The sequence below is a fragment of the Agromyces molybdatiresistens genome, assembly GCF_052748445.2.
In genome coordinates this window covers 905,423-1,020,034 of record NZ_CM188258.1, presented here as the reverse complement: position 1 = coordinate 1,020,034, position 114,612 = coordinate 905,423, and the positions used below count along the sequence as shown (strand labels likewise).

The window sequence follows — 114,612 nt, the reverse complement described above, 5'->3', positions numbered from 1 at the left end:
GCCGATCTCTCGCGCACGGCGCGCGGTGAAGCAGGCGTACGAGTAGCGGATCTCGATCTCGAGGGAGCTGCCGGCCTCCTGAAGCCACCGGCTCGCAGCGGCGGCGACCTGCTGCGACGACCCCGGGCCGCCGGCGCCGCCGGAATCGGCGCGCGACGCGCGCGACGGGGCGCTGGACACCGGATCCTCCTCGCCCCACGCCCCCGGAGCGCCCGGGTTGAAGATCATGTAGCAGAGCGCGGCGCGTGAGCGCATGCGCGAGAGCACCCGGTTCGGGTCGCGGCGCGGCGCGGCGCTCTCGCGTTCGAGCAGCGTGATGAACCGGTCGACCGCCATGCGGATGCGATCGCGGCGCGACTCGATCGCTGTGGCGTCGGCGCCGGTGCCGTCGAGGTCGACGTACGCAGCCCAGTTCCGGGCGGCGGTCATGTAGAGCATGAGCGTGCGAAGCAGCATCGCCCGCGGCTCGGGCGCGGGCGGCTTCACCCGACGTCGCTCCTCGAGGCGCGTCTGGATGGGTCGCAGCACCGGGCGCATGTCGGCGGGGTCGAGCCGCTTCGGGCCGAGGTCGGCGGCGACGCGCACGACGTCGTGCCAGACCATCTGCTCGACGTCGGGGAAGACCTGCCGCTCGCCGCTCAGCCACGCCGCCTGGTTGACGACCGGCTCGAGCCGGTCGAGGAACGACTCGAGCTCGACCCGATCGGCGATGCGCTGGTACCGGTCGAACACGCGGTCGTACTCGGCGAGGATGCTCGTCGGGTCCTCGTCGAGCGCACGGCTCAGGTAGTGCCTCCGCTCCTCGCCCCGCGTCATCCGGGCGAGCCCGAGGAAGCCGACGGACTTCCAGCTCGTCGCGCGGTAGAACCCGCGCACGTCGGGGTAGCGGTCGGCCATCGTCATCGCGGTGAACCCTGCGGCGAGCGCGAGGAGCTTGCGGTGCTGGTCGAGTTCGATCGAGTCCCACTCGAGCGTCAGCTCGACCTCGTCGAGCGGGTGCCCGTTGCGCCGCAGCGTCGCGATCGCGGAGCGGGAGTCGAGCACGGTGACCTGCAGCAGCCACGGCGCCGAGTTGAAGAGCACCTGGAACAGCCACGCGAGCGCGGATGCCACGCCGCTGCCGCTGCGGTCGGCGATCGCGATGAACTCGCCGAGGTCGGGCGAGCTCGGGCGCTCAACGCGTTCGCTGGGGTCGTCGAGGTTCGCGTTGCGGACCTGCATGAGCGCGTCGATCGACCACGCGGTGTTCGTCGAGCCGTCTGGCCCGATCACCTTGGCGTCGAGGCGCGACCTCGTCGCGAGCCCGGGGCCGAGGATGCCGACCGTGACGAGCGCGAGCGGCAACGCGACGTAGAGCCATGCGGCGAAGCCGTCGTCGGCGTACGCGGTCGCGATGACGATCGCGACCGGAACGATCACGACGAGGGTCCACCCGATGATGCGGAGCACCGAGCCGGTGCGGCGGGTGGCCTTGAGGTTGCGGATGCCGGGCAGGAGCGCGACGAGCCGCGCTCCCACGGCGAGCACGAGCCAGGCGATGAGCATCGCGAGCAGGGCGTCGCCGAGCGGCACGAGGACGCCGTCGACGAACGCGTCCCACCGCGTGCTGACGGCGGTCGTCCAGGCGCTGAGCGAGGTGGTCTCGCCGAGGTCGGCGGTGCATCCCGCCAGCGGCACGGCAGCGACGATCGCGAGCGCCGCCCCCGGTGCTCGGATCCGCCGTGCTGGAGTGGTCGTCTCACGCATGATCCGCGCCTGCCTGGCGCGAGTCTACTGATGCGGCGGAGTGCGGCGACAGTGCCACCCCTGAACGGCGCCGGCGCCGGTCGTCGGCGGGAACGGCGGTCGCGCGGCCTCGCCGACCCGCAGACCCTGACGACGACCCCGGCTCGCAGCGGCCTCGTCAGCCGAGCGCCGCGATGACCTCGTCGACGAGCCGCACCTCGGAGGGCGTGTGGTCGGCCTCCGGGGTGAATCCCATGCGCACGACGACGAGTCCCTCCGACGGCACGACGATGACCTTCTGCCCGTCGTGGCCGCTGGCGTAGAACGTGTCCTCGGGCAGCTCGGGCCAGCGGAGCGACCCGTCCGGCAGCGGGTTGGTGCGCCAGCTCATGGCGTTGCCGGGGTCGTCGGTCTCCTCGGCCCCGGTCGGGGTGAGGCTCTGCGCCATCCAGCCCTCTGGCAGCAGTCGCTCGCCGCCCCAGACGCCGTCCTGCAGCGCGAACCACCCGATCGCGGCCCAGTCGCGGGGCGTCGCCCACATGTACGACGAGCAGACGGGAGTGCCGGAGGCATCCGGTTCGATCACCGCCGACGAGAGGCCGAGCGGGGCGAGCAGCGCCTGGCGCGGCAGGTCGGCGCCGAGGCCGGTGCGCTCGGCGAGGATGTCGCAGAGCAGCGTCGTGTTGCCGCTCGAGTACTCCTGCACGGTGCCCGGGTCGTGCTCGAGCGGGAGGCTCGCGACGTAGTCGCCCATGTCCTCCTCGAGGTAGAGCATGCGCGTGATGGGCGTGCCGAGGTCGTAGGTCTCGTCCCACTCGAGGCCGCTGGTCTGTCGCAGCAGGTCCTCGACGGTGATGTCGGCGCGTCCGTCGGTCCACTCCGGGCGGAGCCGGTCGTCGTCCAGCGCGACGACGCCCTGCTCGACGAGCACGCCGGTGAGCAGGCTCGTGACGGACTTCGTCATCGACCAGCCGAGCTGCGGGGTCTCGGCGTCGAAGCCGTCGGCGTAGCGCTCGCCGACGAGCTCGCCGTCCTTGACCACGACGACCCCGCGCGTGCCGAGGGCCGCGCGGTCGGCCTCGGCGAGGTCGTCGCCGAACGCGGCGGCGATCGCCGCGTCGATCTCGGGGTCGGCGTCGGGCGCGGGCGCGTCGGTGAACGGGTTGGCGCCCGCCTCGATCGGCGTCGCCTCACCGAGCTCGGGGCGGTGGTCGGCGAGCGTGCAGCCGAAGCCCTCGGTGAACCACGCCCGCTGGTGCGCGAGCTGGCCGAGGAGCGTCGCCGTGGTCGGGCCGCCCGCGCCCCGGACGTCGAGGTACGGCACGAGCGGGTTCTCCGGCAGGTCGGTGGCGGGGTCGTCGCGGCCGGCGACCTCGGTGACGGCGCACGCGTTGTGCGCGGCGTACCCGGTGCCGGTCAGCAGGATGGGCTGCTGCCAGAGGTACACGCCCGTGAAGGCGGCGATGAGCACGACGGCGAGGAGGGCGACGACACTGACGGCCCGGCGGAGGAGACGCACGAGCAAGGATCGTAACAGGGCGGACAGGCATGTCCGGACGGTCGGGGCGCACGCGCGCCGCGCTCAGCGTCCGAGCAGGTCGTTCAGCCAGCCGGGACCGGCCACGCGAACGCCCGGGGCGAGCCGGGCGCGCAGGCCCCGGTCGGCCGTGACGACCAGCACCGGCTCCCCCGAGCCCGTCAGCCGTGCGGCCGCCTCGACGACGGCGCCGTCGCCGTCGGCGGGCGCGCGCACCACCTCGATCGCGTCCGGACCGGATGCCGCCTTCGCGGCCCCCTCGATCACGGCCACCACCCGCGCGATCGCGACCTCCGCATCGTCGGGCGGCGGCAGCACCACCACGGTGCCGGGCGCGAGCCGCGCCATCCGCTCGAGCAGGCTCGTCGCCGCACCGGCCCGGTCGCGCCACCACCCGTCGGGCCGCGATCCCATCACGTTCGCGACGTCGACGACGACCACGACGGGCGTCGCGGGTGACTGCGGCGCGTGCTCCCCGCCCACGCGAACCCTAGCCCGCCTTCAGCGGCAGGATCTCGCCGCCGGTCTGGCATTCGGGGCAGTACTGCGCGGTCGTGCTGGCGAACGTGAAGTCGCGGATCTCTCCCCCGCACCCGCCGGGGCAGGGCTCGCCGGTGCGCCCGTGCACCTGCATCGCCGCGACCTTCGCCGCCTTCAGCCGGTCGATCGGGATGCCGCTGCGCGCCTCGATCGCGGACCGGATCGTGCCGATGGTCGCCTCGTGCAACCGCTCCAGCTCGTCGTCGGCGAGCGTGGCCGCGTGCGCGACCGGGGAGAGGCGCGCAGCGAAGAGGATCTCGTCGGAGTACGCATTGCCGATGCCCGCGAGCGACTCCTGCTCCTGCAGGATCGCCTTGATCTGCTTGCGCCGCCCGGCGACGGCGCGGTCGAAGTGCGCTCGCGTGAACGCCGGGTCGGCCGGGTCGGCCCCGTGCTTGGCGATCGCCGCGACCTCGGTCGGCTCGTCGACCACGAAGCAGCCGAGCGAGACCCAGCCGCCGGCATCGGTCAGCTCGAGCACCGGGCCGCCGTCGAACTCGAACGAGACGAGCGTCGGCGGGGGCGGTTCGGCGGCGGCCTCGTCGGTCGTGCCGGCGGACGACGCCGCGCCCGCGGCGTCCGTCGCCTCGGCGCCGGCGGCCTCGGCACCCGCCGCCTCCGAGCCCCAGCGCGCCCAGCCGTGCCGGCCGAGCGAGACCACCAGGAACTCGGAGCCGTCGAGCTCGATCGCGAACAGCTTGCCGTGCCGCGTGACGCCGACCACGCGCTCGCCGACGAGGGTCGTCAGCGGGCGGCCTCGCGTCTTCGTGACGCGGAACTCGACCACGTCGACGCCACCGACCGTGCGCCCGCGCAGGGTCGAATCGAGTTCGTCGGCGAGGGCCTGGACCTCCGGCGATTCCGGCATACCGTCAGCCTCGCACGGTCCGCCGACGCTGCCAACGGCTGTGGGTCAACGCCGGCTCGTCCTCGGCGGGCTGCAGCCGGACACCACGCGACTAGTGGCTCGCCGCCCAGTTCTTCAAGGTGGTGAGGCTGATCCCCGAGCGCGATTCCTGCTTGCTGAGGCGCAGCGCCTTGGCGATCTGGTTGGCCGAGCAGCCGCCGGCATCGACGACGGTGATGCCCGCGGCCGCGCCGGTGCCGTCGACGAACCTCCCGGACGAGTTCGCGAAGTACCTGCCCGCGACCGGGCGCGAGATGCTGTCGGGGAGCGTCGTCGAGGCGCACGCGTCGGCACTGTCGGCGACGCCGTCGCGGTCGGAGTCGGACGTGGCGGTGCCGCCCGAGCCGCCGGAGCCGGTGCAGGTGAAGGTCCACGTCAGGTCGCCGGGCACGGTGCCCGAGGTCTCCAGCGACCAGCCGAGACCGTAGGTCGTGCTGTACGGCGCGGTGTACTTCAGGCCCGTGGTCGCGGGCGCCTCCTCGAAGAAGATGGAGGTGCCCGCCGACCCGGCGAGGATGATCAGGTCGCCGGAGCGGGCCGGGGACACCGTGACGCCGACGACGTCGCCGGCGGCGAGGGCGACCGTCCTGCTCACGGTCTTGGCCGTGACCTTCAGCCCGTTGAGGCTCGAGCAGCCGGTGGAGGCGCTGACGGCGGTCGTTCCGCTCTTCACGGGCTTCGCGGCGGATGCCGGCGCAGTCGCCACCGTGGTGGCGAGCAGCAGTCCGACAGCGGCGCCGATCGCGGCCAGGGTCCTCGGGCGGGCACGTGCGGGCATGGGGGTCTCCTCGCCTTCCGGTCGCGGTGTCGTCGTCGACACCGTGCCCGGCGAGCGGGCTCGACGCCCTTCATGCATACCAGAGGTTTGCTCGTTTGTGCCAGCCTTCGTCTCAGATGGCCGCGCGCTTCCGAAACGCTGTACAGCGTGCCAGAATGCTGTACATGCGTACAGCCTCGATCTCCGACGGCGACCTCACCGCTCGCGCGCGCATCATCGCCGCAGCGCTCGACCGCTTCGCCGAGCGCGGCTACGACGCGGCGTCCCTGCGCGACATCGCCGCGCACGCGGGCGTCAGCACGGCGCTCGTCACGCATCACTTCGGCACCAAGCAGGCCCTCCGCGAGGAGTGCGACGCACGGGTCGCGCGCTTCATCGCCGAGAAGCAGGACGCCGCCGCGGCATCCGACGTGCTCGGCGAGGTGCTCGGCACGTTCGGCCCGTACCTCGCCCGCATGCTGGCGGACGGCGGCGCGGCGTCCGACGCCCTCTTCACCCGGCTGCGCCAGGTCGCGCGCGCGTCGATCGACGACGGGTCGGCGAGCGGATGGCTCCGTTCCTCCCGCGACCCGGACGCGCAGGCCGTCGTCCTGGTCCTCCTCGGCGTCGCGCCGCTCCTGCTGCTCGACCGGCTGGCCGCGTGGGCGGGCGACGCGCGGGCCGCGCTCGCGCGGCTGGCGGTACCGCTCGCCGAGCTGTACACCGACGGGCTCATGACCGACGGCCGGCTGCTCGCCGCGACCGGGCTCATCCCGGTCGATCCCATCACCCAGGAGTCACGATGAAGCTGCTGCTCGTCACCGCCGGATCGCGCGGAGACGTCGAACCGTTCGCCGCACTCGCACGCCGCGCCGCGCCGTCCGGTCACGAGGTCCGCCTCGCGGTCCCCGACGACTCGGGCGTCGACCTGGCCGGGCTCGACGTGCGGAGCCTCGAGGCCGACTTCTCGGCGATGATCGAGTCGCAGGGCGTCTCGCCGCTGGCGGCGATGCGCAACCTCCGCGAGGTCGTGCGACCCGTCATGCGCGGCGTCATCGTGAACGCCGCGCACGCGGCACTCGAGTTCCGGCCGGATGTCATCGCCTGGCACCCGAAGGTGCTCTCGGCGCCGCTCGTCGCCGACGCACTCGGCATCCCGCACGTGCTCGTCGAGCTGGTGCCGGCGATGACGCCGACGCGCGAGTTCCCCGCGGCGGGCACCGTCACGCGCGACCTCGGAGCGTTGAACCGGCTGACCTATCGCGCAGGGGCGGCCGCGGCCGGCATGTTCCGGCGCGAGGTCGACGAGGCAGCCGATGTGATGGGCGTGGGGCGCCCGCATCACGCTTCCGCGCCCGCGGCGACGCTCCTGCCGATCAGCCCCGCCCTCCTCTCCCGCCCGGCCGACTGGCCGGACTCGGTCTCGCTCACGGGTCCGTGGCGAGCACCCACGCAGTCGGCGGGTGGGACGGATGGCGCCGGCCGGGCCCCGGCGCCGCCCGCCTCGACGACGGATGCCGCGGCGCCCGCCTCGGACGTTCGGACCCTCGACCCGGCCCTCGCGGACTTCCTCGACGGCGGACCCTTCGCCTACGCCGGCTTCGGCTCGATGGCGGCGGGGGACCCGGTCGCGCGCGGGCGCGCACTCGTCGCCGCGGCGAGGGCGCGCGGCCTCCGGCTGCTCGTCGCGACGGGCCTCGGCGGCATCGCCGTGCCCGACGACCTGCGCGGCGACGACGTGTTCGTCAGGCGTTCGGTCGACCACTCGGTGGTCCTCCCCCGCGCGACCGCGGCCGTGCACCACGGGGGCATCGGGACGGTCCAGGCGGCGACCGCGTCCGGCACGGTCTCGATCGTCGTGCCGTTCATCGCCGACCAGCCGTTCTGGGGGGCGATGCTGCAGCGGCACGGGCTGGCCCCGGCGCCGATCCCGCGGAAGCGACTGACGGCCGACCGGCTCGCCGATGCACTGGCGGCGGCCCCGAGGTTCCAGTCGGCGGTCGTTGCCGCGGCGGCACGGATGGCCGGCGAGGACGGTGCGGGCGAGGCCCTCGGCGTGCTCGAGCGACTCGCCGCGCGGCCGAGGAAGGCGGCGCTGCGGCATCCGTGACCGCTCGAGCCCCGCTGCTCGGCGGTGCCGATTGTGCCCGGCGCTGGACCGGAGGATGCTGAACCCATGAACGACCGCGAGGAATTCCTGATCTGGGTCAACAACTCGCTCGTGCGGGCCGAGCGGGCCCTGTTCAACGGCGACGCCGGTCCGCGACGGTCGACGTGGTCCGCCACCGACGAGGTGAGCGTCCTCGGCGCCTGGCGCAACGCGGTCGGCAGGTCCGAGCTGCTCGACGCCTTCGACGGCGTCGCCGCGAGCTTCGCCGCGTGCACCGACTACGCCTTCGAGCTGATCTCGTTCGACGTCTCGGGCGACATGGCGTACACGGTCGGGTACGAGCGGATCTCCGCCATGAAGGACGGCACGCCGAGCACCTTCACCGTGCGCGCCACCCAGGTCTACCGCCGCGAGGACGGCGAGTGGAAGGTCGTGCACCGGCACGCCGACACGATGGCGTGACGCCGGTGAGTGACCCGGAGACACCCTGCGGGTCCCAATACCACAGCGATCCTCGATCTGCACTGCGACACGCCGTGCGCTCTTGACAGCACCGGTCGTGCGCGGAAGGCTCGGGGCGAGCGCCAACGGCGCCAGTTCTCCGACCTGGACGGGGAGGGGGTCCGGCCGCTGCACGAGCGACCGCGACGTCCGTCCGATCGGAGGTCCGGGGTCCGACCCCGGACGGAGTGCGTGCAGGGGGGAGACACGACGATGCCCGTGCAAGTGAGCTATCCCGGCGTCTACATCGAGGAGGTCCCGAGCGGCGTCCGCACGATCGTCGGGGTGTCCACCTCGACGACCGCGTTCGTCGGTCGAGCGCCTCGAGGGCCGGTGGACCGGCCCGTCACGGTGACGAGCTACGGGGCCTACGAACGCGTGTTCGGCGGCCTCTGGAAGGAGAGCCGGCTCGGGTTCGCCGTGCGCGACTTCTTCCTCAACGGTGGGGGCACCGCCGTCGTGGTGCGCCTGTTCCACGCCGAGCAGACCGAGGACGACCCGCCCGAGGACGTCCCCGCGCGATCGACGGCGACGCTCGGGACCGCCGATGCGCTCGTGCTCGAGGCCGCCGACGAGGGCGTCTGGGGAGACCGGCTGCGGGTCAGGGTGGACCACGACACGCGGGACCCCGACGACGCGCTCGGCGAGGAGACCGACAGCCTCTTCAACCTGACCGTACGAGACGCCGCCACGGGGGCCGTCGAGGAGCACCGCAACGTCGTCGTCGCACCCGAGGACCACCCGCGGCGGCTCGACCTCGTCCTGGCCAACGACTCGTCGCTCGTGCGCGTCGTCACGCTGAGCGACGACCGGCCGGAGGAGCACGCCGAGCCCGCGGTGGGGCAGACGGTGTGGGACGACATCGAGCCGTCCACCGATCCGCAGTCGAGCACGTCGTTCGCGGACGGCTCGGACGGACTCGCGCTCGACGACGACGACTTCATCGGCACGGGGCTCTCCGATGCCAAGGAGGGCCTGTTCGCGTTGGAGCGCACCGACATCGTGAACCTCATCGTCATCCCCCCGTACGACGGCGAGGACGTCGGCACCGATGTGATCACGGCCGCCGCCGTGTACGCCGAGCAGCGCAGGGCCGTCCTCCTCGTCGACTCGCCGGCCGACTGGGACTCCGTGGCCGACGTCCAGGGCGGGCTCGCCGGGCTCGGGACCTCGAGCCGCAACGCGGCCCTGTACTTCCCGCGCCTGCGGCAGTCGAATCCCCTCAGGGATCGACAGGTCGAGACGTTCGCGGCGACCGGCGCGGTCGCCGGCGTGCTCGCGCGCACCGACGCGCAGCGGGGGGTCTGGAAGGCACCGGCCGGACTGGAAGCCGTGCTCAACGGCGTTCCCGAGCTGTCGGTCGGGCTCACCGACGCGGAGATCGGGCTGCTGAACCCGCTCGGCGTCAACTGCCTGCGGGCGATGCCCGGGGCCGGGCGCGTCGTGTGGGGTGCGCGGACGATGCAGGGAGCAGACCGGCTCGCGAGCGAGTGGAAGTACCTCCCGGTCCGACGCACCGCGCTGTTCATCGAGGAGAGCCTCTTCCGCGGCACCCAGTGGGTCGTGTTCGAGCCGAACGACGAGCCCCTCTGGGCGCAGATCCGGCTGAGCGTCGGCACCTTCATGGACAACCTGTTCCGGCAGGGCGCGTTCCAGGGCACGACGCCGCGCGAGGCGTACTTCGTCAAGTGCGACCGCGAGACGACGACCCAGGCCGACATCGACCTCGGCATCGTCAACATCCACGTGGGATTCGCGCCGCTCAAGCCGGCCGAGTTCGTCGTGATCCGACTCCAGCAGCTCGCCGGCGCGAGCGCGGCCTGACGAGGGGGTGAGCGGGATGGCGCAGTTCAGCGTCAACGCGCAGCGATTCGACCCGTACAAGAACTTCAAGTTCCGGGTGAAATGGGACGGGCGGTACGTCGCGGGCGTGAGCAAGGTGAGCGGGCTGAAGCGCACGACGGAGGTCGTCGAGCACCGGGAGGGCGGTGACCCCTCGACCTCGCGCAAGTCCCCCGGCCGGGTGAAGTTCGAGGCGATCACGCTCGAACGGGGCGTCACGCACGACGTCGAGTTCGAGCAGTGGGCGAACCGGGTCTGGAACTTCGGATCCGGGCTCGGCAGCGAGGTGTCGCTGAAGAACTTCCGCAAGGACTTCATCGTCGAGCTCTACAACGAGGCGGGCCAGCTCGTCATCGCGTACAAGGTGTTCCGGGCCTGGGTGTCCGAGTACCAGGCCATGCCCGACCTCGACGCCAACGCGAACGCGGTCGCCATCCAGACCCTGAAGCTCGAGAACGAGGGCTGGGAACGCGACTACGACGTGACCGAGCCCACCGAACCGTCGTTCACCGAGCCGTAAGGGGCGACGGTGGTCGAGGCGGTCGCACCCGTGCGAGCCGGCATGCTCCTCGACCTCGCGGACCGAGCGTCCCGCGAGTCGCCGATCGAACGCGCGCTCTCGGTCGCCGGCGCGACCGGCGCGGACGTGCGAACGCTCCGCGACGCGCCGCTCGGACGACTGAACGCCGCGATGATCGCCTTCCACACGGCCCTGACCGGTCGACGCCTGGAATCCGTCGTCGCCTGCCCCTCGTGTTCCGCGGTCGTCGAGTTCGAGCTCGACGCAGACGAGCTGCGAGCGCTCGACCCGGGCAGCGACGGGCCGGACGGCGTCTTCGACGACGACGGCTACCGCGTGCGCTGGCGCGCGCCCACCGCCGCGGACCTGGCGGCCGTGGCCGACGAGCGCGATGCGGCGTCCGCGCTGCTCGACCGCTGCGCGGAGGCGACGATCGACGAGCATCCGGTCGACATCGCAGAGGTGCCCGGGGCGATCGTCGACCGGATCGAGTCGGAGCTGGCCGCGGCCGACCCGCTCGCCGAGGTGTCCGTCGGCCTGGCGTGTCCCGAGTGCGGCACGGCGTTCGACGCCGACCTCGACCCGGTGGGGTTCGTGTGGACCGAGGTCGAGACCGAGGCGCGGCGCGTGCTCGTCGAGGTCGACGTGCTCGCGCGGGCGTACGGCTGGACCGAGCCGGAGGTGCTCGCCCTGCCCGAGGCCCGCCGGCGCGCCTACCTCGACATCATCCGGGAGACGGGATGAGCGGATACCTCGCACGCCTCGCCGCCCGTGCCGGGGGCCTGCCCGCTGCCGTCGCACCCCGGTCGCCCGCGCGGTTCGAGCCGGTGGACGACCCCGGCCCCACGGCGCAGTCGCACGCGCAGGGGGTCGCCCCGGTGCCACCGGCCGGCGCCGACCACGACGGGCTCGGCTCGCGCCGACATCCCCGGCACCCCCGCGGCGCCGAGCGAACCGGGCGGGCCGAGCCATCCGTCGCCTTCGAGCCATCCGTCGCCTCCGAGCCGTCCGGCGCCCTCGGGACATCCGACCCCCGCGAGCCCGCAGCGCACGCGGCCGCCGCACGCGCGGGACGGAGCGTCGCCGACGAACGGTCGCCCCTCGCGCCGCATCCGGCGCCCCGCGCCCGCCGCGCAGCGGCCGACCCGTCGATGGACGCGACGGCCTCGTCGGCGCTCGCGGCGTCGTCCCCCGCGCACGTCGGTTCCCCGACCGCGCACCGGACCACGACGTCGCCCGCCCCGGCGCCACCGCCTTCGAGCCGCGACCCGCACGCCGATCGTGCGCCCGCTCCGCCCCGTCGCGCCGCCGCCTCGCCGAGACCGCGACCGGTGCCGGCCACGGAGGGGCCGAGCGCCGCCGAGGTGACGGCTCGCGACCGGGCCGAGCGCGTTGCCCGACCCGACGTCGTGCACGTCACGATCGATCGGGTCGAGATCCGCGCGACCCTCGCCCCGCCGGCGCCGGCCGCACCGGACGCGGCGGCGGTGCGTGAGCCGCCGGTCCCGCTGCACGACTACCTGGCGGGGCGATCGCGGTGAGCAGCGCACTCGCGATCGGGGCGGTGAGCGCGGTGCTGCGGAACCTGCTCGACAACGGCATGGTCGACGTCGGCCCCGCGGTCGGGACGGTGAAGGTCACCGCCGTCGCCCCCGACACGATCAAGCTCGACGACCCCGACTTCGGACCGAGCCTGAACCTGTTCCTGCACCGGGTGACCCCGAACCCGGGCCTGCGCAACGCCGCGCTGCCCGAGTTCGATCCCGGCGGCGCACGCAGGTCGAACCCGCCGCTCGCGCTCGACCTGCACTACCTGCTCACCGCGTACGGCTCCGCGGACTTCCAGGCCGAGATCCTGCTCGGCTACGCGATGAGCCTCCTGCACGGACGACCGGTCCTCGACCGCGCTGCCATCCGGACCGCGCTCGAACCCAGTCCGCTCGGGGCCGGCATCCTCCCGCCCGCGTACCAGGCGCTCGCGGCATCCGATCTCGCCGACCAGGTGGAAGCCGTCACGGTCACGCTCGAACCCATCGACAGCGAGGAGATGTCTCGGCTGTGGTCGGCGATCCAGGCCCACTACCGGCCGTCCGTCGGCTACGTGATCACGGTCGTGCTCATCGAGGCCGCCAAGCCCGTGCGCAGCGCCCTGCCGGTGCTCAGCCGCGGCGCGCCCGACGAGGACACCGGCGACGAGCCGGGCGTGTTCGTGCATCCCGACCTGCTGCCGCCCGTGCCGACGGCCTTCCGTGTCGCGCCCCCGGAGCACCAGCCGGCCGTCCGCCTCGGCGAGACCGTGCGCATCGAGGGGGCGCACCTCGACGGCAGCGCCGTCGCGGTGCGATTCGCCCACCCGCTGCTCGAGGATCCGATCGTCGTCGACGTGGGCGTGAACGAGGAGCCCTCGGTCGTCGAGGTCGACCTGCCGTCGGATGCCGCGGCGCAGGCGGCCTGGCCGGCCGGCGTCTGGACGGCGCGCGTGACGCTCGCCCCGCCCGGCGACCCGGTGGTCCGCGAGACGAACCCGGCGGCCTTCGTGCTCGCGCCGGAACCCGTGCTCGCGCCCGCGCCGGTGATCGTGCGCGACGCCGGAACCGGCGCCGTGACCGTCACCCTCCAGTCGCGGCCGCAGGTGCGTCCGACGCAACGCGCCGTCCTCGCGCTGGACGGCGACGCCGCCATCGCCGAACCGCGGACTGCGGCGACCGACCCGCTCGTGTTCGCCTTCGGACCGGTGCCCGACGGCGAGCGCCGGGTGCGCCTGACCGTGGACGGCGCCGAGAGCCTGCTCGTCGACCGGTCCACCTCGCCGCCCGGCTTCGATCCGACCCAGGTCGTGGAGGTGCCGGCGTGACCGCAGCCGAATCCCGCGCCCGCGCGGCGACGACCCCGGCCGAGGCCGCTCGCCCCGCGCTCGTCGCCGAGCTCGCGCGCATCGCGCTGCTCGTCGCCGAAGGCCCGACCGTCGACGTCCCGCGGCCTGGCGGGACCGCCGCTCCCCTCGCCGACCTCGTGCACCGCCTCGGCCTGTCGCCCTTCGAGCGCGACGTGCTCATGCTCGCGGCGTCCGTCGAGCTCGATTCCGGCATCGCGGCCGCGGTCGCCGCGGAGCAGGGGGGCTCGCCGGTGCCGACGTTCGGGCTCGCGCTCTCGAGGCTGCCCGACCCGCACTGGGACGCCCTCTCGCCCGATCGTCCGCTCCGCCGTCGCCGACTCGTTCGGCTCGGGCACGGCGACCTCGTCGCGTCGCGACCCCTGCACGTCGACGAGCCGGTGCTGCACCGGCTGACCGGCCTCGGCGGCGGACGACTCGACGGACTCGTCGACGACCCCGTCGCCGGCGAGCTCACCGCATCGCAGGCCGCCATCGCCGCCGAACTCGTCACCGCGGTCCGCGCGATCGAGGGCCGGGTGCTCGTGCAGCTCTCCGGGGCCGATGCCGAGACCCGCGCCGGCGTCACCGCGCGACTCGCGGCCGGCCTCGGGGGCGGGGTCCTCGCGGTCCGGGACGGCGCGATCGGAGGCCGCGACCTCGCGGACGCCGCAGCGGTGCTCGACCGGGAGGCGATCCTCGACGGCAGGCTCGTCGCGACCTCCCACGAGGGTCTGCTCGACCTGCTCGACGTCGAGGTGGCCGTGACGTCGGCCGGGTCGGAGTCCGCCGGCCGGACGACGGTCGACCGCGTGATCTCGCTGCCGACCCGCGCCGAGGAGGCCGAACTCTGGCGCGCGGCGCTCGACGGCGCACCCGAGACCGTGGTCGCCGAACGCGAGCTCGCGCAGCACTTCCGGCTTCCGGCGCGTGCCGTGGCCGCGGTCGCGGCCGAATGGCGGGCGCTGCCCGCACCCGACGCCGACGCGCTCGGCCGCCTGGTGCGCGAGCGTGCCCGGGTCGGATTCGGCGCGCTCGCGCACCGGATCGAGCCGAAGGCGACCTGGCACGACCTCGTGCTCCCGCCGGGCCAGCTCGACCTGCTGCACGACATCGAGCGGCACGTGCGCCACCGCGCCGTCGTGCTCGACGACTGGGGCTTCGCCTCGACCTCGGACCGCGGGCTCGGCGTCACCGCACTCTTCGCGGGTGAGAGCGGAACCGGCAAGACCATGGCGGCGGAGGTGCTGGCCGGCTCGCTCGGCCTCGACCTGTACCGGGTCGACCTGTCGGCGCTCGTGAGCAAGTACATCGGCGAGACCGAGAAGCACCTCGGCGCCGTGTTCGACGGGGCCGAGGCATCCGGCGCGGTCCTGCTCTTCGACGAGGCCGACGCGCTCTTCGGGAAGCGGAGCGACGTCAAGGACAGCCACGACCGGTACGCGAACCTCGAGGTCGCGTACCTGCTCCAGCGCATGGAGTCGTACCGGGGCCTGGCGATCCTCACCACGAACCTCCGCGCGCACGTCGATCGCGCGTTCCTTCGCCGCATCCGCTTCGTCGTGCAGTTCCCGTTCCCCGATGAGGCGGCGCGCGCCGACATCTGGCGCCGGGTGTTCCCCGGAGCCGCGCCGCTCGACGGGGTCGATCCCGCGATGCTCGCGCGGATGCAGCTGAGCGGCGGCTCGATCCGCCAGGTCGCGATCGCCGCGGCGTTCGCTGCCGCCGACGACGGCGCCGGGATCGGCCCGGCCCACCTCCTGCGGGCCGCACGACACGAGGCGGCGAAGTCGGAACGTTCGCTCACCGACGCGGAGGTCTCCGGGCTCAGAAGGGACGCCGACGCATGACCCGTCTCGAGATCCACGTCGAGCGCCTCGTGCTGCGGGGCGTGCCGGAGGAGTACGCGATCGGACTGGGCGCGCGGATCGAGCGACGCCTGACCGAGCTCATCGAGGCCGGGCCCGGTGGCGAGCCGAGGCCGGACCGGCCCGGTCGTGCCCCCGCGGCCGGGGATCCCGACGCCCTCGCCGACCTGGTCGCAGAACGCATCCGGGCCGCGAGCCGGGAAGGGGGGATGCCGTGGTGACGCGCACGAGCATCCCGCGCCGGCCCGTGGCGCGGACCGTGTCGACCCGGCACGATCCGGCCGAGCGGGAGGCCGACCGCGCCGCCGACGTCGTCGCTCGCGGCGGCAGCGTGACCGGATGGACGTTCGCGCCCGTCGCGCCCGAGGCATCCGTGCACCGTGAGGAGAAGGCCGGCGCCCCGAAGTCCGACGAGGAGAAGGCCGGGGAGGCGGTCGGGAAGACCGTCGAGGCGCTGCTCGAGACGAAGCCGGGCAAGGCGGTGCAGGAGAAGATCAAGAGCACGCCCGGGCTGCGCGAACCCGCGGCGGCGGGCCTGCTGCTCGCCGGCAAGGACGTGCCGCTGCCGATCCCGGGCCTGCCCGACGGGCTCGGCGTGTCGGTGCGCGCCGAGGGCCTCACCGAGGGCGCCCCGTCGTACGTCGGCGCGTCGCTCACCTTCACCGAGCCCACCCGGAAGAAGACGGGCCCGAGCGACCGGGAGAAGTACGCGGCCGAGACCGCGAAGCTCCGTGCGCGGTTGCGGCTCGGCCTGCCGAAGACCAAGGACGACGCCGACAGTGAGGCGGCGATCGCGTACGTCGTCGCGCAGCAGTCGGCCCGGTTCGGCAGGACCACGCTCGTCCCGCTGCTTCCGGGAGCCGAGCCGAAGACCGTCGACGCGCCGAAGCGGGAGGCTCCGATCAAGCCCTCCGACGAGGAGCGGAAGAAGCCGGAGGACGCCCCGGTGCAGCGGGAGCCCGCGAGCACCGCGGAGGCCGCCTCGACGCCGTCCGTGACGGCGGAGGCGCGCACGGCGAAGGCGGATGGCACCGGGGCCGACCGCATCGGGGCCGACCGCACCGGCACCGACCGTGTCGACGCGGCCGTGCGCGGCGGTGGCCGGCCGCTCGACCCAGCGCTCCGCCACTCGATGGAGGCCCGGTTCGGTCACGACTTCTCGGCGGTGCGCCTGCACGACGACGCGGGCGCGGCGAGCGCCGCAGGCAGCGTCGCCGCCTCGGCGTTCACGGTCGGCGAGCACGTCGTGTTCGGCACCGGGGGCTACGCCCCGAACACGCCGGCCGGCCGCAGGCTGCTCGCCCACGAGCTCGCGCACGTCGTGCAGCAGCGCGGCGGCGCCTCGCCGCGCACGACCGGGGCGCCGGCGCGGATGCAGCGTCGGGGGTTCGGCGAGTGGCTCGGCATCTTCTTCGGCACCTCCGAGGGGAACTGGACCGATCGGGAGCTCCGGTCCTACCTCGATCAGCTCACGCGCACGAAGCGGATCGACGGCGGCTTCGACGCCGACAACAAGGCCCGGGCGATCGTGCGGAAGTGGACGGCCGGGGCGCCCGGTTGGCAGCTCAGCGGCGCGCAGAAGTCGCTGCTCGTCTCGGAGATGCTCGACGGACCGACGCTCGACGCCGACGAGCGGGCCATCCTCGACGTGCTCGAACGATCGGATGCCGGCGACCTGCGCACCATCTTCCGGAAGCCCGCCGAGCGCTACGCCGAGATCGAGTCGAACCTGCACGGCGACGAGGACGCACGGTGGGACGCCTTCGTCGCCGCTCGGTTCTTCGGCGGCGCGGCGGCGTTGAAGCGCGGCGTGCTCTCGGTGAAGGGCCCGCCGGTCCCCGCGGGGGCGCCCGCCTTCGCGTTCGACGAGCGCTCCCTCGACGCGCGCGTGCGCGACCGGCGGACGACCTCCACCGACGTCGTCGCGATCGTCGAACGCCTCGCTCCGTCGGACCGCAGTCGGGCGGTGGACGCCCTGACCGAACGGATCTGGCCCGCCGTGACCGAGGAGCACGGCCAGGTCGAGCGGTCCGTGGCCGAGGCGACCGGGACGCGCAAGGAGGAGCTGGAGCGCCGGCAGCGCCGGCTCGCCGCCGTCATCCGGAAGCTCAACGTGGTCATGGGGCACTTCCTCGCCGAGGAGCTGCCGATGACCGAGGCGGACCTGCGCCACACGAAGGCCCTCACCGCGGAGCGGGGTGCGGCCGCGGAGGCGGCGCTGGCACCGCAACACCGCGAGCCGCTCGCCGAGGACCGGAAGCCGACGCCGAAGAAGAGGAAGGTCGAGAAGACGCCCGGTACGACGGACCCGAGTCCTGCGGCGGCGAAGCCCGGGACGAAACCCGCCACGACGGTCGACCCGTTCGCCGAGGAGGAGACCGGGCCCGAGCGGACCGAGGCCGACGTGAAGGCCGAGGAGCTCCGGAAGTTCGGGCCGGCGAGCCGTTACCGGAAGGACGTCGAGTCGACGTTGCTCACGGTCATCGACGAGCGGTACCGGAGCGCGGCGAGCCAGGGCGGCCGGGTGGAGAGCTCGAAGCTCGAGCCGCTCGCGGAGGTCGCCAAGCGCGAGGTCGACGACGTGTTCGGGGCGTACTACCACGCGGGCGACCACGACCTCACGTTCGGGACCGAGGACGAACCGGGGAACATCCACTCCTGGTACGAGACCCACGATCGCGAACTCCGCGCCATGAAGAAACCGGAGCAGCTCCGCCGTGCTGCGATCGCCCGCATCATGTACTACTTCCAGAGCGATCGCCGGCTCAGGGGCCGGAACGCCAAGCACGGGGCGTCCCCCGAGTTCGACAAGGCCGACGCCCCGAAGAACGAGGCCGCCCGCACACTGGTGCTCGTCGCGGAGGCGGTCACGAAGCCCGGGCCGACGGCGAAGGGCCTCGACCGCCCGACGTCGGTGGTCGACAAGCTGAACGCGACCTACCGCGCGTGGGGCGGCGTTCGGCGCGGCGACGAGGTGTTCGTCGACCTCTACCTGACCGGCGACGCCGACGAGGATCGTCTCGAACTCTGGGACACGCTGCGCACCTTCGTGCACGAGTACCTCCACACGCTCCGCGACGACGACTACACCGACTACGCGAGGACCTTCGGGCGCAAGTCCCCGCAGTACAACACGCTGATCGAGGGGGTCGACGACGTGTTCACGGGCATGGTGTGGTCCCGTATCGCGGCGAAGGCGACCGATCCCGGGCTGCGAGCGAAGGTCGAGGGGACGGCGTACGCGGGGCTGCCGCCGATCGACCTCCCGGATGCGCCCCACTACGCCTCGATCGAGGAGGCCCACCGCCTCATCGGCGTGGCGGGGCTGCCGAACGTCCTCGCCGCCTACTTCCTCGGGTTGGTCGACCGGATCCGCGGCCCCGAGGAGAAGCCGGTCGGCACGAAGGGAGCGAAATGAGCGACGTCGGACTCCGCGCCTTCCTCACCGACGCCGACGTGTCGGGGTGGACGGGCCTGCCCGGGCTCTCCGCAGCCGCGGCGACCGGCGTGTTCGGCGTCGACCCGACGGGCGCCCGTCTCCGCCGCGGCGAACTCGGCGACCCGCCGCGGCATTCGCGCTGGATCGCCGCGCCCACCCGGCGGTTCGCGGGCGGGGTGCGTCTCTGGCTCGACCCCGACGACATGGATGCTCGGCGCATCGTGCTCGTGCAGGCACTCGCCCCGCAAGGCGACGACGGATGGCTCGCCGCGCCCGACCTCGGCGAACCCGGACTGCTCCTGCCCGCGGTGCTGGGACCGCTCGTGCTCGACGACGGCGAGCGCGTCTACGCCGACCGCGGCCTCGCCGTGCGGGTGAACCCCGAGAACGGACTGCTGCTCGAGCTGATCGGCTTCGCACCGACGACCGCGGAGGACTATCGCAGCCGGCTGCGTCCGGCACTGCCGCAGGAGACGCCGCTGCCCGCACCGCAGGGAGGCATCGCATGATCTCGCCACGACTCGTCAAGGGCGGCATCGTCACCGTCGATCCGCAGAGCGGACGGACGCTGCGCACGATCGCGCTGCAGTACAACCCCGACTCGGTCAAGCGCGAGGTGCAGGTGCGGGCGGCGAGCGAGCCCGGCGGCGACCGGAGCCAGGCGCTCCGCATCACGGGCGCCGCCGCCGAGACGATCACCGTGGAAGCCGAGATCGACGCGACGGACCGGCTCGAGTTCCCGGCCGAGCACCGCACGGTCGTCGAGCACGGCATCCACCCGGATCTCGCGGCCCTCGAGACGCTCGTGCAGCCGACCAGCGAGGCCCTGCAGGCCAACGACGCGCTCGCCAGGTCGGGCGTCCTCGAGGTCCTGCCCATCGAGGCGCCGCTGACGGTCTTCGTCTGGGGCCCGGACCGCGTGGTGCCGGTCCGGATCACGACGCTCTCCATCACCGAGGACGCGTTCGACGCCAACCTGAACCCGATCAGGGCGACCGTGTCGCTCGGCATGCGGGTGCTCACCGTCGACGACCTCGGATTCGACCATCGCGGCGGCAGCCTGTTCATGGCGCACCTGCGCTCGCGCGAGGCCCTCGCCGCCACCTCGGGATCGGTGCCGCTGTCCATGCTCGGGATCCGGGAGGTGTGAGGTGGCCGGCGATCCGCTCCAGGCCCTGCTCTCGGCCGGCGCCGTGCCCTCGGTGTCGTTCCCTCCGACGAGCCGGTACGCCGACGTCGGCGTCGCCCACCACGTGCCGTCCGGTGCGCCGGGCGAGCCGGCCGTCCCGATCGCGTTCCTGCGGCGACGGCTCGTGCCGCGGCCGGAGCGGTTCAGCACCCTCTACGAGGTCCGCTGCGTGGAGGGCGACCGGCGCGACCTGCTCGCGGCGCGCCACCTCGGCGACGTCGACCTCTGGTGGCGGCTCGCCGACGCGAACGGGGTCGTCGACCCGGTCGGCATGACCGAACCGCCCGGCCGCGCCATCCGCGTGACCCTGCCCGTCGACGTCCGGGGCGGCGATGCCTGACCTGCCACCGCAGCCCGTGCGGCTGCAGCTCTACGCGGGACCGGCGATCGCGGTCCCCGCGCCGAGGGTCGTCGTCGAGGCCCTGCGGGAGGTGACCGTCGAGAGCGGATCCGGCGACACGCAGAGCGGGTTCGAGCTCGTGTTCGACGTGCCGAAGAAGTCGCCGCTGACCACCCTCTTCCTGCTGACCGGGGGCGCATCCGTGCCGCTGCTGCGCATCGTGATCGCGGTGACGGTCGGCGGGACGACCGAGGTGCTCGCCGACGGCGTGATGACCCATCACGAGATCCAGGTCGACGGCGCGACGGCGACGCTCCGCGTCAAGGGCAAGGACCTCACCGCCGTCATGGACGTCTTCCAGCTCGACGGCATCCCGTACCCCGCCATGCCGTCGTCCATCCGGGTCCTCGCGATCATCGCCAAGTACGCCGCGCTGGGCGTGATCCCCGTCGTCATCCCGGCCATCGTCGAGGACCTTCCGGTGCCCGTCGAGCGCATCCCCCGCCAGCAGGGCACCGACTACGCGTACGTGAAGTCGCTCGCGGAGCAGGCCGGGTACGTGTTCCACCTCGACCCCGGCCCGGTGCCGGGCACGAGCCGCGCCTACTGGGGGCCGGAGATCCGGGTGGGCGCCCCGCAGCCGGCGCTGAACGCCGGCCTCGACGGCCCGCACGACAATGCGATCTCCATGAGCTTCCGCTTCGACAAGGAGCGGAAGGAGGTGCCGGTCGTCGTGATCCAGGAGCCGTACAGCAAGGCGCCGATCCCCATCCCCATCCCCGACGTCACGCCCCTGAATCCCCCGCTCGGCCTCGTCCCGCCGCTTCCGCCGAAGGTGACGATCCTCTCCGACACCACCCGGCTGGGCGTGCCCGCCGCCCTCATGCGCGGCATCGCGTACGCCGCCGCGCACTCGGACTCGGTCTTCGCCGACGGCCAGCTCGATGTCGCCCGGTACGGGCGGGTGCTGCGCTCGCGTGCGCTCGTCGGCGTGCGTGGTGCGGGCGACCCGTTCAACGGCCTCTACTACGTCACCACCGTGACGCACCGCATCCGACGCGGTTCGTACACGCAGTCCTTCGGGCTGGCCCGCAACGCCCTCCTCTCGACCGTCCCGGTGGTACCGACATGAGCGATCTCGACACCCGCAACGCCGTCCAGCGCTACTACGGCAAGTACCGCGGCACCTGCGTGAACAACGTCGACCCGATGCAGATGGGCCGCATCCAGGCGGTCGTGCCGTCGATCGGCCTGCCTCCGTCGTCGTGGGCGATGCCGTGCCTGCCGGTGACCGGAACGCAGAACGGCGTCTTCACGGTGCCGCCGGTCGGGGCCGGCGTGTGGATCGAGTTCGAGGAGGGCGATCCCGACTCGCCGATCTGGGTCGGCGGGTTCTACTCGGCGGCGGATGTCCCGGCGATGGCCCGCACCGTGCCGCCGGGGCTGTCCGGCTTCACGTTCCAGACCACCGGGCTGAACAGCATCACGATCTCGGATGCGCCGGGTCCGGCCGGCGGCATCCTGATGAAGACCACGACGGGCGCGATGATCTCGGTGAGCTCGACGGGGATCCTCATCAGCAACGGACAGGGGGCCGTGATCAACCTGATCGGCCCGAGCGTCGACATCAACGCCGGCGCGCTGACGGTGATCTAGGGAGGCGCGGATGCCCGGACCGATCGTGAACGCCGCCGCGGTGGTGATGTGCAGCCACGCCGGCATCGCCACGCCCCTCGCCCCGTTCCCGCGCGTGCTCGTGTCGGGCTCGGCGGTCGTCACGCTGGCGACGCCGTACGCCGTCGCGGGATGTGCGCTCACCGGCACCGGATCGCCGCCGTGCGCGACCGGCCAGTGGGTGGTCGGAGCGACCCGGGTCCTCGCGGGCGGCACTCCCGTGGCGCTGCAGACGGGGACGTCGATCGCGATGCCGACGGGATCCCCGATGACCGCGGTCGCGGTCCAGCCGAGGGCGAGCGCGACATGACCGGCACCGTGGACTTCCCGTGGTCGCTCGACGGCAGCGGCCGCACGCGGGCGACCGACCACGACGAGCATGTGCGGGACCTCATCGAGCAGGTCCTCCTCACCTCGCCCGGCGAACGCGTGATGCGCCCTGAGTTCGGCGCCGGACTGCTCGCGATGGTGTTCGAGCCGGGTGGCCCCGAGGCAGCGGCAGCCTCGCAATTCCTCGTCAGGGCGGCGCTCGAGCGGGAGCTGTCGGAGGCGATCGCCGTCGAGTCGGTGGTCGTCGAGGCCCGCGATGCCGCGCTCGTCGCGACGATCGCGTACGCGGTCCGGCGGACCGGCGCGCACCAGGTCGCATCGTTCCGGACCCCGGCGGGGGTGTCGCCATGACCTGCTACGCATGCCCCGACCGGCATCGGCTGCTCACCGTGCAGCTCGCCGGGGCGGCCAACGGCATCGAGTACCTCGAGGTGCGCGACCACGACGAGGTCGTCGAGTCGCTCCGCCAGCGCACGCTGTACGTCCGGCTCCTGCTGCCGGTCCCGGCCGCCGTGTCCGCGTCCTGGGTCGTGATCGACGGCGGCGAACGCATCCGCACGGTCGGCGTCGAATGGGCGCGCCCGGCGACCGACCTCTCCGCCGCCGAGGCGGCCGACCTGCTCGGCGGGTTCGACGACCCGGCGACACTCCTGGTCGTGCGCACCGCCGCCCGCGGGGACTTCTCGCGCTACCGCTTCGCTCTGGTCGCTCCGGGCACCGACCAGCCGCCGGCCGGGTTCGATCCGCTGCTCGCCGAGGTCTCGTTCTCGTTCAAGGTCGAGTGTCCGAGCGACTTCGACTGCCTCCAGCCGTGCACGTGCCCGCCGGGCGTCCACCACCCGCCGCCGATCGACTACCTGGCGAAGGACTACCCCGGGTTCCGGCGTGTGATGCTCGAGCGGATGTCGCTGCTCGCGCCCGGCTGGACCGAGCGCAGTTCCGCCGATGCCGGCGTCGCGCTCGTCGAGCTGCTCGCCTACGCGGCCGACGAGCTGTCGTACCGACAGGACGCGGTCGCCACCGAGGCGTACCTCGGCACGGCCCGCAGTCGGGTCTCGCTGCGACGGCACGCGCGCCTCGTCGACTACCGCATGCACGACGGCGCGAACGCGCGCGTCTGGGCGCGCCTGCACGTCGCGGAGAACGCCACCGCCGTCGAGCTGCCGGCGGGCACCGGACTCCTGACCGCCGTGCCGGGCGTGCCCTCGCGTGTCGAGCCGGGTTCGCGCGAGCACGAGGCCGCACTCGCAGGCGGCGCCGTCGTGTTCGCGACCGTCGAGGCGGCGCGGCTGGATCACCGGCTCGACGAGCTCCGGTTCTGGACGTGGGGTCGCACGGACGCCGCCCTCCCGGCGGGAGCGACGAGCGCGACGTTGCGCGGCCACCACGAGGCGCTTCGCGCGGGCGAGGTGCTCGTGCTCGGTGAGACGATCTCGCCGGTGACCTCGGAGCCGGAGGACGCCGACCCGTCCCGCCGCTTCGCGGTCCGGTTGGTCGAGGTGCGCCGATCCACCGACCCTGCCGGCCACCTCTTCCCACCGGACGGCGTCGACGAGGTCACCGAGATCCGCTGGCACCCGGAGGACGCGCTGCCCCGCTCGCTGTGCCTCGCCGACGCCGGGCTCGAGACCGCTCGGGCGTGGGGGAACATCGTGCTCGCCGACCACGGAGGCGTCGTGACCGACGAGCCGCTCGGCACGGTCCCCGACTCGAGGCTCGCGCGGGCGGCAGCCGGCTGCGACGACGACCCCGTGCCGATCCCCGCGCGGTTCCGCCCCGCCCTCGCGAGCGCCCCGCTCACCATGGCGGTCGCCCGCCCGCGCGACGTGCTCGTCACGGCCGCGCTCACCGCCGCACTCGACGCGGAGCTGCAGGCCGGCGCGGCAGGCGATGCGCTGCAGGGCCTCTTCGCCGCGGCCGACGTGGCGAGCATCCCGGACGGCGCGCCCGTGACCGGCGAGGGCCGGCTGCACGCCGTGAGCTCGGGCGGGCGCGCGTGGCTCCTGCGGGAGGACCCGCCGGGCACGCTCGAGGTGCTGGAGGAGGCCGGCTCCGCGACCTCCGCCGTCGCCGCGGACCCGCGTCAGGCGTCGCCCGCGCTCATGCTCTCGGGAGCCGAACCCGGCGGGGCGCACGAGTGGACGGCTCGCGGCGACCTGCTCTCGAGCGACGGCGCGGACCGCGCGGTCGTCGTCGAGGCGGAGCACGACGGCACGGCGTACCTGCGGTTCGGGGACGACGAGCACGGGATGCGCCCGGCGCCGGGCACGTCGTTCACCGCGACGTACCGGGTGGGCAACGGCGTCGCCGGCAACATCGGGCGCGATGGGCTCGGGCACGTCGTGACGGCGGTCGAGGAGATCGCCGGCGTCTCGAATCCGCTTCCGGCGCGAGGCGGCGTGGAACCGGAGTCGGGCGAGCAGGTCCGGCGCGACGCGCCCGCGACGCTCGCCCGGCAGGAGCGCGCGGTCACCGAGGCCGACTACGCGGAGAAGTCGGGCGAGGCGCCCGGGGTGTCCAGGGCCGCCGCGACGTTCCGCTGGACCGGGTCGTGGCACACCGTGTTCGTCACCGCCGACCGGGTCGGCGGCGGCGCGGTCGACGACGAGTTCGAGGCCGCACTGCGCGGCAGGCTCGAGCGGTACCGGATGGCGGGCTACGACCTCGAGGTCGACGGACCGCGCTTCGTTCCGCTCGAGGTCGCCCTGCACGTCTGCGTCGAGCGGGAGCACCACCGGTCGGCGGTCGCGCGGGACCTCCGGTCGGCACTTTCGGACGAGGTGCTGCCCGACGGGCGGACCGGGCTCTTCCACCCGGACCGGTTCACGTTCGGCCAGCCCGTGTACCTCTCGTCGGTGCTCGCGGCCGCGCACGCCGTCGCGGGCGTCGAGTCGGTCGAGGTGCTGGCGTTCCAGCGCCAGCGCCGGCCCGAGACGAGCGCGATCGGCACGGGGGTGCTCACGATGGGCCGACTCGAGATCGCGCGACTCGACGACGATCCGAACTTCCCCGAGCGCGGCGTGCTCGAGCTGAGCTTCGGAGGCGGCTCGTGACCTCGTCGGCCTGCACCTGCGCCGCCTGCCGAGCTGCGGCGGGAACGCCGCGACCGGTCGCCAACCGGCCCGGACTGCCGTCGATCGCGTACCGGTCCGGCACGCACGGCGACGTCCTCGACGCGATGGTCGCGAGCCTCTCCTCGTCGGAGCGCCACGCGCTGCAGCGCCTGCGCACGCGCGACGCCGACGATCCGTCGATCGCGCTGCTCGACGCGTTCGCCGTCGCGTGCGACATCCTGACCTTCTACACCGAGCGCCTCGCCAACGAGGCCTACCTCGGCACGGCGGTCGAGCGCGCGTCGCTGCAGGAGCTCGGCGCGCTCGTGGCGTATCGGCTCGGCCGCGGCGCCGCCGCGGAGACGTGGCTCGCCTTCTCCCTCGAGCGGCCCCCCGCCCCGCCGCCCGCCGGGATGGACGACCCCGGCGTGGTCCCGCCGGCCGTGCCGCAGCGGCTCGAGCTGCCCGTCGGCCTCCGGGTGAAGAGCGTGCCCGGGCCGGGCGAGGCACCCCAGACCTTCGAGACCGTGGAGGCGATCGATGCGCGGCCGGAGTGGAACGCGCTGCCGGTCGTGCGCACCGCGCCCTGGCCCGTGGACCCGACCCCGACCGACGCCTGGATCGAGGGCACGGGGCACGCGATCGCGCGCGGCGACGTCATCCTCATCACCGGCGGCGAGCTCGGCAGCGAGTGGGACATCCGGACCCTCGTCGAGGTCACGACGGACGACGCGGCAGGGCGCACCCGCCTCGCCTGGGCCGAACCCGTCGGCGCGGCGGTGCCGCCGTTCCTGCCCATCGACGACCTCGAGCTGCACGTGTTCCGGAAGCGGCTCGCCGTGTTCGGGCACAACGCGCCGATGTGGCGGACCATGAGCGACGAGTTCCAGAACGCCTACGAGGCGGATTCGGCCGACGATCCGGAGTGGCCCGACTTCGACGCGGTCGCGGTCTCGGGATCGACGACGACCGTCGACGTCGACGGCGCGCACCCCGACGTCGTCACGGACCGCTGGCTGGTGCTCGACAGCGCGGCGACGAACGGACGTTTCCGGGTCACCGGCCGGCGCGAGGAGTCGCACGCGGAGTTCGGGATCTCGGGGACCGTCACGCGCCTGACGCTCGCGGGACCGGACTCGGGCGGGTTCGGCACGCCGCGCCAGGTGAAGGTGCTCGCGGTGCCGGAACGCCTCGACCTCGCCGAGGTGCCCGACGACTCGCTCCTGGCCGGCACGACGCTCGTCGTCGACGGCGACGCATCGGGCATGGTCGCCGGGCGCACCGTCGTGCTCGCGGGCACCGATTCCGACGGCGAGCCCGTCGCCGAGGCCCTCGAGGTCGACTCGGCCGCCCCCCTCGCCGACGGGCGCACGACCATCGCGTTCACGACCGCGCCGCAGCATCCGCCGACGCGCGCGACCGCGGTCGTCTTCGGGAACGTCGCCCGTGCGACCCACGGCGAGACCGTCGCCCAGCTCCTCGGGTCCGGCGACGCGCGGGTGCCCTTCGCCGCGTTCCCGCTGTCGCAGGGCCCCCTCACGTTCGTGCCGGCCGACGACCCGCGAGGCGTCGCCTCGACGCTCGAGGTCCGGGTCGACGACGTGCGCTGGCGCGAGGTGCCGACGACCGCGATCTCCGGCCCCGACGAGCGCGTGTACTCGACGAGGGACGATCCGGGCGGCGGCCTGAGCGTGGTGTTCGGCGACGGCGCGCACGGCGCGCGCCCGCCGAGCGGCTCCAACAACCTCCGGGCGCGCTACCGCGTCGGCGCGGGCGCGGCCGGGAACCTCGACCGCGACACCCTGAGCCAGGCGATCGACCGGCCGCTCGGCCTGAAGGGCGTCACGAACCCGTCGCCGGCGACCGGCGGCGTCGACCCCGAGGACGGCACGCACGCGCGCCGGTCGATCCCGATCCCGGTGCGGACCCTCGGCCGCGCCGTCTCGCTCCGCGACTACGCCGACTTCGCGCTCGCGTACACGGGCATCGGCCGGGCCGAGGCGACGGTGCTCTCGGTGCGCGACGCGCCGATGATCGTCGTGACGGTCGCGGACGAGCACGGCGAGGCGCCGCCGGAATCGACCGTCGAACGCCTCGTCGACGAACTCCGCCGCCAGGGCGATCCGCGCGTGCGCGTCGCGGTCGTCCCGTGCCGGCCAGCGCCCTTCCGGCTCGCGCTGAAGGTCGCGACCGATCCGGACCGGGAGGCGGAGCGCGTCCTCGCCGACGTCGAGACGGCGCTCCGCGCGGCCTACGCTGCTCCCGCCGGCGACCTCGGCGGCGCCGTGCACGCCTCCGAGGTGGTCGCGACCGCGGCCTCCGTGGTCGGCGTCGTCGGCATCGACCTCGACCGCCTGTACCGGGGCTTCCCGTTCCCGCCGCGACGCGAGCGACTCGTGGCCGCGCCCGCGACGATGGCCGGTTCGGTGCCGCTCGGCGCCGAGCTGCTCGCGCTCTCGACCGATCCCCTCGACTGGCTGCTGGAGCTGTCATGACCGAACCCGAGCCCGGCACGACCGCCGCACGCCTGTGGGGCCTGCTCCCTGCGGTGTACCGGCTGCGCGATGCGGAGACCGGCGGCGTGCTCGCCGAACTCCTCGACGTGTTCGGCGACCAGCTCGACGTCCTCGCCGAGGAGCTCGCCCAGCTCTACGACGACCAGTTCGTCGAGACGGCCGCACCGTGGGCCGCGCCGTACCTCGGCGAGCTCGTGGGGTACCGGGTCATCCACGGCGTCGCGCCCGAGGTGGCGTCGCCGCGCGCCGAGGTCGCGAACACGGTCGCCTACCGCCGGCGCAAGGGCACGGCCGCGGTCGTCGAGCAGTTGGCTCGGGATGTCACGGGCTGGCCGGCTCGCGTCGTGGAGTCGTTCGAACGGCTCGCGACCACGCAGTACGCCGGCCACGTCCGGCCGCACGCGCTCGCGACTCCCGACCTGCGGGACCACGAGGCGGTCAGGTGGGTGGCCACCATGGGCGGCGGGTTCGACGACCTCGCGCACACGGGTGACGTGCTGCCGATCGCCGCGGACGGTCGCCGACGGCGCGGACGCCACGGCATCCGGAAGGTTCCCGTCTTCCTCTGGCGCACCGAGGCCGTACCCGTCGACCGCTCGCCGCTGGTCCCCCACTCCGCAGACGGCCGGCGATTCCGGTTCGACCCCCTCGGCACCGACATGCAGCTGTTCGCGCTGCCCCGCATCGAGTCCGAGCTCGAGCACCTCGCCGAACCGCCCGACGTGCCGCGACCGCTCGGCCGGCGCTGGGCGGCGGAGCACGTTGCCGCCGTGTACGGCGCCTCGACGGCGCGGGCGCGCCGGTCCGTCCGGATCGACCGGCTGTCGCCGGGCGGCGAACCCGAGCCGGTTCCGGTCGCCGAGGTGCGGATCGCCGACCTCGCCGACCTCCCGGGCGGGGGCGGCGCGTGGGCCCACGAACCCGATCCGGGCACCGTCGCGATCGACCCGGTGCTCGGGCGCGTGTTCCTCGGCGACGCCGTCGCCGCCGGCGATCGGCTGCTCGGCTCGTTCGCGCTCGGCATGGCGGTTCCGGTCGGCGCCGGCAACACCCGGCCCGGAGGCGATCCGGCGCCGCAGCCCGCGACGGACGCCTCGGGCGGCGAGACCCTCCAGCCGCTGCTCGACGCCGCATCGACGGGCGGCACCGTGCGCATCGTCGACTCCGACCGGTACGCGGGCGCGCTCACCCTGACGACCGTCGCCGGTCCCGCCGAGGACCCGGAGGTCGAGGTCCGCCTCGCGGCGGGCGAGCACGAGCGGCCGACGCTCGTCGTCGACGAGGTCCGCCTCGAGATGGAACCGGCCACGCGCGTCGTCCTCGACGGCCTGCTCGTCGCCGGCGGTGCCGTCGTGCTCGACGAGGCGGTCGACGCGCCCGGCCGGCGCGAGATCGTCATCCGGGATTCGACCCTCGTGCCCGGGCACACGCGCACGACCGACGGGCGACCGGCCGAGCCGACCCGGGCGAGCCTCGTCGTGCTCGATCCGCGCGCGGTGGTCCGCATCGAGCGGAGCGTCGTCGGCCCCGTCGTCGCGGTCGAGGGCTCGATCGTCGAGGTCGTCGACTCGATCGTCGATGCGTCGACGCGCACCGCCGTCGCGATCGCGGGGCGCGGCGGCCCCTCGCCGCGAACCGTGACCGGACCCTCCGACCTCGAGGTCGGCGACGGCACGGTGGCCGCGGGCGACCTCGACCTCCGCGAGTCGACCGTCGTCGGCGGCATCCGCTGCCTGCGCCTGGACGCCTCGAACTGCCTGCTCGTCGCTGCGCTCGCCCCGGGCGATCCACGGCCGAACGCGATCCACGCCGAGCGGCGGCAGGCCGGTTGCGTGCGCTACTCGTACCTGCCCGAGGCCTCCCGCACGGGCCGCCGGTTCCACTGCGCCCCGGACCCGGACGACCCTGCCGGCGTGCGCCTCGCCACCCGTCCGCGCTTCACCTCGATGCGGTACGGCGACCCCGCCTACCTCCGCCTGCACGAGGGCACGCCCGACCGGATCCGGCTCGGCGCCGACGACGAGAGCGAGATGGGCGCGACGCACCGGCTGTACTCGCCGCAACGCGAGTCGAACCTGCGGATCCGGCTCGACGAGTACCTCCGGTTCGGCCTCGCCGCCGACCGGTTCTTCGCGACATGAACGACAGCACCTCCATCCGGAAGGGGACGGACTGATGGGAGCGGATCTCAGCCGCGTGCGATTCGACGCCCGCCGCGACCACGCCGGCGTGGTCATGCAGCAGGGACGGCTGCTGCTGGACGCCGACTGGAACGAACTGGTCGCCATCCTCGAACGACGCCTGAGGGCGAACGTCGCCGACCTCGCCGGCCCGGGCCCGCAGCCCGGCATCGCGGGCGTGGCGGCGGTCTCCCGGCTCACGCCCGACGCGTTCCGGATCGTCTCGACCGGCGACACGCTGACGATCGGCCGGGGCCGCATGTACGTCGACGGGCTGCTCGCCGAGAACCACGGCGCGGGCCCCGACGAGTTCGACGCCGTCCTCGCGGAACCGCGGGGCTCCGTCGCCGACCTCCCCTACGACGCGCAGCCGTACCTGCCCGAGCCGCCCGACCTGCCGGCCGACGGCACCCACCTCGTCTACCTCGACGTGTGGCAGCGCGAGGTGACCCACCTCGAGGCGCCCGACCTCGTCGAGCCGGCGGTGGGCGTGGACACGACGGCGCGCACGCAGACCGTGTGGCAGGTGAAGCTGCACCCCGTCGACGGCGGGGGAATCACGTGCGGCACGCCCGACGAGGACGTGCCCGGCTGGAGTGCGGTCACCGCGCCGTCGGGCGCGCGGCTCACGGTCGAGCCGATCGAGGTCGACGACGAGGACGACGCGTGCGCGCTCCCGCCCGAGGGCGGCTACCGCGGACCGGAGCACCAGTCGTACCGGATCGAGGTGCACGACGGCGGGCAGCCGGGCACGGCGACCTTCACCTGGTCGCGCGACAACGGCTCGGTGGCGAGCCCCGTGATCGAGGTCGTCTCGGCCGGGACCGTCATCCGCCCCGCGTCGCTCGGCAGGGACGACGTGCTCGGCTTCCACGACGGCGACTGGGTCGAGGTCCTCGACGACCACCGCGAGTTCTCGGGCACGCCCGGGGAGCTGCGCCGCATCGAGGTGCACGACGAGGACGGCACCGTCACCGTCGACCCCGCGCTTCCCGCCGACCTCAGGCTCGACGCGACGACCGCGGCGGAACGGCACCTGCGGATCCGGCGATGGGACCAGCGCGGACCGATCGTGACGTCGACCGGGTCGCTCGTCGTCGACCTCGACCTGCCGACCGCGACGGGAGCGATCCCGGTGCCCGCGTCGACGACCGACCGGATCGTCCTCGAGCGCGGCCTCGCCGTCGGCTTCTCGACCACGGGCGCCGACTTCCGGCCGGGCGACCACTGGATCGTGCCCGCCCGCGCCGCGGACGCCGCCGCGGGCCCGCCGCAGGAGGGCCCGCTCCTCGTGGACGCGCCCCCGCTCGGCATCCACCACCACTACGCGCGGCTCGCCGTGCTGGATCTGCCCGGTGACCCGGGCGACTGCCGTCCCGACTGGCCCGAGTGCGACTGCGAGGGCGGCGGGTGCGACTGCACGGTGTGCGTGAGCCGGGAGTCGCACGAGTCGGGCGCCCTCACGATCCAGATGGCGATCGACGAGGTGCGCGAGGCCGGCGGCGGCACGGTGTGCCTCGGCATCGGCATGTACCGCCTCGACGAGGGCGGGGTGGTGGTCGACGGGACCTCCTCGATCCGGATCCGCGGCCAGGGCCTGCGCACCGTCCTCGTCTCGCCGGCACGCGGCATCCGCATCGAGCGGAGCGCGTTCGTGACCGTGGAGCGGCTCACGGTCTTCGCCTCGGGCGTCGAACCGGCGATCGAGGTGCGCTCCACGGCGGCCGTCACGGTCGAGGATGCGACCGTGCTCGTCCTCGGCGGGCGGGACGGTGCGCGGCCCGGCATCGCGCTCTCCGGCGTCGCGCTTCGGACGACCCTCGTCGGCAACGTGGTCGTCGGGCCGATCGGCATCGGGGATTCCGGCGACGACGAGCGCGTCGCGCTGCTCACGGCCGAGCTGGACGCACGGGACAACCTCCTCGTCTGCCGCGACGTCGGCATCGGGCTCGACCGGCGGGTCGCTCACCTCGCCGGCAACCGCATCGAGTCCAACACGGTGCTCCGCGCCGACACGGCGGGCATCCGCATGCTCGGCGCGGTCGCACCGGCCGCCGGCGTCGTCGTCGCCGACAACACGGTGATCGTCGCCGGCGCGGGCGTGGAGGTCGCCGCCGGCGGCTTCACGGTCGACGGCAACGAGGTCGCCGGAACGGCTGCGAGCCTCGAACGGCGCGGCGACGGCATCGCCGTGCTCCCGTCGACGTTCGCGAAGCTCGGCGGCGCCGTCCGGATCGCGGCGAACCGGGTCCGCGACGTCGGCGGCCGGGGCATCGCCGTGCTCGGCCCGGTCGCTTCGCTCGACGTCGCGTCGAACGTCGTGGAGCGCGCGCTGCACGGCATCGTGATGGAGGAGCGCGGACGCGCCGGCTCGGTCTCGGTGTCGCACAACACGGTGACGGATGTCGGCTCCCGCCCGTCGGACGCGGCGGACGGCACCGTCGGCATCCGGGTCGTCGGCGCGGAACGCGCCGGCATCGAGTCGAACATCGTGCACGGGGTCGCGACCGCCCGAGAGGCGGCCGGCGCCTCGGTCGGCATCGACGTGCTCGCCTGCCTGGAGTCCCGGGTCGCGGGCAACTCGGTCGACCGGGTGGGCTTCGTCGAGGTCGGCGGACGCGACATCGGCATCGCGGTGCGCGGCCGCATCCGTCGCTGCCAGGTCGACGGCAACGCGACGCGTCGCCAGCCCGTCGACCCCGAGGCGGACGGCCAGTCGGGGTTCCAGGGACTCGTCGTCGGAGCAGATGCGCACCCGGACGAGCCGTCCGCCGACTCGGTGCGGGACTTCGTGTTCGGCACCGGCGCGTTCACCTTCGCCGTCAGCCCGTTCCTGGCGCTGGCGGCGCCCGCGGGCGACGCGTCCGTGACGGTCGACGCGAACATCGTCGCGGGCAGCGGCGAACTGCCCGCCGCCCTCGTCGGCGTCGGCGGCGACGTCGTCGTCACCTCGAACCACGTGCACGCGCACGTCGAGCGCGAGGCGCCCGCGCTGCGCGTCGTGGCGCGTTCGGCCACGGTCGGCCAGAACCGGCTGCGCGGCGGCCGCCCGTCCGGCCAGGTCGACGTCGATCCGAAGCGCATCGCGGTGCTCGGCAACCTCAGCAGCACGCCGATCACGAACTTCGGGGGCAGTCTCGAAGCGAGATGGGCCACATTCAACCAGACCGGGTTCTGACCCGACGCTCGTCAGATCAGGGAGGATCAGCACCATGCCCAAGCTGTTCATCGTCGGCGACCAGGCCGACGCGCGCGAGATCTCGGTCGCGCTCATCGGCGCACGCTTCGGCGATGCCAAGCGCGACGCCGTCATCGACGCGCTCCGCCGCGCCAACCCGGGCATCGACCTCGACCGGCCGCGGCCGGGCATGGTCCTCGTCGTCCCGAAGCTGCCCGACGACGTGGCCGATCGCTCGGTCGACCCGGTGGACGCCTCGCTCGACGAACTGCTCGAGCGTTCGCGCGAGGACGTGACGCAGCTGCCGGCCGGCGCCGACGCGGCCGAGGAGCGACGGCGCGTCGCCGGGAAGGAGTCGCGCGCGGTGCTCGCCTCCCCCGAGGTGCGCAAGCTCGCGGGCCGGGTGCCGCAGCTGAAGCAGAACGCCGCCACGGTCGCGAAGCAGCTCGACGTCGAGGACGAAGAGGCGGAGCAGGAGGTCGCGAACGTCCGTGAGGCGGTCGAACGCTGGCTCGCGGAGCTGGAGGAGCTGCGCGCGCTGCGGCGCGGTCGCGGGTGACGCGCCCGGTGAGGCGTCACGGACCTACGGCGTGGTCGCGGTGACCCCCGTGGCGGCCGACAGGTCGCGGACGAACGCCGTCGAGCCGTGGCTGGAGAGTCGTCGACGGAACCAGAGGATGAACTTCCGCTTGTCGCTGTTCCGCTCACCGGGCGCCGCAGTGTCAGAGAGACCCCGGTAGAAGGCGCGGATGGCCCGGATGGTGGACTCCCGCTGGGGGAAGGCGCCCCGCGCGTCGGCCGTCTCCGCCTCGTAGAACTGGATGAGCGGCGACCACTGGTTCCCGAAGGCCGGGAGGAAGTGCCGGACGAACGTGTCGGTCCAGGTCTCGAGCTCGCCCGCCGCGGGGTGGCTCGCGTGGTAGAGCTCGTGGTCGGCGTAGAGCCGGACGTCCGCACGGCTGCCCGGTCGCACCGCGAGCGGGCCGAGGATCGAGTACTGCGTTCCGCCGCTCGGGCCGAACGTGTGGCCCGCGACCCGGCCGACCGGCCTGCCGTTGCGCTTGTCCTTGCTGTTCAGCCGGACGTCGACGTTGACGGTCGGCGCGCCCCGGTAGTCCGCGGGAGCCAATCGCCCCGGCGAGGACGTGCCGGCCTCGTGGACGGTGTAGCCCGATCCGAGCGCCTCGGTCACGAGCGCGGTGAGCGCGGCGCTCTTCCTGGCCAGGTCGGTCTCGGCCTGCGCGTCACGCGCACGGTCGTCCCAGCTCCGCGCCGGAGCGTTCGCCGGCGTCCCGGTGGGCGCCGCCGTCGGCCCGGTGGTGGGCTGCTGCTGCCGGGGAGCCGCCTCGTCGTCGGTCTCCGTCGGCCGCGTCGTCGGCGGTTGCAGCGACGGCAGCCCGAACGCGACGGCGGGCTGGCCGACGGGCGCGCGGACTCCGGCGGCGACGGCGACGCCGGCGGCATCCGCCGCGGCCTGCGGGTCGGCGAGCGCGCTCCGAGCCGCCTGCCCGCCGGACTGCTGCACGACGTGCCCCAGTTCGTGCCCGATCAGCCGCTGCCCGTCGGCGCTCGCGGGCCGGTACTCGCCCGGGGCGAAGTAGAGGTCGCGGCCGATGGTCGCGGCCCGCGCCCCGAGGGCGTCGGTCATGCGCGCGCCCTCCGACCCGGCGTGCACGCGGACGTCGGCGAAGCTGTGGTGCAGCGCCTGCGAGGCGCGGGCCTGCGTCGACGGCGGGAGCGGCGCGCCTCGCTCGGATCGCGCTCCGGGCGCACGCGTGACCGCCCGCGTCGCGTGCGGCGCGGCGATGCGCTCGCGTCCGGATCCCATGACGCCTCCCCCCGGAACCGTCCGCCTCCATGGTCGCCCCCGAGTCCGGCTGCGTCAATGCCGCGATCGGCCGATCGGCCGAGGCGACTCCGGCCGACCGGCCGATGTGCGCCGCCATCCGCATTCGCGAGCATCGAGGCATGACCGAGATCACCGCCACCCGACGCCCGACCCGGCCTCGGCCCCGAAGTCGGCGCCGCTCCCGCCCCGAGTGGCTCGCGCCCGCCGGGCTCATCGCGCTCAGCCTCGTGCCGGTGGCCGCCGGCGCCTTCCGGCTCACCGAGCTCGCGAGCAGCGCCGCGGTGACGCCCGCGAACGCGCGCTTCTTCGACTCGCCCGTGCCCGTGGTCGTGCACATCGTGAGCTCGGTCGCGTTCCTGGTGCTCGGCGCGCTGCAGTTCGCACCGTCGCTGCGTCGTCGCGCCTGGCATCGGCGCGCGGGTCGGGTGCTGGCGCCGGCCGGCGTGCTGTCGGCGCTCTCGGGCATGTGGATGGCGGTCGCCTACGACCTGCCCGCACCGAGCGGCACGGCGCTGATGGTGATGCGCCTCGGCTTCGGCGCGGCGATGGTCGCCGGCATCGTCATCGCGGTCGTGGCGATCCGCCGCGGCGACGTGCGAACGCACAGCGCCTGGATGACGCGGGCGTACGCGATCGGCCTCGGCGCGGGCACGCAGGTGTTCACGTTCCTGCCGTGGACCCTCGTGCTCGGTGCACCCGACGAGACGGTGCACGCGGTGCTCATGGGCGCGGGCTGGGTCGTCAACCTCGCGGTGGCCGAGGTCGTCATCCGGCGCCGGGCACGCCGCGGCATCCGCCGCACCCCCGGCCCGCAGGGGCCCGCAGTCCGGCCGGCCGCCGCACGTGCGCCCCTATCATGAGGCCATGACGAGCCGGATCCGCGCGCTCTGGGACGCGCCGGCCGCGCAGCCCCCTCCCCCTCGCCGAGTGCGGCGCGACTGGGTGCTCGTCGCCGCGCTGCCGCCGGTGATCGTGATCGAGGCCGCCGCCCGCCCGGAGGTCCCGTGGCGCTGGGTCTGGGCGGTCGTGCTCGTCGCCCTCGTGCCGACGCTGCTGTGGCGACGCACGCGCCCGTTCACGATGCTCGCGATCGCGTTCGGGGCCGGCACGACGGTCGGCCTCGTCCTCGGCGGAGACCCGCAGCTCGTCGCGACGGCGTACCTGCTGCTGCTCGTGTACGCGACGATGCGCTGGGGATCGGGCCGCGCGATCCTCGGCGGCGCCGCGATCGTGCTGGCCGGGGCGATCGTGCCGGCGCTCGTCGAACCACCGCGACTCGGCGACGCGATCGGCGGCGTGGCCGTCATCGCGACGACGTTCACGCTCGGGCTCGCGTTCCGGTGGCGGGCCGGCGCGCGCGAGCGCGAGCTCGAGGGCGCCCGGCTGCTCGAGCGCGAGCAGCTCGCGCGCGACCTGCACGACACGGTCGCGCACCACGTCTCGGCGATCGCGATCCAGGCGCAGGCGGGCACGGCGGTCGCGGCGACCGACCCGGGTGCGGCCGCCCGCGCGCTCGCGGTGATCGAGGGCGAGGCCTCCCGCACCCTCGACGAGATGCGGTCGATCGTCCGCGTGCTGCGCCGAGCGGATGCCGCGGAGCTGGCCCCCGCACCCGGCGTCGCCGACGTGCGGCGGCTCGCCGAGCCGTCCCGAGCGGACGGTGCCCGGCCCGTCGTCGAGGTGCACGTCGAGGGCGACGACAGGTCCGAGGCGCTGCCGCCGGCGGTGGGCGCCGCGGTGTTCCGCATCGCGCAGGAGGCGGTGACCAACGCACGTCGCCACGCGCGGGGTGCGACGCGCATCGACGTGCGGCTGCGACTGGACGCCGAGGGGGTTCGGCTCGACGTGCGCGACGACGGCGAGGCCGCGGCATCCGCTGCACCGGGGTTCGGCGTGACCGGCATGGTCGAGCGCGCGGCGCTGCTCGGCGGCACCTGCACCGCCGGCCCGGCCCCGGGCGGCGGCTGGCTCGTCGCCGCGGTGCTGCCGCGAGCGGGGTGGTCGTCGTGAGCGTGCGGGTGCTGATCGCCGACGACCAGGAGCTGGTGCGGTCGGGGCTGCGGATGATCCTCGACGCCCAGCCCGGCATCGAGGTGATCGGCGAGGCACCGGATGGCGCGGCCGCCGTCGCGCTCGCCCGCGAACTGCGGCCCGACGTGTGCCTCCTCGACATCCGGATGCCCGTGATGGACGGGCTCGAGGCGACGCGCGAGCTCGCAGGGCCGGATGTCGCGGAGCCGATCCCCGTCGTCGTCGTCACGACGTTCGACCTCGACGAGTACGTCTACACCGCACTGCGGTCGGGTGCGCGCGGGTTCCTGCTGAAGAACGCGGGGCCGACCCTGCTGCGCGAGGCGGTGCACGCCGCGGCGCGCGGCGACGCGCTCATCGACCCGAACGTGACGGTGCGGCTGATCGAGGCGTTCGCGGGTGCGGGGCCGGCGTCGGCGCGATCCGCCGCGGCCCGCTCGTCGGTGCCCGAGCCGACCTCGCCGCTCACCGACCGCGAGGAGGACGTGCTCGCCGGCGTCGCCCGCGGCCTCGGCAATGCCGAGATCGGCCGCGAACTGCACATCTCGCTCGGCACCGTGAAGACGCACCTCGGGAGCCTCATGGCCAAGCTCGGCGTCCGCAACCGTGTCGAGCTCGCGATCTGGGCCCACGAGCGAGGCCGGGCGGTACGCTGACCGCCGCCGGGCGGACCCGCGGGCGGACTCGACGGGCGGACCCGCGGGCCCTTGGACCTGTGCGACGGTGCGCCGACCGCTAGCCTCGCGCCATGACAGCTTCCACTGCCCCGCAGACCGATCGATGGAACGTCTGGGCGATCGTCGCGATCGTCACCGTCTGGTTCACGGTCATCCTCGGCCTGATCTTCGGCCACATCGCGCTGTCGCAGATCAAGAACACCGGTGAGCGCGGTCGCGGCCTCGCCCTCACCGCCGTGATCGTCGGGTGGATCGCCGTCGCGGCGGGCGGGCTGTTCGCGATGTTCCTGCTGATCTTCGGCGGGCTCGCGATCTCCAGCCAGAGCTGAGCCGACGCGCGCCGCGCCGTCGACGTCGTGCGATCCGAGGGACTCGACTCCCGGCGGATCGCGTCGCCCGGGGCTCGTTCGCGCGCATGCCGCTCACCGCGTGAGCGTCACCTTGCTGAGGCCCGCGGGCCGGTCGGGGTCGGTGCCACGCCGCGCCGAGAGCTCGGCGGCGAGCACCTGGAGGGGCAGCACCTCGAGCACGGGCACGAGCTCGTCCGGCACGCCGGTCGAGGCGTCGAGGGACGTCGCACCCTCGACGACCGACGGCCCGATCTCGAGGACCCGAGCGCCCCTCTCCCGCGCGGCGGCGGCGAAGTCGACCACCGAGGCACGACCGGCGTGGCTGCCGGTCAGGGCGATCACGAGGGTCTCGTCGTCGACCTGCCCGAGCGGGCCGTGCGTCGCATCCGCCGCGCTCCATCCGGACGCGGCGATCCCTGCGGTCTCCATGAGCTTCAGCGCACCCTCCTTGGCCGTGGCCATCGAGGTGCCGCGTCCGACGACGAGCACGCGGTCCGTCTGCGCCGACGCGTCGGCGATCGGGGGCACGTCGAGCGCCACCCGCTCGAGGAGGGCCTCGGCCCGGGTCGCGAGGCCGTCGATCTCGTCCGCGAGGGCCGCGAGGTCCTCACCCGCCACGGCACGCACGAGCGTGTGCACCGCGAGCAGCTCCGCGGTGTAGCTCTTCGTCGCGGCCACCGATCGCTCGGGCCCGGCGGCGAGGTCGAGGTGCACGTCGGCGAGCGTCGCCAGCCCGCTCGAGCCGTCGTTCGTGATCGAGACGAGCGGCAGTCCCGCGTTGCGGAGCGCCACCGCCGTCGCGACGAGATCGGGCGACCGGCCCGACTGCGAGATCGCGACCTGCACCGCGGCGGGGAACCTGGGCGTCACGCCGAGCACGCTGTGCATGCTCGGCGTGGTGAGGAGCGCGGGAAGCCCCAGCACGCGCTGGACCAGGTACTGGCCGTAGATCGCGGCGTGGTCGCTGGATCCGCGAGCGACGAACGCGACGAGCTCGGGCGCGGCGGCCCGGAAGGCCGAGACCGCCGCCGGCCACGCGTCCGGCTGCGACGGGATCAGCTCGCGCCAGCGGGCCGGCTGCTCCGCGATCTCGGCCCGCATGAGCGCGCCCGGCACGGTCGGTCCGCCGGCCGCTGCGCCGTCCGGCGCGCCGGACGCCGTCACGGCGCGTCTCACGAGCTCAGCCCGGTGATCATCGACACGAGCTCGTTGTGGCTGGTGTCCGCGACGCGCTTCGTGCCCACCTGCCGGCCGCGGCGCAGCACGGTCACGCGGTCGGCGATGCGGAACACCTGCTCCATGTTGTGGCTCACGACGAGCACCGCGGCGCCGCGCGCCTTGAGCTTCAGGATGAGCTCCTCGACCTTGGCGGTCTCGGCCACGCCGAGCGCCGCGGTGGGCTCGTCCATGAGCACGAGGCGGCTCGCCCAGTGCGTCGCGCGCGCGATCGCGATCGCCTGCCGCTGGCCGCCCGAGAGGTCGCTCAGCGTCGCCTTCGCGGTCGGGATCCGCACGTCGAGGTCGTCGACGAGCTGCTGCGTCCGGCGGGCCATCTCGGTGCGGTCGAGCAGGCCGAACGGCTTCCGGCGCAGCTCCCGGCCGAGGAACAGGTTCATGTAGACCGGCTGCAGGTCGACGAGCGCGAGGTCCTGGTAGACGACCTCGACGCCGTTGGCCCGCGCATCCGAGGCATCCCGGAACGCCACCTTCTCGCCGCCGAGCCGGATCTCGCCCTCGGTGGGCTGGTGCACGCCCGAGATGATCTTCACGAGCGTGGATTTCCCGGCGCCGTTGTCGCCGACGAGCGCGACCACCTCGCCCGCCTCGACCTCGAGGTCGAAGCGCTCGATGGCGACGATGCCGCCGAAGTGCTTGCTGATGCCGGAGAGGCTGAGCGGGTTCATCGTGCGGTCTCCATTCCCTCGATCGCGTCGGCGACGCGGAGCGGCCGCGACCCGTCGGCCGACCAGACGCCCTCGAGCCGCGGCTCGCCCGAATCGAGCCCGCGGATGCCGGCCGTGAGCGCCCGGGTCACGAACACCTGCGGGCGGAAGCCGAACACCACGGTGTCGCCGGCGCGCGCCGCGCCGTCCGCCACGGGGATCGTCGCGTAGTAGTCGATCGCCTCGGGCGCGGGCATCTCGACGGGCAGTGCGGTGACGGATGCCGCGTCCTCGTCGCCGCCGACGACGAGCGCGCCGGTCGCCGCCCTCCCCAGCACGGGGTCGACGTAGAGGCCGCCGCCGAAGACGTAGGCGCGGTCGTTCCAGAGGTGCGACACCTCGGAGACGTACGCGATCGCCGGCTCCTCGACCAGGTCGCGCACGGCGTGCAGCGGCGTCGTGCCGGTGAGCCCGTGCCCGGGTTCGACCTGGGTCGCGCCGGCCTCCGCGAGTCGCTCCAGCGCGGCGGCCGAGGTGGTGCCGGGGGCGTTGAGCTGGACGCCGCGGAAGCCCGCCGCCTCGAGCTCCGCCTTCGCGCGGGTGAGGGTCGCGAGGTTCGGGGTCGAGACCACGTCGCCCACGCTGGAGTCGAACAGCGTCGCGGGGAAGCTGGTGACGCCCGCGACCTGCACGCCCGGGATCGCGTCGACGCGCCGCGCCGCCTCGACGACGTCGGCCGCGTCGAACCCGCCCTCGTGGCCGGGGTAGAACCGGTCGCCCTCGGCGACGATGCGCAGCAGCACGTCCTGCACGTACCCGGCAGCGGATGCCGCGGCGCCCGCCTCGCGCGCCTTCTCCTCGGAGAACACCGTCCAGTAGCGCGGCCGCAGGGCGGCGGCCTCGTGCGCCCGGTGACGCGGGATCTGGACGAGGTGCCCGACGTGGCCTGCGGCGAGGCCGCCGCTGGCCGCCGCGACCGCGCACTCGAGGTCGACCCCCACCGAGTGGGTGATGCCGCCGGCGCGGATGGCGCGCGAGGCGTCGGGGTTGCGGCCGATCTGCTTGGTCATCGCGAACGCGGTGAGCCCGAGCCGGCCGGCCTCCGCCGCGAACGCGGCGGTGTTGCGCTCGACGGCGTCGAGGTCGATCACGTAGGTGTTCGGCGGCAGCGCGCCGCTGCGGTGGAGGGCGACGGCGGCGTCGATGAGCCGCGGGTTGCGGCGTCGCAGGAGGGACAGGAACACGGGTCAGCTCCCCTTCTTGCCGCGGAGCGACAACGAGACGGCGATGAGGATGATGATGCCGCGCACGATCTCCTGCTGCGCGACGGTGAGCCCGGCCAGGAGCAGGCCGTAGTTGATCATGCTCATGAACAGGCTGCCGACGACGGCGCCGATCATCGACGCCCGGCCGCCGGTGAGGGCGGTGCCGCCGACGATGACCGCGGCGAGCACGCTCATGAGGTCGGTGGTGCCGAGCGTGTACGTCGCCCCGGCGAGCCGTCCGGCGTAGAGCAGCCCGGCGAGCGCGGCGGTCGCGCCGCTCAGCATGAACACGGCGATCCGGACTCGGGTGACCCTGATGCCGCTGACGCGAGCGGCCGAGGCGTTGTTGCCGACGGCGAGCACGTGCGCGCCGAACCGCCGCTGGCGGAGGACGTGCCATCCGATCGCGGCCGCGACGGCCGACCACCAGATGAGGATGGGGATGCCGAGGATGGCGCCGCCGCCGAAGATCCAGCCGAACGTCGGGTCGGTGACGGGCACCGACTGCAGGTTGGTGATCTGCTGCGCGAGCCCGGCGACGAGCCCCATGGTCGCGAGCGTCACGAGGAACGACGGGAGGCGGACGACCGTGACGAAGATGCCGTTGACGAGGCCGACCGCGGCGCCGACCGCGAGCCCGGCGAGCGCCGCGACCCACCATGCGCCCGTGGCCTGCAGCGTCACGGCGGCCGTCAGTGCGGCGAGTGCGACGGTCGAGCCGATCGAGAGGTCGATCTCGCCGAGGCTCAGCACGAGCACCGTGCCGACGGCCATGATCGTGATCGGCGTCGCCTGGGTGACGATGTTGACGAGCGTCGTGCCGTTCAGGAAGTTGCCGCCCTGGGTGGCCGCGAAGTACGCGAAGACGACGACGAAACCGACGTAGACGACGTACTGCCGCCAGGATCGGGCGACGAACTGCACCCCCTTCTCGGCGGGCGCCTCAGTCGGGGCGATGGTCATGCTGCGACTCCTTCGTGCGTGCGGCGGACGGCGTTCTCGGCGAGGCGCAGTGCGCCGAGCACGGGCGCCGCGCTGCCGAGTCCGCTGATGGTGACGGGGAGCTCGGGCCGGCCGAGCCGGGCGAGCCAGCTCCGGACGGGCGCGAGCAGTTCCGGGCGGGAGCCGATGCCGCCGCCGAGGACGAACCGGCCGGGGTCGACGATCGCGTCGACCGCGGCGATGGCGTGGGCGATCCACTTCGCCTCCTCGTCGATCGCGGCGATGGCGTCGGCGTCGCCGCGCTCGGCGCGAGCGAACACGTCGCGCGCCGAGGCGCCCGTGCCGAGGCGTGCGCCGAAGGCGTCGCCGGCGACGACCTCCTCGAGCGGTCCGCGGCGATGCGTTGCGGGGTCGAGCGGGTCGGCGCCGATGGGCAGGTAGCCGATCTCGCCGGCCGCGTTGGCCGCGCCGTGCACGAGCGCGCGGTCGAGCACGAGGCCCATGCCGATGCCGGTGCCGACCGAGATGAACGCGAAGTCGTCGTGCAGGGCGCCGACGCCCGCGGCGAGTTCGCCGAGCGCCGCGACGTTGGCGTCGTTCTCGAGTGCGACGGCGCAGCCGAGGGCGGCGCGAAGGTCGCCGGCGAGGCTGAACGACGCGAGGTCGCCGAGGTTCGGGGCGAGGTCGAACCGGCCCGCGCCGGCGACGGGCACGCCGGCGCCGCCGACGCCGACCGCGCGAACCGCGCCGACCGGTGCGGCGACCGCCGTGCAGAGCTCGTGCACGAGCCCGGCGAGCTGGGCGACGAGCGCCCGGCCCCCGCCGGCCGCGGTGGGCTGCTCGACCTCCGCCAGCGGCGCTCCGACGGCCCCGCGGCCCGTCCCTGCGGCCTCGTCGGCCCCGAGCCGCGCGATCCCCGCGCGCACCTTCGTGCCGCCGAGGTCGATGCCGACGACGTACTCGGCCGCCGCGCTCATGCGCCCACCCCGAGCAGGCGCGCAGGCGTTCGGGCCGTCATCTGCTCGATCGCATCGTCGCCCACCCCGAGCTCGGCGAGAGCCGGCAGGAAGCGGTCGGCGAGGTACGCGTAGCCGAGCTGCCCGTGCGTGCCCGGGTTCATCCACACCTCGGCGCCCGTGAGGTCCTGCGCGAGCACGATCCGCTCGGCGTACCCGTCGGCGACGAGTCCGGCCACGAACTCGGCGCGCCCGCGATCCGACCGGGCGAACGACCGCTTGGGGAACTCGCCGTCGGGCCGGCCGGGGGCGGGCTCGAGGAAGAAGTCCCAGGTCTGCTTGCCGATGGTGTCGACGGCGATGAGCGCGCCGCGGTCGAGCACGCTCCGTGCGACGTCGACGCTGAGCTGCGTGTCGAGGTGGCCGATCACGACGCGGTCGAGGTCGGCGCCCTCCGACACGAGCAGGTCGACCTGCTCGTGGGCCATGGTGCCGTGCGTGGTGTGCGTCATGATCGCGAGGCCCGTCTCGCGGTGGGCGCGCGCGACGGCGCGCAGCACGCGCTCCTCGAACGGCGTGATCTCGTCGAGGCTCGTCGCCTGCTCGCCGAAGACGCCGGCGCGGATGCCGCTGCCGCCGATGCCGTCGGTCGCGTCGGCGATGAACCGGCTCGCGATTTCTTCGAGGGTCGCGCTCCGCGCCCAGGCCGGAGCGTACGCCTCGAGGTAGAGCGCGGTGCCGCTGACGATGTGGAGGCCCGTGCGCTCCGAGACCTCGACGAGCAGCGCGACATCCGCCCCCTCGTCGTCGCGGCCGACCACGCCGTACGGCGAGAGGTCGACGACGGTGCCGATGCCCCGCTCGGCGAGGCCGGCGAGCGCGCCGACCGCGAGTTCCACGCGGTCGTCGCGCGCCCCGGCCGTGAGCCACGGTCCTGGCGTCAGCGAGAGCAGGTGCTCGTGCGGCATCACGCGTCCGAGCTCCGAGGACGGCACCGGACCGCGCACGGTCATGACGTCAGCCATCCGACTTCCTTTCGTTCGTTCCGGCCGGTCGCCGGTGCGGGAGGGGCGCGGACGGGCCGCGGCCCCTCCCCCGATGATCAACCGCCGGTGACGCTCGCGGGCGGGTCGACGCCGTAGTCGGCCTGCCAGCCCTCGACGAGGTTGTCGGCCGTGACCTTGGTGGGGTCGGATGCCACGAGCTCGGGCGCCTCCTTGCCGAGCACGCCGTACGCTCCCGCGCGGGCCAGCCCGGCGCCGATGTCGAGCGAGCCGTTGCCGACCATGCCGGCGACGTTGGTGCCGGTCATCATCGCGGCGGCGACGGTCGTGTCGAGGTCGTTCGTGACGACCTGGATGTCGGTGCGCCCGGCGGCGCGGATGGCGGCGAGCACGCCCTGCGCGGCCGTGGCCCACGAGACGTAGATGCCCGTCAGGTTCGGGTTCTTCGCGATCATCGCCGCCGCGGCGGCCTGGGTGGCGGTCTCGTCGGCGAAGCCCTGCTCCTCGACGATCGTGATGTCGGGGTACTCGTAGGCGAGCCAGTCCGTGAACGACTGGTCGCGCTGGTTGGTGAACCAGAAGTTCGCGTTGAAGGTGAGGACGCCGACCTCGCCCTCGCCGCCGAGGGCGTCGCCGAGGATCTCGGCGTTCGCACGGCCGGCCTTCGCGAGGTCTTCCGTGACGATCGAGACGAACTCGTCGCCGGCGGCGTAGCCCTCGGGCGGGGTGGTCATGATGACGAGCTTCGCGCCCGCGTCGAGGATCGGCTGGAACGACTTCGCGGCCGAGGTGGGGTCGACGGCGATCGCGACGACGATGTCGGGATCGAGCGCCATGACGGTCTGGACGTTGTTCGCCTGCGTGCCGGCGTCGAAGTTCGCCTGCGTGCTCGCGACGACCTCGATCCCGAGCTCCTCGAACTCGGCGCGGGCGCCCTCCTCGACGGCGGCGACGAAGTCGCCCGAGGTGTGCCAGACGAACGCCGCGGTGTAGTCGCCGGCCTCGACCTCGGCGAGCTCGTCGTCGGTGAGCTCGAGCTCGGCGAGCGCGCCGGGCTGCTCGCCGTTGGGCCCCTGGAACTCGAGGCTCGGCTCGGCCGCGGCCTCCTTCGGCTCGGCGGGAGCGGCCGCCGTGCCCTGGGCGACGCAGCCGCTGAGCAGCAGGGCGGATGCGACGGCGCCGACGAACGAGACCCGGAGGGCTCGTGTCGGGGTGAACGGTGATCGTGCCATGGTGTGTGCCTTCCTCTGCGGATGTGACCCTGGTGCGACGATCGGCGGAACGCTCATGCAGGTCGTCGGTGATCGTGCGTTGTCATTTTGGTTTCACTCAGCAATCAAAGTCAAGGAAAATCTTCCACCGGCACCGGTTCCGGCGGTTCGCTCTGGCTTCCAGGCGCTGAACTGGCATGCTTTATGCTCAGGCTGACGCGAAATGGTCGCGGGCGATACGAGGGGGACGGATGGTGCAGGCCACGCGCGAGCTGAACCGGATGGCGGTGCTCACCGAGCTGCTGCGGATCCGGCCCGCGAGCCGCAAGCAGCTCGCCGAGGCATCCGGCATCTCCCCCGCGACGGTGACGCGCGCGGTGGAGCAGCTCATCGCCCAGGGCGTCGTGGCCGAGGGGTCCGAGCTGGTGTCGGAGCAGCGGGGCCGCCGGGCCGTGCTGCTCGACGTCGTCGCCGACCGCGCGTTCGTGGTCGGCGTCGATCTCGGCGCGTCGAACACCCGCGTCCTGCTCGCCGACCTCGTCGGCACGCCGCTCGCGCAGCGCGAGCTGGCGACGCCCGCCGAGGCGGATGCCGCGGCCCTCGCCGACTGGCTGGCGACGACGGCCGCGGAACTCGCGGGCGATCGCTGGGACCGCGTCGAGGGCATCTGCATCGGCATCCCTGGGGCCGTGGGCCGCGACGGCTCGACGGTCTCGAACGCGCCGAACCTGCCGCAGGTCGAGGCGGCGGGATTCCTCGACCTCGTCCGCGATCGCGCCGGCCGCGCGGTCCGCGCCGACAACGACGCGAACCTGGCGCTCCTCGGCGAGCAGCACTTCGGCGCCGCGCGCAACGCGCCCACCGCGGTCATGGTGACGATCGGCGCCGGCCTCGGTGCCGGCATCGCCATCGACGGCCGGATCCTCCGCGGCGCCCACGGCGTGATCGGCGAGTTCGGGCAGCTTCCCGCCGGCCCGCTCGGCACGCGGCTCGAGCTCATGGTCACGGGCCCCGGCATCATGCGCCTCGCGGCCGAAGCGGGCGTACGGCTCGACTCGCCCGCCGACCTGTTCGCCCCGGACGCCTCGGAGCCCGTGCGGGCGCTCCGCGCCCACTTCGACCAGGCGATGCTGATCGTGCTGACCGCGGCGACGGTCTCGTGCGAGCCCGAGGTGATCGTGCTCGGCGGCGGCATCGCGAAGTCGCTCGCGCGCGACCTCGGCCGCTACGAGACGGTGCTCGAGCACCACCTCGGCGCGGCGCCGCGCCTCACCGCGTCGGAGCTCGGCGACTTCGCCGGCGCGACGGGCGGCGTCGTCGCCGCACTGCACGAGGTGTACCGCGGGATGGGCATCGACGAGCGCGCCTTCGGCGACCTGCCGGTCGCGGCGGGCAGGACCCCTCCGCCGGCCTAGCCGCTGAGGAGTCTCGCGCCCCGCTACGGCGCCGCCGAAACCCCCCGGTCGCTCCCGACGGGCGCGATGCCCTCGAGGAGCGCATCGACGAACCGCGAGGCCGTCGCGCGCTCGGATGCGTCGGGCACCCAGAAGACGGCCTCGGCGATCCGGTCGACGAGCGCCTCCCGTTCGTGCTCGCCCGCGATCCGGAGCGAGATGAGCTCGAAGCCGGCATCGTCCAGGAGGAACCGCACGGCCCGGAGCACCGCGGTCTCATCGAAGCCGCTGTCGGCGCGACGGGCGGCGCGCAGGATCGCCGCCCCGTCGGCGATCCAGCGCAGCATGGGCGCCCCGATCTCGCCGGTCTCGCGCAGCTCCGCGATCACGTCGGCGTCGATCCATCCGGGGTCGCCGAGGGCCTGCGCGGCGTGCGTCGTCGCCACCTCGGCGAACCGCTTCATCTCCCACGCCGTGGTCAGGCCGGACAGCGCGAGGTTCCGGAGTCCGGGGTCGGCGCCGAGGAGTCGCAGCTCGGGGTCGTGGAACGTCCACTCGCGGTAGTAGGCGCTGAATCGCGCGAACTCCACGGAGTTCCTGACGCCCTCGACGATCTCGGCCCGCTCGTCGTCGTCGACGCGGAGCGCTTCGTGCGCGAGCGCGCACGCGAGCAGGAAGCGCAGCGCCGGATCGGCCGTGTCGACCGCTTCGTCGAACCAGCGCAGGAGCGCCGACTCGACGCCCGGACGGTGCTGCGGCTGCGCCCACGGTGCGATCGAGAGTTCGGCGAGCGCGGTGCGCATCTGCATCCGTTCGACCTCGGGGCGCGCGGCCTCCCCGCCGAGTCGATTCCGGAACTCGGGGCGCGTGAGCAGGTCGGCGAGCGCCGAGATGACGGATGCCACGTTGCGGCGGCGACGGTCCAGCTCGTCCTCCGCGACATCCGAGGAGATCTCCCCGTCGGCGCCCGTCTTCAGGGCGACCCAGTTGCCCGCCGCTCCCAGGTACCATTCGATCGCCCTGACCATCATCTGCGGCGGTTCCCGTGTCATCCGCGGGTCGTCGCGCCGGCGGTCGACGAATCGCCGCAGCATCTTCTCGTGCCACTGGTCCGGCGTCGCGTCGAGACCGACCGGCGTCCCGCACAGCGTCGAGGCGACGACGATCATCGACTCGAGGCGCGACATCAGCACCCACAGCTTCTCGGCGTCGGTCGGCTCGTCGAGCGCGTCCAGCAGCTCCTCGAACTCGGCGACCAGGTTCGCCGGGTCCTCGGCGAGGGCCAGTTCGATGTACTCGGTGCGCTCCTCGTCGGTCGTCTGGATGGCGAGGCTCGCGTACGCCGCCGACTTCCAGCTCTCGACGCCGTAGAAGCCCGTGATGTCGAGGTACTTCGCTGCGATCCGCATCGCGGCGAAGCTCGAGGCCATGATGAGCAGCTTCCGGTGCTGGTCCTGCTCGGCCGTGCCGACGGCGAGCCGGAGCGGGACCTCCTCGATCATGTGCCCGTTGCGTCGCAGCGTCGCGGTCGCACTGATCCCGTCGAGGATGGTGACCTGCACGAGCCAGGGCGCGACGTTGAAGAAGAGCTGCAGCAGCCACGCGACGAGGGCCGCGACGCCGTTCCCGCTGCGGTCCGCGACCTGGATGGCGTCGCCGAGATCGGCGCGGTTCCCCCGGGCGCGCACCCGGGACTGCGGCGATCCCTCGCGGTGCGCGCTGCTGATCTGGTCGAGCACGTCGATCGCCCACGCGTCGTTCGACGCGCCGTCCGAGGTGAGGACCTTGGCGTCGACGACCGGTGAGCTCGCGAAGCCGATCGAGAGCACGAGCGCGCCGAGGACGCCGACGACGACCGCGAAGACCGCGATCCCGATCGGGTCGTCCGCCGGGTCGGGGACCCCGGGTCCCCCGCGCGCGCCGAACGCCCAGGTCGCGACGATCGACGAGCCGATGACGATGACGACGCCGATGACTCGCGCGCGGCCGGGAGCCGCCGTCGTGGTCGTGTACCCCCGGTACCCGATGACGTACACCAGGAGTCGCGCCAGCAGTGCGAGCACCACGACCATCCCGAACGCCTGTCCGGCCCACTCGCCGAACGCGACCAGGGCCGTGCCCGCCGTGTCGACGGACTCGCCAGTGCTGGGAACCGAGGATGCGTCCATGGTCGCTCCTGGACTCAGGATGCCACGCGGCGACGCATGCCGGGTCCGGGCGCCCACTGAGATCTCGGGCATCGGCGCTTCCCGCACCGGCGCGGCGTGGCACCCGGGTCGCGCACGTCATGAGCCCGACGCCCTCGCCGGCGTCGGGCTCACGCGACGGGCTCTACGGCCGGCCCGGGCCGGCCCACTCGAACCCGTCCGGGTCGGTGAACGCCCCGCCGTCGCCGCCGATGCGGAGGCGATGCGACCCCGAACCCTCGGGCGGGACCCCGGCCGACTTGGCGAGCGCGCGCCGCTTGTAGAGGCCAAGGCCGATCGGGCTCCCCGGGATCCGGAAGTCGACGTAGCTGCCGAAGCTCTTGCCGACCGCGAGGCCGCGCCCGGTGTAGAAGCGCTTGCTCGCCCCGACGTCGTCGGCGCCGAGGAGGAGCACGACGTGGTCGAAGGCGCGGCTCGCGGGCGCCGTGTTCTTCTTGGTCGACGTGGCGAGGTTCCAGATCGCGCCATCCGGCGCCTGGACGACGCCGCCGAAGCCCCACAGCGACTTCTCGAGCGGCTTCAGGATGACGGCGCCGGCGGCGACCGCGGCGTCGAAGAGCGCGGTGACGTTCGCCGGCTGCGGCGCGACGAGCGACATCGTGAATCCGCGGAACCCGTCGGTCGCGGCATCCGTCTGGGCGGTGCGCACCCGGTCGTCGAGGTCGAACGCGTCCCGGTAGAAGCGGGCGGATGCCTCGGGGTCGCTCGCGCCGAGCGTGATCGCGTCGATGGTGGTGATGGTCGTGGTGTCGGTCTCGATGTCCATGAGGCCGACGCTACGCTCGGCGCGCGCGGCGGGCTTCTCGATTCCTGACCGATCGCAGCGAGCGCGACGGGTGACGGGACGCGCCCGCCGGGGTCGTCGTCAGGATCGGCGGGTGCGGGCGGCCGGACACCCGCCGATCCTGACGACGACCGCCCGACGGCAGTCACGCCGCGGAGGCGCCCCGCCGCGGACCGGAGAGCTCGTCGAGCCACCCGAGCACCGACGTCTCGAGGCGTGCGGCGAGGGCGGCGTCGTGGTCGGCGCTCGTCGGATCGGCGAAGAGGTGCGCCGCACCGGGATAGCGCACGAGGCTGCCGTTCGCCTCCGCGACGAGCCCCTCGGCGACCGCGAGGTCGACCCACGGGTCGCGCTCGGTCGTGTGGACGGTCAGTGGGACCTCCGCCGGCCACGGCGTCTCGAAGACCGCAGCGGGAAGGCAGCCCGACATGAGCAGCGCGCCGCGCGCGCCCGGCCTGGTCTGCGCGAGCAGCTGCGCGGGCCCGGTGCCGAGTGAGAAGCCCGCGTACACGAGGTCGGTCGGGAGCGACTGCGCCGCGGCGACCGCGCGATTCGCGAGTTCGGGGATGCCGATCTCGTCGCGGTACGCCACGCCCTCGTCGAGCGTTGCGAAGACGTTGCCGTCGTAGAAGTCGGGCGTGTGGACGACATGGCCCGCCGTGCGCAGCGTCTCGGCGAATGCGAGGACGCCGTCGGTGAGGCCCTGACCGTGATGGAAGAGGAGGATCTCGTTCATATTGGACAGTGTACAACTCAATTGATCACCGTACAATAGCTGCATGGGACGAACCGCCGGACAACGCGCAGGCCTCACCCGTGAACACGTCACGGATGCCGCCATGGCGCTGCTGCGCGAGGACGGGCTCGAGGCCGTGTCGATGCGACGCGTCGCCGACCGGCTCGGCGTCGCGCCGAACAGCCTGTACGCGCACGTGGCCGACAAGGCCGCCCTCGTCGACGAACTCATCGACGCGATGCTCGGCCGCGTGGCGACGCCGACCGACGACGGATGGCGCGCACGCATCGAGCGCGTCATGCGCGACAGTCGCCGCGAACTGCTCGCGCATCCCGACCTCGTGCCGTTCGCGCTGGTGCGTCAGTCGGTCGGGCCCAACGCGCTGCGGCTCGGCGAGGTGACGCTCGGCGCGCTCCGCGAGGCGGGCCTCGACGGGCCGGCGGCGGTCACGGGCCTGCAGGTGCTCCTCGTGCACACGATCGGGTCGGCGGCGTTCGAGACCGGTCGCGCTCAGGACCCCGCACCCGCGGCACGGCGGGAGCGCGGGCGCGAGCGCGCGGCGGGATTCGGGGGCCTGACCGAGGAGCTCAGCGATCCCATCTCGCGCTGGAGCGGCGACGAGATCTTCGAGCGCGGGCTCGCGTGGCTGCTCGACGGCCTCGTCAGGGATGCCGCGCCCCGGACCTGAGGAGGGGCGGCGACCTGAGGAGACGGCGTGCAGGGACGCGCACCGTCCCGCCTCCAGCATTCGCACCCGTTCTGGGTACACGCCGACGCTCGACGCGGTTTCGCATCAGGAGCATGATGACCCTCGAGACGACCGCGTCATCGGGGGGAGGCGATGGTCATGTCGAGCGACGACGCGTCCGCGGCCGGATCGGCCGGCACCGCGGCATCCGGTGGGCTCTTCATCTTCGTGCCGGGCCTGCCGGTGCGCCGGCGCGGCCGACCCGGATGGGTGCCGCTCATCGAGCGGTTGCGCGACGACCTCCCGGCCGGATGGCGCGTCGAGGTGTTCGAGCACGACGTGCACGCGACCTCCCGCAGGAACCCCGACGAGGTCGTACGGCACCTCGCGGCGCAGATCCGCGACTGGACCGGGGAGCTCTCGACCGGCGTCGAGGCACCGGCCGAGATCATCCTCGTCGGGCACAGCTTCGGCGGCGTGCTCGCTCGCGCGGCGTTCCTGCACGACGCCGGCACGGTGGACGACCCCCGACACCCCTGGACGCGGCTGGTGCGACGCCTCGTGCTGCTCGGCAGCCCGAACGCCGGTTTCCGCCTCGACGCGCCGGGCACGCCGGCGGCGTGGCGCCTGGCCTATGCGCTCGCGACGCCGTTCTTCGACTTCACCATCGAGCGGGTGCAGTCCGGCGGATACTGGATCACCGACCTCCGGCTCCGCTGGCTCGACGCCTTCCGGCGGCTCGACCCGAAGCCGAAGGTCATCCAGGTGCTCGGCACGTCGGACTGGCTCGTGACGCAGGAGGACATCCTCGACCACCGGTTCATGCCGAACACGACGGTCTACGAGATCCCGGGCGCCGACCATCCGGGCCTGATCGCCATCGACGACGCTCCGTCGCCGGCGCGACGGTACGAGCAGCTGAAGACCGCGATCCTCGGGCGGCCCGACGAACAAGCCGCGCCCGGGACGACGCCCGTGCACGCGCCGACCGCGTTCATCCTGCACGGCATCCGCGCCTCGGCGCTGGGGACATGGGTCTCGGACCTCGCCACGGCGTACCGCGACGCCGCGGGGTCGGATCAGGTGGAGGTGGTGAGCCCCGACACCGGGTACTTCACCGCGATGGAGTTCGCACTGCCGGGCACGCGCCGCCGCAAGGTGCACGAGTTCCTCAAGCTCTACGGCGACGCGTACGCCGGTCGCGACCCCGACCTGTTCGTGTTCGCCGGACACTCCAACGGCACCTACATGATGGCCCGGGCGCTCGATCAGGTGCCGTCGATGCGATTCCGGCGCATCTTCCTCGCCGGCACGGTGCTGCCGCGCCGGTTCGACTGGCAGCGGCGACTCGACGAGCGACAGGTCGGGTCGTGGAACCCGGATCGCACGTGGACCCCCGGCGTCGTCCGCAGCGACCGCGCGACGCGCGACGTGCCGGTCGGCATCCTGTGCTCGTGGCTGCGGGGGCTCGGCAGCGCGGATGTCGGCACCGCCGGCGTCAGCGGATTCGAGAACGTCTCGAGCGTGAGCATCGACCAGTCGCGGCTGTTCACGGGCGGGCATGGTGCCGCGCTGGAGAACGCCGATCAGCTGGCGGACATCGCGGCCTACCTCGCCGCGCAGCCCACGCGCGCGGTCGAGGAACGCACGGTCTCGACCTTCTTCGAGCGAACCAGCCGCGCGGTCGGCCAAGGGGTCCTCGCGTGGGGCGTGATCGCCGGCGTGGGCGTGCTCGCGGGCCGCGGCCTGATCGCGATCGGCCGAGCTCGCGGCACGGGCGCCGCGATCGGCACGGGCGTGGCCGGCGCCGCCGGCGTGTGGACGCTGCTGCGCTCCATCTGAGCGCCGGGCCCCGATGCGTCCGAGGCGCGTGGTGGTCGGCCTACGCTGGCGGAGGAGCGAGAGGAGGCGCCGATGTCCGGTCACCGGCACGACGAGCATGAGACGGATGCCGTGGCGGACGCGACCGCCGTCGACACCTTCGAACCGTCGGCCTGGGAGGATCGCTACTCGGGAGACGAGTCGGTCTGGAGCGGCAGGCCCAATGCGCAGCTCGTGGCCGAGGCATCCGCCCTCACCCCAGGCACCGCGCTCGACGTCGGCTGCGGCGAGGGCGGCGACGTGATCTGGCTGGCACAGCACGGATGGCGCGTGACCGGCGCCGACTTCTCGGCCAACGGCCTCGCCCGCGCGGCCCGGCACGCCGAGGCGGCGGGCGTCGCCGATCGCACCGACTGGTGGCAGGTGGACGCCCGCAGCTTCGACGCCGGCGGCCGCACGTTCGACCTCGTGACCACGCACTTCCTGCATCCGCCCGACCACGGCATGGTCGACGTCGTCCGTCGGCTCGTCGGCGCGGTCGCGCCCGGCGGGCACCTGCTCGTCGTCGGCCACGCGCCGTCCGAGGCCTTCACGCACCTCTCGGCGAGCCACCGCGACGCGATGTTCCTCGCCGAGGACCTGCTGCCCGCCCTGCCCGACGACGTCGAGGCGCTCGTCGTCGAGCAGCGCCCGCGCACGATGACGCGCGACGGCGAGACCATGGAGGTGCACGACTCGACGCTGCTCGCGCGCCGGGCGCGCTGAGCGCGCTGGGCGCGACTGGGCGCGACTGGGCGCGACTGGGCGCGACTGGGCGACGGTACGACGGTGCGCTGCGCACCGGCTGCTCCGGCGCTACGGCATCTCCCAGCCCGGCGGCGGCGTGGTTCCTCCGGTGCCGTAGGGGTCGCAGTCGGGCTGGCAGGCGCGAATCATCTCCTCGCTGAGTCCGAGTTCGATCGGGGGAACCGTGCGCCAGTCCGGCGGGAAGATGTCCGGGGATTCGGGCTCAGCAGCAGCAGCAGCGCGGGCCGCGGCCTCGATCGCAGCGGCGTTCGCGGTCGCGTGCGACGATTCGACCTCGGATGCCGCGGCGAGCCACGTCGGCAGTGCCGCAAGTCCGCCCGACCCTTCCTCCCCCGCCAGCACCTCGTCGCGCGCAGTGCGCAGCGTCGCGAGGACGTCGGCCGGCGCCATCCCGGACGCCGCGATCACCTTCTCGGTGCGGGGACCGACCTCGGCGAGGAACGCGGCGACGGCGCGGCGCGCGGCCTCGCACGCCGCGTGCCGTTCGACCGCAGCGGCGCGCGCGTTCTCCGCCGCATCGCCGACGGAGGCCCGCAGTTCCGTCAGGTCGCCGACCTGGGCGATGAGCGCATCGCGCCCGGCTGCGTCCGCCGCGCGGACGAGGACGACGCTCTCCGTCACCGCGGCCCGATCACCGTCGGACGCGGGAACTGCGCGGGTGACGGCGGCGGTACCCATCGCGACGGCCGTCGCGGAGAAGCGAGCGGATGCCTCGACGGCCGGCTGCAGCATGCCCGTCTCCGCACGGACGCACTCGTCGGAGGCGGCCGCCGCGGCGCGATCCGCCTCGGTGCGCTCGGTCACGACGTCGATCTCGCCGGTGATCCGGTCGGACTCCGCGGTGAGTTCCTCGCGCGCCTCGGCGTCGAGCACGGCGGCGCGGCTGGTGACCGCGGCGGCGGCGAACGCCATCGAGACGACGAGCAGCACGGCGATGCCGATGGGTCGTCGACGGATGCCGGTCAGGACGGCACCGAGGGCGTGCATGCATCGTCTCCTTCTGCGCCCGCATCCACGCAGCGCGGACTCACGCTATCGGACGAACGATCGCCGGCGGATGACGAAACGGACACGAATCGCCCGCACACCTCGAGCGCGCCGACTGGGCGGGAGGATCGGAATCAGGCGTGCTCGTCGGGCTCCGTGGTCTGCGGCTGGACGCTCCACGACGGCGGCTCGTCGGCGCCCGACTCCTCGTCGCGCTCCGCGTCGGCGCGTCGCTGCTGGACGATGCCGGACGCGTGATGCACCGGCGCGTAGATCGTGTAGAGCCGCAGCGGCTCGTCGCCGGTGTTCTCGACGTCGTGCCAGGTGCCCGCCGGCACCTGGATGCTCCAGCCGTCCGCGACGTCCTGCTCGAAGGTGAGCTCGTCCTGCGACGGTCCCATGCGCACCCGGCCCCGCCCGGCATCCAGCCGCAGGAACTGGTCGGTCTCCGGGTGCGCCTCGAGACCGATCGACTCGCCCACGGGGATCGCCATCAGCGTGACCTGCAGGTACGTGCCGGTCCACGCGACGACGCGATACGCGGTGTTCTCGGTCGTGGCCCGCTCGATGTCGAACGCGTTCGGTCGTGGCCCGTTGTCGGTGACGTCCATGGCACTCCCCAATGCTCGAAACGGAACGTCCGGTCAGCGTAGCGAGCGAGCGGGTGCGCGCTCGGGACGATCGTCACGCGCCCTGCAGGTGCTGGGCCGTTCGGACGAGTGGACGGAATCGGCGGCCCGGGCGGCTCCTCAGTGTCGCGCCCGGCCGCCGTCTGGCATGCACGCGAGCACGGACCGTCACACGAGGATCGGTGCCGACGCTCCCCCGCTCGCCTCGGCGGCGTGCGCGGCCCGCCAGCGCACCGCGATGAGGGTGCGGCTGTCGCACTCGAGCGCGGCGAACAGGTCGCCGACGTGCTTGCGCACCGTGCGCTCGGTGAGTCCGAGCCGAGCGCCGATCTGGGCGTTCGTCAGGCCGAGCTCGACGAGTGCCGCGACCTGACGCTGACGTGGCGTGAGCCGCGCGGGCGCGGCATCCGTCACCGTCGCGCTGGCCTGCAGCGACTCGATCGCGGCGCGGAACATGACCGCGGCGGCGAGCGCGGCGCGGAACTGCTCGAGGGCGACGAGCTCGTCATCGGTGAAGTCGGTGCGGTCGCGCCAGAGCGAGAGCAGCACCATCCGCTCCGTGGTCAGCTCGAGGGGCAGCCCGACCTGGAAGCGCGAGCCGCGCGGATGCAGCAACCGCTCGTAGACCTCGCTGTGCTGGAACCGGTCGAGGTCGACGACGTCGGTGAGCCTCGATGCTCGGGGCGGGCCGCCGACGAGGTGCGCGAAGTACGGGTGCGTGCCGATGAGCCGTCGCCACTCGGCGTCCTCCTCCGCGGTGATCGGACTGGCACCGCGCAGGGCGACCTCGGCGGCGACATCGTTCCCGAGCGACATCATCGACACGCTCAGCACGGTCGCACCGATGTGGCGGTCGAGGAGGGCGAGCGCCTCCGGGAGGACCTCGGCACCCTCCGCGGCGGCGCGGGCGAGACTGATGACGTCGGCTTGGAATCGAACCCCCACCATGCGCCAAGTATGCGCGCCGGCGTCCACGATCCCCATCAGGGAATGCACCGAGATCGCCCGTGTCGTGCGCCGGTGGCGGAAGCGCCACTGTAGGCCGCCCACCGGCATGGGTACCGTTCGGCCATGTCCCGCATCGAGATCCGGACGGCACTGCTCGCCGCGGCCGGCTGCCTGCTGCTCGCGACCACCGCGTGCGCGCCCTCCGGCACGGCCGACGCCGAGCCCACGGTCGAGACGCCGCAATCGGCCTCGCCCTCCCCCGACGCCACGAAAGGCGCCGATGCCGCCGCACCGGCGACGATCGACGGTGGCTTCGAGTTCGCCGACGGCACCACGATCGGCATGCTGGCCGCGCCATGGACCACCACCGACTTGGTGGACGGTGCGCTGTTCCATCAACTCCCGGACACGCCGGGCGTGCAGGTCGACGACGCCGTGTGGGCCGACGTGATCGTCTACGTGCCCGATGCGGCATACGGTGCCGACTCGACCGAGCCGGAGGCGGTGCCCGCCGATCCGGTGGCCTGGACGCTCTCGCATCCCGACCTCGAGATCCTGGACCAGCGGGAGATCACCGTCGATGGCGTGACGGCGACGCAGATCGACGCACAAGCGATCAACGAGACGAACTGGCTCGCCGTCGAGGGCACGCCGTTCGGCTGGGGTGGCGCCGAACGCGTCGTGCTGATCCCGCTGGCCGAGTCCTGGCTGGTGGTGCGCGGCGGCACCTTCGATCCGGATGTCTCCTTCGCCGAGGATCTTCCGCCGGGCGACGCGCTCAGCGTGCTGCTCGACTCGGTCTCCGTGGCCGGCTGAGGCCGGGGGCCCGAGGGAGTGGCGGCGCGAGCGCCCTGCGGCCGGATCGGGCGCGTTCAGTCGCCGCCGGGCCGCCGCACCAGCTCGAGTCCTGCTCCGGCGAACTGGCGCGCGGTGGCGTCGGGCAGGAACGCCCGGGTGAGCGCGGCGCCGATGCGGGCGAGGTCGGCCTCGTCGCGATACAGCAGGTACAGCTGCTCGTAGCGCGGGTTGAACTTGCCCTTGAAGCGGTGCAGCGACTGGAAGCCGTACACCGGCTCGAGCGCGCGCGACAGCAGCTCCGAGAGCTCCGCGAGCCTGCCCGCGTCGGGCGGGTAGTCGTGGGTCAGCGGCGCTCCGGACAGCGACATGATCGTCGCGCCCTCATCGGCGAAGCGCTGCGCCGACGAGCCGATCAGGAACTCCATGACCGGCCCGAAACCGCCGTCGCGGCGGCGCATGAGGTCGAGCGTCCACCCGCGGATGCCGGCGTCGCCGTAGACCGGCAGCCACGAGAGGAACCCGTCGACGTCTCCCCTCGGCGAGATCGCGATCGCCAGCCGCACCTCGGGATCGGCCGCCTCGTCGAGCGTGCCGAGGGTGAAGCCCATCTCTGGGAGGTCCTTGTCGCCCACCCACTGGTCGCTGATCGCACGAAGCTGTGCCCTCACGCCCCAGCTCTCGTCGGCGAGCCGGGACAGGCGGAACTCCATCCCCTCGCGGTCCGCCCGGTTCAGCGAGGTGCGCACCGCGGCCCACCGCTTCCCCGTGAACGCGAGCCCCTCCAGATCCACGATGGTGTCGTCGGCGACGACGAGGCTGCGCCATCCGTCGGGAACGGCGGCGCGGGTCGCCTCGCCCGAGCTGAAGAAGCAGGGAACGAGCCCCGCTCGCTCGGCCATGTCGATGAACTCGGTCACCGAGTCGCCGCGCGAGGCCTCGGGACCGAGCGGGTCGGCCAGGACGAGGGCGACGCCGGCGCGGCGCTGGTAGGCGACGATCCCGGCCGAGGTCCGGGCGTACTGCAGGTGCGACCAGGTGGTCATCCACGACAGCGTGCCGCCGCCGTGCGTGCGGAGGGCCTGCGTGACGTCGGCGCGCGTCGGCGCGGGCGGGGCGCCGAGCTCGGGCCTGCGCTTCGCCGCGAACGCGCCGCGGACCGCGATCAGGTACACGGCCATCAACAGCCAGAGCACGCCGGTCGCGATCGCGACGCTGGGATCACCGCCGAGCGAAGCCTCGACTTCCGCGCTGCCGAGCACGGGCAGAAGGACGACCGCGATCGCCAAGGATGTCATCACGTTGAGCAGGCTCCAGATGAGCGTCAGCACCCACGCCCAGCGTCGACCGCGCACGAGGGCGTTCGACACGATCAGGACGACCGCGACGTCGAGCGCCACGTCGAGCAGCGAGCCGCCCGCCGGCTCGGTTCGTCCGAGCGGGCCGAAGGTGGGTGCGAGGTTCGTCAGGAGCAGGATCGCGCCGAGCGCGAGGCTCGCGATGCCGGCGATGATCCGTTGTTCGTGCACGGTCGTTCGCTGGACGCTCAGGGACCGGTCGACGACGAGCACGAGGGCCACCGCGAAGGCGTGCTCGAGGTCGGCCAGGCTTCCCCAGAAGAGCAGCGTTACGGCGCTGAACGCGATGAGCACGAGCCACGCACGCACCCGCCAGGGCTGCACGAACAGGCCGACCGCCGCGGCGATGCACGCCATCGTGCCTCCCGACGGTCCGACGTCGACCATCGTCGCCTCGAGCTGCGCCCACGGCCAGGGAAGCAGTGCCGCCGCCCAGAGGAACAGGGCGCTTGCGAGGATGGCGAACACCTGCCCGATCCAGAAGTACCCGAGCGCGACCCGCGTGCCGCGACGGAGCTCCAGGAACGCCATGCCGGCGAAGCTCGCGATCGCGAACACGTAGACGACCGGGTGGTCGGCGAAGAACGTCCCGGTGATCGGGGTCCAGAACCTCCCCTCCGTGAAGGCGGGGAGCCCGTAGGCGACGGACTCGAAGAGCGGATGATCGACGAACGGCGACCAGAGCGCTCCGGTCGCGACGCCCGCGACGAGGATCGCGGCGACCGTTGCGATGGTCGCGGGCGCCCGCCGCACGACCGCGGCGAATCGCCGCGGCGCTCTCGATCCGGTCGCCTGCGCCGCCATGGACTCCCCCCGGGTCGTACGCGTGCCACCGACACTAGCGGGCACGGACCGTATAGAGTCGCGCCGGGGGCGTCGGCGGTGACCGGCCCCCGAAGGGGGAACCGTGACCGCGACCACTGAACCGCGCCTGAAGGTCCGACCGCGCATCTGGATCGGGCTGGTCATCTGGCTCGCCTACGTCGTGCTGGTGTTCGCGATCCAGATCGCGAGCGGCATCCCCTACGACACCTGGGGCGAGAGCGCGGGGAACCTCTTCTTCGGGGGCGGCGTCTCGCTCATCATCGCGACCGTCCTGCTCGCCGTCACGACCACCCTGCTCGGATGGTGGCGGCCGGCGCTGTTCGACCGGGCTCGGAGCCGGCACCGCTGGCCGATCTTCATCCCGATCCTCGCCGCGATCGCGGGCGTGATGAACCTCGCGGGCACCGACTGGTCGGCGTACAGCGGCGCGTTCTTCGCGGCATCCCTCGCCCTGCTGCTCGTCGGCTTCACCGAGGAGATCGTGAACCGCGGCCTGCTGCTCGTCGGCCTGCGCAGTCGCCTCTCCGAAGGCTGGGTCTGGTTCATCACGTCGGCCCTCTTCGCGATGATGCACTTCGTCAACATCGTGCTCGGCTCTCCGGTCGCGGCCACCCTGACCCAGGTGTTCTCCGCGTTCCTCGGCGGCACGATCTTCTACATCCTGCGCCGCACGACGGGCTCGCTGATCTGGGCGATGCTCCTGCACGGCTTCTGGGACTTCTCCGTGTTCGCCGCCGGCGTCGGCCAGCCCGGCGCCATCGTCTCCGTTGCGACCGTGTTCTACCTCGGCACCGGGGTACTGGCCCTCGCCTGCGTCATCTTCGTCATCCGCGGGGCGAACGAGCGGCTGGATGCTTCGGCACCCGCCGACAGCACGGCAGCGGATGCCGCGGAGCCGACCCGGTAGCTCGCGCGCCACCCGCACCGCGTGCGGTGATGACGACGGAGGGTGATCCGGCACGGATGCCACGCACCCGACGACGCCGTCTCGCATCGGTCGGCTCGATCAGCGTGCGATGTCGCGGTGACGCGAACCTCTGGATCGCGACATCCGGATACAGCGCAACGAGCGTGCGCGCCATCGCCCGGAGTGCCGACGTCGACCCTGCCCTGATCGCGCACCACTTCGGATCGAAGCAGGAGCTCTTCCTCGCCGCGCACGAGATCCCCGAGGACCCGCTCTTCCTCGTGGGCGAGGCCCTCGCGGCGGCGCCGCAGGACCGCGGCGAGGTGCTCGCCCGCACGTTCCTGCAGCGCTTCATCGGCGGCCCGAACGGGACCGGCATCTCGCTCATCCGCTCGGCGTCCGCCGACGAGGCGGCGGCGGCACTCCTCCGCGACGCGATCGGTCGCGCGCTCCTGGCGCACGCGACGGCGCTCGCCGGGGACGACGACGACGCGCCCGTCCGCGTGGCCCTCGCGAGCGCCCTCATGGTGGGCGTCGCGTTCCACACCCGGATCCTCCGGGTCGACGCCCTCGAACCGCTCCACGTGGACGAGCTCGCCGCCCGGCTCGGGCCGGCGCTGCAGGCGGTACTCGACGGGGCCCGCAGCCCCCGCCGCTGACGAGCGCACCGCCGCACGCGACGAGTCCCGGAATCCGGCCCTCGAGGCAGCCGCATTCCGGGACTCGTCGGGGGGGGCGGTGGCCCCGCGGGCTACGCGGCGTCGGCCAGCGACACCGTCGCGTTCGGCACGGATGCCACGACGAACGCGCCGTCGGCGGCATCCACCCGCACCGCCTCGCCGTCGCCGAGCGCACGCTGACGAAGAGGTCGCTGATTCGGTCGTCGATCTCGCGCTGGATCAGGCGACGCAGCGGACGCGCACCGTACTCGGGCTCGTAGCCGCGCTCCGCGAGGAGCGCCACCGCGGCATCCGTCACCTCGAGGCCGACCTCGCAGGCTCGACGGCCGACCGCATTCGCTCGGGTGGGAAGGTGGACTGGAAGATCGTACCGATGCGTGGCATGCCCTCAACCCGCCATCACCCTCACCCCTCAACGCCAGACGAGGATGCCGCGGAGCGGCGTGGCACGAGAGTGCGGGCGCCCCCGGGAGGGGTGCCCGCACTTCGCGGTGGTGGTGCTGCCCGCGTCAGGGCAGCGTCGTCATGAGGTTGTCGACGAGGAGCGTGCCTGTTCCCCCGCCTCCGAGATAGAACGAGTGTTCGCTCACCTGCGTGAGGTCGAGCTCACCCTCGCCCGCCCAACTCGGCGGTGCGAAGTCGGCGAAGGGAATCGCCACGTGCTGCCACCCCTGCGACTCGATCGGCACCGACGCCTCCCAGTAGGACCCGTTGGCGACGAACTGCACCGAGAGGGTGTCTCCGGGCGTGCCCGACATCTCGAACTCGATACCGTCGTAGCCCCACCAGCTCTGCGTGCCGCCGAGTGAGCGGATCACCCCGGCGTATCCCGGACCGTCGAGGTCGTATGAGAACGACGCCGCCGCCGAACCTGCCGACGCACCTTCGATCAGCGTCGCGACCACCGGGCCGCCCCCGCCATTCGGAACGTACTCTGCCGCGAGTGCCGCATCATCCGCGTACGACTCGAAGTCGTCGAGGACCAGTGCGTCCGTGGGCAGCGTCGCAGTGGTGAACTCTGCGGGCGCAGGCGTCCCCTCGGTCGCGCCGAAGCCGTTGACGGCTTCCACGCGCCAGAAGTACGTCGTACTCGGCTCGAGTTCGATGTCGGGTCGGTACGCGGTGCCCACGACGGGCGCCGACTCCATCAGGATGTCGGTGAACGCGGCATCGGCGGCGACCGCGACCCGGTAGAACGCAGCATCCGCAGCGCCGTTCCATCGCAGGTTCGGTGTCGAGGTGACACCGGTAGCGCCGTCGACCGGCTCCGTCAGGGTGAACGCGCCCGGCGCGGTCGGCAGCGGGAGGTTCGGCGAGTAGAGGCGCATCTCGCCGACCTGCGGCGTCCACGGCTGTCCCGTGTTCGGCCACGAAACGCGGATGAGGTCGATGCCCTCGAGGCCGCGGGCAGTGTAGTCGAACCGGCGCCAGTTGCCGTCGCCGCCCGCGATCGTCGGCTCGATCACCGACCACGCGGACCCGTCCGCCGAGCCCTCGATGATCAACTCGTCGACCGGCTCGTCGGGCCAGTACCACGCGACCAGGTCGAACCCGCTGATGTCGTCCCAGCGCCACACGAGCTCCGCGGCCTCCGAGCTGTCGCGCTTGGCCCGGCCGGTATCGCCGCCGAACTGGCCCGGATTGCCTGCATCGATCGAGATCGGCCCGCCGGACGAGTCGACCAGCGCCAGATCGTCAATGGGGTCGACGAGTGCCGCACGCTCCGGCTGACCGACGAGCGTCGCGCGGTCGATCTCCACGTCGGGGTCCGTCCAGGTCACGCGCACGAGATCGCCGGCGAGTTCGTCGGCGACGAGCCGCAGCACCCCCTTCTCGCGCACGGTACCCACTGCCGCAGGCACCCAGGTTTCGCCGTCAGCGCTCGAGAGGATCTCGACGTGCTTCGGCTTACCATCCGCCAACGCAATCTCCGCACGGCGCAGTCCATCGACCGACCATGTCAGCGACGGAGCCGACCCGTTGGCGACGGCACGGGTGCCATCGGTACCCGGGTCGAGTCGAACCTGCTCGGCGCCCTCGACAAGGCCGAGCGACTCGAGCGGGTCGACCACGACCGTGCGACCTGCTCCGACCTCGACCGGGTCGGACGCGGGACCGCGCTCTCCGTCAGGCTTGACGGGCGTCACGCGATAGCGCACGGCGTCGGCTGCAGTCGGGTCGAGCAGCGGCGAATCCTCGGCGGGTACCTCGCCGACGAGCTCCCAGATCTTCCCCTTCTCGTCGACCGAACGCTCGACGCGGTACGTCGCGGCGCCGGCGACGCCGCGCCATCCGACGCGGTTGATGCCCGCCGTCGGCACGACCTCCGTGATGAGCGGCTGGCCGAGCGGCACCTCTCCCTCCGTCAGGCCGAGCGCTGCGGAGTAGCCGCGGATCGCAGCAGTCTGCTCGCGCATCTTGTCGGTCGTCCCTGGGTAATGGAGCGTGAAGCCGTCGTCGTGCGGCACGAATCCGCCGCGGTCGTTGTGCCCGAAGAGCGACCAGAAGAAGGTGCCGCCGACGGCCGGATCGTCCACGAGCGGCTCGAGCAGCGCGTCGGAGGCGGAGTTCGAGCCGTACTCCCCCGCGATGTACACCTTCCCCGCTGCCGCAACGGTTGCCGCATGCGACTGTATGCGCTCCACGGTGGGCGGATAGTAGTGCACGTCGACGATGTCGAGTTCGGCTGCCTCGAGCGTGTCCGGGTCGATGTCGAACCGCCGCCCGGCGGCCACCAGCTGGTCAGGTGCCAGCGACTTGAGGTGGTCGACTCGGTCGTTGATCCATCCGAGCGTCATGTTCTCGAGCTCGTTGCCGAGTTCCCAGGCCATGATCGTGGGGTCCTCCACGTACGGAACGCCGGTGATGCTGTTCGTGCGCCCCACCACGCGCTCGATGTATGCGTCGAAGGCGGCGATAGCCTCGGGGTCGCTGTAGAAGTCGTTCGGTTCCAGGCCCAACGGCGTCGTGAAGTCTCGGTGACCGCCGTGGTAGTACGACCACTCGTCGGTGAGCGGGAGGACGAAGCGGATGCCGAGGGTCCCGGCGTACGCGATGGCGAAGTCGATCGTGTGGAACGCGTCGTCGTTGTACTCCCCGAGGGCGGGCATGATCGCGAGCGGGTTCTCGCCGTCCTGGCCCGTCGACGTCATCATGTGTGACCGGATGACGTTGACCCCGAGCTCCGCCGCCGTGTCCAGCGCATTCGCGATGCGGAAGTAGGTCGGGTAGTCGACGCCGCCGACGTTCTCGTCAAGGCCCAGCCAGTACGCGTTCGCGCCGCTGATGCGCAACCGCTCACCGCCGAGCATGAGGCTCGTGCCCTCCCGCGTGACGAACTCGTGGTTCATCGAACTCCATTCTGCGTGCGGCGGCTCGGCCGCCGCAGGTGCCGCGGCGACCAGGGTGGTCGCGATCGCAGCGATTGCGAGCACTCCCAGCGCTCGCCCGAATCCATGCTGTCTCATACGTGGTCTCCTTCGTCCAACGTGCTCTGCAGTGCGTTCCGGCGTGCGCCGGTCAGGCGGTTCGTCGTCCCCCGGGCCGCCTCCTCTCCACGTCGGAGGCGACGGCAAGCGCCCCGAGTGCGCCGGCTCGGTCGCCCAGTCCCGGGGCGACGACGAACCCGGGTCGTGCAGGCGGCCTCCCGTCGAGTGCGTGCCCGAGTGCACGGTGGAGGTGGCGTTCCGCGGCGGCGCGAATGCCGGGGAGCTTCAGGATGCCTCCGCCGAGCACGATGCGATCAGGTGCGTAGCAGAAGCTCGTCGCGGCGAGCACCTCGCCGATGTACCAGGCCGCCATCTCGATCGCCTGCGCGCGAGCATCGCCGAGTTCGGTCGGCGTACGGCCCCAGCGTGCGGCGATCGCCGGGCCCGCCGCAAGCCCTTCGGCGCAGTCGCCGTGGAAGGGGCAGTTGCCCGCGAACGGGTCTTCTGGGTGGCGTCGCACGATCAAGTGGCCGAGCTCGGGATGCGCCGCGCCTGCCGGACGGGAGTCGACGACGATACCGGCGCCGACTCCGGTTCCGACGGTCACGTAGACGACGGTGCGGTCGCCGTCGGCGGCACCCCATCGGCTCTCGGCCAACGCCGCACCGGTCACATCGCTCACGATCCCCACTGGCGCCGACGCGCCGAGCAGTTCGCGCAGGTCTGTGCCGCTCCATGACGGCTTCGTCGTCGCCTGAATCGTGCCGAAGGTGACGGATGCCGGGTCGAGGTCGACTGGCCCGAATGCGGCGAGCCCGATCGCGTCGATCTGCCCAAACGCGTTCCAGGCCTCGAGTTGCCTGCGCAGCTGCCGTCCCGTGGTCTCGGGAGTGGAAGTGGGGATCTGCCGCTGCTCGAGTACACCCTCAGGCGAGGCGTCCGCGGCGAGCAGCGCGACGATCTTCGTGCCGCCCGTCTCGATGCCCACGAGCATCAGCCGCGCACCCGATCGTTTGCGGCGCGCAGAGCTCCGCGAACGGACGCGGCGGCAGGCAGTGAGTCGATCGGCGTCCCGTCGCGTCGGGTCAGGCGGAAGACCGTCTCCTCGCCGGGCAGCAGGGTCACGAGCATGCGATCGACGATGAGCTCGCGCGCGTCGGCACCGACCGCTTCGGCGAGGCGATCCGCGAACACGCACGTCTCTCCCACGAACGTCTCGGCACGCACGGTGATTGCGAGCGCTCCGCGATCGAGTGCCGATTCGACTGCGAATCGGGCCGTGGGCACGGAACTGGCGCGGTCGGGGACGAACCTCCACGCAGAACGGACGCCGTCGACGTCGGCGACGACGAGCTCGGCCGCCGGGTCGACGGCGAGGCCGAGCTCGTCGGGAAGCGCGATTCGCGCCGTCGTGTCCGGAGCGGCCTCGAGCGTGACGGTGGCCTCGGCGAGCACCTCCCCGGCGAAGGTCATCCGCCGCACACGGGCGACCGGCGCCCACCCGTCGATCCCGTCGTTCACGATGACGAGCTCGAGGCCTTCGGGACCGGTGGGATCGTTCGGACCACCCGGGTTTCGCGGCTGCAATGTCGCCAGGCGCTCGGCGAACGAGTGCCGCAGTGCGTAGTACAGCGGCTTCTCGATACCGTCGGCGTCGACCGCCGACCAGCTGAGCCCCGGCCAGCAGTCATTGAGCTGCCACACGATGACTCCGGCACAACGTTCCCTGCTTCGCAGCCACTCGGTGCCAGCGGCCTCGGCCCGAGCCTGGACGAGTTGCGTCTGGAAGAGCCAGTCGTCTGGATCGTCCGGCACGGGGAAATACGGCTGCAATCCGCGAGCGAGCTTGTGCATGCCCTCCGCTGCGCGCATGTGGTGCACGACGCCCGGGTTGTCGGGCAACAATGCGCCGTCGGGCACGACGCGCCGCAGCGTGTGGTGGGCGGGCGGCGCGCACCAGCCCATCTCCGACACGAACGCGGGGTCGTGGTCGCGATAGTGGGTGTAGTCGAGGTCGTTCCACACGTCCCACAGGTGCACGGGGCCCGAGCGCTCGTCGTTCGACGGAACGTCGAGGGAGCCGGACCAAGGGCTGTTGGGGAGGTAGGGCCGCGTCGGGTCGAGCTCGGCGATGACCTCAGGAAGCAACCCGGTGTAGTAGCCGCCACCCCAGGTGCGGTCGCCGAGGAGGTCGCCCCACCCCCAGTCCGTACGACCCCAGGTGCATTCGTTGCCGCCGCACCAGACAGCGACGGACGGATGCCACGCCAGACGCTCCACGGCCTGCTCGGCCTCGATGCGGATGAGCTGGCGCATCTCGTCGGATTCGTCGTACGCGGCGCACGCGAAGGGGAAGTCCTGCCAGACGAGGAGCCCGCGCTCGTCGCATCCGTCGAGGAACTCCTCGGTCGCGAAGTAGCCGCCGCCCCAGACGCGCAGGAGGTTCGCGGCGCCCGCGACGGCTTGGTCCAGGCGCGCCGCGAGCCGCCGAGGACTGACCTCGGCGATGAACGGGTCATCGGGAATCCAGTTGTAGCCGCGGATGCGGACGCGCTGACCGTTCACCAAGAGGTGCCAACGATCGCCCACACGTTCATCACGGGGCGTCTCGATCGCGACCGAGCGGATGCCGAGCGAATGCTCCCGCGTGTCGAGGGCTACGCCATCGCGTTCGAGTCGCACCCGCAAGGAGTAACGGTGCTGCGCACCGAGACCGACCGGCCACCACAGCTGCGGCGAATCGACGTCGACCTTGCACTCCGCGGCGCCGGCTGCTCCGGCAGCGCCCTCGGCTTGCGCGACCACGCGCCCCTCTGGGTCACGGAGTTCGACGTGCACGGTCGCGGACCGACCGGATCCGAACGCATCCTCGATCTCAGCGTGGACGCGAACGGTCGCATGCCCATGTCCTTCGTCCAGCTCGACCAGCGGCCGCACGTGCGCCAGCCGACCCTGCCACTGCTCGATACGGATGGACTTCCAGATGCCCGCAGTCACGTACTGCGGGCCCCAGTCCCAGCCGAAGTTGCAGGCGCTCTTGCGCACGTATGGGTACGGCGCGTCGTACGGACTCGGCAGGGGTCCCACGGCTTGTTCACGCTCCAGCGCAGCATCCCAAGCGGAGGTGAAACGGACTTCGATGCGATTGGTGCCATCCTCGAGCAGCCCGTCGACAGGCCAGCGATATCCGATGTGCTGGTCCGTCGTGTCGGCGATGACGGTTCCGTTCAACGAGACACGGGCGAACGTGTCGAGTCCGTCTGCTACCAGATCGATCCTTCGGCCATCGGTCGACGAGCCTGCATCCCATTGGAACTCGCGCGAGTACTCCCATTCCGAGCGGCCGATCCAGCGCTGCTCGAGCTCACCGAGTCCGACGTCCAGATCGCCGATCAGGCCCGCAGCCTGCAAGTCGGTGTGGACCTGACCGGGAACCGTCGCAGGTAGCTCGACATCGGTCGCCCATTCGGGCGTGTCGACTGGGCCAGCGACGCGGCGAAGGGTCCACTCGCCGTCGAGCGGGAGGGTGGCGAGAGCGGTAACGGCCACTGGCCGAGCTGCCGGTTCGGTCACGGACATGACGGAGTTGCTCCTCGTCGTGGTGCAGGCGGGGGCGGCCGGAGCGGATGGCTACGGCGGCGGATGAGGCGATGGCCTCGCTCGTTCCTTGCGAACGAGCACCAGCATGCACAGGCTGGGGAGCCAGTGTCAAGTACTTTGATTAGTAATTTATTTTAGATCGGTGCGGTGGTCCCACGCTCCACGAGTGTCGCGTGCGACGCATCCCTCGCCTCCGGAACGCCGCCACGGAGTACGTTCAGAACAGCACGCGCCGCGAGTTCCCCGACCCGCTGCACATCGTGACTCATCGCCGAAAGCGGCGGCTGCGCCAGCTGGCTGAGCGAAGAGTCGTCCCAGGCCAGGATCGACAGCTCGTCCGGCACACGGACGCCGAGGCGGCCGGCCTCGGTGAGCGCGCCGAGCGCCATGAGGTCGTTGTCGAAGACGATCGCCGTGGGCGGCTGCTCCGACGTGAGGAGCTGCCGGGTCGCCTCCTCTCCCGACACCTCGGAGTAGTCGCCGACGACTTGCTGGGCCGCGACATCGCGCGCGAGGCACTCTCGCTCGAACGAGTCACTCCGTATTCGCGAGTGCGACATGCGCGTCGGCCCCGAAACGTGCGCCAGGTGCCGATGCCCGAGCTCCACCAAGTAGGCGACCGCCTCGCGCATCGCCGCATCGTCGTTGGTCCACACCGTGTCCAGTCCGCCGCCGGAGTCCGCGTCGGAGATGGCGACCGCAGGCAGGCCGAGTTCGCGCACGCGCTCGATCCTCGGGTCGTCGTCGCCGAGATCCACGAGCAGCACTGCACGCACGACGCGGTCTCTCGCCCAGCGCTCGTAGCACTCGATCTCCGCTTCGATGGTGGGCAGCACGTGCAGGAGGACGGGGATGCCCAGCGGCAGGAGCACTCGCTCCACCCCCGCGACGAATTCGTGGTAGTAGGGCTCCTCGCCCAGGAACTCCGTCGCCCTCGCCAGTACCATGCCGACGGGCAGCGGCCCGGAATCCTCGCTCGATCGCATCTGCTCTCCCCGCTACCGCGCCGCGGCAGCCTCGCTCCGACGTGAACTAACCTACTTGCACGCCCGGAGGTCGCGTCGACGCAACCGGGTCCGGAGGAGCAGATGGCACGTCGCGAAGCCACCACGAGCGGCCCAGGTTCGCGCGCGCTCGTGGTGGACCTGATACGTTCCGCAGGGCCCATCAGCCGCGTGGAACTCACCGAGGCGACCGGCCTGACCCAACCGTCGATCTCGAATATCGTCCGCCGCCTGCTCGATGAAGGCGTCATTCGCGAAACTGGGACGACGGTCTCGACACGGGGGAAACCCCGCTCACTACTCGCCATCAACTCCCGCGCGACGTTCGGAATCGGCATGCAGTTCGGCGCCGAGGGCATTGTGTGCGTGGCCACCGACACCCGCGGCGGGGTGTTCGGGCGCGAGCGCGTCACCGACATCGACCCGTCCGACGCCGACGGCGTCGTCGCGCGCATCGCCACCCTGTACCGCGAGTTCACCCGGGGCCTCGGCCTCGATGAGTCCGCGATCGCCGGCCTGGCTGTGGTCACCCCCGGTCCGATAGATCCGGCGACGGGCGCGATCCTCGGTCCGCCCAGCCTGCGGGGATGGCACGACTTCAGACTTCGCGACGCCATACGGCGGTCAGTGCCGGTTCCCGTGCTGGTCGACAACGACGCCGCCGCGAGTGCGGTCGGCGAGTACTGGAGCCGGCAGATCTCGCGGGACACCACGTTCGCAGGCCTCTACATGGGGACCGGTATCGGCGCGGGCATGGTGTTCAACGGGGCACTCTTCCGGGGCGCGAGTTCCAACACGGGCGAGCTCGGTCACATCACCGTCGAACCCGGCGGCCGAGCATGTTTCTGCGGCAATAGCGGATGCCTCGAGCGGTACGCGTCGCCGTCCGCCATCGTGGCGAGCGCGCGTGCCGACCCGGGCGTCGCCGTCGACCTCGTCCTCGACGGCGACGACTCACGCGCCTTCGACGAACTCGCCATGGCTGCCATCCGCGGGCACGAACGTGCACACGCACTCATCACGGAGTCGGCCGATCGTATCGCCTCCGCCACGCTCACCTTCGCCAACCTGCTCGACGTCGAGCACATCGTGTTGGCGGGGCCGGGGTTCGCCATCGCCGGATCCATCTATGCGGCCGCGATCCGCGAGTCGCTATCGGCACGCGCGTTCGCCCGTGCACTTCATCCGATCACGGTCGAACTCTCGGCGAACCCGCGCGATTCCGCCGCGGTGGGCGCTGCTGCGCTCGTCCTCCAGGGCAGCGTCACCCCGGGTTACGGCCCCGGCGCGACGGGCGACGGCATCTGAGTCGGCGCGGAGCGACCAACGATCCGCGCCACACGCCAGCGATGTTCCGACTCTTCATCCCAAGTGCATAAATTAATTATCTAAGTCTTGACACGGGAGCCGGTGAACCCGCACGCTTGTCACTGCGAGCGGCCGAGTGGCCGCGCAAGAGAACACGTCAACGACGACAGAAGGAGCACACTCCCATGGCACCGAGGCACCTGCTCGCCGGCGCGGCCGTCGCCGCCCTCCTCACCGGCTGCGCGGCCGGCGGAGGGACCAACGTCACCGCCGACGAAGGTGAGATCACGGGCGAGATCACCGTGCTCACCAACCGCACCGACTTGGTCGACACCGTCTTCCAGGACTATGCCGCCGAGTTCACCGCCGAGTACCCGGGCACGAGCGTCAAGTTCGAGGCGATCACCGACTACGAGGGCGAAGTCACCACCCGCATGAGCTCGACGGAGTACGGCGACGTGCTCCTCATCCCGAACACCGTGACGCGCGACCAACTGCCGCAATTCTTCGAGCCCCTCGGCGACGAGAGCGAGCTCTCAGGCGAGTACCGATTCACGCAGGAACAGGCCTTCGAGGGACAGGTGTACGGCCTCTCGCTCGGCGGTGTGGCCGAGGGCGTGGTCTACAACAAGCGCATCTGGGAGGAGGCGGGCGTCACCGAGGCACCGACGACGCCGGACGAATTCCTCGCCGCGCTGGAGGCGGTGAAGGGCAACGGTTCCATCCCGTTCTACACGAACTACAAGGATGGCTGGCCGCTCAGCATCTGGAACAGCCAGCGCGCGATCCTCGCCGACCCGTCTGCGGCGACCATCGTCGTCGAGTCGGACGCACCGTGGAGCGAGGGTGAGATCCAGTACATCACCGACGGCCTGCTGTACGACATCGTGGCCGCCGGGCTGAACGAGGAAGACCCGCTGACGACGAACTGGGAGGAGTCGAAGACGCTCCTTGGCACCGGCGAGGTTTCGGCGATGCTCCTCGGCTCGTGGTCGATCGGGCAGATGCAGGCGGCCGCTGAAGATGCCGGGGCGAGCGCCGACGACATCGGGTTCCTGCCGTTCCCCTACCAGACCGACGGCTCATTCCACGCGCAGGCCGGCGGCGACTACAAGGCGGGCATCAATGTCAACTCCGACAACAAGGCGACCGCGAGGGCGTGGATCGATTGGTTCATCGCAGAGTCCGGGTTCGCGCAGAGCCAGGGAATGATCCCCGCCGACCTGGACGGTGAGTTCCCCCCTGCACTCCAGGACTTCATCGACTCGGGCGTCGAGCTGGTCACGCTCGACCCGGCTCCGGACGACATGGCGACTGCCGAGGAGGACGTCATGGCGGCCTCCGAGATCGACCTGCGCGGGCAGATCTACCGCCAGCAGCTCGTCGATGTCGCGCGCGGCGCGGCCGACGGCGACAAGGAGTCATTCTTCGACGAACTGAACGCGCGATGGTCGGACGCGCGCGACGAGGTGCTCGGCTGACCACCGACTGCAACTGATCGTCGCTCCTCGGTTCGCCCCACGAGCCGGAACCCGTCCGGGAGGAATACCCATGAGCATCACCACGACACCCGACTCGGGTTCCGCCGTGCACCACGGCGAACCGTCACCTCCGGTGGGCGGGGCTGCGCAGGCAGGCCTGCCCACCGGGCGGAAGCCTCGACGGCTCCTCGCCGCCGTGCGACCTTGGCCCTACCTCCTCGCCGCCCTCGCCCTGCTGATCACATTCACGTACGTACCGGTCGCGAACATGATCTGGTACAGCTTCACGAAGTGGGACGGTCTCGACCCGGTGAAGGAGTGGGTCGGCACGGACAATTACGTGCGCGTCTTCACCGACCCGAAGTACTGGCAGGTCTTCGTCGTGAGCCTGTACTACTTCGTCGCGTCGTTCATCCAGATCGGGCTCGCGTTGTATTTCGCGACCATCCTGTCGTTCCGCACGAGATTCAGGAACTTCTTCAAGGGCATCCTCTTCTTCCCGTACCTCCTGAACGGCGTAGCTGTCGGCTTCGTCTTCCTCTATCTCTTCCAGCCGGGCGGCACGCTCGACAGCCTGCTCGCGATATTCGGGCTGCAGGACCTCTCGCGCCACTGGATAGGAGACCCGGACGTTGCCAACGTCTCGCTGGCCGCCACAAGCGTCTGGAGATTCATGGGACTGAACTTCGTGCTGTTCCTCGGCGCGATCCAGTCCATACCCGGTGAGCTCTACGAGGCCGCCGAGCTCGACGGAGCGAACCGCTGGCAGCAGTTCCGGTTCATCATCGCGCCCGGTATCAAGCGCATCATCAGCCTCTCGTTCATCTTGGCTGTCGCCGGCAGCCTGTCGGTCTTCGAGATCCCGTTCATCATGACCGGCGGCGCGAACGGCACCTCGACCTTCGTCATACAGACCGTGCAGAGCGCCTTCCAGTTCCGGCAGGTCGGTCTGGCATCAGCGATGGCGGTCGTGCTACTGGTGATCGTCCTCGTGATCACCTGGATCCAACGTCGGGTCGTACCCGACGAGAAGGTGAGCCTCTCCTGATGCGCGCCATCGCCGCAACCGGCAAGTACTCATCCTTGGTCGTCGCGTCGCTCGTCGCGCTCGTGCCGCTCGTCGTCGTACTCTTCGCGGCGTTCAAGTCACGCGAGGAGTACTCGACCACCAGCCCGCTGACACCGCCGGCCAACTGGCTGAACCTCGAGAACTTCATCACCGCGTTCACCGCGGGCGACATGCTCCGCGGGTTCGCGAACACGTCCTTCATCCTGCTGTTCTCGGTCGCCGGGACAATCGTCATCGGCACGATGGTCGCGTACGCACTCGACCGGTTCGAGTTCCGCGGCAAGCGCGTCGTGTTCGGACTGTTCCTCCTCGCGACGCTCGTGCCGGGGGTCACGACCCAGGTCGCCACCTTCCAGGTCGTCACGGCGCTGCACCTCTACAACACGCCGTGGTCGGCGATCATCCTCTACATGGGGACCGACATCATCTCGATCTACATCTTCGTTCAGTTCATGCAGTCAATCCCGAAGTCACTCGACGAAGCGGCGCTGGTCGACGGCGCGAGCAGATTCACGATCTACCGGCGCATCATCCTCCCCCTGCTCACACCGGCGATCGCGACAGTCGTGATCATCAAGGGCATCGCCATCTACAACGAGTTCTACATCCCGTTCCTCTACATGCCGTCGCGTGATCTCGGGGTCATATCGACCGCGCTGTTCCGCTTCAAGGGACCCTTCGGCGCGTACTGGGAGGTGATCGCGGCCGGCACGATGATCGTCATCATCCCGACGATCATCATCTTCCTCATCCTGCAGAGGTGGATCTACAACGGGGTGACCGCTGGTGCGACGAAGTGAGCGCACCACCCGCAGCCGACTCCACGCCTGACACCGTGCCGCGTCGAGTCCGGGCCGTGGTTACGCCGCCTCGGCCAGGTCGACCGTCGCGTTGGGCACGGATGCCACGACGAACTCGCCGTCGGCGGCATCCACTCGCACCGCCTCGCCGTCGCCGAGCGCTCCGGTGACGAAGAGGTCGGCGATGCGGTCGTCGATCTCGCGCTGGATCAGGCGACGCAGCGGACGGGCACCGTACTCGGGCTCGTAGCCGCGCTCCGCGAGGAGCGCCACCGCGGCATCCGTCACCTCGAAGCCGATCTCGCGAGCGGCCAGGCGAGCGGATGTCGCACCCAGCATGAGCCGCACGATCTCAGCGATCTCCGAAGACGAGAGCTTCTGGAACAGCACGATCTCGTCGACGCGGTTCAGGAACTCCGGCCGCATGCCCTCTCGCACCTTGCCCATCACGCGAGCCTTCACGTCGTCGGCAGACGCGAACCCCGAGCCATCCGCCGACGCCACGAAGCCGAGGGCCCCCGACCGCGACGCGAGGAACTCCGAACCGAGGTTCGAGGTCATGATGACCACCGTGTTGCGGAAGTCGACGGTGCGACCCTGTCCGTCGGTGAGGCGTCCGTCGTCGAGCACCTGCAGCAGCAGGTTGAACACGTCGGGGTGCGCCTTCTCGACAATTTCCTGAGACTCATCATGCGAATGTCGTAACCGCCACTACCCGCCGCGGTCGCACGACTCCTACGGTCGGCATATGAGCCAGATCGAGCGAAAGTATGCCGAAGCGGGCATTCCCGATCGTGTCGGGCGCCCCACGGGCATCGAGACTGATGCGCCCGACGGCGGGCGAATGCGGCTATTCGAGCACGGATTAATCCTCTGGCACCCCATGGCAGGGGCTCATGAGGTTCACGGTGCGATCGCGGCGGAGTATCGACTGGCCGGCGGTCCGAGCGGCACGCTCGGATATCCCACAAGCGACGAGATGCCGATCGGGGGGCGGCGCGGAGGTGCGTACCACGACTTCATGGACGGCCAGGTCTACTGGCGTTCCGATCTCGGGGCGCATGCGATCAGCGGGGGCATCTACGAGAAGTTCGCACTCCAATCCTGGTTGGCAGGGCCCGGATACCCGACGGCCCGAGCCCTCGTCGGGACTGACGGCAGTGTGCGACAGAGTTTCGAGCGCGCGACGCTGACTTGGCACATCGAAGACGGAGCTGGACTGATCCCTCAACGCGGCCCGATGACTTGGTTTCTTCGAGTACTGCCCGTCGCATTCCCCGATGTCCCCGCGCCCGCCGGCTTGTCTCGCGAACTCCTCGTCGACTATTTCTTCGGGACCGGGATCGACCTGCGGATGCCCGGAGGGGGGCGTGTTCGCGAGAGTGTGAGCGAGTTCTTTGCCCGTCTGTCCGGCGGGCGCGTCCGACTGGAGGGCGTGGTTGAGGAATGGTTCGAAAGTGACCGGGAGTGCCATCAGATGGCTCACTGGATCGACGGCGGGAAATGGCCAGAGGGTGACCCGGGTCACGCCGGAGAATTCGCGAAGGCGATGTCGCATGCGGGTATCGGGGACCGCGCTTCGTTTCGCGTCGGCGATCGCACTCCCGATGGCATCTACTTCCTCCACACCGACATGCTCGCCAGCGGCGGCACGACGCGCACCTTGGAAGGCATTCGGTCCAAGCTGCTCGAACACCGCCGCGGCGACCTCTGGCGTTCCGGCTGGGACGAGTTCGCAGACCTCCCGTTCTGCTCGTCCAGCGCCACACGCCAGCAGGCGCAGAACATCGACCCCGCGACCTCAAGATTCGCGCGGCGGCCGCGGCCTGAAGAGCTCGAGTACGCGCCTCAATCGACGATCCGTCACGAATTGATGCACATGGTCGGCCCCTTCCCCGGCGACATCTACGGCATACCGTGGCGATTCGACAGCACCTGGCATGAGGTCATGACCACGATCATCCGTAGCGATGGCCCGGTCGGGACGAGCTCGTTCGCGCGTGAGCGGCTGTGCTTCATGGCTCCAACGACCGCGGCCCGCCGAACCCATCCAGCGCTACGACTCCCCGAGCTCGAGACGAACCACTCAGCGACGCGTTTCCCGAACGGCCCGCAGGGCGATCCGGAGTTCCTGGTGCTCGAGAATCGGCAGCGACACGACTACGCCAAAAGTGAGTCGCCCCGGCTCCCCAATGGAATATTCGCGTACGCGATCGATCCTCGAATGAGGGAATTCGTGCCGACGAAGGGCGGCGCTAAGCGAGTGGCAGGGCGGCTGATCCACCGTTCCGATCAGTGGGACAGCGCGTTCGGAACCGACGGTGGCGGCACGCGCATAGCGGAGGAGCGTCATGCCGGGCGTACGACGCTCAACCACGCGGGCGAGTACTGGTGGTCATTCACCGGCATGTCAGTAGATCCGGCTGGCGACGCTGTGGTGGATGCCGCCTATCGGGCAGACGACCTCTTGGCTCGACACGCGGGCGCGTCGTGGAGCGATCACACGGGGAGATTAGTCATCGTCGATGAACCGCGGCCCAGTGGAGCCGTCGTCTTGATGTCGACGAACCCGGTCTCGACGGCCATGCCTGGGGTGCGCTTCCGGCGGGCTCTCGCGCTGCAGCCGCCGTGGGTTCCCGATGGTGCGGTGAAGGGTGTCTTCGAGGTACGCGTGCCCGAGCATGGCGGCCGACTCTATCTCAGCGGCGCGTTCGCAGAGGGAGCGTCAGGGTCAGACGGGGTGCAGCTTTCGGTCGCATTCGCCGGACCGTTCGATCCGATGAGCGCGCGAGTGCCGGTCGAGCTCGGACACGTCCACGTCAGTCCTGACCGACCGCACGGCACTCTCGTCGTCGACCTCGCGAGGTACGCCGGCCGGCGAGTGAAGCTGTCAGTTCGGGTGGACGCGCTTGCGAGCTCGGGCCGCGACTGGTTCTACCTGACCGAGGCAACCGTGGTACCGACCGCACGTGTGTTCGTGGATCTCCTGGCCCGGTTGGACGAAGCGCAGTTCCGGGTCGGGCCCGACCAGCGCTCGATCACGCTCGGCGATGCCTCCGGTCATCGTGGATCGGTGCGGCGCGACGCGCAGATGGAATTGCAGGACGGACGCACGTACGCGGGCCCCTCGCTCAATCTGCACCCGCAGTGGACCTCCATGGGATGGGTTGATGCGGAATGGCCGGTCACGTTTCCCACGAGCTACTCGGTCCTGAGGCTCCTTGGCGGCCTACACGCGGCGCGCCGTGTCGTCGACCACGGCATCGAACTCGCAGTGGCATTCGAACGGAACCGTGAGTCAGTGATGCTCCTCGAACGCGCCCGCATCAGGAGGGAACCGGCGCTGGGTCACCGGGGAAGGCTTCGCAATCCGCTCCTCACCACCGCCCTGGCGATCCCACAGCATCTTCGTGGCACCACCGGAACACTGCGGATCTCCGTCAACGCGAACGGCAGCTCGAGCCAGGATTGGTTCCAGCTCGTCTCCGCGCGCCTCACCGCGGCCTGACCATCGCACGGCCCGCTCACGAACCGGACGGATCCGGCGCGCAGTTCCCGCGCCAGATCCGGCCCGTGAAGAGGTCAGGCGGCGTCAGACAGGGTGACCGTGGCGTTCGGCACGGATGCCACGACGAACTCGCCGTCCGCGGCATCCACCCGCACCGCCTCGCCGTCGCCGAGGGCGCCGGTGACGAAGAGGTCGGCGATGCGGTCGTCGATCTCGCGCTGGATCAGACGGCGCAGCGGGCGGGCACCGTACTCGGGCTCGTAGCCGCGCTCCGCGAGGAGCGCCACCGCGGCATCCGCCACCTCGAAGCCGATCTCGCGAGCGGCCAGGCGAGCGGATGTCGCCCCCAGCATGAGGCGCACGATCTGCGCGATCTCCGCCGACGAGAGCTTCTGGAACAGCACGATCTCGTCGATGCGGTTCAGGAACTCCGGCCGCATGGCCTCGCGCACCTTGCCCATCACGCGGGCCTTCACGTCGTCGGCCGACGAGAACCCCGAGCCATCCGTCGACGCCACGAAGCCGAGCGCACCCGACCGCGACGCGAGGAACTCCGAACCGAGGTTCGAGGTCATGATGACCACCGTGTTGCGGAAGTCGACCGTGCGCCCCTGGCCGTCGGTGAGGCGTCCGTCGTCGAGCACCTGCAGCAGCAGGTTGAACACGTCGGGGTGCGCCTTCTCGATCTCGTCGAACAGCACGATCGAGTAAGGGTTGCGCCGCACGCGCTCCGTGAGCTGGCCGGCCTCGTCGTAGCCGACATATCCGGGAGGGGCGCCGACGAGACGCGACACGGTGTGCCGCTCGCCGAATTCGCTCATGTCGAAGCGGATGATCGCGCCCTCGTCGTCGAACAGGCTCGCCGCGAGTGCGCGCGCCAGTTCGGTCTTGCCGACGCCGGTCGGCCCGAGGAACAGGAACGACCCGACGGGCCGGCGGGCGTCGCCCATGCCGGTGCGGTTGCGGCGCACCGAGCGGGCGACGGCGGTGACCGCGTCATCCTGCCCGATGACCCGGGCGTGCAGCTCGCCCTCGAGGTTCGCGAGGCGCTCGCGCTCGCCCTCGGTGACGCGGTTGACCGGGATGCCGGTGGCCCGCGAGATCACGGCGGCGATCTGCGGCTCGTCGACGACGGTCGGCGCGGCCACGCCCTCCGAGGCAGCGGATGCCACGGCACGCCCCTGCGCGGCGGCTTTCTCGGTCGCCTCGTCGAGCCGCTCCTGCACCTTCGAGATCTCGTCGCGGATGCGCGACGCCTCCTCGTAGTGCTCAGCCCGCACGGCCGCGTTCTTGTCGGCCTCGAGGTCAGCCAACCGCGAGATCAGCTCCGAGACATCCACCTTCACGCCCAGCTTGAGGCGCAGGCGCGCGCCGGCCTGGTCGATGAGGTCGATGGCCTTGTCGGGCAGCACGCGGTCGGTGAGGTATCGGGCGCTGAGCTCGACGGCGGCGCGGAGGGCGTCGTCGGTGTAGGTGACGCCGTGGTGGTCCTCGTACGCGGCACGGAGGCCGTGCAGGATCTGCACCGCGTCCTCGATGGACGGCTCCCCCACGCGCACCGGCTGGAACCGGCGCTCGAGCGCGGGGTCCTTCTCGATGGTGCGGTACTCCTTGAGCGTGGTCGCACCCACGAGGTGCAGCTCGCCGCGGGCGAGGCGGGGCTTCAGGATGTTGCCCGCGTCCATGCCGCCCTCACCGGCACCACCGGCGCCGACGACCGTGTGCACCTCGTCGATGAACACGATGAGCTCGCCCTTGTGCTCGGCGATCTCCTCCATCGTCTTGGTGAGGCGCTCCTCGAAGTCGCCGCGGTAGCGGGTGCCGGCGAGCATGCCGGGCAGGTCGAGCGCGACGACCCGCTTACCGAGCAGCGCCTCGGGCACGTTCTCCTCGACGATCGCGCGGGCCAGGCCCTCGACGATCGCGGTCTTGCCGACGCCGGCCTCGCCGATCAGCACGGGGTTGTTCTTCGTCCGGCGGCTGAGGATCTCGATGGTCTGCTCGATCTCGTCGGCGCGTCCGATCACGGGGTCGAGCTCGCCGTTCGCGGCGCGCTCGGTGAGGTCCATGGCGAACTTGTCGAGCATGGGGGTGGCGGATGCCGCGGCATCCGTCTGCTCGCCGTAACCGTCGTTCGCGGTGTCGGTGCCCTCGCCCTGAGCGGATGCCACGTGCTCGCCGAGCCCGGCCGCCAGCGCGTCGGCGGTGACGCCGGCCCGCGCGAGCACCTGCCCGGCGGGGGCGTCCTGCCCGAGCACGAGCGCGAAGAAGAGGTGCTCGGGGTCGATGTACGTCGACCCGCTCGAGCGTGCGACCTGGTACGCGTGGAACAGCGCGCGGCTCGCGCTCGGGGTGATCATGGCCGAGTTGACGTCGGCGGTGTCGGATGCCGCGGGCAGCCGCGCCTCGGTCGCCGTGATGATGCGCTCGGGGCTCGCGCCGACGCGCGTGATCGCCTGCGCGACGGACTCGTCCTCGACGATGACGCGCAGGATGTGCAGCGCGTCGAGCTCGGTCTGCCCGCGCTCGAGCGCGAAGCGCCCGGCGCGCTGCAGGATGCTCTGGGTGCGCGAGGTCAGGAACCGGCTGAGGTCGATCGACCGCGCCTGCCTGGCCTGCTCACCCGCGAGGTAGCGGCTCAGGAACTCGTCGAACGAGCTCGAGCCGGCCTCGTTGAAGTCGTCTGGCACCTAGGTCCTCCTGGGCACTTGAGTTGGGTACGCTCAAGTTCAACGTGGTGGAGCTGCGGGTATTCCCGTCCGAGCGACCCGCGGGATGGCATGTCGCTCGCCCGCGGGTCGGACCCGGAGAATATGTTGTCCTCATGATCCCCTTCGATCGTGCCGCCTCGTCGATGGATGACCTTGCAGTCGAGATACGCCAGGCCGTCGACGACGACGTCAACGAAGCGGACACCCGACTGAGAATCATCAATCATCTCCTGACGGACGTTCTGGGCTGGCAAGACCGCGAGGTTCGCGCCGAGGAGCACACCGAGTCGGGATTCATTGACTACCACGTGGGTCAGGGAGGGGCGCATTTCGTCCTTGAGGCCAAGCGTGTGGGGCTATCATTCGAACTCCCTGCGGGCACTGGCGCTGCAGTCTTGTCCCTGCCGGGCCTCACGCGCGGAACTATCGGGCGGCCACTGCGAACCGCCCTGGAGCAGGCTGCACGATACGCACAAGAACGAGGCATCCCAGTCGCGGTTGCTTTCAATGGGAAGCAGCTCGTGGCATTCATGGCGTCACGATCCGATGGCATTCCGCCGCTCGAGGGAAAGGCACTCGTCTTTGGCTCGCCCGACGCCATGGTAGACGAGTTCTTACTGCTGTGGAACGCACTCTCACCGGAGGGAGTGCACGATCGTCGACTCCAACAACTGCTCAAGGCCGGGGCATCACTACCTCCGGAGCCGCTCTCGTTCCGACTGACCAACTACCCCGGAAGCCAACGGCGGAACGACCTCCAGACTGGCCTGCAAATCTTGGGAGACCTGTTCCTCGGCGATCTCGAGGAGCTACCCGAGCTGCAGGACGAGTTCCTCCGCGAGTGCTACGCCACGAGTGGAGCGCTCTCTCAGTACGCAGAAGTTAGCCGGCAGATCCTCGCCACACGGTACGAAATTCTAACCGAGGTAGGCACCGCATCCGTGGCGCCAATCAACACACGAAGAGGCATGACCAAGGGTTTCTCGGCCGATATTCTTCAGGCCGCTCTTTCAAACCGACCGATCATCTTGCTGGGTGATGTCGGTGCCGGGAAGAGCACCTTCATCGAGCGACTCATTCACGTCGACGCCCAAGAGATTCTCGGCGAGAGTATCTGTATTTACGTCGACTTTGGCTCGTCCTCTGCCCTAAGCTCGCTGTCAGATCACGTTCTGCAATCCTGCATCGATCAGCTCGAATCGAAATACGGGACCGATGTACTAGCCATGAGCTTTGTTGAGGACGCACTCCGCACTCATCTCAAGCGGTTCGAGAACTCGCCGGCCGGCCGGCTCAGAGATGTAGACCCAGCGGCTTACACAGCCGAGAAGGTCGCGTTCATTCAAGAGATTGTTCGCGACAGATCGACATATCTCAAGGCAGCATTTGAGTGGATTACTCGGTCCTGGCACCGGCAAGTCGTGATATTCCTCGATAATGTCGATCAGCGTGACGCCAGCGACCAGAACGGATTATTTCTCATCGCCAACGAACTCGCTCAGCGATGGCCCGCCACGGTGTTCGTAACACTTCGCCCGGAGACCTTTTACAACTCTGAGCGCGAAGGCGCCATCTCGGGGTACCATCCGCGGGTCTTCACCATCTCGCCGCCGCGCACGGACGTGATGCTCCGCCTTCGAGTTAACTTTGCTCTTGATCAATTGCGTGAGAGCGGCCGAATCGGAAATTTCCCGGGCGGTGTTCAGGTTGATAGCGAGAGCCTCGAGATCTTCCTGGAAATGCTGGCAGACAACTTGAAGTCCAACGATCCACTCGCTCGCCTTCTTGACAATCTTGCTGGCGGCAACATGCGACTCGCGCTCCAGTTTGTAACCGATTTCATCGGTAGCGGCCACATCGCCACTCAGAAGATTATCGATGTCCAGCGCGAGAGGGGATACACCATCCCCGCCCATGAGTTCCTCAGGTCGATCATGTTCGGTGACCACCGCTACTACGACCCCGACTCCTCGCCCGTTCCCAACCTCTTCCGCCTTACGACGAGAGACGGACGGGAGCACTTCCTCGCACCGTTGCTGCTCGCGTTTGTGCAGAAGGCTGGCGACGTTGACACGGAGCATGGGTATATCTCTAGTTCCTCTGTCTATGACGGACTTCAGGAGCTCGGCTTCGATCCTGCGCAAATTTCGGAAGCCATTGAGTTCGCGCTTCGTTACCGACTCATTGATGCGACGCGACGGTATGGTCGAAGCACTTCGGACGAGTTGCTTAGAATCTCCACGGTTGGGGCCTACTGCTACAAATCTCTAATTCAAATGTTTACCTATATCGATGCCACAAGCGTAGATATCCCCATCTTGGATGATGAGGTAAGACCCCTTGTCACCGACGCGTATACGCTCGCAGAGCGCGTAGATCGAGCGGAGTTGATTCGGCAATACCTCAATGTGCAATGGAGCCTCGTGCCGGCCAATGAGATCTGGGATTGGCTTGTGGCGAGCGGCGAACTCGCGGTCGACATCGAAAGGGTCCGTCGGCGATTGCCCGTGACTGGCGACTTACCGAACGGGAGCGGAGCCTATCGTGTACGGCAGGCCGCTAGGCCCGAGAGACCCGCCAGAGGCCACATTGGATAACTTGCTTTCGGGATTGATTGGTGCCGCTATTGGCGCAGCGGCTTCCATCGTTGCCGCCATACTTGTGCTGCGGACCGAGAAGGCGAATCGCGCGGCCGAAGGCAAAGCGGAGTTGCGCAGGATTACTTCCGTCGCTTTTGCGCGGGACGCCATCAATATGCAAGAATGCGCAATCAATCAGCGTCGCAATCTCGAGCGGTTCTCAGTAGTCGAGTCCTCGCTGCGTTCGAGTTTGGCACTCTTTCAAGCGCAAATGGTCCTCCCGCAAGAGGCAGCCGTGTCTACGTTCGCAGAGCAGCTGGCCCACTCCGCACGTTTCGCGATGGCGGAAGAATCTAGATGGACGGATCCAGAGGTTTTTCGCAAGAACGGGGTCGGTCCGCTCCTGCGCTGGTCGTCGAGTGACCCCACTTTTCCGCCGGGGTGGTTCAAGGCGCACGTTGCCTCCAACTCGAGCGCATTTAATCAGACGATGTTCGACCTCGAACCCGACGAGGCTCGCAGGGCAATGAACTAGGAGCGTGGCGGGAGCTCCCAGGACGGCGTGCGCTACTCGGGAGCAGCGCGCGCCTGGCCTGAACGTGCACGCCATCTTGGCGTGCGGGCGATGAGGCTCTCGATGTCCTCCTCCCATCACATCGCCAGCACGGACGCTGCACGCCCGGGCCTACCCCGAGTAGCAGCCGTACCCACGACACCGGCTCTCGTCGGCTGGTTCGCGAGGTCCCGGCGCCCAGCACGCTCAGGCGGCGGCGCCTGGCCGGGCGCATGGGCAGGCCCGAGCGGTTCAACGAGACGGTGGGTCGAGGTGATGTCGAGGTGGTTGGCGGGCTCGTCGAGCACGATCACGGCCGCGCCGGAGAGCAGGCACTGCGCCCTCGCCGTAAAGATCCCGCGCCCGCAGCATCCGGAATCGGCTGTGACTGGTACCCCCTCAGAGCGCCCCCGTCGCCGCCGTCTCCCGCACCCGCGGCTCGCCGTCGAACACCAGCAGCCGGTCGGCGAGCTTGTCGACGAAGAAGCGGTCGTGCGAGACCACGATGACCGCGCCCGGGAAGTGCGTGAGCGCCCGCTCCATCACCTGGGTCGAGGTGATGTCGAGGTGGTTGGTGGGCTCGTCGAGCACGATCACCGCCGCCCCGGAGAGCAGGCACTGGGCGATCGCGACGCGGGCGCGCTGGCCGCCCGAGAGGGTGCCGATCTTCTGCTGCAGGTCGGCCTCGGAGAACTGCAGCATCGACAGGAACCGGTTCACGCTCTTCTTCGTCGCCGTGAACGCCAGCGAATCCGGGTACGCGTTCACCGCGTGCCCGACGGTGTCGTCCAGATCCAGTCCGGCGTAGACCCGGTTGTACGAGACGAACCGGACGCGCTTCGCCCAACGCACGGTCCCGGCATCCGCTTCGGTCTCACCGGTCAGCACGTCCAGCAGCGTCGACTTGCCCGACCCGTTCGAGCCGAGCACCGCGACCCGGTCGCCGCGCTGCAGGTCGAACGAGAGCCCCTCGAACAGCGGCGTGCCGTTGAAGCCCTTGGCCAGACCGGTCACGGTGAGCAGGTCGTTCGAGACCCGCAGGCCGTCGTAGATGCCCGTGATGATCTGGTCGATCGGACGCGGCGCCTGCCGCTTCTTGATGTCGGCCAGCCGGCGCGCGACCGCGTTCGACGGGTTCCGGGCCGCCTCACGACGAGCAGCGGATGCCGCCTGCTCGTACGCCAGCAACTCCTCCTCGTGCGCGAACTGCCTCAACCGGATCGCACAGTTTAGTCCTCACGCCTCACGTTGCCCGGCATTGATTGACTACTCCTCGGCAAGGGCGGCGGTACAGCGGTCTTGATCCACCGCGGTGTCCAGGCACACTTGGAGAGTGAATTCATTTGCGGCATCGTTGTATGGGTCGATTGCTTGGTCGAACGAAGTGTCCTCAAACAATTCATCCAGCGTCATATCAGCCCTGCCTGCAAGTCCCGCGACGGCGCTGGAGAATGGCAAGAATCGCGGGTCAACCTCGTCGGTTGTCTCGTTCATGGTCCTGGCGATTGCAACAATCGCATCTGTTCCGTATACCCGCAGGTTGGAGAAGGCCTCAAACCATGCGTCGCGAGGGCCATCCACAATTTCTCGGGAATACAGAAGGCACGCCTGGCGCTCCTCGCCATCAACGTTCGCCACATGCTCGCTCAGACAATACTTTTCGTCCTGTACAGTTGCGATTTGAGCGTTTAGGTAAGCAGAGGAGGCGTCCAGGAATTCTGCGTAGACAGCGCGGCGCACTTCGCGTTCTTCAGCTTCCAGCACCGCCGAGTTTTGCTCGCCCCAGATGAACAAGGTGACGCCCGCACCCAAGGCGGCTCCGATCAGCGTGGACACAGTTGCCGTGACAATCGACACAACTGCGAGTCCTGAACCGCCACCCATTTGTTCTCCCCGAGAATCATCCGCGGCGCCTTGTGGCCGCCCGTCTGCACCGTTGTGGCGACAGGCTACCGCTGGTTGGGCGGCAGTTCGATGCTGCTTCATCGATGCTTCACGGCGAGGTCGAGCAGTCATCCCCCATTTGGGGAGGAAGAAGTTCGAGTTCGGCCACACGCATGCGGAGCGTGCTCGCCGCGGAGGGCTCTCAAGCGCTGCAGAATCGGTCATCCATCGGGCTCGGCGCCTGCCGCTTCTTGATGGCCAGCCGGCGAGCGACCGCCGGGTTCGACGGGTCCAGGCCGCCCTGCGCCGATAGCGAATGCCACCTGCTCGTACGCCAGCAACTCCTCCTTGTGTGCGAACTGCCGCAGGTGCCGCCGCTCCTCGTCGAAGTCGAGGCCCGTACGCATCCTCTCGATGGTGTTCTCGTACGTCCAGTCGCCGATGTGATCCATCCGGTCGGACAACTCGCCCTGCTCCGCGCTCCAGGTCGGCGCGTCGCGCACCGTCGCCGACGACTCGACGAGGTGGCGGCCGGCATCAGTACTCCAGACCGACCTACCTGCTCGGGCAGGCGGCACGAGTGCCGCCGACGGCCAAGTTGACGCCCGTGCGGCACCATGCCCTGCCCGGCTCACGCCCTGGAGATGCCGTGGGGCTCTAGACTGCGAGCACCATCCGCTGTACTATAAACATAGTAGCCCCGCGCCGACGAAGGAGTCGTCATGCGTGCACCTGAACCTCGCCGTCAATCGATCGCCGCACCGGCGGATCTCGCACCGCCACTCCCCGAGGCATCCGGGTTTGAGCACCTCATCGTCGAGACCCCGGGCCTGCGCACCCACGTCGCCACCGTGGGCGACGGTGAACCTGTCGTCATGCTGCACGGCTTCCCGCTGCATTGGTGGCAGTGGCATCAGGTCGCGCCGCTGATCGCCGAGCAGGGCTACCGCGTGATCTGTCCCGACCTTCGCGGTGCCGGCTGGACCGAAGCCGACGACCCCGGCTTCGAACGCGAGACGCGACTGCACGACCTGCTCGCGCTCTTCGAGGCGCTCGGCGTCGAACGTGCGCACCTCGTCAGCCATGACATGGGTGCGATCACCGCGATGCAGCTCGCCTACGCCCACCCCGAACGCGTGGTGAGGGCGGTTCAGCTCTCGGTGCCGCCCGGATTCATCTCGTTCAGCCCCAAGCTCATCGCCGCCTTCCGGCACATGCCGAAGCTGCTCTGGCATCGCCCCGGCAGCTCGCTCCGAGGCGTGTGGGCCGATCAGTACAACGCGAGACCCACGTCTGCCGCGGAGATCGACGCCCACCTCGCACCCATGCAGCGCCCCGCCATCGACCAGGCGGTCCGCGAGCTCTACCGAGGCATGGTGATCCCCGAGTCGATGCGGCTGAGCCGTGGCGTGTACAAGCGGATGCGACTGACCGTCCCGACGCTCTTCGCATTCGGCCGGGTCGACACCAGGTTCGACGAGCCGCTCATCCGCCGCCTCTGCGCGAACCCCAAGCGATTCGCCGACGACGTCGAGTTCGCGTTCGTCGACGACGGGGGCAAGCTGCTCCCCGCCGAGGCGCCCGACGCGGTCGCGAACCTCACGCTCGACTGGATCCGGCGAGCCGACTGAGCCCGGCCCGCCGACCCCGACGCGATCCGCGGATGCCACGGCGCACACGGATGCCACGGCGCCACGCGCGCCCGTGCGAGACTCGTGGACGTACGCGACGTGAGGGGCGCCGATGGCTGCAGCAACCAGGGAGCGAGCGCTCGAGGCGGCGGTCGAGGTCCTCGGCACCGACGGCGTGCGGGCACTCAGCCACGCGCGCGTCGATCAACGGGCCGGGCTGCCCGCAGGGTCGACCTCGAACTGGTTCCGCACCCGGCGAGCGCTGCTCGCCGGCATCATCGACTGGATGGCCGAACTCGAGCGCGCCGACTTCGCGCCGGAGCTGCTCGAGCAGCCGACGCCCGACTCGATCGCAGAGGGACTCTGCGCCGTGCTGCTCGTGCAGACCGGCCCGGCCGCGACCCGCACCCGGGCGCGCTACGCCCTCTTCGTCGAACTCGCCGCCGACCCCGAACTGCTCGAACCACTGCGCCGCCAGCGTCGCGAGTTCGAACAGTGGACCGACCGGCTCATCGCCGCAGCCGGCATCCCCGACCCGGTGCCGGCGGCGCGCGCGCTCATGGCCCTCGGCGACGGCCTGGCCCTGCATCGACTCACAGTCGACCCCGAGCTCGACGTGCGTCCCGCGGTCGAGCGCGCCGTGCGCGCGCTCGCGGCGACGGCCTGAGCCGGCGTCAGCCCGGCATCAGCTCGGAAGGCAGGCGTCAGGCGAGCGGGCGGCGAGCGGGCGGCGCAGCGGCATCCGCACTGGCACCATTCCCCTCATGACCGTCCAGAGCGTCGACGAGTGCGTCGCGTCGTTCCCCGACGTGATCGCCGCGCGGGTCGCGCAGGTTCGCGGGGCGATCCGGGCCGAGGTGCCCGATCCCGAGGAGCGGATGCGCTACGGCCTCGCCGCGGTGATGCTCGGCGGGCGGTACGCGCTCCACTTCGCCGGATGGAAGCGGCACATCGGCGTCTACCTCGTTCCCCCGCTGCCGGAGCCGCTCGAGTCGGAGGTGGCGCCGTACCGGTCGGGCAAGGACTCGGTGACCTTCCGTCACGCGGACCCGCTCCCCCCTCGACCTGATTTCGCGGATGACCCCGGCGATCGTCGCCGAACGGCGGGGCTGGACGGGCTGACTCGGCGCGCTCGCGCCCACGGGGAGTCGTGCACTCCTCCTCCACAGGTACGGGTTCGGGCGATTCATCCACAGGCAGAATGCCTGATCGAACGCGATTTCCGGTGCGAGCGGATGTCGGTGGGTACCTGCAGGATGGAGTCATGGAACAGCCCCCGCGACTCGCGCCCGACACGCCTCCGGCGTCGGGCGCTCTGGTCGCGCTCGAGCGTGATCTGGCGGCGCTTCGCGACGCGTGGGTCGGCGCGATGCCGGCGTGGGGCGCCATCCGCGGGTCGGCGCAGGTCGAGGCGGAGCAGATGGGCGATGCCGGGCTCATGCAGGCCGTCGACGGGCTCGCGAAGGTGCGGCGCGATGTCGACGCCCTGTTCGCGAGCGTCGCCGCCGAGGTGGCGAAGCGGTCCGGGCCCGAGTTCGGGGAGGTGGGGTTCGCGAAGGCGCAGGGCTTCCACAATCCGGTGCGACTCGTCGCCGCGGCCACCGGCGGGTCGCGCGCCGACGCGCAACGACTGATCGCCGTCGGCGTCGCCACGACCGAGCGGCAGACCTTCGTTGGCGAGCGGATGCCGGCGCGGCACCCGCACGTCGCTGCCGCCCTGCAGGCGGCGACCATCAGTCTCGAGGCGGCGTCCGCGATCACCACCATGCTCGACCGGGTGTCGATGCGCGCCGATGTCTGCCAGGCCGATGTCGTGGAGCACGCCCTGGTCGAGCTCGCCGAGCGAGTGCCGCTCGAGACGCTCTCGCGCGGGGTGCGCGAGGCCGAGGCGCGGCTCGACCCCGACGGGGTGGAGCCTCGCGAAGACGAGCTCCGGATGGAGCGCTCTCTGACCATGCGCGAAGACGCGCGCGGCATCGTGCACCTGCATGCCCGGCTCGACCCCGAGAGCGCGGCGCCCGTGAAGGCCGCGATCGACGCGCTCGTCAGCGACGCGCTGCGCCGACGCCGACCTGACGAAGCCGCGGGCGGCGGCGCGGACGGAACTGGATTCGGCGCCGTGGAGCTTCGCCCGGACGGAGCTGCGTTGGGCGCCGGTGAGTTGCGGCCGGTCATCGACGACCACCGCACGATCCCGCAGATCCAGGCCGACGCGCTCGCCGCGCTCGCCCGCCACACCCTCGGCTGCACCCAGACGGCGACGCCGCTCGCGAAGACCACGATGATCGTGCGCGTCGACCTCGACACCCTCGTCAACGAGCTCGGGCACGCCGGCATCGACGGCCTCGAACGGCCGATCTCGGCCGCGACCGCCCGCCGGATGGCCGCCGACGCCGAGATCATCCCCGCCGTCCTCGGCGGCGACAGCCTCCCGCTCGACCTCGGCCGCGCCGCCCGCCTCTTCACGAAGGCCCAGCGCCTCGCCCTCGGCGAACGCGACGGCGGCTGCGCCTCCTGTGGCCAGAACATCGGTTACGTCGAAGCGCACCACATCGACTGGTGGGAGCGGGACACCGGTCCGACCGACCTCTCGAACGGAGTCCTGCTCTGCTCCTTCTGCCACCACATGATCCACCGCGACGGCTGGCACATCCACGCCAGCCCGACCGAGGTCTGGTTCATCCCGCCACCACACATCGACCCGTCCCAAGTCCCTCGCCTCGGCGGCCGCGCACGCTTCGAGCTGCGCGACGCCGCAGCGGCATGAGCACGCCCGCCAATTACGAAAATGTAATCATGGCTCTTGACTACGAAAACGTAGTGCCGTATCTTTATTACGAATTCGTAGTGAATGGAGGGCTCGCAATGAGCTATCGCGGTCGCGTGCCCAACGCCGAGACCCTCGGCCTCATGCTGCAGCAGGGGCGGCTCGCACGGGGCCTGAGCCAGCGCGAGCTCGCCGCCGAACTGGGACTCACACAACGGTGGGTGTCCGAGATGGAGGCCGGCAAGCCGGGCAAGCTCACCGAGCGGCTCTTCGCGATGCTCGAATCGACGGGCGTGCGACTGTACGCCGAGCTCGATGAACCAAGCCGCGAGCGGGAGCGCGACGGCGACCACGGCGTCGAGCGCGACCACGGCGTCGACGGCGTCGAGCGCGACCGCGACGCCGACGGCGTCGAGCGCGAGCGCGACGTCGACGGCGTCGAGCGCGAGCGCGACGGCGACGACGGCGTCGAGCGCGACCGCGACGCCGAGAGCCGTGGCGATGCCTGAGCTCACCATCGAGCTGTACGGCCAGGGGGTCGGCCGTCTGGTGGGTGCGGACTGGCGACGGTTCGACTTCGAGGCATCCGGCACCGCCATCGAACGGTTCGGGCTTGGCAGCACCCAGCTGTCGACATCCGTGCCGCTGGTGCCGTTCGGGAACCGGTCGCACGTCGCACGACGCCGCAACTTCTTCGCCGAGCTGCTCCCCGAGGGCGACCTGCTCGCCGACCTCGCCGCGCAGGCGCGGCTACCCGAGTACGACGTGCTCGGCCTGCTCGCGCACTACGGCCGGGATGTCGCCGGCGCCCTGCAGATCTACGACCCCGCCGCGCCCGGCGAGCCGCGCACGCCGTTCACCAGCCCGATCGACCACGCCGGCATCGGCCGCCTGCTCCAGAGCCCCGCCGCGCTCCCCCTCGGCAACGACCGCGCCACCGGCAAGACCTCGCTCAACGGTGTGCAGCCGAAGGTCGTGCTCGCCTGCATCGACCACGCATGGCACCGAGTGCACGACGGCTTCCCGTCGACGCACATTCTCAAGCCCGAGGTCGCGCGCTACCCGACAATGATCTTCGACGAGGAGTACGGCGCACGCATCGCCCGCGCGCTCGGCCTCATCGCCTACGACACGTGGGTCGAGGAGTTCGGCGACATCCGCGCGCTCGTCATCGAACGGTATGACCGGGCAGCGGATGCCCCGACCGGGCGCGTACACCAAGAAGATCTGTGCCAGGCGCTCGGCATCCCGCGCACCCAGAAGTACCAGGAGCAGGGCGGCGCCGCGTCGCTCGATCGGTTCCACTCACTCGTGCGCTCGCAGGCCGGGCGCGAAGCGGTCGAGCAGCTGGCCCGGATCGTCGTGCTCGCCGTCGCGATCGGCAACGTCGACCTGCACGCCAAGAACCTCGCGCTGCTGCATCCGTTCGACGCCCCGGCGACCCTCGCGCCCGCGTACGACACCGTGCCGTTGCGTCACCAGCCGAATGACGGACGGATGGCCTTCGCCGTGAACGGCGTGTACCGGCACGCCGAACTCACGATCGACGACCTCGAGGCGCAGCTCGGATCCTGGTCGGCTGCGGCGGGCGGGCTGGTGCGGCCGACGCTCGAGCAGATCGCCGCCGTCATCGACGCGGAGACGCCGCATCCCGCCGCGTACTCGGGGCTGCGGCGCGACCTCGCCGGGTTCGTGGCGAACCTCCTCGCGGGCCGACCGGTGGGGTCGTCAGCGGCCTGAGGTGCGGCATCCCACCCGCCCATCGCGGCCGCACCCTCACGCGAGCGGACGGATGCGGGCGCGAACCCACGCGGCGACCCCGTCGAGATCGACCGCACCCGCTGCCACCTCGCGGAGGAACCGGTCGGCCTCGGCCACGTCATCGGCCACGAGGTCGAGCTCGTTGAGCTCGAGGAACGCGACGGTCGCGAACCAGGCCAGACGCTTGTTCCCGTCGGCGAGCGGATGGTTGCGCATCACCGCGAGCAGGAGCGCCGCGGCCTTCTCCTCGAGCGTCGGGTGCACCTCCTCGCCGAACACGGGCATGGGTGCGGCGAGCGCCGAGAGCAGGAGGTTGCGCCCGCGGGCGCCGTCCTTGAAGTGGAATCCCTCGTCGTCGAGCAGCGCCTCGACGTCGTCGGGGTCGAGGTACTCGACCTCGCGTCCCGCCGTCACCGGGCGAGACGCTCGAGCAGTTCGGCGTCGCGGGAACGGACACGATCGAAGGCCGCACGCGTGCGGGCGGACTTGTCGGCGTGAGCCGCGAGGTCGTCGAGCGCGATCTGCACGACCTCGGTCTTCGAGCGTCCGAACTTCGCGGCCAGGGCCTCGAGGAGCTGGTCGTGAGCCTCGTCGAGTCGCAGGGTCATCGCCATTGCACGGTCCTTCCGTCGACCACCATCGTACCGCTTGGTATCGGCGTGATACCAGGGTGCGAAGCTGGCTGCGAGATCCGCCTCCTCGATCCTCAGCGCCCCGGCGGCGCCGTCGACGCCCGCGGGATGAGGGTCGGAAGTGCCATCCGGATGCCACGCTCCCCCTCCTCCGGCGACAGCAGCAGCTGCAGCGCCGTGGAGGCGATCTGCTCGAACGGCGTCCGGACCGAGGAGAGCGCCACCGGCAGTCGCGACACGAGCGGGATGTCGTTGTAGCCGACGATCGAGAGGTCGGATCCGATGCGGAGGCCGAGGCCGCTCGCCGCGGTCATCACGCCGATCGCCAGGTTGTCGTTCGCCGCGAACACCGCGGTCGGCCGGTCGGGGCGATCGAGCAGGCGCATGCCCGCCTCGATGCCGTCGTCGACGCCGTACCCCACCGAGAGCATGCGGGCGTCCTCGATCGGGAGCCCGGCCTCGCGCAGCGCGCGCTCCGCGCCGGCGCGGCGATCGCGGGCGCTCGAGGTGAACCAGGGCCCGGTCACCATCGCGATGTCGCGGTGCCCGAGGTCGATGAGGTGGCGAGTCGCGAGGTATCCCCCGGTCTCGTCGTCGCCGAGCGACGAGGGGCTGATGCGGTCGGTGCGGAGCACGAGGACGTGGGGGATGTCGCGGGCGCGCAGTGACGCCGGGAGCTCGTCGTCGAGGCGGGCGGTCGCGAGGATCACGCCGTCGACGTTGCGATCGAGCAGGGTCTCGGTGGCGCGGCGCTCGTCGTCGGGGTCGTCGCCGCAGGTCGCGACGACGGCGAAGTAGCCGCGGCGGCCGGCGGCCTCCTCGATCGCCTGGAACATGAGCGCCATCACGGTGTCGGTCAGGCGCGGCACGAGCACGCCGATCGTCGCCGTCGCGCCGCGCCGGAGGCTCGACGCGAACACGTTGCGGCGGTAGCCGAGCTCCTCCGCGACCCGGCGCACGCGCTGCGCCGTCTCGCTGCGGGAGGCCGGCGTGCGGTCGTCGAGGCGCTCCCGGAGCCCCTCAACCTGACGCGCGGACCACTCTATGGTGAGTGCGGCGCGTCGCCGCGGTCACCGCGACGCTGCTCGCCGCCACCTCCCGCTGCCTTGGTCGTACCGTCGAGCGCCCGCGAATCCGTGCGCAGCGCTGAGACCCGCAGCGCCTCCCGGAGCCCGGCAGCGTACTGCTCGATGATCTCCCGGCTCTCAGTACCCCAGTACCGGCGGGTGGAGCGCATGGGCATCAGGGAGATCCGCTGCCCGCCCACGGTGTCCAGTACGACGTCGATGGCGGTCGTATCGCCGAGCGGAAAGGCGATCGTGCCGATCTCGACCGAACGGATCGAGCCACTCGGAAGTGAGAAGACGGGGCGCGAACCCCACCCGGCGCGCAGCTCGATCCCGTCGGCGTCGGCGGCGAGCAACGCGTGGCCTTGCCGCGGCACGTACACCCTGCGTTGGCCGAGGCCCGCCATCGCCTCATCCACCTGCGCCGGCAACTGCTTCGTGAGGACGACCGGCATGATGAAGCACACCGGCGAACAATCCTCCGCGAACCGGATCCGGGCGTCGTACTGCAATTCGAACCACGCCGCGATCGCTGCCCCGACAAGGAGGAGAAAGCCGCTTACGAATACGAGCGGCGGACCCAGCGACTCGGAACTGAGGTCGTCGAACATCACGTCCAGCGACCACACCATGACGGCGACACCGATGCCGGCTGTGACGGCTCGAACCGCCCAAGTGGTACGACCGGATCGACGCCGCGCATGCGCTCGGATGTCACTCGAGGGAGCTACGGGGTCTTCGGGCACGCGATCACGGTATCCGACCAGACGAAGCGGGGCGCGCCATCCGCTACCGGACCCCGGCTGTGGCCCACCGCCCGGCGGAACGTCGCCAGGAACCGTTTATTGTCGTGCCATCCGCTGTACTATAAACATAGTAGCCCCGCGCCGACGAAGGAGTCGTCATGCGTGCACCTGAACCTCGCCGTCACTCGATCGCCGCACCGGCGGATCTCGCACCGCCACTCCCCGAGGCATCCGGGTTTGAGCACCTCATCGTCGAGACCCCGGGCCTGCGCACCCACGTCGCCACCGTGGGCGACGGTGAACCTGTCGTCATGCTGCACGGCTTCCCGCTGCATTGGTGGCAGTGGCATCAGGTCGCGCCGCTGATCGCCGAGCAGGGCTACCGCGTGATCTGTCCCGACCTTCGCGGTGCCGGCTGGACCGAAGCCGACGACCCCGGCTTCGAACGCGAGACGCGACTGCACGACCTGCTCGCGCTCTTCGAGGCGCTCGGCGTCGAACGTGCGCACCTCGTCAGCCATGACATGGGTGCGATCACCGCGATGCAGCTCGCCTACGCCCACCCCGAACGCGTGGTGAGGGCGGTTCAGCTCTCGGTGCCGCCCGGATTCATCTCGTTCAGCCCCAAGCTCATCGCCGCCTTCCGGCACATGCCGAAGCTGCTCTGGCATCGCCCCGGCAGCTCGCTCCGAGGCGTGTGGGCCGATCAGTACAACGCGAGACCCACGTCTGCCGCGGAGATCGACGCCCACCTCGCACCCATGCAGCGCCCCGCCATCGACCAGGCGGTCCGCGAGCTCTACCGAGGCATGGTGATCCCCGAGTCGATGCGGCTGAGCCGTGGCGTGTACAAGCGGATGCGACTGACCGTCCCGACGCTCTTCGCATTCGGCCGGGTCGACACCAGGTTCGACGAGCCGCTCATCCGCCGCCTCTGCGCGAACCCCAAGCGATTCGCCGACGACGTCGAGTTCGCGTTCGTCGACGACGGGGGCAAGCTGCTCCCCGCCGAGGCGCCCGACGCGGTCGCGAACCTCACGCTCGACTGGATCCGGCGAGCCGACTGAGCCCGGCCCGCCGACCCCGACGCGATCCGCGGATGCCACGGCGCACACGGATGCCACGGCGCCACGCGCGCCCGTGCGAGACTCGTCGACGTACGCGACGTGAGGGGCGCCGATGGCTGCAGCAACCAGGGAGCGAGCCCTCGAGGCGGCAGTCGAGGTCCTCGGCACCGACGGAGTGCGGGCACTCAGCCACGCGCGCGTCGATCAACGGGCCGGGCTGCCCGCCGGATCGACCTCGAACTGGTTCCGCACCCGGCGTGCCCTGCTGGCCGGCATCATCGACTGGATGGCCGAACTCGAGCGTGCCGACTTCACGCCGGAGCTGCTCGAGCAGCCGACACCCGACGCGATCGCCGAGGGACTCTGCGCCGTGCTGCTCGTGCAGACCGGCCCCGCCGCGACCCGCACTCGGGCGCGCTACGCGCTCTTCGTCGAACTCGCCGCGGACCCCGAGCTGCTCGAGCCGCTGCACCGCCAGCGTCGCGAGTTCGAGCAGTGGACCGACCGGCTCGTCGCCGCAGCCGGCATCCCCGACCCCGTGCCGGCGGCACGCGCCCTCATGGCCCTCGGCGACGGCCTCGCCCTGCACCGACTCACGGTCGACCCTGGACTCGACGTGCGTCCTGCGATCGAGCGCGCGGTGCGCGCGTTCGCGGCGACGGCCTGAGCCGCCGTCGGCGCGAACTCGAGCGGACCGGCGGTTGGAGCACCGTTGTGGTCGTGGGTTGGGGAGTGCCATAGTGAGCACCATCACGCCAAGGCCCGCTTCCCGGGGGATCGAGGTACGGATATGACCCCTCATTCACAGAGTCGCACGAGGGAAGCGCCGCGCGTTCCGCTCGCGTTCATCGATCCCGCTCGGGCCCGGTCGATTCGAGGGGCAGGAGCATGAGCCGCGCGTACTACTGGGTCGCGACCATCCTCGCGGTGTATTGCTGGCTGATCCCGCTCGCATGGCTCGTCGCGCCGTCGGTGCCGCTGACGTCGTGGGGTTTGGAGATCGAGCCGGTGGCGGCCTGGTTCGGTCTCCGCGCAAGCGTGGGGACCGCCGGCTTCGGCATTGCACTCTTCCTGGTTCGCCGCGAGCCTCCGTCGCGCGGGCGCCTCGCGGTGAGTGTCGCATTCATCGCTACCTGGCTCACCTGGGCGGCCTACGGTGTGTACTCGGTGATCACGGGCGCAGCGGGCGTTGGGCTGCTGGCGACCGTGGGCGTCGAGATCGTCGCGGCCGCCGTGCTCGCCTGGGCGGAGTTCGGGACACGGCGCCGTGCCGAGCGGAATGCGCCGATTGCGGACGGGCTCGCGCACACCGGGGATCGATGACCTGCTGAGACCGGCTGCTCAGGCCTGACCTGATCGGATATCCGGGCCCGTAACCGACGAGGCGGGCGAACCCGACGACAACCCCGGCGCCGGCATGTGTCGCCGGGGTCCGTCGAGCGCGGGCTCAGCACCCGGAGGATCCGCCCACCGGGGACGCGTTCGAGCGTCGTCCAGCCGCGCCATCCCATGCCCCCAGGATCGCCCCGCAGCCGTTCGGCGACCGGAGCGGACTCGGACATCGTCAAGAGCAGCTAGTATGAGGTGGATCGAATATTCGGAGGTCATCGTGAGCGCAGGAACCCTCATCCGCGCCGCACGGCGGAGCCGCAAGCTCACCCAGCAGGCGCTCGGTCGGCGCGCCCGACTGTCGCAGTCGCACCTCTCCCTCATCGAGCGCGGCCATCAGAACCCCTCGTTCGAGGCGGTCGAGCGTGCCCTTCGCGCCGCCGGCCACCGGCTCGTCTCGGTGCCGACCGTCCGAGACGACGCGGCGGCGATCGCCGCAGACATCCGCTTCGCCGTCGCCGACGGCCGCGAAGGCACGGCACTGCGCCGATTCATACAACTCAACGACAACCTCAGCGCCGAGCACGGCGCGGCCCGCTTCGCCCTGGCCATCTCGCCGCCCGAGCCGACGGGCAGTCGCCAGTGGGATGCCGCGCTCGCGGCGCTTGTCGCGCACCACCTCGTGGCCGAGCTGCTGCCGGTACCCGACTGGGCGGTGAGCCCCGATCGCACGCTTCGGCGCCCGTGGGCCCTCGGCGAAGGCCCCTATACGCTGACGCCGTCGGCCGACCGGGTGCCTCCCGAATTCGCTCGGCGGCGGGTCCTCGTCGACGCGGACACGCTCGTCAGCGCATGACCCGCTTCGAACGTGACGACCTCGTCGCCGGTCTCCGGCTCCTCGTCAGCACCCTCAACGAGCGCGGCGAGCGCAGCGGCATCGGGATCGTGGGCGGCGCCGCGCTCGCACTCCGCTACTTCGATCGCGAGTCGACGGTCGACATCGATGCGCGCCTGATCGGCGATCATGAGCTCCTACTCGAGGCCAGTCGTGCAATCGCCGAGGCCAACGGATGGCCCGACGACTGGCTGAACGACAAGGCCGCGGGGTTCGTCCCGAACTACGGCCGGCGCGCCACCGAATAGGAGACGCTCCACGACGACGGTGTGGTCGTCATCCAGGTCGCCTCCGCCGCGGCGCTGCTCGCGATGAAGCTCCGGGCCAATCGGCCCGGCCGCGACGACGCCGACATCGCCAACCTCATGGCGATCTGCGACATCCGGACGGTCGACTCCGCCGAAGAGCTGTACGAGGACTTCTACTCGGGTGAGGCGCTGCCCGATCGAGCGGTTCGGATGGTGACGCGGATCATCGAGGTCGGCCTGCCGCCGAGGCCGGAACCGCCGCCGATGCCGGAGATACGAACCTGACCCCCTTCGCCCAAGGGACGGGCTCGGCGCCGACCTCGTCATCGACTACCGCAGCCAGGACTTCGAGCATGAACTGCACGACGTCGACCTCGTGCTCGACAGCCTGGGCGGCGAGAACCTCGAGAAGTCCATCCGCATCGTGCGCCCCGGCGGGCGCGTCATCGGCATCGCCGGGCCGCCCGACCCTGACTTCGCGCGCGAACTCGGGGTGGGGCTGCCGCTTCGGGCCGCGATGCGAGCGCTGAGCAGCGGCGTGCGCCGGCGGGGCCGGCGCCGGAACGTGGACTCCTCGTTCCTGTTCATGCGCGCCGACGGCGCGCAGCTCGAGCGCATCACCGAGCTCGTCGACCGCGGCTTCATCGTGCCGCAGGTCGGGAGGGTCTTCCCGTTCGCCGAGACGCCCGAGGCGCTGGCGGCACTCGAGCGAGGCGGCATCCGTGGCAAGGTGGTGATCAGCGGGAAGGACCGGACACGTGCAACCTGACGCGCCACCCATGGGTCGCCGTGAGCGCAACAAGCAGCAGAAGCTCGAGCGCATCACGGCCGCCGCGACCGAGCTCTTCAGCCGGTACGGGGTGGACGAGGTCACCACCCAGCAGATCGCCGATCATGCCGATGTCGGCACCGGCACCGTGTTCCTCTACGCGAAGTCGAAGGCCGAACTGCTGCTGCTCGTGCACAACGTCAAGTTCGCCGACGCGATCGAGACCGGTGTGGCCGTGGCATCCGGCACCCCCGACGAGCTCGACGCACTGATGGCGATCGTGCGCCCGATCGTCCACTGCAACCGCGTGCAGATCGAGAACGGCCGCACCTACCTCCGCGAGCTCGTCTTCGGCGACCCCGAGGAGCCCCACCACCGCGAGGGCCTGGCGCTGAGCGCACGCGTGGAGGCAGCGTTCGTCGACGTGCTTCGGCGCGGCGACCGCATCAGCGAAACGGATGCCGCGGAGCTGGCCCGCGCGATCTCCGCGGTCATGTTCATCAGCATCACGGCCACCGTGTACCGCGCGCTGAGCGACGACGAGGTCGTCGGCGTCATCCGCGATCAGGTCGCGGTGATGCTCGGGGGTCGCGCGGAAGGCGGGCGCGGCGCCGGGACGGCCGGATCGACCGCGTAGTCGTCGAGCGCCGAGATCGACGACGAATCTGTCGTCATGGTGCTTGACGACGAAAACGTCGTCCGTTCGGACCCGTGGGTGCGCCGGCCTCCTGAGCCGGCCTCCTGGGCCGGCCTGACGGCGGGGGCGGCGAAATCCGGCCGCGACGCTCTCATCCCGGGTCGTCAGGGCGTGGCCGCGTGCGGCCGTCTTCCGGTGTTCGGCGGATGTCGGTTCGCCCGTCTCCCCCGGCGGGGCACTCGTCCTCCACAGGCCGCGCGTGGGCGACGTTCTTCACAGGGAATCCGCAGGTCAGTGGCCGATTTTCAGGCCGAGCGGATGTCGGTGGGTGCAGGCATGATCGAAGCATGGATCACTCACCGGGGCCACTGCCGGCCCTGCCCGTGCCGCCGCCGGCGCAGCCGCTGGTCGCGCTCGAGCGCGACGTCGCGGCGCTGCGCACGGCGTGGGCGGGCGCGGTGCCGGTGTGGGGAGCCGTCCAAGGTGATGCCCAGGTCGAGGTGGAGCAGATGAGCGACCACGGGCTCATCGAGGTCGTCGATGCCGTGGCGCGGGCGCGGCGCGATCTCGACGCGGTGATGGCGCGCGTCGCGGCCGAGGTCGCCCGGCGATCCGGGCCCGAGTTCGGCGACATCGGGCTCGCGAAGGCGCAGGGGTTCCACAACCCGGTGCGGCTCATCGCGGCGTCGACCGGCGGGTCACGCGCCGACGCGCAGCGACTCATCTCGGTCGGCGTCGCGACCGCCGAGCGGCAGACGTTCAGCGGCGAGCGCAGGCCGTCGCGGCATCCGCACGTGACCGCAGCGCTGGCCGACGCGACGATCTCCCTCGAAGCGGCCTCGGCGATCACGACCATGCTCGACCGGGTGGCGATGCGCGCCGCCGACCCGGAACGTGTCGACGTCGTCGAAGCCGCGCTCGTCGACCTGGCCGAGCGGGTTCCGCTCGAGACGCTGACGCGCGGCGTGCGCGAGGCCGAGGCGCGGCTCGATCCCGACGGCGTCGAGCCGCGTGAGGACGAGCTCCGCATGGAACGCTCGCTGACCATGCGCGAAGACGGCCGAGGCGTCGTGCACCTGCATGCGCGCCTCGACCCCGAGAACGCCGCCCCGGTCAAGGCCGCGATCGAAGCACTCGTGAGTGATGCGCTCCGCCGACGCGAGCCCTCCGAGCACGCCCCGGTGATCGACGACCGCCGCACCATCCCGCAGATCCAGGCCGACGCGCTCGCCGCACTCGCGCGGCACACCCTCGGCTGCACCCGAACCCTGACGCCGCTGGCGAAGACCACCGTCGTCGTCCGCGTCGACCTCGACACTCTCGTCACCGGGCTCGGGCACGCGAGCATCGACGGGCTCGACCAGCCCGTCTCGGCCGGCACCGCCCGCCGCATGGCCGCCGACGCCGGACTCATCCCCGCCGTGCTCGGCGGCGACAGCCTCCCTCTCGACCTCGGCCGCGCCGCACGCCTCTTCACCAAGGCACAGCGCCTCGCCCTCGGCGAGCGCGACGGCGGTTGTGCCTGCTGCGGGCAGAACATCGGCTACGTCGAAGCCCATCACATCGACTGGTGGGACCGAGATACCGGGCCGACAGATCTTTCCAACGGGGTTCTGCTCTGCAGCTTCTGCCACCACATGATCCACCGCGACCGATGGCAGATCCATGCCGACGCGAACGAGGTGTGGTTCATCCCACCACCGCACCTCGACTCCGCCCAGATTCCACGCCTCGGCGGGCGGGCACGATTCGAACTCCGCGAACGCGATGCCGCGTGAAGGCGCCCGCACGAACCGTCGACCGCGGGGCGCCCCGGCAGACGTGGCCGCTGCAGCATCGCCGGCCGACCAGCCGTCGGCGATGTGAGCGGATGCGACCGTACGCGGATCCACGTCGCCAGCGCATCGAGCTCGACCTCGCCGATCGAGGTTCCGTGCAGGCCTTACCCAGCTCGAGGAGAGAGCTGCCCGAGCACCGCGTCGATGGCGGTGTTGCTGCGGGCGAGCAGCTCGGTCGCGGCAGCGTGCAGCACGGAGAGTCGCCCGGCGGAAGGATCATCCATCCTGCCCGCGACACGGTCGTCCTCGACCTGCAGTCGGGTCACCCGGGCGGGCGACAGCGCACGCATGGCCAAGGTGTGCCCGGCGACCGTCCCGGTCGCCACCGTGACGAAATCCCGGGCGGAGGCGATCCAGGGGTCGGTGAACCCGAAGACTCCCTTCGTCGTTGCGACGCCCGTGCCGATCGACACCATGACCACGGACTGCCCCGACAGACCTCGTGCGGCGGTGAGCGGCACGGATTCGGCCAGTGCGACGCCCGCGGGATTGTTCGCCCACACGCCCCCGTCGACCAAGCGGCACCGTCGTCCCGCCCACTCACGCACGAACGGCGGGAAATAGGTCGGAGCCGCGGATGTCGCGCGGGCAGCTTCCCACAGCATCATGTCGCAGCTGGGGTCGTCGCGCGCATCGCGGCGACTGATCACGACCGGGCGATTCGCCTCGGCATCGAAGCTGGTCACGGCCACTTCGATCGCCGCCTCCGAGATCGTGCGTTCCCCGAATACTCCGCGCAACACCGCCTCCAGCCCGGAGGGGTCGTGTCGAGCGTTTCCGCCCAACGCCGGATTCCCGCCGAAGGGAGCGCGGACCGCTCGGGCGGCCCGGTCCATCCGCTCGGCGACGGGTGAGTCGCGGCCGGTCGGCCGGTCGGGTCCCGGCCGGAAGATCCTCGATCCGTACCGCGGGTAGAACTCGGCGAGCTCGGACGCGGTCAGGCCGGCACCGAGGCCGATGGAGATGATCGCGCCCGTGGACGTGCCCACCGCGAGATCGAACAGCTCAGAGGCCGGGACTCCCGCGCGGCGTTCCACTTCGGCGAGCACCAGCGCCGGAATGTATCCCCTGATGCCCCCGCCGTCGATCGAGAGCACTCGTACGAGGCGACCCATGCGCTCACGATGGCCCGACGAGCGCATGCCGTCAATACCACCGCCGAGGACGCAGCCGGAGCGGCGGAGCGGATGCCGGGTCGACCGAGTAGCCCGTCAGCCGAGCGCCTGTGCGCCGATGACGGCCAGCAGACTCAGCTTCTCGTGGCTCTCGCTGCCGGGGATGGCCGTGTAGACGAGCAGCGAGTGCGTTTGATCGGGATCGACCAGCCGCTGGCACGTCAGTTCGAGGGCACCGACCTCCGGATGGATGAAGTGCTTGACGTCATGAGGACGGATTCCGATCTCGTGCTCATCCCACACGCGCCGGAACTCCTCGCTCTGTGCAAGAAGCAGGTCGGCGAGTTCCGCGGCGCGGGAATCCGGGCCACGGAGCGTGACGATCTCCCGAAGACCTGACGCGTACATCCGGGTGAGGAACGCGTGCTCCTCTGGCGCGTAGCGGTCGCGCGCGGTGGGATCGGTGAACCACCGGTAGCCCGCGCTGCGGGCAGCGCCCGTGTACTTCGTCGTGTCGCCCGTGAGCGCCACGCCCATAGGGGTCTGCCGCAGCGTCTCACCCAGCTCGGTGACGATCTCGGCGGGCGTGTCATCCAGGCGGTCGAGGATGCGCAGCAGGCCGGGGCTGATGTGGGTGCCGGCACCTCCGCGGGCGGGCGGGTTCTGGCCCGCGAGGCGGAAGAGGTGGTCGCGTTCGTCGAGCGAGAGGTGCAGCCCCAGCGCCATCGCCGCGAGCATCTGGCTCGACGGCTGCGGCCCGCGTTCACGTTCCAATCGGGAGTAGTAGTCGGTCGACATGTGGCACAACATCGCGACCTCCTCGCGACGCAGCCCGTTGGTCCGCCTGCGGCTTCCACGCGGCAGGCCGACATCCTCCGGCTGCAGCGCCTCACGACGGTTGCGGAGGAACTCGGCCAACCCGGCGCGATCGATCATGGTTCGCCCTCATCTCGCAGTGCTGCTTCGTTTCTACCGCCCCGGCCCGGCGGTAACCACGGATCGCGCATCCCACCCTGCGGCCGAAGGGGGCCTCGCGAGCCGCGGATCGGGAGTCACTGGATGAGTCCGCTGGGTCGCGCGACCGTGGACTCACCCACAGGCAGGAGACGACCAATGCCACGACGACCGATCGACATCGACATCCCCGACCTGACCGGACGGCGCGCGCTCGTCACCGGCGCGAGCGACGGACTGGGCCTGGGCATCGCCGAGCGGCTCGCGGCCGCGGGCGCCGAGGTGATCCTGCCCGTCCGCAATCCGCGAAAGGGCGAGACCGCGATCGCGCGCATCCGCCAGCGCGTGCCCGCCGCCCGGGTCTCACTGCGCAGCCTGGACCTGTCGTCACTGGACTCGGTCGCCGCCCTCGGTGACACGCTCCGCGACGAGGGAGAGCCGATCCACCTGCTCATCAACAACGCCGGCGTGATGACGCCGCCCGACCGGCAGGTCACCGCAGACGGCTTCGAGCTGCAGTTCGGCACCAACCATCTCGGCCACTTCGCCTTGGTGGCACGCCTCCTGCCCCTCCTGCAGGCGGGTGATGCGCGCGTGACGTCGCAGGTCAGCATCGCCGCGCGTCGCGGCAAGGTGAACTGGGACGACCTGAACTGGGAACGCAGCTACCACGGGCAGCGCGCGTACGTGCAGTCCAAGATCGCGTTCGGGCTGTTCGGCCTCGAGCTCGACCGTCGCAGCCGGGCCGGTGGATGGGGCATCACGAGCACCCTCTCGCACCCCGGGGTGGCCCCGACGAGCCTCCTCGCCGCCCGCCCCGAACTCGACCGCGACGAGGACACTCGGGCGATCCGGCTGATCCGCTCGCTCTCGGCTCGCGGCATCCTGGTCGGCACCGTCGAGACCGCGAAGTTCCCGGCGCTCATGGCCGCGACCGACCCCGCCGCAGAGGGCGGCGAGTTCTACGGGCCGCGCGGGCCCGGCCGACTCGGCGGCGCGCCCACCGAGCAGCGGCTCTACCCGCCGCTGCGCAGCACGCGGGACGCGGCGCGGATCTGGGAGATCTCCGAGCGGCTCACCGAGACGGCGTTCGTCGCCGCCTAGGGCTTCGCAGCGCGAAGCCGACCGCGGAGGAGCCTCAGCGCGCCGGCGGCGCCGTCGACGCGCGCGGAATGAGCGTCGGCAGCGCCATCCGGATGTCGCCGCCGCCCGCGCTCGGCGACAGCAGCAGCTCGAGCGCCGTCGAGGCGATCTGCTCGAAGGGCGTCCGGACGGAGCTGAGCGGCACGGGCAGCCGCGAGACCAGCGGGATGTCGTTGTAGCCGACGATCGACAGGTCGGCGCCGATGCGCAGCCCGAGACCGCTCGCCGCCGTGAGGACGCCCACCGCGAGGTTGTCGTTGGCGGCGAAGACGGCCGTCGGGCGGTCGGCGCGATCCAGTAGGCGAGCACCGGCCTCGACGCCGTCGTCGATGCCGTAGCCGACCGAGAGCATGCGCGAATCGTCGACCGCGAGCCCCGCCTCGCGCAGCGCGCGCTCGGCGCCGGCGCGGCGGTCGCGCGCGCTCGATGTGAACCACGGCCCGGTCACCATCGCGATGTCACGATGCCCGAGGTCGATCAGGTGCCGCGTCGCCAGGTATCCCCCGGTCTCGTCGTCGCCGAGCGACGACGGACTGATGCGGTCGGTGCGCAGGGCGAGCACGTGCGGGATGTCGCGTGCTCGCAGTGACGCCGGGAGCTCGTCGTCGAGGCGCGCGGTCGCGAGGATCACGCCGTCGACGTTGCGGTCGAGCAGCGTCTCGGTGGCGCGCCGCTCGTCGGCGGGGTCGTCGCCGCACGTCGCGACGACGGCGAAGTAGCCGCGGCGGCTGGCGGCCTGCTCGATGGCCTGGAACATGAGCGCCATCACCGTGTCGGTCAACCGGGGCACGAGCACCCCGATCGTCGCCGTGGCCCCACGGCGCAGGCTCGAGGCGAAGAGGTTGCGGCGGTAGCCGAGCTCCTCGGCGATGCGGCGGACGCGCTGCGCGGTCTCGCTCCGGGAGGCCGGGGTGCGGTCGTCGAGGATGCGACTGACGGTCGAGATGCTGACGCCCGACGCCTGCGCGACATCCTTCAGCGTCACGGGACCACCCGCGTGCGTGCGCTCCACCGCCCACCTCCTGCCCTCGCGAGTCTACGGGCGAGCGCACGACGCGATCGGGCCCGGCGCGGCGCGTGGCACGCGGCATCCGGAATCAGGTGTTGACATCCGCTCACCTCATCGAGCATACTTGCAAACGTTCCCGCAATCGTTCCCGATAACGTTTTCATCCAGCGGGTCTCGACGAAGAGAAAGACAAGGAGACGAACGATGGCACTCGACCTCCGCGGACTGAACCCCGCCCCCGTGACCCCGTTCACCACCGACGGCGACATCGACTTCGCCGCCATCCAGCGCCTGGGCTCATGGCTCGGTTCGATCGAGGGCGTCAAGAGCCTCGTCGTGCTCGGCCACGCCGGAGAGGGCACCTTCCTGACGATCGACGAGCAGCTCGACGTGATCCGCGCGTTCGTCGACTCGACCGACGGTCGCGTGCCCGTCATCGCCGGCATCACCGGAGAGGGCAACAAGGTCGCGGCCCTCGAGGCCCAGCGCGCACGCGAGGCCGGCGCCGCCGCCGGGCTCGTCTACCCCTCGCACGGCTGGCTGCGATTCGGCTACCAGCAGGGCGCCCCGCAGAGCCGCTACCGCGAGATCTACGAGACCAGCGGCCTGCCGTCGATCCTGTTCCAGTACCCCGACAACACCAAGGCCACCTACGACCTCGACACCCAGCTCGAGATCGCCGGCCAGGAGGGCGTGTTCGCGACCAAGAACGGCGTGCGCAACATGCGCCGGTGGTACACCGAGATCCCGGCCCTCCGCGCCGCCTATCCCGAGCTGCAGATCCTCTCGTGCCACGACGAGTACCTGCTGCCGACCATGTTCGACGTCGACGGCCTGCTCGTCGGTTACGGCAACATCGCGCCCGAAGCGCTCATCGAGCTCATCGAGGCCGGCAAGGCGCAGGACTACCCGCGCGCCCACGCCATCCACGAGCGCCTGCTGCCCGTCACGAAGAACGTGTACCACCGCGGCTCGCACATGGAGGGCACCGTCGCCCTCAAGTGGGGCCTCGTGCACCGCGGCATCCTCGACCACGCGACGGTGCGCACCCCGCTGCTGCCGCTTCCGGATGGCGCGGACGCCGAGATCGCCGCGGCCTTCGCGTCGGCCGGGCTCGAGAAGGTCGCCGTCACGGTCTGACCCGTTCGGCGGGGGCCGGCGACATCCGGCCCCCGCCGCACCCGTCCCAGCCCTACCCCACCGATCTCCACCCACCTCACCGATCCCGCCGACGAGGCGTAGGATCGGCGCCGTCGAAGTGCGGCATCCCGAGTCAATGACGACTGAGCGGCAGGACGCCGCACTCCGAAGAAGGAGGCTCGCCATGAGTGAGCGCACCAAGACCCGCCACACCTCCACCACGCCGGGCACCGGATACGGCCGCGTCTCGACCGAGTCGATGCGCGCCATCGTCGAATCGAGCGGACGGCGCCGAACGTTCTGGCAGCAGCTCGCGCTGATCGGCCCGGCCTTCGTCGCCGGCGCCTGGCAGTTCGGCCCCGGCAACCTGACCACCGCCGTACAGGCCGGCAGCGGCTACCAGTACACGCTCATCTGGGTCATCGTCGTCTCGACGATCCTCATGATCTTCCTCACCGACATGAGCGTGCGGCTCGGCATCAAGTCGCCCGTCTCGCTCATCGCCTCGATCAAGGACCACCTCGGCAAGCCCGTCGGCGTGCTGGCCGGCATCGGCGTGTTCCTCATCACCCTGATGTTCTCGGTCGGCAACGCGGTCGGTTCGGGGCTCGGCCTCTCGATGCTGTTCGGCGGGGCGCCCATCATGTGGACCGTCATCTGCACCGTCGCGGTCGCCGCGCTGCTGCTCTTCCGGAACGTCTACCGAGTGATCGAGAAGGTGCTCGTCGTCGCGATCGCAGCGATGTCGGTCGCCTTCATCCTCAGCGCGTTCATCGCGAACCCCGACTGGGCAGAAGCCGCGTCCGGCCTCATCCCGACCGCACCGGATGGCGCGTGGCTGCTGATCGTCGCCCTCGTCGGCACGAACTTCAGCGTCAACGCGGCCTTCTACACGTCGTACGGCACCAAGGAGCGGGGCCGCACCGAGGAGCAGTACCGCGATGTCACGATCGTCGACACCATCCCGGGCATCGTCGCCCCCGGCATCATGACCTCACTCGTCATCATCGTCGCCGCCGCCGTGCTCGGATCGACCGGCGAGACCGCGGCGACCATCGTCGCCCTGGCCGGCATCTTCGAACCGCTCGCCGGCCCGGTCGGGTCCACGCTGTTCGCGCTCGGGTTCTTCGGCGCGGCCTTCTCGTCGATGATCGCCAACGCGACCGCCGGCGGCACCATGCTCTCGGATGGCCTCGGACGCGGGGCCTCGTCGGGCTCGAAGACGGCGAAGATCGTGAGCGCCACCATCCTCGCCTTCGGCGTGATCGTCGCCCTGATCTTCCAGCAGGCGCCCGTGCAGCTCATCGTGATCGCGCAGGCGCTCACCGTGCTGGTCGCCCCGCTCCTCGCGGTGCTCATCATCGTCATGGCGAACCGCCGGAGCCTCATGGGCGAGATGCGGAACCGGTGGTGGCAGAACGTGGTCGGCGTCATCGGGCTGGTGTCGGTCGTCGCGCTGTCGGTTCGGCTCGTACTGAGCCTCGCGGGCGGGTAGGCGCTGCGACATCTGTGGCAGGGCGGCCGGGGAAGATCCCCGGTCGCCCTCTCATCGCGAGGTGCCGCCGAGCGGCGGCGGGCGGCAGCAGGCGGCGACGGCAGGCCGCTGGCAGCAGCCGCCGAGCGGCGGCGGGGGCGGGCCGACCCAGGCGGCGGCGGGCGAAGGGCCGAGCCAGGCGCCCGCCAACCGCTCTCGCCGGATGCCGGCCGGATGCCACGGGGCATCCGTGCACGCCACGGGCATGGACGACGCCCAGTAGGCCGATACCCCGCGAGCGGGGGTTCTTCGCGTCGCGGCACTGAATCGCGGCGCTACCGCGGCTGCTCGACCGTCGCCTGCTCGGCCGGCGCGGCCTCGGCACCGGCAGCTGCGGGCACCCCCGCGTCCTGTCGCTTTCGCGTGACGAGGTAGGAGCCGGCGAGCACGAGCACGAAGCCGACGATCGTCCAGATCGTGACGCGCTCGCCGAGCACCGCGACGCCGGCGATGATCGCCACGGCAGGGTTGACGTAGGTGATCGTGGTGGCCTTGACGGGCCCGATCTCAGCGATGAGGCCCAGCATGAGCAGGAACGCGAGCGCGCTGCAGACCACCGCGAGCACGATCACCGCCACGATGACCGCTGCCGACGGCATCGAGGTGGGCCACGCGCCGGTGAAGAGCACGAACGGGACGTACACGACGGCGGTGGCTGCGAGCGAGACGGCGACCACGCCGACACCGGGGAGGTCGGGCATCCACCGCGCGAGGATCGCCGGACCCAGGGCGTACCCCACGACGACGACCGCCATCTGCGCGACGGCGATGAGGTCGGACCCGCCGATGTCGAGGCCGACGAGGGCGGCGACGCCGAGCATGCCGAGCGCGATGCCGAGCCAGTTCATGCGGGAGAGCCGCTCGGGGCGACCCATTGCGAAGGCGATGGCCACGCCGGCGAGGGGCACCGTGGCGAGCAGCAGGCCGGCGGTCGACGACGGCAGCCGCTGCTCGGCCGACGTGAGGAAGTACCACGGAAGGATGATCTCGACGACGGTGTAGGCGAGCATCGGCTTCCACCGCCGCACCACCGCGGCGACCTCGCGACGGAAGAACGCGAGCGGCAGCAGCAGGATCGCCGCGAGTGCCGAGCGGCCGAGGACCACCATGGCGGGATCCAGCTCGCTCACCGCGACCTTGATGAACAGGTAGGGGATGCCCCACGCGATGCCGAGCGCAGCGAAGAGGATGAGGCCACGTCGAGTCACCAGCTCATTCTGGCGGCCGGCACCGACAGCGGCGGGCGCGCGGCTGCCGAGTGCGCGCGATATCCCGCCATCCGTGGGCGCGCAGGCAGCGCCACGCGGGCGGACGGCCGTGCTGCCATCCGCATTCCAGTCGTTGATCCAGCTGCTCCACGCCTGCGCCGGGCCCCGCCCACTACGGTGGTGCCGTCGAGAGGACCCGCATGCCCCGCCGCCGCATCCGTCACGAGTTCGGCATCGCCGCCGATCCCGGTGCGATCGCCGCGTACCTCGCCGAGCCGCAGAGCTACCTCGGCCTCTCACCGCTCGTCGTCGAGATCCGCGACGTCGCCAACGCCGACGGCGTCACGCACTACACCGCGATCGAGCGCTTCCCGCTGCCATTCGGGCGCCACCTCGACAACCCGATCCGGGTGACCCTTCGGCGCGACCACCGCGACCCTGCCGCGCTCGTCGTGGGCGGCGACGTGCGCAGCCCGGGCTGGGTGCGCATGAGGTATCGGTACACGATCACCCCGGATGCCGCGGGCTCCCGCATCGTCGACGAACTCGACCTGCGCGCGCCGTTCGGCCTGCTGCGCTTCGCGGCGGGCCAGGCGCGGAGCGTGCAGCTGGCGCGCGCCGTGGTGCTCGCCGCGCGGCTTGCGGGCGACAGTTGATGCCGGGACAGCACTCGTCACGCTGCGGCTGACGATGTCGGGCCCCGCTGACTTCTCCTCCACAGCCGGGGACCGAGGCGATCTATCCACAGGTAGAATCCCTGATCGGCTGCGATTTCCAAGGCGCGGCGGATGTCGGTGGGTACCTGCAGGATGGAGTCATGGAGCAGCCCACGCGAACCACGCCGCATGCGGCGCCGGCGTCGCGTGCCCTGGCCGCGCTCGAGCGCGATCTGGCGTCGCTTCGCGATGCCTGGGTCGGCGCGATGCCGGCGTGGGGCGCGATGCACGGGTCGGCGCAGCTCGAGGCGGAGCAGATGAGCGATGCCGGGCTCGTGCAGGTCGTCGAAACGATCGCCCGGGCGCGGCGCGACCTCGATGCCGTGTTCGCGACGGCCGCCGCCGAGGTGGCGAAGCGATCCGGGCCCGAGTTCGGCGAGATCGGGCTCGCGAAGGCGCAGGGCTTCCACAATCCGGTGCGGCTCATCGCCGCAGCCACCGGCGGGTCGCGGGCCGACGCCCAGCGGCTCATCGCCGTCGGCACCGCGACCGCCGAGCGGCAGACCTTCAGCGGTGAGCGGATGCCCTCGCGGCATCCGCACCTCGCCGCAGCCGTGGCGTCGGGGGCCGTGAGCATCGAAGCGGCATCGGCCATCACGACCATGCTCGACCGGGCCTCGGCGCGCGCCGATCCGAGCCGGGCGGAGCTCGTGGAGCACGCCCTCGTCGAGCTGGCCGCGCGGGTGCCGCTCGAGACCCTCATCCGCGGCGTGCGGGAGGCCGAGGCGCGGCTCGATCCCGACGGGGTGGAGCCCCGCGAAGACGAACTCCGGATGGAGCGCTCGCTGACGATGCGCGAAGACCACCACGGCATGGTGCACCTGCATGCCCGCCTCGACCCCGAGAGCGCGGCCCCGGTGAAAGCGGCGATCGACGCCCTCGTCAGCGACGCCCTGCGCCGACGCCGGCCCGGCGAGCCTGCGCCCGTCGTCGACGACCGACGATCGATTCCGCAGATCCGGGCCGACGCACTCGCCGCACTCGCCCGTCACACGGTGGGCTGCACCCAGACGGTGGTGCCGCTCGCGAAGACCACGGTCGTCGTGCGGGTCGACCTCGACGCGCTCGTCGACGGTCTCGGGCACGCACGCATCGACGGCGTCGACCAACCGATCTCCGCAGCGACGGCCCGCCGCATGGCCGCCGACGCCGAACTGGTGCCCGCCGTGCTCGGCGGCGAGAGCCTCCCGCTCGACCTCGGCCGCGCAGCCCGGCTCTTCACGAAGGCCCAAAGGCTCGCCCTCGGCGAGCGCGACGGCGGCTGCGCCTCCTGCGGGCAGAACATCGGCTACGTCGAAGCCCACCACATCGACTGGTGGGAACGAGATACCGGCCCGACCGATCTCTCGAATGGCGTGATGCTCTGCAGCTACTGCCACCACATGATCCACCGCGACGGCTGGCAGATCCGGCCCGGCCCGAACGAGGTGTGGTTCATTCCACCACCGCACATCGACCCCGGGCAGGTGCCCCGTCTCGGTGGCCGGGCGCGGTTCGAGTTGCGCAAGGCCATGGCCGCGTGAGACGCCCGCATTCGCCGTGCCCTCGTGCACGTGCTCACAGCGACCGGCACTAGGGTGACGACTACGGGGCCGCCCAGGCTCCCGATCAGAGGACGTCACCCGTGTCAGACAAGTCACCGAAGAAATCGTCCAGCAAGACCGCCGCCTCGAAGACGCTCAAGGAGAAGCGAGCCGACAAGAAGGCGAAGGTCGCCAACCGCGCCAGCAGCGAAGTGGCCGACGCCACTCGTCGCAAGTAGCGCTGTCTCTCGATCGCGTCGGCCGCCTCGGCCGACGCGATCGTGCGTCCGTCTCGATGCCACCAGCGGCTGCGGCTGGCGCGCCCGGCGCCGCGTCCGATCGCGGGAGAATCTCAGCGCGCCGGCGCCGCCGTCGACACCCGCGAGTACGAGCGGGATGTCTCGTGACCGGAGCGACGCCGGGAGCTCATCGTCGAGCCGCGCGTCGCGAGGATGACGCCGCGGACGTCGCGATCGAGACTGCGCCGCGTACGCGTCGCAGGGCGGCCGGGGAGGATCCCCGGCCGCCCTGCCGTCGCTGGTGCGACCGGGTGTCACGCCGCGGTGAGCGGCCCGATCTCGAGCACGCTCGACCCGTCCGCGCAGACCGGGATCGGCGCGGCGCCGACGACACCGGGTCCAGCACCGTCCGACGTGACGTAGGCGCGCAGGTGGTCCGCGGTGATCGCCTCGCACCCCCATGCGGCGGGGTCGGGCGCCGTGCCGAGCACGATCGCCACGTCGCCGAGTGCGAGGACGAACGGATCGCTCATCTCACCGGTCGTCCACGACGAGCCGATGCGGGTTCCGTCGGCGGACTCGACGACGAGACCGGGCCAGCCCCACATCGCGCACGGGGTCTCCGTGACGTTGGTGAACACCAACTCGAATCCGGTGGCCCCGTCGACCGACAGGTCCGGGCGCACCAGGTACTCGAGGCTCAGCTGCTCGTCCTGGCACTTGGCCGGGAGCGGCGTCGGCTCCTCGGGCGGAGTGACCTCGTCCACCTCGATCGGTGCACCGTGGAACGGCTGCAGTGGCCCGAGCGAGAGCGTGAACGACCCGTCGATGCAGACCGGCACCTGCGCGTCGGCGACGACGCCGTCGCCGGCCCCGTCCGAGGTGATGTAGGCCCGCAGGCGGTCGGACGTCGCTGCGGTGCATCCGAGCACGGCCGGCTGGAGCGCGGTGCCCTCGGCGACGGCCTGCCCGCCGTTCGGGGGCAGCACCACGCGCTCGCTCGTCGACCCGGACGCCAGCGCCCAGGTCAGGCGAGCGCCGTCCGCGTCCTCGGCGACCAGCCCGAGCCACCCGTCGAATGAGCAGGGCTGGGATGCCGCGTTCGCGAAGACCAACTCGAACCCGATCGATTCCGGGGTCGAGAGATCCGGCCGCTCCCGGTAGTCCATGACCAGCTGCCAGTCCTGGCAGCGGGCGAGCCCGGCCTGCCACGCGTGGTCGTCCTTCTGCGCGCCCACCGCCGCCGTATCGGAGCCCTGCTCGGTCGACGCCGCGACCACCATGGTCGGCGGCGCTTCGGCGGATGCCGCGGCCTCGGCCGCCCGGACCGCGTGCGCCCTGACGCGGTCGGCTCGCTCCTCCGCGGCTCCGACCTCGTACGCCGTGGTGGACGCGGGCGCGGCGATCGGCTCGGCCGAACCCTCCTCTGCCGCTCCGGCCACGATCGCCGATCCCCCGATGAGCGTCGTCGTCAGGGCCGCCCCGACAACCGCTCGCCACACCATCCTCTTGGTGTCCATGCCTTCCCCTTCCGAGCCGTCGATGAGGCGGCTCGAGGGGGACGCTAGCAGACGGGCAGATATCTTCCTATAGATCTCGCGGATATCTTCCTATAAATCTGGCAGATATCTTCCTATACATCCGTGCGGCGGGTTCCTATGCTGGTTCCATGCCACGCAGACGGGACGGGCGACTGGTCGATCTGGAGGTCGACATCCTCGCCGCCGGCATCGACCTCCAGCTCGAGAACGGCGACTTCTACGGCTTCGCGCTCGCGAAGCGCCTCGCTGATCGCGCCGGTGCCAGCGCACTCACCGCCCACGGCACGCTCTACAAGGCGCTCGGTCGCCTTGCCGAGCGAGGTCTCGTCGAGTCCGAGTGGGAGGACCCGGTCGCCGCGGCAGGCGAGGGGCGGCCGCGGCGGCGGCTCTACCGGGTGACCGGCGCCGGCGCGGAGACCTATCGGGCTGAGACTCGGCAGCGGTCCGCGCTCGCGCCCAGCCCGCGGACGGCCCTCGCATGAGCGCCGTGACGCTCGGGCCCGACGACGCGGTCGAGCTCGCGGCATCCGCTCGCATCCGGCACCGCACCGCAGGCCGCGTGGATTCGGCGGTGCTCGGCTGGTGCGACTGGTACACGGCCGACCTTCCCGATGCGGTCGCCACCGCACGCCGGGCCGAGATCGCGTCCGACCTCTTCGAGGAGCGCGAGCACTCCGGCGCCGGGGCGACCGGGTCGATCCTCGGCCGTGCGCTGCGCGGCATTCCTGCCGACCTCACGTGGCGCGGGGCGCGCCTGCGGCGCGCTGCCATCGGAGCGCCGAGGGGCACCTTCCCCCGCACCATGCCGGCGCTCGCGCACCTCGCCGCGCTCGCGCTCGTCGGCTGGGGAGCCCTCATCGTCTGGCGTGTCGCTCGCAGCATGGTCCTCGGCGGCTGGCACGGGGCAGCGGATGTCGCGGAGCTCTCGGTCGTCGGCCTGCTCCTGGCGGTGGTCGGGTCGTGGCTGCTGGTCGTCGCGCGTCGGCGCGCGGTCGCCGGGCTCCTGCTCGCCGTCGCGGCGTACCTGCTCGTCCGCTTCGGGACGTACGCCCTGATGGAGACGAGCGTGAGCTTCACCGCGTTCTTCTCGACGTCGACCGCGCAGATGATGTTCCTGAACCGGATCGCGACCGGCGCGGCCGTCGTCTTCTTCCTCTCGATCGCCGCATGGTGGAGTTCACCGCGGGAAATCGCCGAGGCGGACAGGGCATCGCGATGAACGCCCGTCGCCTGGCCGCTCCGGTCGCGATGATCGCAATCCTCGTCTGCGGCGGCGCGGTCGCGCTCACGGCCGCCGGCGCGTTCGGCGACTCCCTCTTCGACGCGCCGCAGGTGCAGGTCGCCTCCGGCGCCGGGACCTCGGGCGGGGACGAGGTCGCCGCCGCTTCGGCGCCCACGGAGGGACCGGTCGTGGAGGCGTTCGCGTCCGAGCTCCTGACCGACGAGGACCGCTCGGAGTACATGGGCCGCGAGCAGGTCATCGCCGAGTGCATGGCCGGGAAGGGCGTGGAGTACCTGCCCGCCGCGCCCTGGCTCAACCAGGATGCGCAGCCCCGCGGACTGAGCTTCGAGCAGTCCCTCGTCTGGCTGAACGCCTTCTACGGCGAGGCGCGCGAGGACTGGTCGGTTCCCGCCTCCGAGTGGCAGCGGCGCGGATGCGTCGGCGTCGGCGACCACGCGGTGGCGGTCGCCCGAGCAGCCGGCACCCCCCTTTCGGCGCCCCTCCCCGAGCCCGACCCCGAGGCGCTCACCTGGGAGGAGGAGTTCGCAGCCTTCACCGAGGTGGTCGACGCGTGCATGGCGGAGAGGGGATTCGGCCCCACGGACGACGGCACCGACGCGTGGTGGCTCGCGATGTACGGCGACGCGGGCGTCGGCGCCGCGTACCGATGGGAGGATGCGGGGTGCTCGGGCTACGCGACGCACGTCACCGGCAACGACAACATGCACTGACCCGGCCGCGCCCGTGACGCGCGGCGCTCACCCGTCGCGGTGGGCGAGGATCGCCTCGAGCCTCCCCAGGCACTCGGCGACGAACTCCGGGAACGTGTCCCAGTAGTACGGGATGCCGCTCATCGCGACCGTGATCGCCCAGCCGCGGGCGCGCAGCCACGTCGGCTCGTCGAGGTCGAGCGCTTCCCAGTAGGCGCGGCGGGCGACCGGCGGGAGGTCCCAGACGGCGGCGTGCTCGGCGTCGGGCGCGCCGACCGAGAGGGCACCGAAGTCGATGACCGCGTGCAGGCGTCCATCGTGGGCGAGCAGGTTCCCCGGCCGCAGGTCGCCGTGGAGCCAGACGTGCGGCGCCGGCGAGTCGGGCAGCGCGAGCGCCTCCCGCCACCACTGTTCGAGGCGATCGAGGTCGAGCA

102 protein-coding genes and 2 pseudogenes (2 of these 104 only partly in view) are annotated in these 114,612 nt (G+C 71.6%); 64 read left to right on the top strand and 40 right to left on the bottom strand.

Annotated elements, in window-relative coordinates:
- From ACULK2_RS04635 to ACULK2_RS04615, 5 genes are all read right to left on the bottom strand, one after another.
- Window positions 1-1,746, bottom strand: partial view of a hypothetical protein gene (locus tag ACULK2_RS04635; protein ID WP_445968738.1) — the 5' portion only. 618 nt of this gene lie to the left of the window's left edge; only the first 1,746 of its 2,364 coding nucleotides appear in the window; its start codon is at window positions 1,744-1,746; its stop codon lies off the left edge, out of view.
- Between the two features lie 157 nt (window positions 1,747-1,903).
- Window positions 1,904-3,244: a serine hydrolase domain-containing protein gene (locus tag ACULK2_RS04630; RefSeq protein ID WP_445968739.1), complete on the bottom strand. Its 1,341-nt coding sequence runs from the start codon at window positions 3,242-3,244 to the stop codon at window positions 1,904-1,906.
- A gap of 63 nt (window positions 3,245-3,307) precedes the next feature.
- A complete protein-coding gene (locus ACULK2_RS04625; RefSeq protein ID WP_445968740.1) occupies window positions 3,308-3,745 on the bottom strand; it encodes a hypothetical protein in 438 nt (145 codons plus the stop codon).
- A gap of 7 nt (window positions 3,746-3,752) precedes the next feature.
- The gene (locus ACULK2_RS04620) at window positions 3,753-4,670 is read right to left on the bottom strand and encodes a DNA-formamidopyrimidine glycosylase family protein (protein WP_445968741.1); all 918 of its coding nucleotides are present in this window, start codon (window positions 4,668-4,670) and stop codon (window positions 3,753-3,755) included.
- A 91-nt stretch (window positions 4,671-4,761) separates the two neighbouring features.
- Complete coding sequence (locus tag ACULK2_RS04615) at window positions 4,762-5,487, bottom strand: hypothetical protein (RefSeq protein WP_445968742.1); 726 nt, start codon at window positions 5,485-5,487, stop codon at window positions 4,762-4,764.
- Window positions 5,488-5,651: 164 nt separating this feature from the next.
- Between ACULK2_RS04615 and ACULK2_RS04610 the strand changes: the two genes are divergently transcribed.
- From ACULK2_RS04610 to ACULK2_RS04500, 23 genes are all read left to right on the top strand, one after another.
- Complete coding sequence (locus ACULK2_RS04610; RefSeq protein WP_445968743.1) at window positions 5,652-6,272, top strand: TetR/AcrR family transcriptional regulator; 621 nt, start codon at window positions 5,652-5,654, stop codon at window positions 6,270-6,272.
- Window positions 6,269-7,576, top strand: a complete 1,308-nt coding sequence (locus ACULK2_RS04605) for a glycosyltransferase (protein WP_445968744.1) — start codon at window positions 6,269-6,271, stop codon at window positions 7,574-7,576. Before ACULK2_RS04610 ends, ACULK2_RS04605 begins: the two co-directional genes overlap by 4 nt.
- A gap of 66 nt (window positions 7,577-7,642) precedes the next feature.
- The gene (locus ACULK2_RS04600) at window positions 7,643-8,038 is read left to right on the top strand and encodes a YybH family protein (RefSeq protein WP_445968745.1); all 396 of its coding nucleotides are present in this window, start codon (window positions 7,643-7,645) and stop codon (window positions 8,036-8,038) included.
- A 252-nt stretch (window positions 8,039-8,290) separates the two neighbouring features.
- A complete protein-coding gene (locus tag ACULK2_RS04595) occupies window positions 8,291-9,901 on the top strand; it encodes a phage tail sheath family protein (RefSeq protein ID WP_445968746.1) in 1,611 nt (536 codons plus the stop codon).
- 16 nt (window positions 9,902-9,917) lie between these two features.
- Window positions 9,918-10,439 carry a phage tail protein gene (locus tag ACULK2_RS04590; RefSeq protein WP_445968747.1) on the top strand — a complete coding sequence of 174 codons (522 nt, stop codon included), beginning with the start codon at window positions 9,918-9,920 and terminating at the stop codon, window positions 10,437-10,439.
- Window positions 10,440-10,448: 9 nt separating this feature from the next.
- Window positions 10,449-11,183: a hypothetical protein gene (locus ACULK2_RS04585; protein ID WP_445968748.1), complete on the top strand. Its 735-nt coding sequence runs from the start codon at window positions 10,449-10,451 to the stop codon at window positions 11,181-11,183.
- Window positions 11,180-11,980, top strand: a complete 801-nt coding sequence (locus ACULK2_RS04580) for a hypothetical protein (protein WP_501044964.1) — start codon at window positions 11,180-11,182, stop codon at window positions 11,978-11,980. The genes ACULK2_RS04585 and ACULK2_RS04580 overlap by 4 nt, the downstream gene beginning before the upstream one ends.
- Entirely contained in the window at window positions 11,977-13,293 is a 1,317-nt protein-coding gene (locus ACULK2_RS04575; protein WP_445968750.1) for a Pvc16 family protein, read from the top strand. The genes ACULK2_RS04580 and ACULK2_RS04575 overlap by 4 nt, the downstream gene beginning before the upstream one ends.
- Window positions 13,290-15,161 (top strand): ATP-binding protein, encoded by a 1,872-nt coding sequence (locus ACULK2_RS04570; RefSeq protein ID WP_445968751.1) that lies wholly within the window; start codon window positions 13,290-13,292, stop codon window positions 15,159-15,161. The genes ACULK2_RS04575 and ACULK2_RS04570 overlap by 4 nt, the downstream gene beginning before the upstream one ends.
- Complete coding sequence (locus tag ACULK2_RS04565; protein ID WP_445968752.1) at window positions 15,158-15,400, top strand: hypothetical protein; 243 nt, start codon at window positions 15,158-15,160, stop codon at window positions 15,398-15,400. The genes ACULK2_RS04570 and ACULK2_RS04565 overlap by 4 nt, the downstream gene beginning before the upstream one ends.
- Entirely contained in the window at window positions 15,397-18,597 is a 3,201-nt protein-coding gene (locus ACULK2_RS04560; RefSeq protein WP_445968753.1) for an eCIS core domain-containing protein, read from the top strand. The genes ACULK2_RS04565 and ACULK2_RS04560 overlap by 4 nt, the downstream gene beginning before the upstream one ends.
- The gene (locus ACULK2_RS04555; RefSeq protein WP_445968754.1) at window positions 18,594-19,127 is read left to right on the top strand and encodes a hypothetical protein; all 534 of its coding nucleotides are present in this window, start codon (window positions 18,594-18,596) and stop codon (window positions 19,125-19,127) included. Before ACULK2_RS04560 ends, ACULK2_RS04555 begins: the two co-directional genes overlap by 4 nt.
- Window positions 19,124-19,768 (top strand): hypothetical protein, encoded by a 645-nt coding sequence (locus tag ACULK2_RS04550; protein WP_445968755.1) that lies wholly within the window; start codon window positions 19,124-19,126, stop codon window positions 19,766-19,768. The genes ACULK2_RS04555 and ACULK2_RS04550 overlap by 4 nt, the downstream gene beginning before the upstream one ends.
- Window position 19,769: 1 nt before the next feature.
- Window positions 19,770-20,147 (top strand): hypothetical protein, encoded by a 378-nt coding sequence (locus ACULK2_RS04545; protein ID WP_445968756.1) that lies wholly within the window; start codon window positions 19,770-19,772, stop codon window positions 20,145-20,147.
- Window positions 20,140-21,279, top strand: a complete 1,140-nt coding sequence (locus tag ACULK2_RS04540) for a hypothetical protein (protein WP_445968757.1) — start codon at window positions 20,140-20,142, stop codon at window positions 21,277-21,279. Before ACULK2_RS04545 ends, ACULK2_RS04540 begins: the two co-directional genes overlap by 8 nt.
- Complete coding sequence (locus ACULK2_RS04535; protein WP_445968758.1) at window positions 21,276-21,803, top strand: phage baseplate assembly protein V; 528 nt, start codon at window positions 21,276-21,278, stop codon at window positions 21,801-21,803. Before ACULK2_RS04540 ends, ACULK2_RS04535 begins: the two co-directional genes overlap by 4 nt.
- A gap of 10 nt (window positions 21,804-21,813) precedes the next feature.
- The gene (locus ACULK2_RS04530; protein ID WP_445968759.1) at window positions 21,814-22,131 is read left to right on the top strand and encodes a hypothetical protein; all 318 of its coding nucleotides are present in this window, start codon (window positions 21,814-21,816) and stop codon (window positions 22,129-22,131) included.
- Window positions 22,128-22,502: a GPW/gp25 family protein gene (locus tag ACULK2_RS04525; RefSeq protein ID WP_445968760.1), complete on the top strand. Its 375-nt coding sequence runs from the start codon at window positions 22,128-22,130 to the stop codon at window positions 22,500-22,502. The genes ACULK2_RS04530 and ACULK2_RS04525 overlap by 4 nt, the downstream gene beginning before the upstream one ends.
- Entirely contained in the window at window positions 22,499-25,204 is a 2,706-nt protein-coding gene (locus ACULK2_RS04520) for a putative baseplate assembly protein (RefSeq protein ID WP_445968761.1), read from the top strand. The genes ACULK2_RS04525 and ACULK2_RS04520 overlap by 4 nt, the downstream gene beginning before the upstream one ends.
- Window positions 25,201-27,699 carry a putative baseplate assembly protein gene (locus ACULK2_RS04515; RefSeq protein WP_445968762.1) on the top strand — a complete coding sequence of 833 codons (2,499 nt, stop codon included), beginning with the start codon at window positions 25,201-25,203 and terminating at the stop codon, window positions 27,697-27,699. The genes ACULK2_RS04520 and ACULK2_RS04515 overlap by 4 nt, the downstream gene beginning before the upstream one ends.
- Window positions 27,696-29,861 carry a right-handed parallel beta-helix repeat-containing protein gene (locus ACULK2_RS04510; protein WP_445968763.1) on the top strand — a complete coding sequence of 722 codons (2,166 nt, stop codon included), beginning with the start codon at window positions 27,696-27,698 and terminating at the stop codon, window positions 29,859-29,861. Before ACULK2_RS04515 ends, ACULK2_RS04510 begins: the two co-directional genes overlap by 4 nt.
- Before the next feature lie 34 nt (window positions 29,862-29,895).
- Window positions 29,896-33,078, top strand: a complete 3,183-nt coding sequence (locus tag ACULK2_RS04505) for a DUF6519 domain-containing protein (protein ID WP_445968764.1) — start codon at window positions 29,896-29,898, stop codon at window positions 33,076-33,078.
- A 34-nt stretch (window positions 33,079-33,112) separates the two neighbouring features.
- Window positions 33,113-33,637, top strand: a complete 525-nt coding sequence (locus ACULK2_RS04500; RefSeq protein ID WP_445968765.1) for a hypothetical protein — start codon at window positions 33,113-33,115, stop codon at window positions 33,635-33,637.
- A 24-nt stretch (window positions 33,638-33,661) separates the two neighbouring features.
- On the opposite strand, the gene ACULK2_RS04495 is transcribed toward ACULK2_RS04500, so the two are convergent.
- Entirely contained in the window at window positions 33,662-34,906 is a 1,245-nt protein-coding gene (locus tag ACULK2_RS04495) for an eCIS core domain-containing protein (RefSeq protein WP_445968766.1), read from the bottom strand.
- A gap of 140 nt (window positions 34,907-35,046) precedes the next feature.
- Here ACULK2_RS04495 and ACULK2_RS04490 point away from each other — a divergent pair, with 140 nt between their 5' ends.
- From ACULK2_RS04490 to ACULK2_RS04475, 4 genes are all read left to right on the top strand, one after another.
- Window positions 35,047-35,787 carry a DUF2306 domain-containing protein gene (locus ACULK2_RS04490; protein WP_445968767.1) on the top strand — a complete coding sequence of 247 codons (741 nt, stop codon included), beginning with the start codon at window positions 35,047-35,049 and terminating at the stop codon, window positions 35,785-35,787.
- A 4-nt stretch (window positions 35,788-35,791) separates the two neighbouring features.
- Window positions 35,792-36,937, top strand: a complete 1,146-nt coding sequence (locus ACULK2_RS04485; protein ID WP_445968768.1) for a sensor histidine kinase — start codon at window positions 35,792-35,794, stop codon at window positions 36,935-36,937.
- Window positions 36,934-37,614: a response regulator gene (locus ACULK2_RS04480; RefSeq protein WP_445968769.1), complete on the top strand. Its 681-nt coding sequence runs from the start codon at window positions 36,934-36,936 to the stop codon at window positions 37,612-37,614. Before ACULK2_RS04485 ends, ACULK2_RS04480 begins: the two co-directional genes overlap by 4 nt.
- 92 nt (window positions 37,615-37,706) lie before the next feature.
- Window positions 37,707-37,964: a DUF4190 domain-containing protein gene (locus ACULK2_RS04475; RefSeq protein ID WP_445968770.1), complete on the top strand. Its 258-nt coding sequence runs from the start codon at window positions 37,707-37,709 to the stop codon at window positions 37,962-37,964.
- A gap of 93 nt (window positions 37,965-38,057) precedes the next feature.
- On the opposite strand, the gene ACULK2_RS04470 is transcribed toward ACULK2_RS04475, so the two are convergent.
- From ACULK2_RS04470 to ACULK2_RS04440, 7 genes are all read right to left on the bottom strand, one after another.
- Window positions 38,058-39,161 (bottom strand): SIS domain-containing protein, encoded by a 1,104-nt coding sequence (locus ACULK2_RS04470; protein WP_445968771.1) that lies wholly within the window; start codon window positions 39,159-39,161, stop codon window positions 38,058-38,060.
- Window positions 39,158-39,889, bottom strand: a complete 732-nt coding sequence (locus ACULK2_RS04465) for an ATP-binding cassette domain-containing protein (protein ID WP_445968772.1) — start codon at window positions 39,887-39,889, stop codon at window positions 39,158-39,160. The genes ACULK2_RS04470 and ACULK2_RS04465 overlap by 4 nt, the downstream gene beginning before the upstream one ends.
- Complete coding sequence (locus ACULK2_RS04460) at window positions 39,886-41,112, bottom strand: alanine racemase (protein ID WP_445968773.1); 1,227 nt, start codon at window positions 41,110-41,112, stop codon at window positions 39,886-39,888. Before ACULK2_RS04460 ends, ACULK2_RS04465 begins: the two co-directional genes overlap by 4 nt.
- 3 nt (window positions 41,113-41,115) lie before the next feature.
- Entirely contained in the window at window positions 41,116-42,096 is a 981-nt protein-coding gene (locus ACULK2_RS04455; RefSeq protein WP_445968774.1) for an ABC transporter permease, read from the bottom strand.
- Complete coding sequence (locus ACULK2_RS04450) at window positions 42,093-43,052, bottom strand: ROK family protein (protein WP_445968775.1); 960 nt, start codon at window positions 43,050-43,052, stop codon at window positions 42,093-42,095. The genes ACULK2_RS04455 and ACULK2_RS04450 overlap by 4 nt, the downstream gene beginning before the upstream one ends.
- Window positions 43,049-44,056, bottom strand: coding sequence for a phosphotriesterase family protein (locus ACULK2_RS04445; protein ID WP_445968776.1), 1,008 nt, complete (start codon window positions 44,054-44,056; stop codon window positions 43,049-43,051). The genes ACULK2_RS04450 and ACULK2_RS04445 overlap by 4 nt, the downstream gene beginning before the upstream one ends.
- A gap of 77 nt (window positions 44,057-44,133) precedes the next feature.
- Complete coding sequence (locus ACULK2_RS04440; RefSeq protein ID WP_445968777.1) at window positions 44,134-45,267, bottom strand: substrate-binding domain-containing protein; 1,134 nt, start codon at window positions 45,265-45,267, stop codon at window positions 44,134-44,136.
- A 230-nt stretch (window positions 45,268-45,497) separates the two neighbouring features.
- On the opposite strand from ACULK2_RS04440, the gene ACULK2_RS04435 reads away from it, so the two are divergent.
- Window positions 45,498-46,661 (top strand): ROK family protein, encoded by a 1,164-nt coding sequence (locus tag ACULK2_RS04435; RefSeq protein WP_445968778.1) that lies wholly within the window; start codon window positions 45,498-45,500, stop codon window positions 46,659-46,661.
- Between the two features lie 23 nt (window positions 46,662-46,684).
- Here ACULK2_RS04435 and ACULK2_RS04430 read toward each other — a convergent pair whose 3' ends face one another.
- From ACULK2_RS04430 to ACULK2_RS04420, 3 genes are all read right to left on the bottom strand, one after another.
- Window positions 46,685-48,808: a hypothetical protein gene (locus ACULK2_RS04430; protein WP_445968779.1), complete on the bottom strand. Its 2,124-nt coding sequence runs from the start codon at window positions 48,806-48,808 to the stop codon at window positions 46,685-46,687.
- Between the two features lie 163 nt (window positions 48,809-48,971).
- Window positions 48,972-49,613 (bottom strand): VOC family protein, encoded by a 642-nt coding sequence (locus tag ACULK2_RS04425; protein ID WP_445968780.1) that lies wholly within the window; start codon window positions 49,611-49,613, stop codon window positions 48,972-48,974.
- A 163-nt stretch (window positions 49,614-49,776) separates the two neighbouring features.
- Window positions 49,777-50,367 (bottom strand): dienelactone hydrolase family protein, encoded by a 591-nt coding sequence (locus tag ACULK2_RS04420; protein WP_445968781.1) that lies wholly within the window; start codon window positions 50,365-50,367, stop codon window positions 49,777-49,779.
- 43 nt (window positions 50,368-50,410) lie between these two features.
- On the opposite strand from ACULK2_RS04420, the gene ACULK2_RS04415 reads away from it, so the two are divergent.
- The 3 genes from ACULK2_RS04415 to ACULK2_RS04405 all read left to right on the top strand — a co-directional run bounded on the left by ACULK2_RS04415 (window position 50,411) and on the right by ACULK2_RS04405 (window position 53,641).
- Complete coding sequence (locus ACULK2_RS04415) at window positions 50,411-51,055, top strand: TetR/AcrR family transcriptional regulator (RefSeq protein ID WP_445968782.1); 645 nt, start codon at window positions 50,411-50,413, stop codon at window positions 51,053-51,055.
- A gap of 159 nt (window positions 51,056-51,214) precedes the next feature.
- Window positions 51,215-52,897, top strand: coding sequence for an esterase/lipase family protein (locus ACULK2_RS04410; protein WP_445968783.1), 1,683 nt, complete (start codon window positions 51,215-51,217; stop codon window positions 52,895-52,897).
- Between the two features lie 72 nt (window positions 52,898-52,969).
- A complete protein-coding gene (locus tag ACULK2_RS04405) occupies window positions 52,970-53,641 on the top strand; it encodes a class I SAM-dependent methyltransferase (protein ID WP_445968784.1) in 672 nt (223 codons plus the stop codon).
- A gap of 90 nt (window positions 53,642-53,731) precedes the next feature.
- Here the strand turns inward: ACULK2_RS04405 and ACULK2_RS04400 are convergent, their stop codons facing one another.
- The 3 genes from ACULK2_RS04400 to ACULK2_RS04390 all read right to left on the bottom strand — a co-directional run bounded on the left by ACULK2_RS04400 (window position 53,732) and on the right by ACULK2_RS04390 (window position 56,247).
- Entirely contained in the window at window positions 53,732-54,670 is a 939-nt protein-coding gene (locus tag ACULK2_RS04400; RefSeq protein ID WP_445968785.1) for a hypothetical protein, read from the bottom strand.
- A 134-nt stretch (window positions 54,671-54,804) separates the two neighbouring features.
- Window positions 54,805-55,281, bottom strand: coding sequence for a cupin domain-containing protein (locus ACULK2_RS04395; RefSeq protein ID WP_445968786.1), 477 nt, complete (start codon window positions 55,279-55,281; stop codon window positions 54,805-54,807).
- A gap of 186 nt (window positions 55,282-55,467) precedes the next feature.
- Window positions 55,468-56,247, bottom strand: a complete 780-nt coding sequence (locus ACULK2_RS04390) for a helix-turn-helix transcriptional regulator (RefSeq protein WP_445968787.1) — start codon at window positions 56,245-56,247, stop codon at window positions 55,468-55,470.
- Window positions 56,248-56,370: 123 nt separating this feature from the next.
- On the opposite strand from ACULK2_RS04390, the gene ACULK2_RS04385 reads away from it, so the two are divergent.
- Window positions 56,371-57,063, top strand: coding sequence for a hypothetical protein (locus tag ACULK2_RS04385; protein WP_445968788.1), 693 nt, complete (start codon window positions 56,371-56,373; stop codon window positions 57,061-57,063).
- 56 nt (window positions 57,064-57,119) lie between these two features.
- On the opposite strand, the gene ACULK2_RS04380 is transcribed toward ACULK2_RS04385, so the two are convergent.
- On the bottom strand, window positions 57,120-59,204 hold the full coding sequence (locus tag ACULK2_RS04380) for a bifunctional lysylphosphatidylglycerol flippase/synthetase MprF (RefSeq protein ID WP_445968789.1): 2,085 nt from the start codon (window positions 59,202-59,204) through the stop codon (window positions 57,120-57,122).
- Between the two features lie 103 nt (window positions 59,205-59,307).
- Between ACULK2_RS04380 and ACULK2_RS04375 the strand changes: the two genes are divergently transcribed.
- Window positions 59,308-60,132, top strand: coding sequence for a CPBP family intramembrane glutamic endopeptidase (locus ACULK2_RS04375; protein ID WP_445968790.1), 825 nt, complete (start codon window positions 59,308-59,310; stop codon window positions 60,130-60,132).
- Between the two features lie 164 nt (window positions 60,133-60,296).
- Window positions 60,297-60,791 (top strand): TetR/AcrR family transcriptional regulator, encoded by a 495-nt coding sequence (locus ACULK2_RS04370; protein WP_501044963.1) that lies wholly within the window; start codon window positions 60,297-60,299, stop codon window positions 60,789-60,791.
- Between the two features lie 256 nt (window positions 60,792-61,047).
- Here ACULK2_RS04370 and ACULK2_RS04365 read toward each other — a convergent pair.
- The 5 genes and pseudogenes from ACULK2_RS04365 to ACULK2_RS04345 all read right to left on the bottom strand — a co-directional run.
- A pseudogene (locus tag ACULK2_RS04365) lies at window positions 61,048-61,095 on the bottom strand (hypothetical protein); the annotation flags it as partial.
- A 226-nt stretch (window positions 61,096-61,321) separates the two neighbouring features.
- Entirely contained in the window at window positions 61,322-64,279 is a 2,958-nt protein-coding gene (locus tag ACULK2_RS04360) for a carbohydrate binding domain-containing protein (protein WP_501044962.1), read from the bottom strand.
- Between the two features lie 52 nt (window positions 64,280-64,331).
- Entirely contained in the window at window positions 64,332-65,228 is an 897-nt protein-coding gene (locus ACULK2_RS04355; RefSeq protein ID WP_501044961.1) for an ROK family protein, read from the bottom strand.
- Between the two features lie 5 nt (window positions 65,229-65,233).
- Window positions 65,234-67,819 (bottom strand): glycoside hydrolase family 2 protein, encoded by a 2,586-nt coding sequence (locus tag ACULK2_RS04350; protein ID WP_445968794.1) that lies wholly within the window; start codon window positions 67,817-67,819, stop codon window positions 65,234-65,236.
- Between the two features lie 155 nt (window positions 67,820-67,974).
- Window positions 67,975-68,826 carry a LacI family DNA-binding transcriptional regulator gene (locus tag ACULK2_RS04345; RefSeq protein ID WP_445968795.1) on the bottom strand — a complete coding sequence of 284 codons (852 nt, stop codon included), beginning with the start codon at window positions 68,824-68,826 and terminating at the stop codon, window positions 67,975-67,977.
- A 189-nt stretch (window positions 68,827-69,015) separates the two neighbouring features.
- Between ACULK2_RS04345 and ACULK2_RS04340 the strand changes: the two genes are divergently transcribed.
- From ACULK2_RS04340 to ACULK2_RS04325, 4 genes are all read left to right on the top strand, one after another.
- Entirely contained in the window at window positions 69,016-70,152 is a 1,137-nt protein-coding gene (locus tag ACULK2_RS04340; protein WP_501044960.1) for an ROK family protein, read from the top strand.
- Between the two features lie 185 nt (window positions 70,153-70,337).
- Window positions 70,338-71,633 (top strand): ABC transporter substrate-binding protein, encoded by a 1,296-nt coding sequence (locus ACULK2_RS04335; RefSeq protein WP_445968797.1) that lies wholly within the window; start codon window positions 70,338-70,340, stop codon window positions 71,631-71,633.
- A 70-nt stretch (window positions 71,634-71,703) separates the two neighbouring features.
- Window positions 71,704-72,681, top strand: a complete 978-nt coding sequence (locus ACULK2_RS04330; RefSeq protein WP_445968798.1) for a carbohydrate ABC transporter permease — start codon at window positions 71,704-71,706, stop codon at window positions 72,679-72,681.
- Entirely contained in the window at window positions 72,681-73,502 is an 822-nt protein-coding gene (locus tag ACULK2_RS04325) for a carbohydrate ABC transporter permease (RefSeq protein ID WP_445968799.1), read from the top strand. The genes ACULK2_RS04330 and ACULK2_RS04325 overlap by 1 nt, the downstream gene beginning before the upstream one ends.
- Before the next feature lie 60 nt (window positions 73,503-73,562).
- Here ACULK2_RS04325 and ACULK2_RS04320 read toward each other — a convergent pair.
- Window positions 73,563-74,174: pseudogene (locus ACULK2_RS04320) on the bottom strand (AAA family ATPase); the annotation flags it as partial.
- A 76-nt stretch (window positions 74,175-74,250) separates the two neighbouring features.
- Between ACULK2_RS04320 and ACULK2_RS04315 the strand changes: the two are divergent.
- On the top strand, window positions 74,251-77,010 hold the full coding sequence (locus tag ACULK2_RS04315) for an LGFP repeat-containing protein (RefSeq protein ID WP_445968800.1): 2,760 nt from the start codon (window positions 74,251-74,253) through the stop codon (window positions 77,008-77,010).
- Between the two features lie 74 nt (window positions 77,011-77,084).
- Here ACULK2_RS04315 and ACULK2_RS04310 read toward each other — a convergent pair whose 3' ends face one another.
- The gene (locus ACULK2_RS04310; RefSeq protein ID WP_445968801.1) at window positions 77,085-79,700 is read right to left on the bottom strand and encodes an ATP-dependent Clp protease ATP-binding subunit; all 2,616 of its coding nucleotides are present in this window, start codon (window positions 79,698-79,700) and stop codon (window positions 77,085-77,087) included.
- 134 nt (window positions 79,701-79,834) lie between these two features.
- On the opposite strand from ACULK2_RS04310, the gene ACULK2_RS04305 reads away from it, so the two are divergent.
- Together ACULK2_RS04305 and ACULK2_RS04300 are read left to right on the top strand one after the other, a co-directional pair.
- The gene (locus ACULK2_RS04305; protein WP_445968802.1) at window positions 79,835-82,318 is read left to right on the top strand and encodes a hypothetical protein; all 2,484 of its coding nucleotides are present in this window, start codon (window positions 79,835-79,837) and stop codon (window positions 82,316-82,318) included.
- A gap of 1 nt (window position 82,319) precedes the next feature.
- Window positions 82,320-82,835, top strand: a complete 516-nt coding sequence (locus tag ACULK2_RS04300) for a hypothetical protein (RefSeq protein ID WP_445968803.1) — start codon at window positions 82,320-82,322, stop codon at window positions 82,833-82,835.
- 417 nt (window positions 82,836-83,252) lie between these two features.
- Here ACULK2_RS04300 and ACULK2_RS04295 read toward each other — a convergent pair whose 3' ends face one another.
- The 3 genes from ACULK2_RS04295 to ACULK2_RS04285 all read right to left on the bottom strand — a co-directional run bounded on the left by ACULK2_RS04295 (window position 83,253) and on the right by ACULK2_RS04285 (window position 85,240).
- On the bottom strand, window positions 83,253-84,068 hold the full coding sequence (locus ACULK2_RS04295; protein WP_445968804.1) for an ATP-binding cassette domain-containing protein: 816 nt from the start codon (window positions 84,066-84,068) through the stop codon (window positions 83,253-83,255).
- 51 nt (window positions 84,069-84,119) lie between these two features.
- Window positions 84,120-84,689, bottom strand: a complete 570-nt coding sequence (locus tag ACULK2_RS04290) for a hypothetical protein (protein ID WP_445968805.1) — start codon at window positions 84,687-84,689, stop codon at window positions 84,120-84,122.
- 269 nt (window positions 84,690-84,958) lie between these two features.
- Window positions 84,959-85,240 (bottom strand): hypothetical protein, encoded by a 282-nt coding sequence (locus ACULK2_RS04285; protein ID WP_445968806.1) that lies wholly within the window; start codon window positions 85,238-85,240, stop codon window positions 84,959-84,961.
- A gap of 219 nt (window positions 85,241-85,459) precedes the next feature.
- Here ACULK2_RS04285 and ACULK2_RS04280 point away from each other — a divergent pair, with 219 nt between their 5' ends.
- The 5 genes from ACULK2_RS04280 to ACULK2_RS04260 all read left to right on the top strand — a co-directional run bounded on the left by ACULK2_RS04280 (window position 85,460) and on the right by ACULK2_RS04260 (window position 90,875).
- Entirely contained in the window at window positions 85,460-86,368 is a 909-nt protein-coding gene (locus ACULK2_RS04280; RefSeq protein ID WP_445968807.1) for an alpha/beta fold hydrolase, read from the top strand.
- A 112-nt stretch (window positions 86,369-86,480) separates the two neighbouring features.
- Window positions 86,481-87,035: a TetR/AcrR family transcriptional regulator gene (locus ACULK2_RS04275; protein ID WP_445968808.1), complete on the top strand. Its 555-nt coding sequence runs from the start codon at window positions 86,481-86,483 to the stop codon at window positions 87,033-87,035.
- A gap of 597 nt (window positions 87,036-87,632) precedes the next feature.
- Entirely contained in the window at window positions 87,633-89,135 is a 1,503-nt protein-coding gene (locus tag ACULK2_RS04270; RefSeq protein ID WP_445968809.1) for an HNH endonuclease signature motif containing protein, read from the top strand.
- 98 nt (window positions 89,136-89,233) lie between these two features.
- A complete protein-coding gene (locus ACULK2_RS04265; protein ID WP_445968810.1) occupies window positions 89,234-89,644 on the top strand; it encodes a helix-turn-helix domain-containing protein in 411 nt (136 codons plus the stop codon).
- Window positions 89,637-90,875 carry a HipA domain-containing protein gene (locus ACULK2_RS04260; RefSeq protein ID WP_445968811.1) on the top strand — a complete coding sequence of 413 codons (1,239 nt, stop codon included), beginning with the start codon at window positions 89,637-89,639 and terminating at the stop codon, window positions 90,873-90,875. Before ACULK2_RS04265 ends, ACULK2_RS04260 begins: the two co-directional genes overlap by 8 nt.
- Window positions 90,876-90,911: 36 nt before the next feature.
- Here ACULK2_RS04260 and ACULK2_RS04255 read toward each other — a convergent pair whose 3' ends face one another.
- The 4 genes from ACULK2_RS04255 to ACULK2_RS04240 form a co-directional block, all read right to left on the bottom strand.
- Complete coding sequence (locus ACULK2_RS04255; RefSeq protein ID WP_445968812.1) at window positions 90,912-91,310, bottom strand: type II toxin-antitoxin system death-on-curing family toxin; 399 nt, start codon at window positions 91,308-91,310, stop codon at window positions 90,912-90,914.
- Entirely contained in the window at window positions 91,307-91,510 is a 204-nt protein-coding gene (locus tag ACULK2_RS04250; protein ID WP_445968813.1) for a TraY domain-containing protein, read from the bottom strand. Before ACULK2_RS04250 ends, ACULK2_RS04255 begins: the two co-directional genes overlap by 4 nt.
- 92 nt (window positions 91,511-91,602) lie before the next feature.
- Window positions 91,603-92,487 carry a LacI family DNA-binding transcriptional regulator gene (locus ACULK2_RS04245; protein WP_445968814.1) on the bottom strand — a complete coding sequence of 295 codons (885 nt, stop codon included), beginning with the start codon at window positions 92,485-92,487 and terminating at the stop codon, window positions 91,603-91,605.
- 83 nt (window positions 92,488-92,570) lie between these two features.
- The gene (locus ACULK2_RS04240) at window positions 92,571-93,227 is read right to left on the bottom strand and encodes a hypothetical protein (protein WP_445968815.1); all 657 of its coding nucleotides are present in this window, start codon (window positions 93,225-93,227) and stop codon (window positions 92,571-92,573) included.
- Window positions 93,228-93,499: 272 nt separating this feature from the next.
- Between ACULK2_RS04240 and ACULK2_RS04235 the strand changes: the two genes are divergently transcribed.
- The 9 genes from ACULK2_RS04235 to ACULK2_RS04195 all read left to right on the top strand — a co-directional run bounded on the left by ACULK2_RS04235 (window position 93,500) and on the right by ACULK2_RS04195 (window position 100,064).
- The gene (locus ACULK2_RS04235) at window positions 93,500-94,408 is read left to right on the top strand and encodes an alpha/beta fold hydrolase (RefSeq protein ID WP_501044959.1); all 909 of its coding nucleotides are present in this window, start codon (window positions 93,500-93,502) and stop codon (window positions 94,406-94,408) included.
- Between the two features lie 112 nt (window positions 94,409-94,520).
- Window positions 94,521-95,075 (top strand): TetR/AcrR family transcriptional regulator, encoded by a 555-nt coding sequence (locus ACULK2_RS04230; protein WP_445968816.1) that lies wholly within the window; start codon window positions 94,521-94,523, stop codon window positions 95,073-95,075.
- A gap of 221 nt (window positions 95,076-95,296) precedes the next feature.
- Complete coding sequence (locus ACULK2_RS04225; RefSeq protein WP_445968817.1) at window positions 95,297-95,731, top strand: hypothetical protein; 435 nt, start codon at window positions 95,297-95,299, stop codon at window positions 95,729-95,731.
- Window positions 95,732-96,017: 286 nt separating this feature from the next.
- Entirely contained in the window at window positions 96,018-96,593 is a 576-nt protein-coding gene (locus ACULK2_RS04220; RefSeq protein WP_445968818.1) for a helix-turn-helix domain-containing protein, read from the top strand.
- Window positions 96,590-96,880 carry a DUF6036 family nucleotidyltransferase gene (locus ACULK2_RS04215; protein WP_445968819.1) on the top strand — a complete coding sequence of 97 codons (291 nt, stop codon included), beginning with the start codon at window positions 96,590-96,592 and terminating at the stop codon, window positions 96,878-96,880. The genes ACULK2_RS04220 and ACULK2_RS04215 overlap by 4 nt, the downstream gene beginning before the upstream one ends.
- 21 nt (window positions 96,881-96,901) lie before the next feature.
- Complete coding sequence (locus ACULK2_RS04210) at window positions 96,902-97,165, top strand: hypothetical protein (protein ID WP_445968820.1); 264 nt, start codon at window positions 96,902-96,904, stop codon at window positions 97,163-97,165.
- A 40-nt stretch (window positions 97,166-97,205) separates the two neighbouring features.
- Complete coding sequence (locus tag ACULK2_RS04205; protein ID WP_501044988.1) at window positions 97,206-97,649, top strand: zinc-binding dehydrogenase; 444 nt, start codon at window positions 97,206-97,208, stop codon at window positions 97,647-97,649.
- Between the two features lie 10 nt (window positions 97,650-97,659).
- Window positions 97,660-98,286: a TetR/AcrR family transcriptional regulator gene (locus ACULK2_RS04200; protein ID WP_445968821.1), complete on the top strand. Its 627-nt coding sequence runs from the start codon at window positions 97,660-97,662 to the stop codon at window positions 98,284-98,286.
- A 347-nt stretch (window positions 98,287-98,633) separates the two neighbouring features.
- Entirely contained in the window at window positions 98,634-100,064 is a 1,431-nt protein-coding gene (locus ACULK2_RS04195; protein WP_445968822.1) for an HNH endonuclease signature motif containing protein, read from the top strand.
- A gap of 164 nt (window positions 100,065-100,228) precedes the next feature.
- Here ACULK2_RS04195 and ACULK2_RS04190 read toward each other — a convergent pair whose 3' ends face one another.
- Complete coding sequence (locus tag ACULK2_RS04190) at window positions 100,229-101,221, bottom strand: patatin-like phospholipase family protein (RefSeq protein ID WP_445968823.1); 993 nt, start codon at window positions 101,219-101,221, stop codon at window positions 100,229-100,231.
- A 114-nt stretch (window positions 101,222-101,335) separates the two neighbouring features.
- Window positions 101,336-102,175, bottom strand: a complete 840-nt coding sequence (locus ACULK2_RS04185; RefSeq protein ID WP_445968824.1) for a helix-turn-helix transcriptional regulator — start codon at window positions 102,173-102,175, stop codon at window positions 101,336-101,338.
- 177 nt (window positions 102,176-102,352) lie between these two features.
- Between ACULK2_RS04185 and ACULK2_RS04180 the strand changes: the two genes are divergently transcribed.
- On the top strand, window positions 102,353-103,297 hold the full coding sequence (locus tag ACULK2_RS04180) for an SDR family oxidoreductase (protein ID WP_445968825.1): 945 nt from the start codon (window positions 102,353-102,355) through the stop codon (window positions 103,295-103,297).
- Between the two features lie 34 nt (window positions 103,298-103,331).
- Here the strand turns inward: ACULK2_RS04180 and ACULK2_RS04175 are convergent, their stop codons facing one another.
- On the bottom strand, window positions 103,332-104,348 hold the full coding sequence (locus ACULK2_RS04175; protein WP_445968826.1) for a LacI family DNA-binding transcriptional regulator: 1,017 nt from the start codon (window positions 104,346-104,348) through the stop codon (window positions 103,332-103,334).
- A gap of 201 nt (window positions 104,349-104,549) precedes the next feature.
- On the opposite strand from ACULK2_RS04175, the gene ACULK2_RS04170 reads away from it, so the two are divergent.
- Together ACULK2_RS04170 and ACULK2_RS04165 are read left to right on the top strand one after the other, a co-directional pair.
- Entirely contained in the window at window positions 104,550-105,485 is a 936-nt protein-coding gene (locus ACULK2_RS04170) for a dihydrodipicolinate synthase family protein (protein WP_445968827.1), read from the top strand.
- Window positions 105,486-105,669: 184 nt separating this feature from the next.
- Entirely contained in the window at window positions 105,670-106,980 is a 1,311-nt protein-coding gene (locus tag ACULK2_RS04165; RefSeq protein ID WP_445968828.1) for an Nramp family divalent metal transporter, read from the top strand.
- Between the two features lie 314 nt (window positions 106,981-107,294).
- Here ACULK2_RS04165 and ACULK2_RS04160 read toward each other — a convergent pair whose 3' ends face one another.
- A complete protein-coding gene (locus tag ACULK2_RS04160) occupies window positions 107,295-108,227 on the bottom strand; it encodes a DMT family transporter (protein WP_445968829.1) in 933 nt (310 codons plus the stop codon).
- 200 nt (window positions 108,228-108,427) lie between these two features.
- Here ACULK2_RS04160 and ACULK2_RS04155 point away from each other — a divergent pair, with 200 nt between their 5' ends.
- From ACULK2_RS04155 to ACULK2_RS04145, 3 genes are all read left to right on the top strand, one after another.
- Window positions 108,428-108,883, top strand: a complete 456-nt coding sequence (locus tag ACULK2_RS04155; protein ID WP_445968830.1) for an SRPBCC family protein — start codon at window positions 108,428-108,430, stop codon at window positions 108,881-108,883.
- Window positions 108,884-109,044: 161 nt separating this feature from the next.
- The gene (locus ACULK2_RS04150; protein WP_445968831.1) at window positions 109,045-110,466 is read left to right on the top strand and encodes an HNH endonuclease signature motif containing protein; all 1,422 of its coding nucleotides are present in this window, start codon (window positions 109,045-109,047) and stop codon (window positions 110,464-110,466) included.
- A gap of 101 nt (window positions 110,467-110,567) precedes the next feature.
- Window positions 110,568-110,705, top strand: coding sequence for a hypothetical protein (locus tag ACULK2_RS04145; protein ID WP_445968832.1), 138 nt, complete (start codon window positions 110,568-110,570; stop codon window positions 110,703-110,705).
- A gap of 314 nt (window positions 110,706-111,019) precedes the next feature.
- On the opposite strand, the gene ACULK2_RS04140 is transcribed toward ACULK2_RS04145, so the two are convergent.
- A complete protein-coding gene (locus ACULK2_RS04140) occupies window positions 111,020-112,225 on the bottom strand; it encodes a hypothetical protein (protein WP_445968833.1) in 1,206 nt (401 codons plus the stop codon).
- A gap of 149 nt (window positions 112,226-112,374) precedes the next feature.
- On the opposite strand from ACULK2_RS04140, the gene ACULK2_RS04135 reads away from it, so the two are divergent.
- From ACULK2_RS04135 to ACULK2_RS04125, 3 genes are read left to right on the top strand one after another with little or no spacing between them, the layout of a single operon-like run.
- On the top strand, window positions 112,375-112,728 hold the full coding sequence (locus ACULK2_RS04135; RefSeq protein ID WP_445968834.1) for a PadR family transcriptional regulator: 354 nt from the start codon (window positions 112,375-112,377) through the stop codon (window positions 112,726-112,728).
- On the top strand, window positions 112,725-113,465 hold the full coding sequence (locus ACULK2_RS04130; RefSeq protein WP_445968835.1) for a hypothetical protein: 741 nt from the start codon (window positions 112,725-112,727) through the stop codon (window positions 113,463-113,465). The genes ACULK2_RS04135 and ACULK2_RS04130 overlap by 4 nt, the downstream gene beginning before the upstream one ends.
- Window positions 113,414-114,199, top strand: a complete 786-nt coding sequence (locus tag ACULK2_RS04125; RefSeq protein ID WP_445968836.1) for a hypothetical protein — start codon at window positions 113,414-113,416, stop codon at window positions 114,197-114,199. The genes ACULK2_RS04130 and ACULK2_RS04125 overlap by 52 nt, the downstream gene beginning before the upstream one ends.
- Before the next feature lie 27 nt (window positions 114,200-114,226).
- Here the strand turns inward: ACULK2_RS04125 and ACULK2_RS04120 are convergent, their stop codons facing one another.
- Window positions 114,227-114,612, bottom strand: partial view of a phosphotransferase gene (locus ACULK2_RS04120; RefSeq protein WP_445968837.1) — the 3' portion only. Its footprint extends 88 nt past the window's final position; 386 of the gene's 474 nt are visible here — the last part of the coding sequence; the start codon falls outside the window, past its right edge — the gene reads right to left on this strand; its stop codon occupies window positions 114,227-114,229.

Coding starts and splice junctions, on each gene's coding strand:
- ACULK2_RS04620 (WP_445968741.1), bottom strand. CDS start 4,670: ATGCCGGAATCGCCGGAGGTCCAGGCCCTCGCCGACGAACTCGATTCG.
- ACULK2_RS04615 (WP_445968742.1), bottom strand. CDS start 5,487: ATGCCCGCACGTGCCCGCCCGAGGACCCTGGCCGCGATCGGCGCCGCT.
- ACULK2_RS04610 (WP_445968743.1), top strand. CDS start 5,652: ATGCGTACAGCCTCGATCTCCGACGGCGACCTCACCGCTCGCGCGCGC.
- ACULK2_RS04605 (WP_445968744.1), top strand. CDS start 6,269: ATGAAGCTGCTGCTCGTCACCGCCGGATCGCGCGGAGACGTCGAACCG.
- ACULK2_RS04600 (WP_445968745.1), top strand. CDS start 7,643: ATGAACGACCGCGAGGAATTCCTGATCTGGGTCAACAACTCGCTCGTG.
- ACULK2_RS04595 (WP_445968746.1), top strand. CDS start 8,291: ATGCCCGTGCAAGTGAGCTATCCCGGCGTCTACATCGAGGAGGTCCCG.
- ACULK2_RS04590 (WP_445968747.1), top strand. CDS start 9,918: ATGGCGCAGTTCAGCGTCAACGCGCAGCGATTCGACCCGTACAAGAAC.
- ACULK2_RS04580 (WP_501044964.1), top strand. CDS start 11,180: ATGAGCGGATACCTCGCACGCCTCGCCGCCCGTGCCGGGGGCCTGCCC.
- ACULK2_RS04565 (WP_445968752.1), top strand. CDS start 15,158: ATGACCCGTCTCGAGATCCACGTCGAGCGCCTCGTGCTGCGGGGCGTG.
- ACULK2_RS04555 (WP_445968754.1), top strand. CDS start 18,594: ATGAGCGACGTCGGACTCCGCGCCTTCCTCACCGACGCCGACGTGTCG.
- ACULK2_RS04550 (WP_445968755.1), top strand. CDS start 19,124: ATGATCTCGCCACGACTCGTCAAGGGCGGCATCGTCACCGTCGATCCG.
- ACULK2_RS04540 (WP_445968757.1), top strand. CDS start 20,140: ATGCCTGACCTGCCACCGCAGCCCGTGCGGCTGCAGCTCTACGCGGGA.
- ACULK2_RS04535 (WP_445968758.1), top strand. CDS start 21,276: ATGAGCGATCTCGACACCCGCAACGCCGTCCAGCGCTACTACGGCAAG.
- ACULK2_RS04530 (WP_445968759.1), top strand. CDS start 21,814: ATGCCCGGACCGATCGTGAACGCCGCCGCGGTGGTGATGTGCAGCCAC.
- ACULK2_RS04525 (WP_445968760.1), top strand. CDS start 22,128: ATGACCGGCACCGTGGACTTCCCGTGGTCGCTCGACGGCAGCGGCCGC.
- ACULK2_RS04520 (WP_445968761.1), top strand. CDS start 22,499: ATGACCTGCTACGCATGCCCCGACCGGCATCGGCTGCTCACCGTGCAG.
- ACULK2_RS04510 (WP_445968763.1), top strand. CDS start 27,696: ATGACCGAACCCGAGCCCGGCACGACCGCCGCACGCCTGTGGGGCCTG.
- ACULK2_RS04505 (WP_445968764.1), top strand. CDS start 29,896: ATGGGAGCGGATCTCAGCCGCGTGCGATTCGACGCCCGCCGCGACCAC.
- ACULK2_RS04500 (WP_445968765.1), top strand. CDS start 33,113: ATGCCCAAGCTGTTCATCGTCGGCGACCAGGCCGACGCGCGCGAGATC.
- ACULK2_RS04495 (WP_445968766.1), bottom strand. CDS start 34,906: ATGGGATCCGGACGCGAGCGCATCGCCGCGCCGCACGCGACGCGGGCG.
- ACULK2_RS04490 (WP_445968767.1), top strand. CDS start 35,047: ATGACCGAGATCACCGCCACCCGACGCCCGACCCGGCCTCGGCCCCGA.
- ACULK2_RS04485 (WP_445968768.1), top strand. CDS start 35,792: ATGACGAGCCGGATCCGCGCGCTCTGGGACGCGCCGGCCGCGCAGCCC.
- ACULK2_RS04475 (WP_445968770.1), top strand. CDS start 37,707: ATGACAGCTTCCACTGCCCCGCAGACCGATCGATGGAACGTCTGGGCG.
- ACULK2_RS04465 (WP_445968772.1), bottom strand. CDS start 39,889: ATGAACCCGCTCAGCCTCTCCGGCATCAGCAAGCACTTCGGCGGCATC.
- ACULK2_RS04455 (WP_445968774.1), bottom strand. CDS start 42,096: ATGACCATCGCCCCGACTGAGGCGCCCGCCGAGAAGGGGGTGCAGTTC.
- ACULK2_RS04450 (WP_445968775.1), bottom strand. CDS start 43,052: ATGAGCGCGGCGGCCGAGTACGTCGTCGGCATCGACCTCGGCGGCACG.
- ACULK2_RS04445 (WP_445968776.1), bottom strand. CDS start 44,056: ATGGCTGACGTCATGACCGTGCGCGGTCCGGTGCCGTCCTCGGAGCTC.
- ACULK2_RS04440 (WP_445968777.1), bottom strand. CDS start 45,267: ATGGCACGATCACCGTTCACCCCGACACGAGCCCTCCGGGTCTCGTTC.
- ACULK2_RS04435 (WP_445968778.1), top strand. CDS start 45,498: ATGGTGCAGGCCACGCGCGAGCTGAACCGGATGGCGGTGCTCACCGAG.
- ACULK2_RS04430 (WP_445968779.1), bottom strand. CDS start 48,808: ATGGACGCATCCTCGGTTCCCAGCACTGGCGAGTCCGTCGACACGGCG.
- ACULK2_RS04425 (WP_445968780.1), bottom strand. CDS start 49,613: ATGGACATCGAGACCGACACCACGACCATCACCACCATCGACGCGATC.
- ACULK2_RS04420 (WP_445968781.1), bottom strand. CDS start 50,367: ATGAACGAGATCCTCCTCTTCCATCACGGTCAGGGCCTCACCGACGGC.
- ACULK2_RS04415 (WP_445968782.1), top strand. CDS start 50,411: ATGGGACGAACCGCCGGACAACGCGCAGGCCTCACCCGTGAACACGTC.
- ACULK2_RS04410 (WP_445968783.1), top strand. CDS start 51,215: ATGTCGAGCGACGACGCGTCCGCGGCCGGATCGGCCGGCACCGCGGCA.
- ACULK2_RS04405 (WP_445968784.1), top strand. CDS start 52,970: ATGTCCGGTCACCGGCACGACGAGCATGAGACGGATGCCGTGGCGGAC.
- ACULK2_RS04400 (WP_445968785.1), bottom strand. CDS start 54,670: ATGCACGCCCTCGGTGCCGTCCTGACCGGCATCCGTCGACGACCCATC.
- ACULK2_RS04395 (WP_445968786.1), bottom strand. CDS start 55,281: ATGGACGTCACCGACAACGGGCCACGACCGAACGCGTTCGACATCGAG.
- ACULK2_RS04390 (WP_445968787.1), bottom strand. CDS start 56,247: ATGGTGGGGGTTCGATTCCAAGCCGACGTCATCAGTCTCGCCCGCGCC.
- ACULK2_RS04385 (WP_445968788.1), top strand. CDS start 56,371: ATGTCCCGCATCGAGATCCGGACGGCACTGCTCGCCGCGGCCGGCTGC.
- ACULK2_RS04380 (WP_445968789.1), bottom strand. CDS start 59,204: ATGGCGGCGCAGGCGACCGGATCGAGAGCGCCGCGGCGATTCGCCGCG.
- ACULK2_RS04360 (WP_501044962.1), bottom strand. CDS start 64,279: ATGAGACAGCATGGATTCGGGCGAGCGCTGGGAGTGCTCGCAATCGCT.
- ACULK2_RS04350 (WP_445968794.1), bottom strand. CDS start 67,819: ATGTCCGTGACCGAACCGGCAGCTCGGCCAGTGGCCGTTACCGCTCTC.
- ACULK2_RS04345 (WP_445968795.1), bottom strand. CDS start 68,826: ATGCGATCGAGCGAGGATTCCGGGCCGCTGCCCGTCGGCATGGTACTG.
- ACULK2_RS04335 (WP_445968797.1), top strand. CDS start 70,338: ATGGCACCGAGGCACCTGCTCGCCGGCGCGGCCGTCGCCGCCCTCCTC.
- ACULK2_RS04330 (WP_445968798.1), top strand. CDS start 71,704: ATGAGCATCACCACGACACCCGACTCGGGTTCCGCCGTGCACCACGGC.
- ACULK2_RS04325 (WP_445968799.1), top strand. CDS start 72,681: ATGCGCGCCATCGCCGCAACCGGCAAGTACTCATCCTTGGTCGTCGCG.
- ACULK2_RS04315 (WP_445968800.1), top strand. CDS start 74,251: ATGAGCCAGATCGAGCGAAAGTATGCCGAAGCGGGCATTCCCGATCGT.
- ACULK2_RS04305 (WP_445968802.1), top strand. CDS start 79,835: ATGATCCCCTTCGATCGTGCCGCCTCGTCGATGGATGACCTTGCAGTC.
- ACULK2_RS04280 (WP_445968807.1), top strand. CDS start 85,460: ATGCGTGCACCTGAACCTCGCCGTCAATCGATCGCCGCACCGGCGGAT.
- ACULK2_RS04275 (WP_445968808.1), top strand. CDS start 86,481: ATGGCTGCAGCAACCAGGGAGCGAGCGCTCGAGGCGGCGGTCGAGGTC.
- ACULK2_RS04270 (WP_445968809.1), top strand. CDS start 87,633: ATGGAACAGCCCCCGCGACTCGCGCCCGACACGCCTCCGGCGTCGGGC.
- ACULK2_RS04265 (WP_445968810.1), top strand. CDS start 89,234: ATGAGCTATCGCGGTCGCGTGCCCAACGCCGAGACCCTCGGCCTCATG.
- ACULK2_RS04260 (WP_445968811.1), top strand. CDS start 89,637: ATGCCTGAGCTCACCATCGAGCTGTACGGCCAGGGGGTCGGCCGTCTG.
- ACULK2_RS04250 (WP_445968813.1), bottom strand. CDS start 91,510: ATGGCGATGACCCTGCGACTCGACGAGGCTCACGACCAGCTCCTCGAG.
- ACULK2_RS04240 (WP_445968815.1), bottom strand. CDS start 93,227: ATGGTGTGGTCGCTGGACGTGATGTTCGACGACCTCAGTTCCGAGTCG.
- ACULK2_RS04235 (WP_501044959.1), top strand. CDS start 93,500: ATGCGTGCACCTGAACCTCGCCGTCACTCGATCGCCGCACCGGCGGAT.
- ACULK2_RS04230 (WP_445968816.1), top strand. CDS start 94,521: ATGGCTGCAGCAACCAGGGAGCGAGCCCTCGAGGCGGCAGTCGAGGTC.
- ACULK2_RS04225 (WP_445968817.1), top strand. CDS start 95,297: ATGAGCCGCGCGTACTACTGGGTCGCGACCATCCTCGCGGTGTATTGC.
- ACULK2_RS04215 (WP_445968819.1), top strand. CDS start 96,590: ATGACCCGCTTCGAACGTGACGACCTCGTCGCCGGTCTCCGGCTCCTC.
- ACULK2_RS04200 (WP_445968821.1), top strand. CDS start 97,660: ATGGGTCGCCGTGAGCGCAACAAGCAGCAGAAGCTCGAGCGCATCACG.
- ACULK2_RS04195 (WP_445968822.1), top strand. CDS start 98,634: ATGGATCACTCACCGGGGCCACTGCCGGCCCTGCCCGTGCCGCCGCCG.
- ACULK2_RS04185 (WP_445968824.1), bottom strand. CDS start 102,175: ATGATCGATCGCGCCGGGTTGGCCGAGTTCCTCCGCAACCGTCGTGAG.
- ACULK2_RS04180 (WP_445968825.1), top strand. CDS start 102,353: ATGCCACGACGACCGATCGACATCGACATCCCCGACCTGACCGGACGG.
- ACULK2_RS04170 (WP_445968827.1), top strand. CDS start 104,550: ATGGCACTCGACCTCCGCGGACTGAACCCCGCCCCCGTGACCCCGTTC.
- ACULK2_RS04165 (WP_445968828.1), top strand. CDS start 105,670: ATGAGTGAGCGCACCAAGACCCGCCACACCTCCACCACGCCGGGCACC.
- ACULK2_RS04155 (WP_445968830.1), top strand. CDS start 108,428: ATGCCCCGCCGCCGCATCCGTCACGAGTTCGGCATCGCCGCCGATCCC.
- ACULK2_RS04150 (WP_445968831.1), top strand. CDS start 109,045: ATGGAGCAGCCCACGCGAACCACGCCGCATGCGGCGCCGGCGTCGCGT.
- ACULK2_RS04140 (WP_445968833.1), bottom strand. CDS start 112,225: ATGGACACCAAGAGGATGGTGTGGCGAGCGGTTGTCGGGGCGGCCCTG.
- ACULK2_RS04135 (WP_445968834.1), top strand. CDS start 112,375: ATGCCACGCAGACGGGACGGGCGACTGGTCGATCTGGAGGTCGACATC.
- ACULK2_RS04130 (WP_445968835.1), top strand. CDS start 112,725: ATGAGCGCCGTGACGCTCGGGCCCGACGACGCGGTCGAGCTCGCGGCA.
- ACULK2_RS04125 (WP_445968836.1), top strand. CDS start 113,414: ATGGTGGAGTTCACCGCGGGAAATCGCCGAGGCGGACAGGGCATCGCG.